This window comes from Lentzea kentuckyensis, from assembly GCF_002150765.1.
GTDB classification, from domain to species: domain Bacteria; phylum Actinomycetota; class Actinomycetes; order Mycobacteriales; family Pseudonocardiaceae; genus Lentzea; species Lentzea kentuckyensis.
On the sequence record NZ_MUYM01000001.1, the window covers coordinates 55,799 to 156,325 of the forward strand.

Annotated in this window: 102 protein-coding genes, 2 tRNA genes and 1 riboswitch (1 of these 105 running past the window's edge); of the genes, 73 read left to right on the forward strand and 31 right to left on the reverse strand. The window is 68.4% G+C overall.

Annotation, left to right across the window (positions count from 1 at the left end; all coding sequences use genetic code 11):
* Positions 1-1,731 carry the 3' portion of an NAD-dependent DNA ligase LigA gene (gene ligA, locus B0F77_RS00280; RefSeq protein ID WP_425435593.1) on the forward strand. Its footprint begins 378 nt before the window's first position, so only the last 1,731 of its 2,109 coding nucleotides appear in the window; its start codon lies beyond the left edge, outside the window; it ends in the stop codon at positions 1,729-1,731.
* A complete protein-coding gene (locus tag B0F77_RS00285; RefSeq protein WP_086660685.1) occupies positions 1,724-2,227 on the forward strand; it encodes a GNAT family N-acetyltransferase in 504 nt (167 codons plus the stop codon). Before ligA ends, B0F77_RS00285 begins: the two co-directional genes overlap by 8 nt.
* 16 nt (positions 2,228-2,243) lie before the next feature.
* Here the strand turns inward: B0F77_RS00285 and B0F77_RS00290 are convergent, their stop codons facing one another.
* Entirely contained in the window at positions 2,244-2,660 is a 417-nt protein-coding gene (locus B0F77_RS00290; protein ID WP_143466507.1) for an SWIM zinc finger family protein, read from the reverse strand.
* A gap of 38 nt (positions 2,661-2,698) precedes the next feature.
* Here B0F77_RS00290 and B0F77_RS00295 point away from each other — a divergent pair, with 38 nt between their 5' ends.
* Positions 2,699-3,133, forward strand: a complete 435-nt coding sequence (locus B0F77_RS00295) for a GNAT family N-acetyltransferase (RefSeq protein WP_086660687.1) — start codon at positions 2,699-2,701, stop codon at positions 3,131-3,133.
* A 13-nt stretch (positions 3,134-3,146) separates the two neighbouring features.
* On the opposite strand, the gene B0F77_RS50450 is transcribed toward B0F77_RS00295, so the two are convergent.
* A complete protein-coding gene (locus B0F77_RS50450; protein ID WP_281252451.1) occupies positions 3,147-3,269 on the reverse strand; it encodes a hypothetical protein in 123 nt (40 codons plus the stop codon).
* A 60-nt stretch (positions 3,270-3,329) separates the two neighbouring features.
* On the opposite strand from B0F77_RS50450, the gene B0F77_RS00300 reads away from it, so the two are divergent.
* Positions 3,330-4,013: a 3-keto-5-aminohexanoate cleavage protein gene (locus B0F77_RS00300; RefSeq protein ID WP_086660688.1), complete on the forward strand. Its 684-nt coding sequence runs from the start codon at positions 3,330-3,332 to the stop codon at positions 4,011-4,013.
* Here B0F77_RS00300 and B0F77_RS00305 read toward each other — a convergent pair.
* Positions 4,010-4,663, reverse strand: coding sequence for an ACT domain-containing protein (locus B0F77_RS00305; protein WP_169730865.1), 654 nt, complete (start codon positions 4,661-4,663; stop codon positions 4,010-4,012). The two genes, B0F77_RS00300 and B0F77_RS00305, sit on opposite strands and share 4 nt — an antisense overlap.
* A gap of 230 nt (positions 4,664-4,893) precedes the next feature.
* On the opposite strand from B0F77_RS00305, the gene gatC reads away from it, so the two are divergent.
* The 7 genes from gatC (at position 4,894) to B0F77_RS00340 (ending at position 14,148) form a co-directional block, all read left to right on the forward strand.
* Positions 4,894-5,193 carry an Asp-tRNA(Asn)/Glu-tRNA(Gln) amidotransferase subunit GatC gene (gatC, locus tag B0F77_RS00310; RefSeq protein WP_086660690.1) on the forward strand — a complete coding sequence of 100 codons (300 nt, stop codon included), beginning with the start codon at positions 4,894-4,896 and terminating at the stop codon, positions 5,191-5,193.
* Positions 5,190-6,674 carry an Asp-tRNA(Asn)/Glu-tRNA(Gln) amidotransferase subunit GatA gene (gene gatA, locus B0F77_RS00315; RefSeq protein ID WP_086660691.1) on the forward strand — a complete coding sequence of 495 codons (1,485 nt, stop codon included), beginning with the start codon at positions 5,190-5,192 and terminating at the stop codon, positions 6,672-6,674. The genes gatC and gatA overlap by 4 nt, the downstream gene beginning before the upstream one ends.
* Positions 6,671-6,868 carry a hypothetical protein gene (locus tag B0F77_RS00320; protein ID WP_207310891.1) on the forward strand — a complete coding sequence of 66 codons (198 nt, stop codon included), beginning with the start codon at positions 6,671-6,673 and terminating at the stop codon, positions 6,866-6,868. Before gatA ends, B0F77_RS00320 begins: the two co-directional genes overlap by 4 nt.
* Positions 6,865-8,367 carry an Asp-tRNA(Asn)/Glu-tRNA(Gln) amidotransferase subunit GatB gene (gene gatB / locus B0F77_RS00325; RefSeq protein WP_086660692.1) on the forward strand — a complete coding sequence of 501 codons (1,503 nt, stop codon included), beginning with the start codon at positions 6,865-6,867 and terminating at the stop codon, positions 8,365-8,367. The genes B0F77_RS00320 and gatB overlap by 4 nt, the downstream gene beginning before the upstream one ends.
* Positions 8,368-8,552: 185 nt before the next feature.
* Entirely contained in the window at positions 8,553-8,798 is a 246-nt protein-coding gene (locus tag B0F77_RS00330; protein WP_086660693.1) for a hypothetical protein, read from the forward strand.
* An 82-nt stretch (positions 8,799-8,880) separates the two neighbouring features.
* Complete coding sequence (locus B0F77_RS00335; RefSeq protein WP_086660694.1) at positions 8,881-11,454, forward strand: CHAT domain-containing protein; 2,574 nt, start codon at positions 8,881-8,883, stop codon at positions 11,452-11,454.
* 210 nt (positions 11,455-11,664) lie between these two features.
* Positions 11,665-14,148, forward strand: coding sequence for a M14 family zinc carboxypeptidase (locus B0F77_RS00340; protein ID WP_086660695.1), 2,484 nt, complete (start codon positions 11,665-11,667; stop codon positions 14,146-14,148).
* A gap of 66 nt (positions 14,149-14,214) precedes the next feature.
* Here B0F77_RS00340 and B0F77_RS00345 read toward each other — a convergent pair whose 3' ends face one another.
* From B0F77_RS00345 to B0F77_RS00355, 3 genes are read right to left on the reverse strand one after another with little or no spacing between them, the layout of a single operon-like run.
* The gene (locus B0F77_RS00345; protein ID WP_086660696.1) at positions 14,215-14,574 is read right to left on the reverse strand and encodes a VOC family protein; all 360 of its coding nucleotides are present in this window, start codon (positions 14,572-14,574) and stop codon (positions 14,215-14,217) included.
* Positions 14,571-14,939, reverse strand: a complete 369-nt coding sequence (locus B0F77_RS00350) for an SgcJ/EcaC family oxidoreductase (protein ID WP_158102548.1) — start codon at positions 14,937-14,939, stop codon at positions 14,571-14,573. The genes B0F77_RS00345 and B0F77_RS00350 overlap by 4 nt, the downstream gene beginning before the upstream one ends.
* Entirely contained in the window at positions 14,936-15,460 is a 525-nt protein-coding gene (locus B0F77_RS00355) for an MPN domain-containing protein (protein WP_211293607.1), read from the reverse strand. The genes B0F77_RS00350 and B0F77_RS00355 overlap by 4 nt, the downstream gene beginning before the upstream one ends.
* A gap of 146 nt (positions 15,461-15,606) precedes the next feature.
* Here B0F77_RS00355 and B0F77_RS00360 point away from each other — a divergent pair, with 146 nt between their 5' ends.
* Entirely contained in the window at positions 15,607-16,557 is a 951-nt protein-coding gene (locus B0F77_RS00360) for a LysR family transcriptional regulator (RefSeq protein WP_086660698.1), read from the forward strand.
* A 137-nt stretch (positions 16,558-16,694) separates the two neighbouring features.
* Here B0F77_RS00360 and B0F77_RS00365 read toward each other — a convergent pair whose 3' ends face one another.
* Positions 16,695-17,858, reverse strand: coding sequence for a PQQ-dependent sugar dehydrogenase (locus B0F77_RS00365; RefSeq protein WP_245847734.1), 1,164 nt, complete (start codon positions 17,856-17,858; stop codon positions 16,695-16,697).
* Positions 17,859-17,868: 10 nt separating this feature from the next.
* Positions 17,869-18,771 (reverse strand): alpha/beta fold hydrolase, encoded by a 903-nt coding sequence (locus B0F77_RS00370; protein ID WP_245847735.1) that lies wholly within the window; start codon positions 18,769-18,771, stop codon positions 17,869-17,871.
* Positions 18,772-18,799: 28 nt separating this feature from the next.
* Here B0F77_RS00370 and B0F77_RS00375 point away from each other — a divergent pair, with 28 nt between their 5' ends.
* From B0F77_RS00375 to B0F77_RS00385, 3 genes are all read left to right on the forward strand, one after another.
* Complete coding sequence (locus tag B0F77_RS00375; RefSeq protein ID WP_245847736.1) at positions 18,800-19,714, forward strand: 2-hydroxyacid dehydrogenase; 915 nt, start codon at positions 18,800-18,802, stop codon at positions 19,712-19,714.
* A 69-nt stretch (positions 19,715-19,783) separates the two neighbouring features.
* Positions 19,784-20,521 (forward strand): DoxX family protein, encoded by a 738-nt coding sequence (locus B0F77_RS00380; protein ID WP_086660699.1) that lies wholly within the window; start codon positions 19,784-19,786, stop codon positions 20,519-20,521.
* Positions 20,522-20,531: 10 nt separating this feature from the next.
* A complete protein-coding gene (locus B0F77_RS00385) occupies positions 20,532-20,774 on the forward strand; it encodes a hypothetical protein (RefSeq protein WP_086660700.1) in 243 nt (80 codons plus the stop codon).
* On the opposite strand, the gene B0F77_RS00390 is transcribed toward B0F77_RS00385, so the two are convergent.
* Positions 20,757-21,419 carry an aldo/keto reductase gene (locus B0F77_RS00390; RefSeq protein ID WP_086660701.1) on the reverse strand — a complete coding sequence of 221 codons (663 nt, stop codon included), beginning with the start codon at positions 21,417-21,419 and terminating at the stop codon, positions 20,757-20,759. The genes B0F77_RS00385 and B0F77_RS00390 overlap by 18 nt on opposite strands.
* Before the next feature lie 6 nt (positions 21,420-21,425).
* On the opposite strand from B0F77_RS00390, the gene B0F77_RS00395 reads away from it, so the two are divergent.
* Positions 21,426-21,845: a winged helix-turn-helix transcriptional regulator gene (locus B0F77_RS00395; RefSeq protein ID WP_086660702.1), complete on the forward strand. Its 420-nt coding sequence runs from the start codon at positions 21,426-21,428 to the stop codon at positions 21,843-21,845.
* Between the two features lie 30 nt (positions 21,846-21,875).
* Here B0F77_RS00395 and ilvD read toward each other — a convergent pair whose 3' ends face one another.
* From ilvD to B0F77_RS47610, 3 genes are all read right to left on the reverse strand, one after another.
* Positions 21,876-23,720, reverse strand: a complete 1,845-nt coding sequence (gene ilvD / locus B0F77_RS00400; RefSeq protein ID WP_086660703.1) for a dihydroxy-acid dehydratase — start codon at positions 23,718-23,720, stop codon at positions 21,876-21,878.
* Between the two features lie 76 nt (positions 23,721-23,796).
* Positions 23,797-24,222 (reverse strand): vitamin K epoxide reductase family protein, encoded by a 426-nt coding sequence (locus B0F77_RS00405; RefSeq protein ID WP_086660704.1) that lies wholly within the window; start codon positions 24,220-24,222, stop codon positions 23,797-23,799.
* Positions 24,219-24,638, reverse strand: a complete 420-nt coding sequence (locus tag B0F77_RS47610; protein ID WP_158102549.1) for a PH domain-containing protein — start codon at positions 24,636-24,638, stop codon at positions 24,219-24,221. The genes B0F77_RS00405 and B0F77_RS47610 overlap by 4 nt, the downstream gene beginning before the upstream one ends.
* A gap of 230 nt (positions 24,639-24,868) precedes the next feature.
* Between B0F77_RS47610 and B0F77_RS00415 the strand changes: the two genes are divergently transcribed.
* From B0F77_RS00415 to B0F77_RS00445, 7 genes are all read left to right on the forward strand, one after another.
* Complete coding sequence (locus tag B0F77_RS00415; RefSeq protein ID WP_086660769.1) at positions 24,869-26,701, forward strand: acetolactate synthase large subunit; 1,833 nt, start codon at positions 24,869-24,871, stop codon at positions 26,699-26,701.
* Positions 26,701-27,207, forward strand: coding sequence for an acetolactate synthase small subunit (gene ilvN / locus B0F77_RS00420; RefSeq protein WP_045310681.1), 507 nt, complete (start codon positions 26,701-26,703; stop codon positions 27,205-27,207). The genes B0F77_RS00415 and ilvN overlap by 1 nt, the downstream gene beginning before the upstream one ends.
* A 22-nt stretch (positions 27,208-27,229) precedes the next feature.
* Positions 27,230-28,243: a ketol-acid reductoisomerase gene (gene ilvC, locus B0F77_RS00425; protein ID WP_086660705.1), complete on the forward strand. Its 1,014-nt coding sequence runs from the start codon at positions 27,230-27,232 to the stop codon at positions 28,241-28,243.
* 79 nt (positions 28,244-28,322) lie between these two features.
* Positions 28,323-28,586, forward strand: coding sequence for a DUF397 domain-containing protein (locus B0F77_RS00430; RefSeq protein WP_086660706.1), 264 nt, complete (start codon positions 28,323-28,325; stop codon positions 28,584-28,586).
* A 452-nt stretch (positions 28,587-29,038) separates the two neighbouring features.
* The gene (gene serA / locus B0F77_RS00435) at positions 29,039-30,634 is read left to right on the forward strand and encodes a phosphoglycerate dehydrogenase (RefSeq protein ID WP_425435595.1); all 1,596 of its coding nucleotides are present in this window, start codon (positions 29,039-29,041) and stop codon (positions 30,632-30,634) included.
* A gap of 242 nt (positions 30,635-30,876) precedes the next feature.
* Positions 30,877-34,143, forward strand: coding sequence for a S8 family serine peptidase (locus tag B0F77_RS00440; protein WP_245847737.1), 3,267 nt, complete (start codon positions 30,877-30,879; stop codon positions 34,141-34,143).
* A gap of 288 nt (positions 34,144-34,431) precedes the next feature.
* The gene (locus B0F77_RS00445) at positions 34,432-35,469 is read left to right on the forward strand and encodes a 3-isopropylmalate dehydrogenase (protein WP_086660771.1); all 1,038 of its coding nucleotides are present in this window, start codon (positions 34,432-34,434) and stop codon (positions 35,467-35,469) included.
* Positions 35,470-35,539: 70 nt separating this feature from the next.
* Here B0F77_RS00445 and B0F77_RS00450 read toward each other — a convergent pair whose 3' ends face one another.
* Positions 35,540-35,959, reverse strand: a complete 420-nt coding sequence (locus tag B0F77_RS00450; RefSeq protein ID WP_086660708.1) for a YciI family protein — start codon at positions 35,957-35,959, stop codon at positions 35,540-35,542.
* 225 nt (positions 35,960-36,184) lie between these two features.
* Between B0F77_RS00450 and B0F77_RS00455 the strand changes: the two genes are divergently transcribed.
* From B0F77_RS00455 to B0F77_RS00500, 10 genes are all read left to right on the forward strand, one after another.
* Positions 36,185-36,568: an SseB family protein gene (locus B0F77_RS00455; protein ID WP_086660709.1), complete on the forward strand. Its 384-nt coding sequence runs from the start codon at positions 36,185-36,187 to the stop codon at positions 36,566-36,568.
* The gene (locus tag B0F77_RS00460) at positions 36,565-37,080 is read left to right on the forward strand and encodes a hypothetical protein (RefSeq protein WP_086660710.1); all 516 of its coding nucleotides are present in this window, start codon (positions 36,565-36,567) and stop codon (positions 37,078-37,080) included. The genes B0F77_RS00455 and B0F77_RS00460 overlap by 4 nt, the downstream gene beginning before the upstream one ends.
* Entirely contained in the window at positions 37,077-38,483 is a 1,407-nt protein-coding gene (locus B0F77_RS00465) for a putative T7SS-secreted protein (protein ID WP_086660711.1), read from the forward strand. Before B0F77_RS00460 ends, B0F77_RS00465 begins: the two co-directional genes overlap by 4 nt.
* Before the next feature lie 27 nt (positions 38,484-38,510).
* Positions 38,511-39,152, forward strand: a complete 642-nt coding sequence (locus tag B0F77_RS46875) for a hypothetical protein (RefSeq protein ID WP_143466508.1) — start codon at positions 38,511-38,513, stop codon at positions 39,150-39,152.
* A riboswitch (cobalamin riboswitch) is annotated at positions 39,147-39,273 on the forward strand. It overlaps the preceding gene by 6 nt.
* Before the next feature lie 35 nt (positions 39,274-39,308).
* Entirely contained in the window at positions 39,309-40,331 is a 1,023-nt protein-coding gene (locus B0F77_RS00475) for a FecCD family ABC transporter permease (protein ID WP_245847738.1), read from the forward strand.
* Positions 40,331-41,071, forward strand: a complete 741-nt coding sequence (locus B0F77_RS00480; RefSeq protein ID WP_086660713.1) for an ABC transporter ATP-binding protein — start codon at positions 40,331-40,333, stop codon at positions 41,069-41,071. Before B0F77_RS00475 ends, B0F77_RS00480 begins: the two co-directional genes overlap by 1 nt.
* On the forward strand, positions 41,068-42,048 hold the full coding sequence (locus B0F77_RS00485; protein WP_086660714.1) for an ABC transporter substrate-binding protein: 981 nt from the start codon (positions 41,068-41,070) through the stop codon (positions 42,046-42,048). The genes B0F77_RS00480 and B0F77_RS00485 overlap by 4 nt, the downstream gene beginning before the upstream one ends.
* Positions 42,049-42,264: 216 nt before the next feature.
* Positions 42,265-43,854: a citramalate synthase gene (gene cimA / locus B0F77_RS00490; RefSeq protein WP_245847739.1), complete on the forward strand. Its 1,590-nt coding sequence runs from the start codon at positions 42,265-42,267 to the stop codon at positions 43,852-43,854.
* A 10-nt stretch (positions 43,855-43,864) separates the two neighbouring features.
* Entirely contained in the window at positions 43,865-44,623 is a 759-nt protein-coding gene (locus B0F77_RS00495; RefSeq protein WP_086660716.1) for a fumarylacetoacetate hydrolase family protein, read from the forward strand.
* 67 nt (positions 44,624-44,690) lie between these two features.
* Complete coding sequence (locus tag B0F77_RS00500; RefSeq protein WP_086660717.1) at positions 44,691-45,350, forward strand: response regulator transcription factor; 660 nt, start codon at positions 44,691-44,693, stop codon at positions 45,348-45,350.
* Positions 45,351-45,366: 16 nt separating this feature from the next.
* Here the strand turns inward: B0F77_RS00500 and B0F77_RS00505 are convergent, their stop codons facing one another.
* Positions 45,367-46,623, reverse strand: a complete 1,257-nt coding sequence (locus B0F77_RS00505) for an FAD-dependent oxidoreductase (RefSeq protein WP_086660718.1) — start codon at positions 46,621-46,623, stop codon at positions 45,367-45,369.
* Between the two features lie 378 nt (positions 46,624-47,001).
* Here B0F77_RS00505 and B0F77_RS00510 point away from each other — a divergent pair, with 378 nt between their 5' ends.
* The 3 genes from B0F77_RS00510 (at position 47,002) to B0F77_RS00520 (ending at position 48,157) form a co-directional block, all read left to right on the forward strand.
* On the forward strand, positions 47,002-47,739 hold the full coding sequence (locus tag B0F77_RS00510) for an HAD family hydrolase (RefSeq protein WP_245847740.1): 738 nt from the start codon (positions 47,002-47,004) through the stop codon (positions 47,737-47,739).
* A gap of 150 nt (positions 47,740-47,889) precedes the next feature.
* A tRNA-Gln gene (locus B0F77_RS00515) sits at positions 47,890-47,961 on the forward strand.
* Between the two features lie 123 nt (positions 47,962-48,084).
* A tRNA-Glu gene (locus B0F77_RS00520) sits at positions 48,085-48,157 on the forward strand.
* 244 nt (positions 48,158-48,401) lie between these two features.
* Here the strand turns inward: B0F77_RS00520 and B0F77_RS48875 are convergent.
* Both B0F77_RS48875 and B0F77_RS00530 read right to left on the reverse strand, forming a co-directional pair.
* Complete coding sequence (locus tag B0F77_RS48875) at positions 48,402-49,505, reverse strand: SHOCT domain-containing protein (protein ID WP_211293608.1); 1,104 nt, start codon at positions 49,503-49,505, stop codon at positions 48,402-48,404.
* Between the two features lie 177 nt (positions 49,506-49,682).
* Positions 49,683-50,384, reverse strand: a complete 702-nt coding sequence (locus B0F77_RS00530; protein ID WP_166043375.1) for an IclR family transcriptional regulator — start codon at positions 50,382-50,384, stop codon at positions 49,683-49,685.
* Positions 50,385-50,457: 73 nt separating this feature from the next.
* Between B0F77_RS00530 and leuC the strand changes: the two genes are divergently transcribed.
* The 3 genes from leuC to B0F77_RS00545 all read left to right on the forward strand — a co-directional run bounded on the left by leuC (position 50,458) and on the right by B0F77_RS00545 (position 53,306).
* Positions 50,458-51,864 (forward strand): 3-isopropylmalate dehydratase large subunit, encoded by a 1,407-nt coding sequence (gene leuC, locus B0F77_RS00535; protein WP_086660720.1) that lies wholly within the window; start codon positions 50,458-50,460, stop codon positions 51,862-51,864.
* A 2-nt stretch (positions 51,865-51,866) separates the two neighbouring features.
* Positions 51,867-52,469: a 3-isopropylmalate dehydratase small subunit gene (gene leuD, locus B0F77_RS00540; RefSeq protein ID WP_086660721.1), complete on the forward strand. Its 603-nt coding sequence runs from the start codon at positions 51,867-51,869 to the stop codon at positions 52,467-52,469.
* 186 nt (positions 52,470-52,655) lie between these two features.
* On the forward strand, positions 52,656-53,306 hold the full coding sequence (locus tag B0F77_RS00545; protein ID WP_086660722.1) for an HU family DNA-binding protein: 651 nt from the start codon (positions 52,656-52,658) through the stop codon (positions 53,304-53,306).
* Between the two features lie 773 nt (positions 53,307-54,079).
* Here the strand turns inward: B0F77_RS00545 and B0F77_RS00550 are convergent.
* The gene (locus tag B0F77_RS00550; RefSeq protein WP_245847747.1) at positions 54,080-54,997 is read right to left on the reverse strand and encodes an NUDIX hydrolase; all 918 of its coding nucleotides are present in this window, start codon (positions 54,995-54,997) and stop codon (positions 54,080-54,082) included.
* Positions 54,997-57,285, reverse strand: a complete 2,289-nt coding sequence (locus B0F77_RS00555) for an RNA degradosome polyphosphate kinase (protein WP_211293609.1) — start codon at positions 57,283-57,285, stop codon at positions 54,997-54,999. Before B0F77_RS00555 ends, B0F77_RS00550 begins: the two co-directional genes overlap by 1 nt.
* Positions 57,286-57,598: 313 nt before the next feature.
* Here B0F77_RS00555 and B0F77_RS00565 point away from each other — a divergent pair, with 313 nt between their 5' ends.
* Complete coding sequence (locus B0F77_RS00565) at positions 57,599-59,134, forward strand: LVIVD repeat-containing protein (protein WP_143466509.1); 1,536 nt, start codon at positions 57,599-57,601, stop codon at positions 59,132-59,134.
* On the opposite strand, the gene B0F77_RS00570 is transcribed toward B0F77_RS00565, so the two are convergent.
* The 3 genes from B0F77_RS00570 to cofC all read right to left on the reverse strand — a co-directional run bounded on the left by B0F77_RS00570 (position 59,053) and on the right by cofC (position 62,023).
* On the reverse strand, positions 59,053-60,222 hold the full coding sequence (locus B0F77_RS00570; protein WP_086660726.1) for an acyltransferase family protein: 1,170 nt from the start codon (positions 60,220-60,222) through the stop codon (positions 59,053-59,055). The two genes, B0F77_RS00565 and B0F77_RS00570, sit on opposite strands and share 82 nt — an antisense overlap.
* Before the next feature lie 149 nt (positions 60,223-60,371).
* Complete coding sequence (locus B0F77_RS00575; protein ID WP_086660727.1) at positions 60,372-61,346, reverse strand: hypothetical protein; 975 nt, start codon at positions 61,344-61,346, stop codon at positions 60,372-60,374.
* Between the two features lie 53 nt (positions 61,347-61,399).
* A complete protein-coding gene (cofC, locus tag B0F77_RS00580) occupies positions 61,400-62,023 on the reverse strand; it encodes a 2-phospho-L-lactate guanylyltransferase (RefSeq protein ID WP_086660776.1) in 624 nt (207 codons plus the stop codon).
* Positions 62,024-62,103: 80 nt separating this feature from the next.
* Between cofC and B0F77_RS00585 the strand changes: the two genes are divergently transcribed.
* The 4 genes from B0F77_RS00585 (at position 62,104) to B0F77_RS00600 (ending at position 65,459) form a co-directional block, all read left to right on the forward strand.
* Positions 62,104-62,808: a lysophospholipid acyltransferase family protein gene (locus tag B0F77_RS00585; protein ID WP_245847741.1), complete on the forward strand. Its 705-nt coding sequence runs from the start codon at positions 62,104-62,106 to the stop codon at positions 62,806-62,808.
* Positions 62,809-62,810: 2 nt separating this feature from the next.
* The gene (locus B0F77_RS00590; RefSeq protein WP_086660728.1) at positions 62,811-63,821 is read left to right on the forward strand and encodes an NAD(P)H-dependent glycerol-3-phosphate dehydrogenase; all 1,011 of its coding nucleotides are present in this window, start codon (positions 62,811-62,813) and stop codon (positions 63,819-63,821) included.
* Positions 63,818-64,885 (forward strand): cystathionine gamma-lyase, encoded by a 1,068-nt coding sequence (locus B0F77_RS00595; RefSeq protein WP_086660729.1) that lies wholly within the window; start codon positions 63,818-63,820, stop codon positions 64,883-64,885. Before B0F77_RS00590 ends, B0F77_RS00595 begins: the two co-directional genes overlap by 4 nt.
* 115 nt (positions 64,886-65,000) lie before the next feature.
* Positions 65,001-65,459, forward strand: coding sequence for a cysteine dioxygenase (locus B0F77_RS00600; RefSeq protein ID WP_086660730.1), 459 nt, complete (start codon positions 65,001-65,003; stop codon positions 65,457-65,459).
* Here B0F77_RS00600 and B0F77_RS00605 read toward each other — a convergent pair.
* On the reverse strand, positions 65,440-66,084 hold the full coding sequence (locus tag B0F77_RS00605; RefSeq protein WP_086660731.1) for a pyridoxamine 5'-phosphate oxidase family protein: 645 nt from the start codon (positions 66,082-66,084) through the stop codon (positions 65,440-65,442). The genes B0F77_RS00600 and B0F77_RS00605 overlap by 20 nt on opposite strands.
* A gap of 197 nt (positions 66,085-66,281) precedes the next feature.
* On the opposite strand from B0F77_RS00605, the gene pdxR reads away from it, so the two are divergent.
* Positions 66,282-67,709 (forward strand): MocR-like pyridoxine biosynthesis transcription factor PdxR, encoded by a 1,428-nt coding sequence (gene pdxR, locus B0F77_RS00610; protein WP_086660732.1) that lies wholly within the window; start codon positions 66,282-66,284, stop codon positions 67,707-67,709.
* Here the strand turns inward: pdxR and B0F77_RS46880 are convergent.
* Positions 67,693-68,640 (reverse strand): GNAT family N-acetyltransferase, encoded by a 948-nt coding sequence (locus B0F77_RS46880; protein WP_158102550.1) that lies wholly within the window; start codon positions 68,638-68,640, stop codon positions 67,693-67,695. The two genes, pdxR and B0F77_RS46880, sit on opposite strands and share 17 nt — an antisense overlap.
* A 57-nt stretch (positions 68,641-68,697) precedes the next feature.
* Here B0F77_RS46880 and B0F77_RS00625 point away from each other — a divergent pair, with 57 nt between their 5' ends.
* On the forward strand, positions 68,698-69,747 hold the full coding sequence (locus B0F77_RS00625; RefSeq protein WP_086660734.1) for a D-alanine--D-alanine ligase family protein: 1,050 nt from the start codon (positions 68,698-68,700) through the stop codon (positions 69,745-69,747).
* A 12-nt stretch (positions 69,748-69,759) separates the two neighbouring features.
* Here B0F77_RS00625 and B0F77_RS00630 read toward each other — a convergent pair whose 3' ends face one another.
* Together B0F77_RS00630 and B0F77_RS00635 are read right to left on the reverse strand one after the other, a co-directional pair.
* Positions 69,760-70,326: a DUF3515 domain-containing protein gene (locus B0F77_RS00630; protein ID WP_245847742.1), complete on the reverse strand. Its 567-nt coding sequence runs from the start codon at positions 70,324-70,326 to the stop codon at positions 69,760-69,762.
* A gap of 19 nt (positions 70,327-70,345) precedes the next feature.
* Positions 70,346-70,579 (reverse strand): Lrp/AsnC ligand binding domain-containing protein, encoded by a 234-nt coding sequence (locus B0F77_RS00635; RefSeq protein ID WP_053736927.1) that lies wholly within the window; start codon positions 70,577-70,579, stop codon positions 70,346-70,348.
* Positions 70,580-70,676: 97 nt separating this feature from the next.
* On the opposite strand from B0F77_RS00635, the gene B0F77_RS00640 reads away from it, so the two are divergent.
* From B0F77_RS00640 to B0F77_RS00660, 5 genes are read left to right on the forward strand one after another with little or no spacing between them, the layout of a single operon-like run.
* A complete protein-coding gene (locus B0F77_RS00640; RefSeq protein ID WP_086660735.1) occupies positions 70,677-71,645 on the forward strand; it encodes a thiamine-phosphate kinase in 969 nt (322 codons plus the stop codon).
* A gap of 55 nt (positions 71,646-71,700) precedes the next feature.
* On the forward strand, positions 71,701-72,111 hold the full coding sequence (locus tag B0F77_RS00645) for a GNAT family N-acetyltransferase (protein ID WP_086660736.1): 411 nt from the start codon (positions 71,701-71,703) through the stop codon (positions 72,109-72,111).
* A gap of 10 nt (positions 72,112-72,121) precedes the next feature.
* Positions 72,122-72,643, forward strand: a complete 522-nt coding sequence (locus B0F77_RS00650) for a gamma carbonic anhydrase family protein (protein WP_086660737.1) — start codon at positions 72,122-72,124, stop codon at positions 72,641-72,643.
* A 20-nt stretch (positions 72,644-72,663) separates the two neighbouring features.
* The gene (locus B0F77_RS00655) at positions 72,664-73,338 is read left to right on the forward strand and encodes a uracil-DNA glycosylase (protein ID WP_086660738.1); all 675 of its coding nucleotides are present in this window, start codon (positions 72,664-72,666) and stop codon (positions 73,336-73,338) included.
* 26 nt (positions 73,339-73,364) lie between these two features.
* Complete coding sequence (locus tag B0F77_RS00660) at positions 73,365-74,540, forward strand: MFS transporter (RefSeq protein ID WP_281252453.1); 1,176 nt, start codon at positions 73,365-73,367, stop codon at positions 74,538-74,540.
* An 18-nt stretch (positions 74,541-74,558) separates the two neighbouring features.
* Here B0F77_RS00660 and rpmB read toward each other — a convergent pair whose 3' ends face one another.
* Positions 74,559-74,750: a 50S ribosomal protein L28 gene (gene rpmB, locus B0F77_RS00665; RefSeq protein ID WP_030467945.1), complete on the reverse strand. Its 192-nt coding sequence runs from the start codon at positions 74,748-74,750 to the stop codon at positions 74,559-74,561.
* Between the two features lie 148 nt (positions 74,751-74,898).
* Here rpmB and B0F77_RS00670 point away from each other — a divergent pair, with 148 nt between their 5' ends.
* The 3 genes from B0F77_RS00670 to B0F77_RS00680 all read left to right on the forward strand — a co-directional run bounded on the left by B0F77_RS00670 (position 74,899) and on the right by B0F77_RS00680 (position 80,070).
* Entirely contained in the window at positions 74,899-76,509 is a 1,611-nt protein-coding gene (locus tag B0F77_RS00670) for a DAK2 domain-containing protein (protein ID WP_086660740.1), read from the forward strand.
* Positions 76,510-76,523: 14 nt separating this feature from the next.
* Positions 76,524-78,680 carry an ATP-dependent DNA helicase RecG gene (gene recG / locus B0F77_RS00675; RefSeq protein ID WP_086660741.1) on the forward strand — a complete coding sequence of 719 codons (2,157 nt, stop codon included), beginning with the start codon at positions 76,524-76,526 and terminating at the stop codon, positions 78,678-78,680.
* A 190-nt stretch (positions 78,681-78,870) separates the two neighbouring features.
* Positions 78,871-80,070 carry a hypothetical protein gene (locus B0F77_RS00680; RefSeq protein WP_086660742.1) on the forward strand — a complete coding sequence of 400 codons (1,200 nt, stop codon included), beginning with the start codon at positions 78,871-78,873 and terminating at the stop codon, positions 80,068-80,070.
* Positions 80,071-80,092: 22 nt separating this feature from the next.
* On the opposite strand, the gene B0F77_RS00685 is transcribed toward B0F77_RS00680, so the two are convergent.
* On the reverse strand, positions 80,093-81,364 hold the full coding sequence (locus tag B0F77_RS00685; protein ID WP_086660743.1) for a coiled-coil domain-containing protein: 1,272 nt from the start codon (positions 81,362-81,364) through the stop codon (positions 80,093-80,095).
* A gap of 317 nt (positions 81,365-81,681) precedes the next feature.
* Between B0F77_RS00685 and B0F77_RS00690 the strand changes: the two genes are divergently transcribed.
* The 5 genes from B0F77_RS00690 (at position 81,682) to coaD (ending at position 87,833) form a co-directional block, all read left to right on the forward strand.
* Positions 81,682-85,059, forward strand: a complete 3,378-nt coding sequence (locus tag B0F77_RS00690) for a pyruvate carboxylase (RefSeq protein WP_086660744.1) — start codon at positions 81,682-81,684, stop codon at positions 85,057-85,059.
* A gap of 121 nt (positions 85,060-85,180) precedes the next feature.
* On the forward strand, positions 85,181-86,254 hold the full coding sequence (locus B0F77_RS00695; RefSeq protein WP_086660780.1) for an MBL fold metallo-hydrolase: 1,074 nt from the start codon (positions 85,181-85,183) through the stop codon (positions 86,252-86,254).
* A 34-nt stretch (positions 86,255-86,288) separates the two neighbouring features.
* Entirely contained in the window at positions 86,289-86,738 is a 450-nt protein-coding gene (locus B0F77_RS00700; RefSeq protein ID WP_342746765.1) for an SDR family oxidoreductase, read from the forward strand.
* Between the two features lie 4 nt (positions 86,739-86,742).
* Positions 86,743-87,297: a 16S rRNA (guanine(966)-N(2))-methyltransferase RsmD gene (rsmD, locus tag B0F77_RS00705; RefSeq protein WP_086660745.1), complete on the forward strand. Its 555-nt coding sequence runs from the start codon at positions 86,743-86,745 to the stop codon at positions 87,295-87,297.
* 53 nt (positions 87,298-87,350) lie between these two features.
* A complete protein-coding gene (gene coaD, locus B0F77_RS00710) occupies positions 87,351-87,833 on the forward strand; it encodes a pantetheine-phosphate adenylyltransferase (RefSeq protein ID WP_086660746.1) in 483 nt (160 codons plus the stop codon).
* Here the strand turns inward: coaD and B0F77_RS00715 are convergent.
* Positions 87,830-88,270: a GNAT family N-acetyltransferase gene (locus B0F77_RS00715; protein WP_425435597.1), complete on the reverse strand. Its 441-nt coding sequence runs from the start codon at positions 88,268-88,270 to the stop codon at positions 87,830-87,832. The two genes, coaD and B0F77_RS00715, sit on opposite strands and share 4 nt — an antisense overlap.
* Positions 88,271-88,371: 101 nt before the next feature.
* Between B0F77_RS00715 and B0F77_RS00720 the strand changes: the two genes are divergently transcribed.
* From B0F77_RS00720 to B0F77_RS00755, 8 genes are all read left to right on the forward strand, one after another.
* Positions 88,372-89,088 (forward strand): DivIVA domain-containing protein, encoded by a 717-nt coding sequence (locus B0F77_RS00720; protein WP_086660747.1) that lies wholly within the window; start codon positions 88,372-88,374, stop codon positions 89,086-89,088.
* Between the two features lie 149 nt (positions 89,089-89,237).
* On the forward strand, positions 89,238-89,819 hold the full coding sequence (locus B0F77_RS00725) for a YceD family protein (protein ID WP_086660783.1): 582 nt from the start codon (positions 89,238-89,240) through the stop codon (positions 89,817-89,819).
* A gap of 2 nt (positions 89,820-89,821) precedes the next feature.
* The gene (gene rpmF / locus B0F77_RS00730; protein WP_030467958.1) at positions 89,822-90,004 is read left to right on the forward strand and encodes a 50S ribosomal protein L32; all 183 of its coding nucleotides are present in this window, start codon (positions 89,822-89,824) and stop codon (positions 90,002-90,004) included.
* Positions 90,005-90,020: 16 nt separating this feature from the next.
* Positions 90,021-90,824 carry a ribonuclease III gene (gene rnc, locus B0F77_RS00735; protein ID WP_086660748.1) on the forward strand — a complete coding sequence of 268 codons (804 nt, stop codon included), beginning with the start codon at positions 90,021-90,023 and terminating at the stop codon, positions 90,822-90,824.
* 8 nt (positions 90,825-90,832) lie between these two features.
* A complete protein-coding gene (locus tag B0F77_RS00740) occupies positions 90,833-91,033 on the forward strand; it encodes a hypothetical protein (RefSeq protein WP_045310608.1) in 201 nt (66 codons plus the stop codon).
* Between the two features lies 1 nt (position 91,034).
* Positions 91,035-91,892: a bifunctional DNA-formamidopyrimidine glycosylase/DNA-(apurinic or apyrimidinic site) lyase gene (gene mutM, locus B0F77_RS00745; protein ID WP_086660749.1), complete on the forward strand. Its 858-nt coding sequence runs from the start codon at positions 91,035-91,037 to the stop codon at positions 91,890-91,892.
* 233 nt (positions 91,893-92,125) lie between these two features.
* Entirely contained in the window at positions 92,126-92,452 is a 327-nt protein-coding gene (locus B0F77_RS00750; protein WP_086660750.1) for a PadR family transcriptional regulator, read from the forward strand.
* Positions 92,449-93,546 carry a DUF1700 domain-containing protein gene (locus B0F77_RS00755; protein ID WP_086660751.1) on the forward strand — a complete coding sequence of 366 codons (1,098 nt, stop codon included), beginning with the start codon at positions 92,449-92,451 and terminating at the stop codon, positions 93,544-93,546. The genes B0F77_RS00750 and B0F77_RS00755 overlap by 4 nt, the downstream gene beginning before the upstream one ends.
* Positions 93,547-93,580: 34 nt before the next feature.
* Here the strand turns inward: B0F77_RS00755 and B0F77_RS00760 are convergent, their stop codons facing one another.
* Positions 93,581-94,021, reverse strand: a complete 441-nt coding sequence (locus B0F77_RS00760) for a MarR family winged helix-turn-helix transcriptional regulator (RefSeq protein ID WP_086660752.1) — start codon at positions 94,019-94,021, stop codon at positions 93,581-93,583.
* Between the two features lie 330 nt (positions 94,022-94,351).
* On the opposite strand from B0F77_RS00760, the gene B0F77_RS00765 reads away from it, so the two are divergent.
* Together B0F77_RS00765 and B0F77_RS00770 are read left to right on the forward strand one after the other, a co-directional pair.
* A complete protein-coding gene (locus B0F77_RS00765) occupies positions 94,352-96,841 on the forward strand; it encodes a DUF4118 domain-containing protein (protein ID WP_245847743.1) in 2,490 nt (829 codons plus the stop codon).
* Positions 96,838-97,518 carry a response regulator gene (locus B0F77_RS00770; protein WP_086660754.1) on the forward strand — a complete coding sequence of 227 codons (681 nt, stop codon included), beginning with the start codon at positions 96,838-96,840 and terminating at the stop codon, positions 97,516-97,518. Before B0F77_RS00765 ends, B0F77_RS00770 begins: the two co-directional genes overlap by 4 nt.
* A gap of 83 nt (positions 97,519-97,601) precedes the next feature.
* Here the strand turns inward: B0F77_RS00770 and B0F77_RS47615 are convergent, their stop codons facing one another.
* Complete coding sequence (locus tag B0F77_RS47615) at positions 97,602-98,099, reverse strand: hypothetical protein (RefSeq protein ID WP_158102552.1); 498 nt, start codon at positions 98,097-98,099, stop codon at positions 97,602-97,604.
* 174 nt (positions 98,100-98,273) lie between these two features.
* Between B0F77_RS47615 and B0F77_RS46885 the strand changes: the two genes are divergently transcribed.
* Positions 98,274-98,714, forward strand: coding sequence for a hypothetical protein (locus B0F77_RS46885; RefSeq protein ID WP_169730862.1), 441 nt, complete (start codon positions 98,274-98,276; stop codon positions 98,712-98,714).
* Here the strand turns inward: B0F77_RS46885 and B0F77_RS00785 are convergent.
* Positions 98,711-99,433: a CAP domain-containing protein gene (locus tag B0F77_RS00785; protein WP_245847744.1), complete on the reverse strand. Its 723-nt coding sequence runs from the start codon at positions 99,431-99,433 to the stop codon at positions 98,711-98,713. The two genes, B0F77_RS46885 and B0F77_RS00785, sit on opposite strands and share 4 nt — an antisense overlap.
* An 81-nt stretch (positions 99,434-99,514) precedes the next feature.
* On the opposite strand from B0F77_RS00785, the gene B0F77_RS00790 reads away from it, so the two are divergent.
* The 3 genes from B0F77_RS00790 to B0F77_RS00800 form a co-directional block, all read left to right on the forward strand.
* Positions 99,515-99,787 carry an acylphosphatase gene (locus tag B0F77_RS00790; RefSeq protein WP_086660757.1) on the forward strand — a complete coding sequence of 91 codons (273 nt, stop codon included), beginning with the start codon at positions 99,515-99,517 and terminating at the stop codon, positions 99,785-99,787.
* A 33-nt stretch (positions 99,788-99,820) separates the two neighbouring features.
* Positions 99,821-100,327 carry a sigma-70 family RNA polymerase sigma factor gene (locus B0F77_RS00795; protein ID WP_086660758.1) on the forward strand — a complete coding sequence of 169 codons (507 nt, stop codon included), beginning with the start codon at positions 99,821-99,823 and terminating at the stop codon, positions 100,325-100,327.
* The coding region (locus B0F77_RS00800; RefSeq protein WP_211293610.1) for an anti-sigma factor family protein at positions 100,324-100,527 on the forward strand (204 nt) is incomplete at its 3' end. The genes B0F77_RS00795 and B0F77_RS00800, both read left to right, overlap by 4 nt.

The window sequence follows — 100,527 nt, forward strand, 5'->3', positions numbered from 1 at the left end:
GCGATCAACCTGCTGTACGTCAACGGCAGGCTCACGCGGGCGCTGACCCGCGGCGACGGGCGCACCGGCGAGGACGTGACGCTGAACGTCCGCACGATCGCGGACGTGCCGGAGGTGCTGAAGGGTTCGGACACCTACCCGGTGCCGGACCTGGTCGAGGTGCGCGGCGAGGTCTTCTTCGCCGTCGAGGACTTCCTGGCGCTGAACGCCTCGCTGGTCGAGCAGGGCAAGCCGCCGTTCGCGAACCCGCGCAACACCGCCGCGGGCTCGTTGCGGCAGAAGGACCCGAAGGTCACCGCGGCGCGCAAGCTGCGGATGATCTGCCACGGCATCGGCAAGACCGAGGGCTTCGAGGTCGCGCGCCAGTCGCTCGCGTACGAGGCGCTGAAGTCCTGGGGCCTGCCGACCTCGCCGCACACCGCCGTGCTGACCGACCCGGTGGAGATCCGCGAGAAGGTCGAGTACTGGGGCGAGCACCGGCACGACGCGGTCCACGAGATCGACGGCCTGGTCGTCAAGGTCGACGAGGTGTCGCTGCAACGCCGGCTCGGCACCACGTCGCGTGCGCCGCGGTGGGCCATCGCCTACAAGTACCCGCCGGAAGAGGCCACCACGACGCTGCTGGACATCCAGGTCCAGGTCGGCCGCACCGGCCGCGTCACGCCGTTCGCCCTGATGGAACCGGTGAAGGTGGCCGGCTCGACGGTCGCGCGCGCCACCCTGCACAACGGCTCCGAGGTGAAGCGCAAGGGCGTGCTGATCGGCGATCGCATCGTCATCCGCAAGGCGGGCGACGTGATCCCCGAGGTGCTCGGCCCGGTGCTGGCCGCGCGGCCGGACGACGCGCGCGAGTTCGTGATGCCGACGCGCTGCCCGGAGTGCAACGCCGAGCTGCGTCCCATGAAGGAGGGCGACGTCGACATCCGCTGCCCCAACGCGGAGACGTGCCCCGGTCAGCTGCGCGAACGCCTGGCGTACCTGGCTTCCCGCGCCGCGCTCGACATCGAGGTGCTCGGCTACGAGGCCGCGGCGGCGATCACCGAGTCCACGGTGTACACGAACGAGGCCGACCTGTTCGACCTCGACGCCGAGGCGCTGCAGCAGGTCGAGCGCTTCAAGACCAAGAACGGCGCGCTGTCGGCGAACGCGCTGAAGCTGCTGGACAACCTGGAGGACGCCAAGTCGCGTCCTCTGTGGAGGGTGCTGGTCGCGCTGTCGATCCGCCACGTCGGCCCGACCGCGGCCCGCGCGCTGGCGCTCCAGTTCGGTTCGATGGACGCGATCATCGAGGCCCCCGAGGACGTGCTCGCCAGCGCCGAGGGCGTCGGTCCCACGATCGCGACGGCCGTGGTCGAGTGGCGGGAAACGGAGTGGCGTCAAGGAGTCGTCGAACGCTGGCGGGCCGCGGGCGTGCGCATGGAGGACGAGCGCGACGAGTCCATCACCCGCAACCTCGAGGGCCTGTCCATCGTGGTCACCGGCTCGCTGACGGAGTACTCGCGCGACTCGGCCAAGGAGTCGATCCTGGCCCGCGGCGGCAAGGCGGCCGGCTCGGTCTCCAAGAAAACGGCTTTCGTCGTCGTCGGCGACTCGCCAGGATCCAAGTACGACAAGGCCATCTCCCTGAAAGTCCCGGTCCTCGACGAGGCGGGCTTCCGCGTCCTGCTCGAACAGGGCCCGGACGCGGCCAGGGAGGTCGCCCTCACTGGGGAGGAAGACTCGGATGGCTGACCTGATCATCCGCCCGGCCCGCGAGGCCGAGCTGCCGGCGGTCGGGGCGATCACGGTCGAGGCGTACAGCGCCGACGGCTACGTGGACGCCCACGACGACTACACCAAGACTCTCGCCGACGCCGCGTCCCGCTTTCGCGACGCCGAACTCCTGGTCGCCGTGGACAGCGCTTCCGGCGAAGTCCTCGGCACCGTCACGGTCGTGCTCCCCGCGACGCCCTACGCGGAGATCTCGCAACCGGGCGAACTGGAGTTCCGCATGCTCTCGGTCGCGTCGTCGGCGCGCGGCCGGGGAGTGGGCGAGGCCCTGGTGCGCACGGTGATCGACCGGGCACGGGCCGCGGGCATCGGCCAGGTCGTGCTGTCGTCGTCGGAGAAGATGCTGGCGGCGCACCGGTTGTACGAACGGATCGGGTTCACGCGGCTGCCCGACCGCGACTGGACACCGGTACCCGGGACCAAGCTGGTCGCCTACGCCTACGGGCTGCCGCTCTGAGCAACCCCGCCGCTGGTCAGAGTGCCGAGATGATCCGCGCCCGCAGCTTGAGGTCACCGGCCGCCTGCTCGTACAGCAGGTCCCGCAGGACGTCCGCGGGCAGGGCTCTCAGCACGTCCTTGAGCTCCACGTCCTCCGCGTCCGGCGGCGGCACCGTCTCACCCCGGTCCAGCAACACCAGCCCGACCGCCACGCAGTGCTTGCAGAAGAACCCCTCCGACCCGTGCGGGCAACTGCACGCCCCCACCAGATGCGTGCCCGACCACGACAGCTGCACCACGTAGGCCGCGTCGTCGCTGCCCCGCACCCGCGCCGCCACGTGCCTGCTGTGCACCCGCAGGGACTGCACGGAGTCGCGGTAGGTGAGCCCGCGCCAGTACGACTTGGTGCCCGCGCGGTGCAGCAGCAGTTCGGTGGTGAGGGTCGTCGACACGGACGTCATCCAACCGGGTGACTGCAGAAAGGATCAACATGATCGCGATCGGCCCCCTGGAACCCGGCGACCGCGCCGCCTGGCAGGAGCTCTTCGAGGGCTACAACACCTTCTACGAACGCACGCTGCCAGCGGAAACCTACGACGAGAAGTGGGCGGCGTTCCAAGCGGACGAAAGCATCCACGCCCTATGCGCCCGCGACGGGGACAAGATCGTCGGCATCACACACTTCTTCAAGCACCCCAGCACGTCCGGCCCGGACGTCTGCTACCTGCAGGACCTCTTCACCGCACCGCAGGCGCGCGGCCAGGGAGCCGGCCGCGCGCTCATCGAGGCGGTGACGGAGTGGGCCCGGCAACAGGCCTGCTGCCGCGTCTACTGGCACACCAGCGAGTGGAACGAAACCGCGCGCAAGCTCTACGACCAGGTCGCGGAGAAGACCCCGTTCGTCCACTACCGCATCGTGTTCTAGCGGGCCGCCGAGCTCACCGCTTCCGTCGCATGACGGCGGCCACGATCACCGCCGCGACGGCGATCACCCCGGCCACCCCCAGGGCCAGATCGCCCATCGCGAGGCCGGATTGGGCGAACGTCCACGCCAGTCGCATGTCCTCAAGCTAACCGTTGGAGCAGCGCGGCGGCGAGGATTGTGTGGGACCGTATGAAGTGTGCTGCAAGCCTGTCTGAACGGCTCCCGCACAGCCGAGGAGCACCCGGCCCTGCCGTTGTCCCCCGAACGTCTCGCGGAGGACGCGGCCGACGTCGCCGCGCTCGGCGTCACCTCGGTGCACATCCAGCCGAGGGACGTCATCGGCGCGCTCACGCTGGCCGGTCCGGAGATCGCCACCACCATCGCCACCGTCCGGGCGGCGGTGCCGGGCATCGAGATCAGCGTGTCGACGAACGTTCCCGGCAACCCGGCCGCGTTGATCGCCAGCTGGGCACCGCTCGCGGCGGGGCGGCCGGACATCGCCGGCGTCCACGTCGGGCAACCGGGCTGGCGGGTGCTCGCCCAGGCGCTGCACCAGGTCAACGTCGGCATCGAGCTCGTCGTGCATGACCTGGCTGAACTCGGCGAACTTCCCGCGGGCACGACCAGGATCACTGTCACGGCGACTCGGCATACGGCGGAACCGCTGCTGCGGCAGGTCGAACCGCTCGGCCTGCCGATCCTGTTGCACGGCAAGGACGACGAGGCCTGGCCGGTCTTCGGTTACGCCGCGACGCTCGAACACCACGTGCGCATGGGGCTGGAGGACACGCTGCTGATGCCCGACGGTCGCCGAGCGAGGAACAACGCCGAGCTGATCGCGATGGCCCGGCGAAACCAGAAGGCCAAGGCCCCCAACTAGTCCGGCAGCACCACGGCGACGATCCCGGCCAGATGCGCCAGTCTCGCCACCTCGGCCGCGCGGAACATCGGGCCGCCGGGACGTCCGACGACCAGCACCCGGTCCGGCTTGCCGAGCGGGGTGGCGGCGAGTTCGGTGCCCAGCTCGCGCCAGGTCTCCGGCACCCACTCCTCCTCGCCGTCGAGCACGGTCGCGCGCTCCAGCGGGAACCAGGGCACGTCCGCCATCCGGGTCTCCGGCGCGGCGGACGACGAGGTCAGCCGGTTGATGCCGGTGCCCTCGGGGCCGACGACGACGGCCCAGCCGGCGCGGATGATCTTCGGGACGCCCTCGGTGAAGACCTCGAGGCCCTTGCGCGGGTCGTCGGCGATCTCCTCGACGAGCTCCAGTTCGCGGTGAGTGTCGAGAATGCCCGCGTAGGGGCGCACCGCGTCGACCTCGACGCCGGCCACGGACTCGGCGGCGGTGATCAACGTGTCGGGCAGGCGGCCGGACGGGAGCTCCACCACGAGGTCGTCGATGGCCACGCCGGAACCGCGTTCCACCACGTCGACGCTGAGTATGTCCGCCCCGATCTCGCCCAAAGCCGTTGCGACCGCGCCGAGGGTGCCGGGACGGTCCGGGAGCTGGACCCGGATCAGGAACGACAAGGTGAACGCCTCCATAGCTCGTGCGCGAGACCCCGCGTCTCGCGCCGTTGCCGGTCGGTGATTCTCGCAGACGCATCGTCAACGCATGACCTGCTGTCCGCGTTGCGGAACGGTTAAGTTGAGAGGTCAGTCAAACACCTGGGCGGTAACCCGTTCGAAGACGCTGCTGACCAGCCCATAGACTCACGGGGTTCCCGATTCGTATCCCGACCCTACGGGGGTTGACAGGAGTGCCCAGCATCTCCCGCGACGAGGTCGCGCACCTGGCGAAGCTCGCCAGGCTGGCTGTTACCGAGGACGAGCTCGACTTGTTCGCCGGACAGCTCGACGTGATCCTCCAGTCGGTGGCCACCGTTGGCGACATCGCCACGGCCGACATCCCGCCGACGTCGCACGCCGTTCCGCTGACCAACGTCTTCCGCGAGGACGTGGTCCGTCCGAGCCTCGGTCAGCAGCAGGCGCTCTCAGGCGCTCCTGAAGCCGAGGACGGCCGGTTCCGCGTGCCCCGCATCCTGGGTGAGGAAGCATGACCAACGACCTGATCCACGCCACCGCGGCAGAACTCGCCGCGAAGATCCACAGCGGCGAGATCTCGTCCGTCGAGGTCACGCAGGCCCACCTGGACCGCATCGCCGAGACCGACGGCAAGGTCCGCGCCTTCCTGCACGTCGACACCGAGGGCGCGCTCGCGCAGGCCCGCAAGGTCGACGAGGACGTCAAGGCCGGCAACGCCGTGTCACCGCTCGCCGGTGTGCCGCTCGCGCTCAAGGACGTCATGACGACCGAGGGCGTGCCGACGACCGTCGGTTCCAAGATCCTCGAGGGCTGGCTGCCGCCGTACGACGCGACGGTGACCCGCAAGCTCAAGGAAGCCGGCGTCGTCATCCTCGGCAAGACGAACATGGACGAGTTCGCCATGGGTTCGTCGACCGAGAACTCGGCGTACGGCCCCACGCACAACCCGTGGGACCTCGAGCGCATCCCCGGCGGCTCCGGCGGTGGTTCGTCCGCCGCGCTGGCCGCCCTGCAGGCACCGCTCGCGATCGGCACCGACACCGGTGGCTCGATCCGCCAGCCCGGCGCGGTCACCGGCACCGTTGGCGTCAAGCCGACCTACGGCGGTGTGTCCCGCTACGGCCTCGTCGCGTTCTCCAGCTCGTTGGACCAGGCCGGTCCCTGTGCTCGCACGGTGCTCGACGCCGCGCTGCTGCACGAGGTCATCGCGGGCTACGACCACATGGACTCCACGTCCATCAACGCCCCGGTGCCGCCGGTCGTCGCCGCTGCCCGCGAGGGCCTGAACGGCGACCTGTCCGGCCTGCGCGTCGGTGTCGTCACGCAGTTCAGCGGTGAGGGCTACCAGCAGGGCGTGCTGCGCAGCTTCCAGGCCGCCGTGTCGCAGCTCAAGGAGCTCGGCGCGGAGGTCGCGGACGTGTCGTGCCCGAGCTTCGACTACGCAATGCCCGCGTACTACCTCATCGCGCCGAGCGAGTGCTCGTCGAACCTCGCCCGGTTCGACGCCATGCGCTACGGCCTGCGCGTCGGCGACGACGGCACGCGCAGCACCGAGGAGGTCATGTCGCTGACCCGCGAGGCCGGTTTCGGCCCGGAGGTCAAGCGCCGCATCATGATCGGCACGTACGCGCTGTCGTCCGGTTACTACGACGCGTACTACGGCTCGGCCCAGAAGGTCCGCACGCTGATCACGCAGGACTTCGCGAAGGCGTTCGAGAGCTTCGACGTGCTCATCTCGCCGACCACGCCCACCACGGCGTTCAAGATCGGTGAGCGCGCGAACGACCCGATCGCCATGTACAAGGCCGACCTCTGCACGATCCCCGCGAACCTCGCGGGCACCCCGGCCATGAGCGTGCCGAGCGGTCTGTCCGATGAGGACGGTCTGCCGGTCGGCCTGCAGATCATGGCTCCGGCGCTGCAGGACCACCGCATGTACCGGGTGGCCGCTGCCTACGAGGCGGCGCGTGGCGCGTTCGGAGGTCCGTCGCTGTGAACATCAAGAAGGCGCGGGGTCTCCTCGGTCTGGCCGGTGCCGTCGCGGGGGCCGTGGGAGCGTTCTCCGGCTTCCGGAACGCCCGTGCGAAGAATGACAAGCTGCTCTTGGCGAACGCGATCGCCAGCATCGCCGTGGCGGTCACCGGTGCGGCGCTGGCCGTTCGTGCTCTGCGGAAGGACGAGTTGGCATGACCTCTCTGGTTGAGCTGATGGACTACGACGAGGTCATCGAGAAGTACGACCCCGTCCTGGGCCTCGAGGTGCACGTCGAGCTGCACACCAACACGAAGATGTTCTGCGGCTGCGCCAACGTCTTCGGCGGCGAGCCGAACACGAACACCTGCCCGACGTGCCTCGGCCTGCCGGGCTCGCTGCCGGTGGTGAACGGCAAGGCCGTCGAGTCCGCGATCCGCATCGGCCTCGCGCTGAACTGCGAGATCGCCGAGTGGTGCCGGTTCGCCCGGAAGAACTACTTCTACCCGGACATGCCGAAGAACTTCCAGACGTCGCAGTACGACGAGCCGATCGCCTTCAACGGCTGGCTCGACGTGACGCTGGACGACGGCGAGGTCATCCGCGTCGAGATCGAGCGCGCGCACATGGAGGAGGACACCGGCAAGTCGCTGCACGTCGGTGGCGCCACCGGTCGCATCCACGGCGCCGAGCACTCGCTGCTCGACTACAACCGCGCCGGCGTGCCGCTGATCGAGATCGTCACGAAGATGATCCCCGGCACCAAGGAGCGCGCTCCCGAGGTCGCCCGCGCGTATGTGACGGCATTGCGCGACCTGCTCAAGGCGCTCGACGTGTCCGACGTCCGCATGGACCAGGGCTCCCTGCGCTGCGACGCGAACGTGTCGCTCTCGCCGAAGACCACCGGCGCGCTGGGCACCCGCACCGAGACCAAGAACGTCAACTCGCTGCGCAGCGTCGAACGCGCCGTCCGCTTCGAGATGACGCGTCAGGCCGCGGTGCTGGAGTCCGGCGGCGAGGTGACCCAGGAGACCCGTCACTTCGACGAGTCGTCGGGTTCGACGTCGCCCGGCCGCAAGAAGGAGACGGCGGAGGACTACCGCTACTTCCCGGAGCCCGACCTGGTCCCCATCGCGCCGTCGCGCGAGTGGGTCGAGGAGCTGCGCGGCACCCTGCCCGAACTCCCCTGGGAGCGCCGCGCGCGCATCCAGAAGGACTGGAACCTCACCGACGAGGTGCTCCGCGACCTGGTCAACGCCAACGCGCTGGACGTCATCATCGCGACCGTCGACGCGGGCGCGAAGCCGGACGAGGCCCGCTCCTGGTGGGTGTCGTACCTCGCGCAGCAGGCCAACACCCGCGGTGTCGAGCTCACCGACCTGCCCATCACGCCGGCCCAGGTGGCCCGCGTGATCGAGCTGGTGAACTCGGGCGCGCTGACCAACAAGCTCGCCCGCGAGGCCGTCAACGGCGTGCTCGAAGGCGAAGGCTCACCGGACGAGGTCGTCGAGAAGCGCGGCCTCAAGGTCGTCTCGGACGACTCGTCGCTGGAAAAGGCCGTCGACGAGGCCCTCGCGGCCCAGCCGGACGTCGCCCAGAAGATCCGCGACGGCAAGGTCCAGGCGGCCGGCGCCATCGTCGGCGCGGTCATGAAGGCCACCAAGGGCCAGGCCGACGCGGCCCGCGTTCGCGAGATCGTGCTCGCACGCTGCTCGTAGATACATAATCGAAGCAAGAATCACAAAGGGTCACCTGTTTGTGCAGGTGACCCTTTGTGATCTTAGGCCGACCGAGTGGCTGTTAGCTAAATGAGACGTATACCCGTAGCCGTGTGTGCGACTCTTCCTGACGCACCCATCTGGGGGGATGGGAAGTAAATAGTCCAAACGAGGGGGGAAACCTCATGACCGGTCAGCGCGAAGGCTTGGTGGGCGACATCTTCAACAAGGTCAAGGACCTGTTGACCGATGACGAGCCCAAGAACGACCCCAAGCAGCCTGAAGACCCGCCGCTGGAGACGCAATGCTGCGGCAAGCCGCCGATTCAGCCGGTGGTCGGTGGCCAGTTGATCAGTGAGGGCGAGGTTCAGCACGAGCTGGACTGCCCCAACCACCCGGACAATCTGGCGAAGCAGGAAGTGGCGAGCTAGTCACCCTCTGCGGTGTCCGTCGATCAGGCCTGCGCCTGGTTGGCGGACAGCGCCATTTGGCCGCATGTGGTGTGATGATCACATGCCCGCTCGTGCCCTGGATAGAGCGCGCGAGTTGTACCAGCGAGGCTGGGCGGAGCAGTCGAAGTACCGAGCCTCGACCGCCGTCAGCCTTCTCAAGCGTGCACTCGTGCACGCCGACCGTGCCCCGGACAGTCCAGAACGGACTGAGCTGCGCGTCCGGGTGCTGTACACCCTTGCGATGTGCCTCGGTGAGTCCGGTGGCATGAAGGTCGCCGTCGAGACCTTCGACGCGGCTCGGCGCGAGATCGACCTGCTCGACGACGCACGGGCTCGTGCGCAGCTACACGGGATCGTCGACACCAACCAGGGCATTCTGGTCATGCGGCTGGGTCAACCCGAACAGGCAGTTCAGTGGTTCGGGCCCCTCATCACCTTCGTCGAGCGTGAGATGGAGGAGTCGCCGGAGCGGGTCGACTCGGAACTCGTCCGGCGGCTCGCGTCGTCACTCATCTCAAGGGCCTTCGCGAACGCGGCGGTTCGCAAGCGCGCGCCCGCCATCGCGGACCTGGAACGAGCGAGTTCGCTCGCTCGCGAGTACGGCTTGGAGGATCTGTACCCGTACTCGGTCGCAGCGTTGGGCAACGCCCACAAGCAGAGCGGTGACGTGGCGGAGGCTTTGCGCCATTACCAAGAGGCTTCCCGCGTCCTGCGCGCGAGCCAGCAGTTCTCGGTGCTCACGGGAGTCCAGCTCGATCAGGCCGAAGCAATGATCATGGTTGGCCTGTCGGACGAGGCAGGCAGGCAGCTCGACGAGGCGTTGCCGGTCATGCGCAAGGAAAAGCTCCACCAGGACATCGCCGAGGTGGAGATGTTCCGCGCGTCGGCCGCTCTGCTCGACGAGCAGTTCGACCTGGCCAGGCGAATGGCGAAGCGGTCGCAGCGCAAGCTTGAGAAGCGTGGCAGCAACTGGTGGATGATGGCCGCCCTGATCGAACTTTGGGCGCATGCACTGCAGGTCAAGCGCGTGACCAACGCTCTTGTGCAGAAGGCGCTTGCTCTTTCCGATCGCCTGGCGGCCAACCACCTCGTGGACGAGGCGAGACTCGCGAAGCTGTTGGCTGCGAGGCTTGAAGTCCGCAGGAGACGACTTGCCGAGGGCAAGGAGCTGCTGCGGCAGTTGCCAGGTCCTCGCGCGGTCACACCCATCGACCATCGGATGCAACGCAGGCTGGTGCTCGCAGAACTGGGACTGGCCCAGGGAAATCGCCGGGCAGCGCTGAGGCACGCCCGCAACGGGCTCGAAGAGCTGGGCCAGGTGCGCGACCAGCTGGGTGGCCTGGAACTGGTGTCGGCGACCGCCGTGCATGGTCGTGAGCTCGGTGAGCTCGCAATCCGTTTGGTGCTGGAAAAGAACGACGCAAGGCAACTGTTCGTCTGGTTGGAACGCACCCGAGCGCAGACCTACCGTTACGAGCCGCTGGAGCATGTGGAAGATCCTGAGCTGGCAGGGCGAATCGTCGAAGTTCGAGGTCTAGGCCGGGATCTGATGCGTGCGGGTCTCGACGGCAGGCCGACCGCGGACCTGCGAAGCAAGCTCGCCAAAGCCCAGCGGGAGGCAAACCGCCTGGGTTGGCACTCGCAGCGCTGGGGCCGGCCGCGTCCGATGGCCAGGCTCAACGAGGTGATCGCCGAGCTCGGTGAGCGAGCCATGGTCAGCTTCGTGGTGTCGGGTGGCGGGATGGTCGCCGTCGTCATCGCGGGCGGCCAGGTGCGGATGGTGCGGCTGGGTGCGGCGAAGGAGGCGTTGGAGAGCGCGCGGAAGCTGCACTTCGACCTCAACGCGCTGGCGCCGGACTACCTGCAGCCGCCGTTGGTGCAGGTCATCGGGGCCTCGGCGCGCAAGCAGGCGGATGCGCTCGACGCGATGCTGATCAAGCCGCTGGCCCACCTCATCGGCGAGCGGGAGCTGATCGTGATTCCGACCGGCACGTTGTACGCGGTGCCGTGGGGGGTCATCCCGAGCCTGCACGGGCGGCCCGTCGTCACGGCACCGAGTGCCACCGCTTGGCTCGCCGCCAGCCAGGCCGACATGCCGAAAGCCGATCGGGTGTTGCTGGTGCGGGGGCCGAGCCTGCAGTTCGCGGACGACGAGCTGGATCGGCTGGCCTCCCACCACGACAAGGCCACGGTCCTGTCGGGGGAGGACGCGACGGCCGCGGAGGTCCTCGCGCACCTCGACGGGGCTGATCTCGTGCACGTTGCGGCGCACGGCGAGCACGAGAACGAGAACGCGTTGTTCTCACGGCTGGAGCTTGTTGACGGACCGTTGTTCGCGCACGAACTTGGCAGGCTCCGCAAACCGCCCGCGCATGTGGTGCTGGCGGCGTGTTCCCTCGCGTTGAACCGGATCAGGCCCGGCGACGAAGCGCTCGGCTTTGCCGGGGCGATGCTGGCCGGTGGCACCAGGACCGTGGTCGCCGCCGCCAGCAAGGTGGGCGACGAGGCGAGTGCGGCGGCGATGGCGGACTACCACCGGGCGTTGGTGGCGGGGGCCGCGCCGGCGGTCGCGTTGGCCGAGGCGATGGCGAAGGATCCGTTCCGGCGGCCGTTCCTCTGTTTGGGGTCTGGCTAGGCCGTTCGAGTGGTTGTGCGGTGCTCGGTGAAATGAACGCGCTGGTCAGTGGTGATTTGTACCCCTGATTGTGGCGGCGGTTGGTTAACTTTTCTCGCTCGCCCGCGCGGTTCTGTGTCACTCTCGTGGTTCAGGTCTTGACCGAGGGGAAACAACGGCCCGCCTATCGGCTCTAGTCGATGCGCGGGCCGTTGTGCGAGAAACGACCGCATGCGCAGAACTCTGCTCGCTGTTCTTCTGGCGGTCACCGCGGTGGTGGCGGCGCCCGTCAGCGGAACAGCACAACCGTCGAACCCAGACCGAGAGCCCGGGAACGGGCCCGAGCGCAACGAAATCGCAGCTGTAGACACGATCAACTCGCAGCTCGTCCTGGCTCAGGGGGAGAACCAGGCCGACCGCTACCAGGGCTATCCGCGCCGGACGAAGCTGCGGACCTACCCCGAGAACCCGGCTGACAAGACCATCAAGCTCAACCTGGCGCCATATCACTCGCTCGCGCCGAAGCTGAACGCGTTGCAGCAGAAGAGCAACCGGATCTCGGTCGAGGTCGCCGGCCAGTCAGGGCTCGGCCGCGACCTGTACCTGGTCACGGTGACCGCGCCCGAGAGTCCGGCGGAAAGCCGTCTGCAGGAGCAGATCCGGGCGAACATCGAAGAGGGGCGCAAGGTCCCCGCAGGCCTCTACAAGGCGCCGATCTGGATCAACAACAACATCCACGGCGACGAGTGGGAGGGCACCGACGGCGCGCTGCGGGTCATCGAGCACCTCGCCACGTCGAACGACCGCGAGACGCAGAACCTGTTGCGGCGCAGCAGGATCTACTTCAACCTCACGGCGAACCCGGACGGTCGCGTCGCCGGTACCCGGCAGAACAACGCGGGTTTCGACCTGAACCGCGACTTCGTCACGAGCTCGCAGCCGGAGAACCGGGCGATGCGCGAGATCGTCGAGCACACCCAGCCGTTGATGATGCTGGACGAGCACGGCTATGTGGAGAACACGCTCATCGAGCCGACCACGCCTCCGCACGGCCAGAACTACGACTTCGACCTCTACATCAAGCACGGCTACGCCAACGGCCTCGCGATGGAGAAGGGCGTGCAGGCGCTGGGGCACCCGGAGGCGGCGAAGCCGGAGATCCCGTTCCGCGACTACGACCCCGGCGTGTGGGACGGCTGGGCGCCGATCTACACCGCGCAGTACTCGATGTACCACGGCGCCATCTCGTACACGATCGAGATCCCGCAGCAGGTCAACCGGCAGGCGTACGACACGCTGCCCGCAGCCGAGTTGCAGCGCCGGGCGAAGATCAACACCGATGTGGTCGAGTCCACCATCAAGACCACGATCGACTACGTGGACGACCACCGCGCCGACCTGATCTCCAACCAGGTCGAGATGTTCCGCCGCGGCAAGGCGGGTGAGCCGCAGCGCGAGATCCCGGACGGGTTCGTGCCGGGCTTCGGGCCGGAAGACCGCTACCGCACGGAGTTCCCGCGCGCCTACGTGATCACGGACGACCGCTCGGCGCCCGCCACTGCCAGGCTCGTCGACCTCCTGGTCGCCCACGACGTCCGGGTCGAACGTGCGGAAAAGCCGTTCACGCTGGGTGGTAAGCGTTATCCGGCTGGCTCGTACGTGGTCGACATGCACCAGCCGAAGCGCGCGCTCGCGAACGTGATGCTGGAGCAGGGCAGCGACATCAGCGCCAAGGTCCCGGTCATGTACGACATCTCCGGCTGGAGCCACCGCCTGCTCTGGGGCGCGTCGATCGACATCTACAAGGACGGCGCGTTCCACTTCAACGGCAAGAACGTCGTCGCGGCGGCCCCGACCGGCAGCCTCGACGCCGCTCCCGGTGCCGACCTCGCGCTGACGCTGAACGACGCCAAGGACGCCAACGCCGTCAACGACCTGCTCGGCCGTGGCATCACGCTGCGCCGTCAGGACGACGGCACCATCGTGGTCCCGGCCGCGGAAAGGCTCGCCGCCAAGGAGGTCTCCGATCGCTACGGCGTCCGGTTCACCACCGCCAAGCCGGGCGGAACGGCGTTGCAGCGCAAGGTGATCGCGGCGGCGGTCGGCCCGGACGAGCTGCAGGTCCTGCGGGAGTCCGGCTTCGACGTCCGCACGATCTCCACGGACGTGCTGAACGCGGGCTTCGACTGGTCGCGGATCGACGTGCTGTTCGTGTCGTCCGGCCTGAACTACGCGCAGCTCAACGCAACGGCCAAGACGGCGCTCGACGCGTTCCTGAAGCGCGGCGGTGTGGTCACGCGCGGCGCGACGGGCGGCAAGTTCAACGTCGACGCCACCCTGCTCCAGGCCACGCCGGTCGCGGGCTGGGAGGACGCTAACGGGGTCGTGAACATGGTCAACGGCAACGGCCCGATCGGCACCAACGCACTCCCGCACTCGTTCGTCTACTCGCCGCAGTGGTTCACGAACCTCGGCACGGGCGTGACGGTCGAACAGCGCTATGGCAGCACGGTGATCGCCGCGGGTCACTGGCGTCCGCGCGACGACGGCACGGGTGGCCAGGACGCGGCAGCAGGTCAGGCGGCGGTCGTCTCCGGCACGGCGGCGAACGGCGCGAAGGTGGTTCTCTTCGGCACCGAGCCGATGTTCCGCAACCACCCGAAGGGCCTGTACGCGCAGGTCGCGCGCGCCATCTTCTGGACGGGCACGCGCTAGTTCGAAGTGCACGCGGGGAGCTTTCGTTCACTTCTGGTGCACGAAAGCGCCCCGCGTGCGCCCAAGTCAGGCGCCTGGCGGCAGGAAGCCGTGCGCGGACAGGTCGAACCAGTTGCCCTCGGGGTCGATGGCGCGGTACTCGGCGAAGGGGCGGTCGCCGCCGCGCAGGGCAGGGCGAGGTTCGAGAGTCTCCAGGTACGGCTCGACGGAGTCGACGTGGAAACCGAAGTGGTTGAAGCCGGTCGGGACGTCACCGTCGAGGCGCTGCTGGATGAGAGCCAGGTTGATGTACCCGTCGGTGACGAAGTGGCTGCCGTCCGGGTCGGTGTGGAACAGCTCCATCCCGAACCGCGAGGTGTAGAAGTCGGCCATCTCCTTCGCGTCCTGCACGACGAACGCGATGTGCCGCAACCGGGCCCTGGTCATGACTTTCCCTTCGGGATCATGTTGTGGAACGCCGCGATCTCCCACTCGTCCTCGCGCCGCACGACGACGGCCTGCGCGTGGGTGGTGATGCCCGCCGGGGTGATGGACGACGTGACGTGCACGACCGAGACGTCGTCGGTCAGCGGCCTGATCAGGCTGATCTCGGTGGTCAGCTTGGTGTCGCGGTACGGCCCGGCGAAGAGCTGCCCGTGCCCCAGCGCCACGGCCAGCCGCCCGAAGAGCTCCTCGCCGCGCACGGTGACGAAGTCGACGTCCTCGGCGAACACGCCGGCGAACGCGTCGCCGTCACCAAGAGCCCAGCCCTGCTCCATGCGTTGCCACAGCGAGTAGATCTGTTCGGTCATGAGTGGTTCATCCTCAACGGCAGGCGCAGGCACTCGGCGTCCCACGCGGCAAGCGAGTAGTAGAGGCCGCCGTGGCGGCGTTCGAGGTAACAGACGACGTTCACGGGCCATCCGCTGTTGCGGAACATGTGCTCGTCCATCGGCGTCGGGCTGTCGCTCAACGGCCGATCGCGCTCGCACTCGGGGCCGAGCCGGTGCCAGTCCGGGTGCAGGTGGATCGAGCCCAGAACGTCCAGACCGGCGGCATCGGCCGTGCGCGTGATTGTCAGCAGGTCGGCGGGATCGAGCCACCACGCCCGCACCGGGTTCTCGTAGGCCGTGCCGAACCGCGGCACGATCGTGGCCGCGAACTCCTCGCGCGCCGACGGGTCCGTCAGACGCGCGTTGCGGCCGAACGCGACCTCCTGGACGACCGCCTCCGGACCTGCGGTGAGGCCGAGCAGTACCGCGAAACACGGTCTCGGTTCATCCTCGGTGATGAACGAGTATTCGGCGGACGCGGCCTCCAGAAACGTTTTCACAGCGCGATCCGAAAACAGCACCGCCTCGGTGCGCGTCGGGCGCTCGGCCAATTTCATCACGGTGCCGAACGTATCGATACGTCCGCGTCTCGCGCGAGAATCCGGAGGGTGTTGAGGCTATTACATTCAGCGATAACATCGGGCGTATGCGTCTCGAAGTGCGGCATCTCGAACTGGTCGTGGCGATCGCCGACTGCGGCAGTCTGCGCAAGGCGGCCGCACGCCTGCACCTCACCCAGCCCGCGGTGACGACGCAGCTCAAACGCATCGAGGACCACTTGGGCGGCGCGTTGTTCGTGCGCTCAGCCGACGGGGTGCGCCTCACCCCGACCGGAGCGGATTTCGTGCAGGAGGCGCGATCGATGCTCACGCAGCTGGTCACGCTGGAACGCGTAACGCGCCGTAACACGCAAAGCGGCAGTGCTCCCACCAGGCTCGCGGGAATCCCCGCTTATCACTTCGGACTACTCGTGGGGGCGTTGAAAGACAACGTCACCAGTCGCACCATCAAGGAGACCGGCACGCTCACCGCGTTGCTCACCACCGGCGAACTCGACATAGCCGTGCTGCGGCAATTTCCCGGCACTCCGCTGACGCTGCCGCCGAACGTGGGACACCGCCTGCTCACCCGCGAACCGCTGTTCGCCGGCGTGCCAGAGCACCACCCGTGCGCGAACGAGCCCGAGATCCCGCTCGCGGCGCTCGCCGGCGACAAGTGGGTCATGCCAGAGCCGGACGACAGCGGCATGAACGCCCACTTCGCCCGCGAATGCGCCGCGGCCGGGTTCGAGCAGCGGATCGCGCACTTCAGCAGCGAGCCGCACGTCGCGCTGACGTTGATCAGGGAGTCCGGCGCGGTGTGCCCGCTCTACCCGGTCGGCGGCACCCCGCCGGGCGTCGCCAGGCTGCCGATCATCGGGAACCCGCTGGTCCGCGAGGTGGTGCTGGCCTGGCGGCTCGACGCACCGGTCGCGGAGGACATCGACGACCTGTGCGCGCAGGTCGCGGCCGGATACCTGAAGCTGGTGGAGGAGAGCGAGGTCTACGCGCGCTGGTGGCGCACAGGTGGCGAAGCCTTCGCCACCCGAGCCGCCTAGAGCCCCAGTAGTGCGGTGCGCCCATGGCCACTACCAGCGCAGTTGGTGGTAGTTGAGGTGATCTGCAATCGATTACATCGGCTCGTAACTACAACCAACTTGCAGGTGCAGCATCGTGAGAACCCGACAAAGCACTACTAGTCCTTGCCGGGGATCTCGGAGTCCGAACGGACCACGATCGCGACCCGGTCGTCCGACGACACGGGCTGGCCGCCGGCCTTGTTGACGGTGCCGACGAGCACGGCCGAGTCGTTGATCTGCTCCATCGGCCCGATCCGGCCGAACCCGGTGCCGTCCTCCTGGGTGGGGGTCGGCTTGCCGGTGAACGCGCCGGCCTCGTTCATCGGCAGGTTCTGGATGCTGGGCGTCTTGGACGTGGCGACCCACAGCACGTTCGACAACGACGCGCAGCCCATCACGCCCGGCCGGTCCGGCCAGGTCCACGCGGCGTCACCGAGCTTGCCCGGCGTGACGCGGTAGACGGCGTCGAAGTTCGCCGACCAGTCCGTCACCCAGATCTTCGTGGTGTCCGCCGACACGCACAGGCCGCCGGGCTGGCGCAGCCCCGACGAGACGACGGCACTGCCGGCCGTCGGGTTGCCCTGGGCGGGCTGGCCGGAGCCGTCGATGCGCAGCACCTTGCCGGCGAGCGAGGCGGGGTCGGCGGCCAGCGCCGGGTTGCCCGCGTCACCGGTGGCGACGAGGAGCGCGCCCTTGCGGTCGCTGGCCAGCACGCCGCGGTTGCCTGACGGTCCCTTGGGGATGCCGGTGAGGATGGGCTTGGGGGTGTCGCCGGGCGCGATGCGCAGCACCCGGTTGTCCGTCGCGGTCGTCACGTAGACGTACGCGAGCTGGTCTTCGGCGAACGTGGCCGACAGCGCGAGGCCGGTCAGCCCGCCGTCGGTCGACGCGTCCACCTCGAACTGGGCGATCACCACCGGGTCGACGTCCTTGGTGACCTTGACCAGGCGCCCGCCGCGTTCGGTCGCGTAGGCCGCGACACCGCCCTGGGCGTCGCCGCCGATCGGGGCGACGCCGGTGACGGTGTTGAGGCAGGTGGCGATCACCAGCGGGTGGTAGTCCTTGCACCCCTGCGGCGGCGGCACGCTCGTCTGCGGCTGGTTGCGGCCCTGCTCGCCCGGCGACGGCCGGAACTCGCCGGGCAGCTCGGGCTTCGGGCCTGCCTGCGGGGTCAGCTGTGGTTGCGCGCTCCAGCTCGTCGGCGCCGGCTCGTCAGGAAAGCTCGCACAGCCCCCTGCCAGTAGACAGGCGGCGGCCAACAACGCGACGGAACGAACCACGTTGCCCAGGCTATGTGCGCGACCGTGAATCTGAAGTGAACGCCTCCGAAGTCGCGAAATCGACGGCCCGCACCCGGTCCAGCAACAGGTCCAGCTCCGCGCTGACGACCTCGGGTGCCTCCAGCGGCAGGTAGTGGCTGCACGGCAGCACCCTCAGCCGCGCCTGGGGCAGCGCGCCGACGGGGCCGGACATGCTCTCCGTCGTCGCCAGCACGTCGTCGCGACCGGCCAGCAGTGTGACGGGGCACACGATCGGGCTGAGGTCCTGGCGCCGCGTCTCGCCCAGCGCGAGCGCCAGCGTGAAGTACCAGCGCCAGTCGTGCTGCAGGAACCGGCTGACCGCCTCCGTCACGGCCTTCGGGTCGCTGCTCGGCTTGATCACGCCGGTGTGCCGCAGCAGGAACGTCGTCGCGTCCGTGACCGGGATGCGGTGCAGCACCTTGTCCAACACGGGACCGGCCTGCTGCAGCAGTTTCGTGCCGGTCAGTCCGACGAACCGGCGAAGGCTCTTCGGTACCACCGGCAGCATCCCGTCGAACGAGTCGCCCGGTGCGCCCGCGACGAGCAGCAGGCCCGCCACCCGTTCCGGATGGCGCAACGCCAGTTCGGCCGCGACCGTGACGCCCATCGACCAACCCATGATCACGCACCGCTCGACGCCCGCGTCGTCCAGCGCGGCGATGGCGTCCGCGACGTGGTCGTCCAGCGAGATGTTGCGTTCGTCGACGGGCCGGTCCGATCCCATCGTGCCGCGCATGTACCAGCTGAACAGGCCGCCGCGATCGGTCAGCGACGGCCACGACTCCGGCCCGGAACCCACACCGGGACACAGCAGCACCGGCGGGCCATCGCCCTGCGCGTGCCACGTTCGGATCTTCGTGCCGTCCCAGGAGATGACGTCGTGCTCCCGCATGACGGACATTCTGACGTACTTTGGCGTCGTGACGCTCATCGTGCTCGTGCCAGATGATTTCGGAGTTCAGGCGCTGTCTCAGGTGGACGGTGTCCGGCCGGTCCGCTACACGCCGGGACAGCCACTGCCGTCCGACGCGACGGATGCCGAGGTCCTGGTGCCGAAGTTCCTCGCAGGGACCGATCCTCGCGACGTGTTCGCGCAGTTGCCGAACCTCAAACTCGTGCAGCTGCTGAGCGCGGGCGCGGAGAACTTCGTCGGCAAGGTGCCGGACGGTGTGATGCTTTCCACTTGCCGCGGCGCGCACGGCGGCAGCACCGCGGAGTGGGCCATCGGCGCTCTTCTGGCCATCTACCGAGAGTTCCTCGTTTTCGAAAAGGCCCGCGCCGAGGGCCGCTGGGACTACCACCTGACGGACACCTTGCAGGACAAGAAGGTCCTGATCGTCGGCGCCGGCGACCTCGGCGAGCAGCTGCAGCGGCGCCTCGAACCGTTCAACGCCTCCGCCGTGCTGGTCGGCCGCACCGCCCGCGACAGCGTGCGCGGCGTGGACGAGCTGCCGGCGCTGCTGCCGGAGTTCGACGCGGTGGTGATCTTCACGCCGATGACCGAGGAGACCAGGCACCTGGTCGACGCCAAGTTCCTGGCCGCGATGAAGGACAACGCGATCCTGGTCAACGGCGCCCGCGGCCCGGTCGTCGACACCGACGCGTTGGTCGCCGAACTGAATTCCGGGCGACTGCGCGCGGCACTCGACGTGACCGATCCCGAACCGCTTCCAGCCGATCATCCACTGTGGACCGCACCGGGTCTGCTGCTCACCCCGCACGTGGCCGGATCCTGCACGGGGCATACACATCGCGCCTACGCGATCGTGGCGTCGGAGATCGCTCGCTACGTCGCGGGGGAACGTCCGCGCAATCTCGTGAGCGGTAGCTACTAGTCCGTTCGGGTTAAGCTGAGCTGCCGTTCGGCTCTCGCGCGCCCGCGCGAGGCCCCCTAGCGTGCGGGCGTGGCTACTCACGACAAAGGCTCGACCACATCGAGCGCTTTCTCCGACGACTCGTTCTACTCGAGCAGCGGAGGGGGAGTGCACCACTTCGACGACAGCACGACCAGAGTCGGCGAGGGCGCCGGGTCGCCCTACGACTCGACGACGAAGGCGTTCGACACGACGGCGTACACGCCGCTGGACAAGTCCACTGTGGACAATCCCGCGTTCGCGGACGAGGACCCGTTCGAAGACGACCGCAAGAAGTTCGGCTGGACCGCCGGGCCGGACATCGGCCTGCTCGGGCTGCGTGCCGTGCTCGGTGGCATCTTCGTGCTGCACGGCCTGCAGAAGGTCTTCGGGCTCTTCGGCGGCCCCGGCATCAACGGCTTCGCGCAGTCGCTGGAGAAGATGGGCTACCGCGAGTCGGTCGTCCTCGCCTGGGTCACCGGCATCACCGAGCTCACGGGCGGCGGCCTGCTCGTCCTCGGCCTCTTCACGCCGCTCGCCGCGGCGGGCCTGCTCGCGATCATGGCCAACGTCATCGCGCTGCAGTACAAGGGCGGCTTCTTCGGTCCCAACGGCGTGGAGCTGGAGCTGGCGCTCGCGGGCATGGCGTTCGCGGCGCTGTTCGCCGGACCGGGCCGGGCCGCGCTGGACTACAACCGCAGCTGGTTCCGCCACCCGCTGGCGGCCGGTTTCATCGCACTCCTGCTCGGAGCGGGCGGTGCGGCGGTGACGTACTTCGTGTTCCGGTAAGAAAGCCCCTGTGCGGAAGAACCTGACGGGAGCACTGCTCCAGCTCGCCCTGCTGGTGATCGGGATTCCGATCGTCTACCTGGTGGCGCTGCCGTTCGGTCTCACCGCGAAATCCCTGCTACCGCCGCTGGGCCTGCTCGCGGGCCTGATCATCAGCGGCATCATGGTCAAACGAACGAGCCAGCCCGTCAGCGGACCGCTGACGGGCTGGCTCGTGTTCGGGGTCTGTCTGCTGCTAGCGCTCGCCGTCTAGCGCGCCGGCGATGTTCTCGCGCAGGTGTGTCACCGACGACGTGCCCGGGATGAGCAGGATGTTCGGTGACCGCCGCAGCAACCAGGCCAGTGCGGCGGGCCTCGGTGACTGAAGTGGCGTGAAGCCCCCGAGCGGGAAGAACGGCACGTAGGCGATCCCGTCGGCCGCGAGCTTGTCGATGAGCTCGTCGTCGTCCCGGTGGGCGAGGTTGTACATGTTCTGCACGCACACGATCGGCGCGATGCTCCGTGCCTCGGTGACCTGCTCCGCGGTGGCGTTGCTGACGCCGAGGTGGCGGATCAGGCCCTGCTGCTGGAGTTCGACCAGAGTCTCGAACGCCTCCGCGAGCGAACCGGGCTGAGGACCTTCCGCGTTGCCGAGCCGGAGGTTGACCAGGTCCTCCGGCCGCCGGGCCACCGGCCAGCCGCCCTGGTCGTCGCGGGTCGCGCCCACCTTGGTCGCGATGTGCAGCGACTCGGGATACGGGTGCAACGCCTCGCGGATCAACTCGTTGGTGACGCGCGGGCCGTAGGCGTCGCTCGTGTCGATGTGGGTGATGCCGAGTTCGACCGCTGCACGCAGGACTTTCAGGGCGCCGTCGTGATCGGCGGGCAGGCCCATGACCCACGGACCGGCCAGTTGCATGGCGCCGTGACCGAACCGGGAGACGGTCAGATCGCCCAGAAGCGGGCTCAGGCCAAGGTGGAGTACAACGCGTTCCTGGCGGGATGTCCCAGCCGGCAGCTGCTCGACCGGATCTCGGACAAGTGGGTCGTCCTGGTCCTGTGCGCGCTCGGCGATGGGCCGATGCGGTACTCGGAGATCGCCCGCCTGCTGGCCGGAGTGAGCCAGAAGATGCTGACCCAGACGTTGAGGTCGTTGGAACGCGACGGATTGTTGACCCGCACGGCGACGCCGACCGTCCCTGTCACCGTTTCCTACGAGCTGACCGATCTCGGTCTCTCGCTGCACCACATGACGCGCGGGCTCAGGACCTGGGCGCAGACGAACATGGGCGAGGTCCTCGCGAACGGCGAGAAGTACGACGCCCACAAAGAAGTGCTGCCCTGACCAGGCGGCCAGGGCAGCACCAAGAGCGGTCTACCTGCTCGGGTCGCGCACCGCGCCCGTGGACGCGTCCGTCGCCATCCGCGCGTACGCCCGCAGCGCACCCGTGACCGGACGGATCCGGTCCACCGGCTGCCACGGCCGTTCCGACGCCTCCATCTTGGCGCGGCGCTCGGCCAGCACCTCGTCGTCCACCAGCAGTTCCAGCCGGCGCTCGTGCACGTCAATGAGGATCCGGTCGCCGTTCTCCACCAGGCCGATCGTGCCGCCGCCCGCCGCCTCCGGCGAGATGTGGCCGATCGACAGGCCCGACGAACCGCCGGAGAACCGGCCGTCCGTGATCAGCGCGCACTTCTTGCCGAGACCGGAACCCTTGAGGAACGCGGTCGGGTGCAGCATCTCCTGCATGCCCGGGCCGCCGGACGGGCCCTCGTAGCGCACCACGAGCACGTCGCCCGCCTGGATCTCCTTGTTCAGGATCGCCGAGACGGCCTGCTCCTGGGACTCGACGACGCGCGCCGGGCCCTCGAAGTGCCACAGCTCCTCGTCGATGCCCGCGGCCTTGATGATCGCGCCGCGCTCGGCCAGGTTGCCGCGCAGCACGGCCAGGCCGCCGTCCTTGGTGTAGGCGTGCTCGATGGAGCGGATGCAGCCGCCGGCCGCGTCGGTGTCCAAAGAGGACCAGCGGTTCGACGTCGAGAACGCCTGCGTGGTCCGGACACCACCGGGAGCTGCGTGGAACAGCTCAATGGCTTCAGGAGAAGGCGAGGCGGCGCGGATGTCCCACTTGCCGAGCCACTCCGCGAGGGTCGGCGTGTGCACCGACGTCACGTCGTCGTTGAGCAGGCCGGCGCGGTAGAGCTCGCCCAGCAGCGCGGGGATTCCGCCGGCCCGGTGCACGTCCTCCATGTGGTAGTCGGAGTTCGGCGACACCTTGGACAGGCACGGCACGCGGCGGGACAGGTCGTCGATGTCCTGCAGCGTGAAGTCGATCTCGCCCTCCTGTGCGGCGGCGAGGATGTGCAGCACGGTGTTCGTCGAGCCGCCCATGGCCATGTCGAGCGCCATCGCGTTCTCGAACGCCTTGCGGTTCGCGATGGACCGCGGCAGCGCCGACTCGTCGTCCTCGCCGTACCAGCGCTTGCACAGCTCCACGACCACGCGACCGGCCTCGGAGAACAGCTCGCGGCGCGCGGCGTGGGTGGCGAGCGTCGAACCGTTGCCCGGCAACGAGAGACCGAGGGCTTCGGTGAGGCAGTTCATCGAGTTCGCGGTGAACATGCCGGAGCAGGAGCCGCACGTCGGGCACGCGGAGCGCTCGACCTCGCTCAACCCCTCCTCGTTCACCGCGGGAGAGGCCGACGCGGAGATCGCGGTGATCAGGTCGGTCGGCGCGACGGCGACACCCTCGACGACGACGGCCTTGCCGGCCTCCATCGGGCCGCCGGACACGAACACGACGGGGATGTTGAGCCGCATCGCCGCGTTCAGCATGCCGGGGGTGATCTTGTCGCAGTTCGAGATGCAGACGATCGCGTCGGCCTGGTGCGCGTTGACCATGTACTCGACGGAGTCGGCGATGATCTCGCGGCTGGGCAGCGAGTAGAGCATCCCGCTGTGGCCCATGGCGATGCCGTCGTCGACCGCGATGGTGTGGAACTCGCGCGGCACGCCACCCGCCTCGCGCACGGCCTCGGCCACGATGTCGCCGAGGTCCCGCAGGTGCACGTGGCCCGGCACGAACTGCGTGTAGGAGTTGGCGATCGCGATGATGGGCTTGCCGAAGTCGCTGTCCGTCATGCCGGTCGCGCGCCAGAGCGCGCGGGCTCCGGCTGCGTTGCGGCCGTGCGTGGTGGTGCGAGAGCGGAGCTGAGGCACTGCTCCTCCAGATTCAGTTCAAGAAAAATGCGCGCGGGACGGCCGGGTCAGGCGTCACCAGTCTGGGAGCGGTGCCTCAAAGGTTACTCGTGCGCAGACTCGCCGAGACCAGCAGACCGGCCAGCGCGAGCGTGATGACGTGCACAACCGTGCACCACAGACAGATCTTGCCGATGATCAGGATCTCGGCCGCGACCAGGTACACGACCATCAGGACGCCGACGCCGATCGCGCCCAGCCGCACCCACTTCAGCGCGTCGATCCGCCACGCGAACGGGAGGCAGATCACGGTCAGGAACGCGAAGAACGCCAGCCCGAGGAACGCGACGGGGATGCCGAGCAGCTCCGACTGGTCGCTCGTGGTCACGGTCTCGCAGTCGATCACCGCGTCCGCCGAGCACAGCAGCGCGCTGGCGTTGAAGTGCGTGTACGTCAGATAAGCCGAGGTCAGCAGGCCTGCGATGGACAGCAGCAGGCTCAGCAGCGGAACTCGTTGGATCACTTCTCCGACTCTACGGATTCCTCGGCCGGTTCCTCGGCAGGCTCGTCCACCACGGTCGGGTCCGGCACCCGCCCGCCGCTGATCACCGACAACGCCGGCAGGTGCATGAACCGCACAGCGGGCAGCGTCACCTCGGAGTCGTCGTCGCGAACCGCCTTCAGCCAGCTCTTCTGGACCAGCCGGATCGACTTCACGTCGTCCCAGCGCACCGTGGTCGAGCCGAAGACGCCGCGGGCGACGAGTTCCTCCTCGGTAACGGTCGTGCGGTTGCGGACGACCCACCACGCATAGCCGAGCGGGATCACGTACAGCGCCTGCAGCCCGGGGATGGCCCACGCCACAGGAGTCACGCAGATGGCGATCAGACCCGCTGCGAGCAGGGCGGTTGCCGGGATGCGAAAGACCAGCTTCTTCACTCGAAGGATTGTTCCACGTCCACGATCCGGGAATTCCATCTCGCAGAGTTGACGCCCTCTTGCGTGAAGCGATAACGTCCGCTTCATGCAGCGCACGCTCGTTCTCGTACTTCTCAGGCGCGTCGACGCCTGAGCCGAACAGCCTGCGTCGACGCGCGACCCTCGCACGACCCATCTTCGGGTTGTCGAGGGTTTTTTCGTGTCCGGACCCCGATACCCACGAGGCAATGATGACCAGCGCACCATCGCGACAGGCTCCCGAGCCCACGTCGCCACGTCCAGGTCCGCGGCCCAAACCGGCCCCGCCGACGGGCGCACCGATCCGTGTAACCGGTGCTCAGTCGCTCGTCCGGTCCCTTGAGGCGGTCGGCTGCGAAGTGGTCTTCGGCATTCCCGGCGGGACGATCCTTCCCGCGTACGACCCGCTGCTGGACTCCACGAAGGTCCGGCACATCCTCGTCCGCCACGAGCAGGGCGCGGGACACGCGGCGACCGGATACGCGCAGGCCACCGGCAAGGTCGGGGTCTGCATGGCGACCTCGGGACCGGGTGCGACCAACCTCGTCACCCCACTCGCGGACGCGAACATGGACTCCGTGCCCGTCGTCGCGATCACCGGTCAGCAGTCGCGGCCGCTGATCGGCACGGACGCCTTCCAGGAGGCGGACATCTGCGGCATCACGATGCCGATCACCAAGCACAACGTCCTCGTGACCGACGCCGCGGAGATCCCGCGGGCGATCGCGGAGGCGTTCCACATCGCGTCGACCGGCCGACCCGGCCCGGTCCTCGTCGACATCCCCAAGGACGTGCTGCAGGAGCAGACCAGCTTCTCGTGGCCGCCCGAGCTGCGCCTGCCCGGTTACCGGCCGACGACCCGGCCGCACGGCAAGCAGGTCCGCGAGGCCGCCAAGCTGATCGTGGCCGCCCGCAAGCCGGTGCTCTACGTCGGCGGTGGCGTGATCAAGGCCGACGCCCACGCCGAGCTGTTGCGCCTGGCCGAGGACACCGGCATCCCGGTCGTCACCACGCTGATGGCGCGCGGGGCGTTCCCCGACTCGCACCAGCAGCACCTCGGCATGCCCGGCATGCACGGCACCGTCGCGGCCGTCGCGGCGATGCAGAAGGCGGACCTGCTGATCGCCCTGGGCGCCCGGTTCGACGACCGCGTGACCGGCCAGTTGAACTCGTTCGCGCCGGACGCGCAGATCATCCACGCCGACATCGACCCGGCCGAGATCTCCAAGAACCGCCGTGCGGACGTCCCGATCGTGGGCGACTGCAAGGAGATCATCACCGAGCTGATCGACGCGGTCCGCACCGAGCGCGACGCGGCCAAGGCCGTCGACCTCGCGCCGTGGTGGGAGACGCTGAACTCGCTGCGTGAGACGTTCCCGCTGGGCTACGACTGGCCGGAGGACGGCACGCTGTCGCCGCAGTACGTCATCGAGCGCATCGGCAAGCTGTCCCCGGCGGACACGATCTACACCGCGGGCGTCGGCCAGCACCAGATGTGGGCCGCGCAGTTCGTGAAGTACGAGCACCCGCGCACGTGGATCAACTCCGGCGGCCTCGGCACGATGGGCTTCGCGGTGCCCGCCGCGATGGGCATCAAGGCCGGTGAGCCGGGCCGCACGGTGTGGGCCATCGACGGCGACGGCTGCTTCCAGATGACCAACCAGGAGCTCGCCACCTGCGCCATCGAGGGCCTGCCGGTGAAGATCGCCGTGATCAACAACGGCAACCTGGGCATGGTCCGGCAGTGGCAGACGCTGTTCTACGGCGAGCGGTACTCCAACACGGATCTGGGGACGCACAAGCACCGCATCCCAGACTTCAAGCTCCTGGCGGAGGCACTCGGGTGTGCCGGCCTGCGGGCCGAGTCGCGTGAGGAGGTCGACGACGTGATCGCGAAGGCGCTGGAGATCAACGATCGCCCGGTCGTGGTCGACTTCGTCGTCGGCAAGGACGCCCAGGTGTGGCCGATGGTCGCGGCGGGCACCGGCAACTCCGAGATCATGGCCGCCCGCGGCATCCGCCCCCTGTTCGACGAGGATCTGTGATGACCAGGCACACGCTGAGCGTTTTGGTCGAGGACAAGCCCGGTGTGCTCGCACGCGTCGCCGGTCTGTTCTCCCGCCGCGGCTTCAACATCGAGTCGCTCGCGGTCGGCCGCACCGAGTACCCCGACATCTCCCGCATGACGATCGTGGTGTCGGTCGACGAGCTGCCTCTGGAGCAGGTGACCAAGCAGCTCAACAAACTCATCAACGTCATCAAGATCGTCGAGCTGGAGCCTGCCGCTTCCGTTCAGCGACAGCTGGTGTTGATCAAGGTTCGCGCCGACGCCACGGTGCGTTCGCAAGTTCTCGAAACCGTTCAGCTGTTCCGCGCGAAGGTCGTCGACGTGTCACCGGAGGCGGTCACGATCGAGGCCACCGGCACGTCTGAAAAGCTCGACGCGTTGCTGCGCATGCTGGAGCCCTACGGGCTTCGCGAGATCGTCCAGTCCGGCATGGTCGCCATCGGCCGTGGCGCTCGTTCCATCACCGCCACCGCGGTTCGTTAGAAACCAGACAGAAGGAAATACAGTGAGCGTTGAGATCTTCTACGACGACGATGCCGACCTGAGCATCATCCAGGGCCGCAAGGTGGCCGTGATCGGCTACGGCAGCCAGGGCCACGCCCACGCGCTGTCCCTGCGCGACTCCGGCGTCGAGGTCCGCATCGGCCTGCAGGAGGGCTCGAAGTCCCGCGCCAAGGCCGAGGAGGAGGGCCTGGAGGTCGGCACGCCGGCCGAGGTCTCCGCGTGGGCCGACGTCATCATGATCCTGGCGCCGGACACCGCGCAGCGCCACATCTACGCCAACGAGATCGCCGCGAACCTCAAGGAGGGCGACGCGATCTTCTTCGGCCACGGCTTCAACATCCGCTACGGCCTGATCACCGCTCCGTCGGGTGTGGACGTCGCCATGGTCGCCCCGAAGGGCCCCGGCCACCTGGTCCGCCGCCAGTTCGTCGACGGCAAGGGTGTTCCCGCGCTCATCGCCGTCGAGCAGGACGCCTCCGGCAACGCCCAGGCGCTCGCCCTGTCGTACGCGAAGGGCATCGGCGGCACCCGCGCCGGCGTCATCAAGACGACGTTCAAGGAAGAGACCGAGACGGACCTCTTCGGCGAGCAGGCCGTCCTCTGCGGTGGCGCGTCGGCGCTCGTCCAGGCGGGCTTCGAGGTCCTGACCGAGGCGGGCTACGCCCCCGAGGTCGCGTACTTCGAGTGCCTGCACGAGCTCAAGCTGATCGTCGACCTCATGTACGAGGGCGGCATCGCCCGCATGCGTTACTCGATCTCCGACACGGCCGAGTTCGGTGACCTGACCCGCGGCCCGCGCGTCATCACCCCCGCGGTCAAGGAGGAGATGAAGAAGATCCTGGGCGAGATCCAGGACGGCACCTTCGCGAACGAGTGGGTGGCCGAGGACGACAACGGCCGCGCCAACTACAAGAAGCTGCAGCAGGAGGGTGAGAACCACCCGATCGAGGCGACCGGCAAGAAGCTCCGCGACATGATGTCGTGGGTCGACCGGCCGATCACCGAGACCGCCTGAGTCTTTCCTCACTGGGAGGCCCGCCGCGCGTGTGTGACGCGCTGCGGGCCTTTCCGCTTCGATGCGCTAATTTCGAGCCATGACCGACAGTGCGCCGATCTACGACGACAAGGCTCATGTGCGCGGCAACCTCGATCTCCGCGCCGCGGAGTGGAAGCGCCCGCCGGAGCCCGAACCGGAGGACGGCCACGTCGAGATCGCCTTCGTGCCGCACACCGACGGCGCCACCTATGTCGCCATGCGCAACTCCAAGCAGCTGGAACCGGTCCTCGTCTTCACGATGGCCGAGTGGGACGCTTTCGTAGCGGGCGCCAAAGACGGGGAGTTCGACGAGCCCTGGTGAGCAGCCCGGGGCCCTCGAACCTGTCGCGGGACCGCGGGCCCCGACCGCACCACACGTCCGTTCCCCGCACCCGGTCCGCGCGTCGGCGCGCCCCGGCGACCACCGCCACGAGCTTCTCCGCCGTGAGACCGGCCCGTAGCTCCTCGACCGTGGAGAAACTCCACACAGTCGTCGTGTGCAGGTCGTCGCGGAAGCCGTTCCTGAGTTCTGCCAGGCGCGTCATGAGCGGAAGCTAGCAAGGCGAGAGCTCCTGGTCAGCCGGTTTTCCGGCGGCCGGTGCGAGTCCGTCCCACTCCGCAGGACGCCCCGAGTGACCTGAGCCACCCGCCAAAGGCCCTGGCAAGCCCCCTGTCTATGCTCGTTAACAGTCCGGACACATTGCGGTGCCCGGTCGGCGCGGGCCTGCCGCCTCGACCACGCCCGCGCCCCACGATCCGACCGTTCTGGGAGCGATGTCCGTGACCAACACGAGCCGACCTGTTGTCCTCATCGCCGAGAAACTCGCACCGTCCGTTCTGGACGCTCTCGGCGACGGCGTGGAAGTGCGCCACGTAGACGGCACCGACCGCCCCGCCCTCCTCGAAGCCGTCGCGGACGCGGACGCCCTGCTCGTCAGGTCCGCCACCCAGGTCAACGCCGAGGTGTTCGCGGCCACCCGCAAGCTCAAGGTCGTCGCCCGCGCCGGCGTCGGGCTCGACAACGTCGAGGTCCCGGCGGCCACGGCGAACGGCGTGATGGTCGTCAACGCGCCCACGTCCAACATCGTGTCGGCCGCCGAGCACGCGGTCGCCCTGCTGCTCTCCGTCGCGCGCCAGATCCCGGCCGCGCACGAGACGCTGCAGAACCACGAGTGGAAGCGCAGCAAGTTCAACGGCGTCGAGCTCAACGGCAAGACGGTCGGTGTGGTCGGCCTCGGCAAGATCGGCCAGCTGTTCGCGCAGCGCATCGCCGCGTTCGGCGTCGAGCTGATCGCGTACGACCCGTACGTGTCGGCCCAGCGCGCCGCTCAGCTCGGCATCGAGCTCGTCACGCTCGAAGAGCTCCTCGAACGCGCGGACGCCATCAGCATCCACCTCCCGAAGACGCCGGAGACCAAGGGCCTGATCGGCGCCGAGCAGCTGGCCAAGGCCAAGCGCGGCGTCATCATCGTCAACGCCGCCCGCGGTGGTCTCATCGACGAGGAGGCCCTGGCGGAGGCCGTGAAGGAAGGCCAGGTCGGCGGCGCCGGCATCGACGTCTTCTCCACCGAGCCGACCACCGAGAGCCCGCTGTTCAACGTGCCGGGCATCGTCGTCACGCCGCACCTCGGCGCGTCCACGGCCGAGGCGCAGGACCGCGCGGGCACCGACGTCGCGAAGAGCACCATCCTCGCGCTCGCCGGCGAGTTCGTGCCGGACGCCGTCAACGTCCAGGGCGGCGCGGTCGGCGAGGAGGTGCGCCCGTACCTGCCGCTGGTGCAGAAGCTCGGCACCGTCCTCAGTGCACTGTCGCCGAAGGCCCCGACCAGCGTCACCGTCGAGGTCCGCGGCGAACTGTCCAATGAGGACGTCGAGATCCTGCCGCTGGCCGCGCTGCGCGGTGTCTTCACCAAGGTCGTCGAGTCGCAGGTGACGTTCGTGAACGCGCCGAGCCTCGCCGCGGACCTGGGCGTCAACGTCGAGCTGGTCAAGGAGACCGAGAGCCCGAACCACCGCAGCCTCGTCACGGTGAAGTCCGTGTACGCGGACGGCACCACGTTCAGCGTCTCCGGCACGGTCAGCGGCATCGCGCAGGTCGAGAAGCTGGTGAACATCAACGGCCGCAACTTCGACCTCCGGGCCGAAGGCACCGTGCTGCTGCTGGAGTACCCGGATCGTCCGGGTGTCATGGGCACGGTCGGCACGCTGCTCGGCGAGGCCGGCGTGAACATCGAGGCCGCGCAGATCAGCCAGACCGGCGCGGACGCCGTGATGGTGCTGCGGGTGGACCGTCCGGTCGACACCGCGGTGCTCGACCCGATCGGCGCCGCCGTTGGCGCGCGCACGGTTCGCTCTGTCGACTTCGGATAGTCACGACAAACCGGGACGGGGACGGCAAAGTCCCCTCCCGGTTTCATCGTCGTTCACAACGAAGTCGTAACAGGCAACTATCTGTAGAACATATTCATACTTTCGGGGCAATCGCAGACACACGATCAGCGATTAGCGTCCCCCCGAGGTTGACCCGGTGCCGTGAGGGCGCGGCACTTTGCATTCGGGTCGGAAGCACACACCTCGGTTGGGGCAACGTTGTGAAAAGACGATCGAGTCTGGTGGTGTTCTCTGCCATCACCACACTGCTGATCGCACCCGCCACGGCACAGGCGCAGAGCGAACCGCTCGCGCAGCCGGTCAAGGGTGCACACGGGTTGGACGCGAAAGCGTTGCAGCTCAAGGTTTCTCCCAGGCTGAACGGCGCGGGCAAGGTCACCGCGTTCGTCGCGCTCGACCGCAAGCCGGCCGTCGACGCGTTCGACGAGAAGAAGAGCCAGGGCAAGGAAGCCGCGAAGCAGGCCGCCAAGCAGGCGAAGAACGACGTGGCGGCGACGGTCGACCAGGTCGTCGGCCAGCTCAGGACCGCGGACACCTCCACCAAGGAGGTCTACCGGACCTCCAACGGCGTCCCCGGCGTCGTCGTGAAGGCGGACGCGCAGAAGGTTCGCGAACTGGCGCAGCGCCAGGACGTTCTCGCGGTCTACCCGGTCGTGCCGAAGAAGCGCCAGAACTCGAACGCCGTCCAGCTCACCAGGACGCTCAACGTCTGGCAGCAGTACGGCAAGCTCGGTGACGACGTCCGCGTCGGCATCATCGACACCGGTGTCGACTACACGCACGCGAACTTCGGCGGTCCCGGCACGGTCGACGCGTTCCGCGCGGTCAACCCGCGCGCGGCGGACCCGAACTTCCCGACCACGAAGGTCGTCGGCGGTTACGACTTCGTGGGCGAGGAGTACGACTCGGAGAGCACCGACCCGGCGATCAACACGCCGAAGCCGGACCCGAACCCGATCGACTGCAACGGTCACGGCTCGCACGTCGCGGGCACCACGGCCGGTTTCGGTGAGAACGCCGACGGCAGCACGTTCAAGGGCGACTACACCAAGCTCGACGCCGACAAGCTCAACGCGATGAAGATCGGCCCCGGCACCGCGCCGAAGGCCCTCATCTACGCGCTGAAGGTCTTCGGCTGCGACGGCTCGACCGGCGTCACCTCGCAGGCGCTCGACTGGTCGCTCGACCCCGACGGCGACGGCGACTTCTCCGACCACCTCGACGTGGTCAACCTGTCGCTCGGCTCCGACTACGGCGCCCCGGACGACCCCGACAGCCTCTTCGTCAAGAAGCTGTACAAGGTCGGCGTCATGCCGGTCTTCTCCGCTGGCAACGGCGGCGACCTCTACGACATCGGCGGCTCGCCGGGCAACACGCCCGAGGCGCTGACCGTGGCCTCCGTGCGCGACTCGTTCGTGCTGCGGGACGGCGCCGTGGCGAACGGCCAGACGAAGCCCGGTCAGTACAGCCAGAACTTCACCGGCTACCTGGGTTACGACAAGACCCGGCCGGTCGTGAAGCTGACCACGGCGGGCAACCTCGACGGCTGCCAGCCGATCACCGAGAACCTCGCCGGCAAGTTCGTGTGGCTGGAGTGGGAGGACAACGACTCGTCGCGCCGTTGTGGTTCCGGTGGCCGCACCAACAACGCGCAGGCCGCGGGTGCCGAGGGCGTGGTGCTTTCGTCCACTTTGAACAACTTCAACGCGGGCATCGCGGGCAACGCGACCATTCCGGTGTTCCAGTTCACCGGCGACGCCACCAAGCAGGTGCGCCCGCTGCTGGACGCGGGCACGCTGAACGTCCAGATGGCGGGCGTCCTGCGCACCACGGTGCCGACCTACGACCAGTCCATTTCGGACACGCCGAGCTCGTTCACCAGCCGCGGCACCCGCAGCGGGTCGATCAAGCCGGACGTCGCGGCGCCCGGTGACACGATCTCGTCGACCGCCGTCGGTTCCGGCAACGACCGCATGGTGATCTCGGGTACGTCGATGGCGTCCCCGCACGTCGCCGGCATCGCCGCCCTGGTGCGCCAGACGCACCCGGACTGGACGCTGGAAGAGGTCAAGGCCGCGATCATGAACACCGCGGGTGCGGACGTGCGGGAGGGCGGCAAGACCTTCGCTCCCAACCGCGTCGGCACCGGCCGCGTGGACGGCAAGTCCGCGATCGACAACCAGGTCCTGGCCTACGTCGAGGACGACCCCGGCTACGTGAGCGCGAACTTCGGCGTCGTCGAGGTCTCCAAGCCGGTCTCGAAGACCAAGACGATCAAGATCGTCAACAAGTCCACGAAGGCCGTCGAGTACAAGGTCGGCTACACGGCCGCCACGTCGATCCCCGGCGTGAGCTACGTGCTCTCGCAGGACAAGGTGAAGCTGAGCCCGCGCGGCATCGCGAAGGTCAAGGTCACCCTGAAGATCGACGACCCGAAGGCGCTGCGCAAGACGGTCGACTCGACCGTCGTGCCGACGCAGCTCGGTGAGGCGCGTCAGTTCATCGCGGACGCCTCCGGCCGGGTGACCCTCACGCCGACCGCCGGCGCCACGGTGCCGCTGCGCCTGTCGGTCTACTCGGCGCCGAAGCCGGTGGCGGACATCAAGACCGCCTCCAGCCTCAAGTTCCGGGGCAACGACAAGCAGGCGATCCTGAACCTGACCGGCAAGGGCGTCGATCAGGGCACGGGCTCGCAGGCCTACCGCTCGCTGATCAGCGTTCTCGAGCTGCAGGCCCAGTCGCCGAAGCTGCGTGACTGCCGCAAGAACGTCACCGAGAACTGCGCGTTCAACGAGACCGCCAAGGGCGGCGACCTGCGCTACGTCGGTGCGGCCTCCACGGCCCCGCTCGCCAAGGCGCAGGGCAAGCCCGAGGAGTCGCTGCTCGCGTTCGGTGTCGCGACGTGGGGCAACTGGTACAACCTCGGCAAGAACACCGTCCCGTTCGTCGACATCGACACCAACGGTGACGGCACCGCGGACTTCGAGACGTTCGCGACGCGCGTTGACGACACCGACCTGCTGGTTGCGACCACGATCGACCTGAAGACGAGCGAAAAGGTCGACGTCCAGGCGGTCAACGGCCAGTTCGGTGCCGTCGACACGAACGCGGCGGACACCAACGTCGTCGTCCTGCCGGTGCTGCTGACGGCACTGGGCATCGACCCGACGAAGGACACCTCGCGGATCTCGTACGTCGTGGGCGTCGGTGGCTACTACGCCGCGCCGGGCAACGCGAACAAGCTGGTCGACGTCATCGACCGCAACCTGTCCTACGACCCGCTCAAGCCGGGTCTGTGGGCGCAGGGCGGCGGCGACGCGGCGCTCTCGTACCTCGCCAAGCCGGGCACCGCGCTCGTGGTGAACAAGAACGAGGCGTCGCTGAAGGCCGACAAGTCCGACGGCCTGCTGGTGCTCAACCACCACAACGCCAACGGTGACCGCGCGGCGGTCGTCCTGGTGAAGTCGAGCGGGCGCGGGGCCTACTAGGTCCGATGTCTGAGGCGGAAGCCCGGTCTCCTGGTGGAGACCGGGCTTCTGTCCGTTTTCGGGGCCGGTCACGGGGTGGAACTGGAAGCCGTCACCCCTTGACGCGACCCCGTTCCTGCGGTCGAGTGACACTCGAAAGTGGGCAATGGGCCGTGTGGGTGTCCCGCAGTACGGGAGAGAACACCCCGAAGGGGTGTCCGGCATGCGGCGAGTGGCCGTGATGCCGGTAGCCTTTCGCGAAGGAAAGTAGTCCCACTAATTGGGGACTGACACCTGGGAGGTGTGTGGATGCGGCTCGCAGTGATCCCAGGAGACGGGATCGGGCCCGAGGTCATCGCTGAGGCCCTGAAGGTCCTCGGTGAGGTCGTTCCGGCGGCCGAGATCACTCGCTACGACCTCGGCGCGGCGCGCTGGCACGCCACGGGAGAGTTGTTGCCCGAGTCGGTGCTGGGAGAGCTTCGCCAGCACGACGCGATCCTGCTCGGCGCGGTGGGCGACCCGTCGGTGCCGAGCGGAATCCTGGAGCGCGGTCTGTTGCTGCGCCTCCGGTTCGAGCTCGACCACCACGTGAACCTCCGCCCCGCCCGTCTCTACCCCGGAGTCCGCAGCCCGCTCGCGGACCCGCCGGAGATCGACATGGTGGTGGTCCGCGAGGGCACCGAGGGCCCGTACGCGGGCAACGGTGGTTTGTTGCGCAAGGACACCCCGCACGAGATCGCCACCGAGGTCTCGCTCAACACGTCGTTCGGCGTGGAGCGCGTCGTCCGCGACGCCTTCGCCCGTGCGTCGAACCGACCGCGTCGCCACCTGACGCTGGTGCACAAGACGAACGTCCTCACGCACGCCGGCTCGTTGTGGTCGCGCGTGGTCGAGGAGGTCTCGTTGCAGCACCCGGACGTCACCGTGGCGTACCAGCACGTCGACGCGGCGACGATTCACCTGGTCACCGACCCTGGCCGCTACGACGTGATCGTGACGGACAACCTGTTCGGCGACATCCTGACCGACCTCGCCGCCGCCGTCACGGGTGGCATCGGCCTGGCCGCGTCGGGAAACATGGACGTGACGCGGCGCAACCCGTCGATGTTCGAGCCGGTGCACGGTTCGGCACCGGACATCGCGGGCCAGGGCATCGCGGACCCGACCGCGGCCGTGCTCTCCGTGGCGCTGCTGCTCGACCACCTGGGCGAGCACGAGGCGTCGCGCCGGATCGAGGCCTCCGTGGCGTTCGATCTGGCGACGCGCGACCACCAGTCGCCGGGCGCGACCTACGCGATCGGTGACAGGCTCGCGGCGCTCGTGTCGTCGAACGTGCGCACGGGCTGATCGCTCTCGCAAGAAACCATGAACGGCGCTTTCGTGGACCTCAGGTCCACGAAAGCGCCGTTCATGGTTTTCAGAGCTGGCCGTTGGCCTCGCGCCAGGCCCGCTCCTTCTGGATCCACTCGTTGTCCTGCGGGAACTCGTCGATCGTCGGCACCCGGCGGATCTCGGTCTTGAACCCGGGGCCGGTCATCGGGGCGCGCTTGGCCCACTCGATCGCCTCTTCCTTCGACGCGACGTTGATGATGTAGAAGCCGTTGAACAGCTCCTTCGTCTCGCCGTACGGGCCGTCCGTCACGACCGGCGGCTCGGTGGAGTAGTCGACGACGACACCCTCGGACGGGTCGGACAGACCCTCCGCGGCCAGCAGCACGCCGGCGCGGATCATCTCCTCGTTGTAGCGGCCGACCGTCTCCAGCATCTTGTCGAAGTCGAACTCGCCCATGTTCGCGAAGGCCTCGTCGGTGGCGCGCCAGATCATCATGAACTTCACGGTGTGTCTCCCTGTGTCTCGTAGGCCTTCGGGGCCTTGGCATCCACAGGTCGAACGGGCTCGGCGCCGGATCGACACGACCCTCGAACTTTTTTCGAAGTTTCCTGTTTGCGCAGTTCAGATGGTGACGCCGACCTCAGTTGATCAGCTCTCCCGACACGCACGGTGAGTCGCCGGTAACGTACGGCGCTGCCGATCTGGGGGGATTGGTTGAACAGGAGAGGCATGCACGACGAAAACGAGGCGGTCGCCCACGCGCGGCGCTACCGCGAAGGTGGGGGAGATCCGGAAGCGTTCGTGAGGGCGTTCCGGCAGAGCACGGTCTACCTGCAGCGGATCGATCCGCTGTCCCTGCCGGTCGTCACGATCGAGGGACTGCACTGGCTGGCCGCGTTCTCCAGTCCCGAACTGCTGCAACAGCATCTCGCCGCCAGAGGTGAGAGCACGGAGGCCGTCTACCTCGCGGTCACCGGGGGGAGGTTGCTCGACCACTACCTGCCCGCGTTGCCCAGGCGCACCGGTGTCGTGTTCGACAACGGCGCCGAGCACATGATGAGCCTGCCGCCGGTGCGCGGCATCGTCTCCGACGAGCTGGCGGTGGACGCGTGACCGGGTTCGGCGTCGACCTCGGTGCGATGGGGCAGGCGATCAAGGGCATCAACGGCACGGTCGCCGCGCTGAAGGAGATCGCGCCGGACGGCGGCCACCTCGCGTCCACCACGTCCACCTTCGGGATGCTCTGCCCGAACGAGGACGAGTGCGGTGACGAGGTGCTCGCCGACGCGTTGGAGGAGTTCTTCGAACGGTGGCGCTGGGGGCTTCGGCACCTGGTGAAGGAAGGCACGGAGATGGTGTCCGCGCTCACCGACACCAAGAGCGTGTACGAGAAGGCGGAGGACAAGGCCAAGCAGGCGTTCCAGCTGCTGCTCGGCAACCCGAACTCCCACGACGATCCGACCAAGCAGTCGTGGGAGGGCCTGGCCAAATCCGGCCTGAACCAGACCACGCCGGGCCAGCAGTGGGACAGGGCCACCAAGGGCGCCGAGGACGCGTGGGACTCGTCGGTCAAGGACATCATCGGCGAGGAGACCTCGTTCAAGAAGGCCGGTGATCGCTCGTGAGCTTCTTCGGCCGCAGCGAGCTCGGCGACACCGACGACCCCAAGGAGCTCGTTCCCGGCGACGTCGCGACGCTCGAAGAGACGGCGAACGGGTTGCGCAAGCTCTCGACCGCCTGCCAGGAGGCGTACGCCGGGGTGTCCGAACTGGACGTCGGACACTGGACGGGAGACGCGGCGGAGAAGTTCGGCAGTTACTTCTCCGCCGAGACGCCGAAGTGGCGTGACGCGGCGGAGGCGTTCGGGCCGGCGGTGGACGCGCTGACGACGTACAAGGGTGCGGTCGAGCGCGCTCAGCGTGATGCCGCCGAAGCGATCCGCATCTACAACGAGTCGAAGGCGGAGACGGAGGCGGCGGAGAAGCAGTACGACGCCGCGTCGTCGCAGCACGAGAAGGCGTCGCTGGACGCCTTCGCCAACGGTGCGGCGTTGCCGGGGCCGCTCGCGCCGTTCAGCGATCCCGGCAAGGCCAAGCGGGACCAGGCCGAGCGGATCCTCGCCGACGCGCGGAAGGCGTTGAAGGAAGCGGCCGCACAGGCGGCGTCGGTGATCAACAAGTCGAAGGACAGGGCACCGGCGGAACCGGGCTTCCTCTCCAAGCTCGGCGCCTCGCTCGAGGACACGTTCGAGAAGACCTCCGAGCAGATGGAGAAGTTCGGCGACGGCCTGGGCAGGTCCGTGACCAGCCTGGTGACGTTGATCCGGGTCGGGAACCCACTCGACCCGTACAACGTGATGCACCCTGGCGAGTACGCGGCGAACATGATGAAGCAGGCCTCCGGCATGGTGCACATGGTCACGCACCCCACCGAGGCCGTGAAGGGCATCCTCAACTTCGAGGAGTGGAAGAAGGACCCGTTCGGTGCGGCGGGACAGCTGGTGGGCGACATCGCCATCGGCATCGCGACCGACGGCGCGGGGCTGGCCGGCACGGCGGAGAAGGCGATCGCCCGAGAGGCGATGGAGGCGACCGCGCGCGAAGCGACCGAGCAGGCGGCCACCCAGCTCGGCAAGCACGTCGACGACGGCCTGCCGCCGTGGCTGCGCGAAGGCTACGAGCAGCCACCGGCGCACCAGCCGGACTTCCCGCAGCACCATGGCGACGAACCGTTCGGTCCACAGAAGACAGATCCGGACGACCTGCCGTCGCACGACCGGGACCCGGAGCACCGCGAGCCCGACTCACCTGCCGAGCAACCGAAGCACGAGCCGGACGAGCCGCCCAAGATCACTGACCCGGTGCACCTGCCGGAACCCGACAAGAGCCACTACTTCTCGCTGTACCGGTCGGTCGGCGAGATCCAGGACGGCCTGTGGAAGCTCGAGGGTCCGGTGAGGCAGGCGCAGGAGCAGACGATGCACCAACAGCAGCAGATGATGCGCGACATCATGGCCAAGCACAGCTGACGCGACGGCGACACCCAGGAGTCTTGAATGCACCCCCAGCAACCGCCGATGCGTCCCCAGCGCCCGTTGGGGCCACCGCAGCGCCAGATGCCACCACCGCCACGGGCGATGAGGCCACCCGCTCCGCCACCTTCCCGGCCGGCTCCTCCTCCGCGGCAGCCGGTCGAGGAGCTTCCGGAGTGGACGAAGGATGGGGAGTTCCCGGCGATCTCGCGCAACGTCCCGCTCTACGGCAAGGATCCGGCATCGGGCAAGGAACAGGTCTGGGTGGGCCGCGTCGTGTGGCAGGCGGTGACCCCGAAAGAGATCAAGATGGCTCTCTACGGACCGTTCGGCCGCAAGATGTCGACCGCGGAGACCGTGTTCTCCGCGCTGTGGAGGATCCGCAACGAGATCGAGGATCCCGAGCTGCACAACCCGCCGTGGAAGGTGCTCGTCAAGGGATCCAGGGGCGACGTGTGGCACGTCGGCCACAAGGTGTCCATCTTTCCCGGTGACCGGGCCGAGGTCCTCGTCCCCGGCGAGAAGGTGACCGAGACCGTCGACGTGCTGGCGCTGCTCGACCCGGACGAGATCACGAAGTGGGGCAACGTCGAGCAGCAGATGATGAACAGCCTGGAGTACTTCAGGCGCTTCGAGCCCAGCTTCGGTGCGGGAGGCGCCCTGTAGCTCGGGTTAGAGTGTGAACGTCGCGTGTGGGGGAAGTCCGGTCGAATTCCGGCGCTGACCCGCAACGGTAGGTCTCCTCACGGGGACGAGCCCGAATACCCGCACACGGCCGCAGAGAACCTCCAACTCCTGCCGTGGACTGCGGGAAGGGACCAAGTGATCGGGAAGATCAGCGCGCTCGTCGGCGTGCTCGTCGTCAGCATCGTCGCGGGCGTGGCGCTCGGCCCCGTCTCCGTACCGTTCGACGTCACCCTCGAACTGCTGCGGGCGGCGCTGACCGGCGGCACCGTGCCCGCCGACCTCGCCGGGCAGTACCACATCGTCTGGGACATCCGGCTTCCCCGCGTGCTGCTCGCGGCGGTGGTGGGCGCCGGCCTCAGCGCGGTCGGCGTGGCCATCCAGGCGATGGTCCGCAACGCGTTGGCGGACCCTTATGTGCTCGGCATCTCGTCCGGTGCGAGCGTGGGTGCGACGGCCGTGGCGACGCTGGGAGTGTTGTCCGGCCTCGGCGTCTACGCGTTGTCGGTCGGCGCTTTCCTGACCGGCCTCGGCGCCACCGCGCTGGTCTACCTCACCGCGCGCACGAGCCGAGGGCTCACGCCGTTGCGGCTGGTGCTGACCGGAACCGCGCTGGCGTACGGGTTCTCCGCCGTGGCGATGCTGCTGGTGTTCCAGGCGCCGCGCGGTGACGCGGCGCGCTCGGCCATGTTCTGGTTGCTCGGCAGCCTCGGCGGGGCGAACTGGCAGTCGTTGCCCGTCGCCACCGTGGTGACCGCGCTCGGCGTCGTCTACCTGCTGACCAAGGCGCGGCCGTTGAACGCGCTGGCGATGGGGGACGAGACCGCGACCACGCTCGGCGTCGAGGTCAACCGGTTCCGCACGCACCTGTTCGTCGTGACCGCCGGCATCACCGGTGTGCTGGTGGCGGTCAGTGGCGCGGTGGGCTTCGTCGGGCTCATGCTGCCGCACCTCACCCGCATGGTGGTCGGCGCGGACCACCGCAAGGTGCTGCCGCTCGCACCCCTTGCCGGAGCCTCGTTCCTCGTCTGGGTCGACGTGGCCGCCCGCCTGCTCGCGGCGCCGGAAGAACTGCCGCTCGGTGTCATCACGGCCGCGATCGGCGTGCCGTGCTTCATCTTCCTCATGCGCCGCAGGGCCTACGTGTTCGGAGGACGCTGATGCGGGTCGAGGCCGACGGGCTCACCGTCCAGGGCATCATCACCGACATCACGCTGCAGGCCCGCGACGAGGTCGTCGGCATCGTCGGCCCGAACGGCAGCGGCAAGTCCACGACGCTGCGCTGCGTCTACCGCGCCATGAAACCGGACGCCGGAGCCGTGCTGATCGACGGCGTGAACGTCCACAAGAGACAGAATCTGGCCTGCGACCTCGCCGCGCTCACCCAGGAGTCACAGGTCGAGTTCGACTTCACGGTCGCCGAGGTCGTGGAGATGGGCCGCCTGCCGCACGAACGCGACTCCGCCCGCGACCGCCGGGTGGTCCTCGACGCACTGGCCACAGTGGACTTGTCGGGCCTCGCCTCCCGCAGCTTCCTCAGTCTGTCCGGCGGCGAACGCCAGCGCGTGCTGATCGCCCGCGCCATCGCCCAGGAGCCACGCGTGCTCGTGCTGGACGAGCCGACCAACCACCTCGACATCCGCCACCAGCTCGACGTGCTGGCCCTGGCCCGCGGCCTCGGCGTCACCGTGCTGACCGTCCTGCACGACCTGAACCTCGCCGCGTCCTACTGCGACAGGTTGTACGTGCTCGACGAAGGCCGCCTCGTCGCGTCCGGCACCCCGGACGAGGTCCTGGTGCCCGAGCTGATCGCCAAGGTTTTCCACGTCACGGCGCACGTCGTCCGACACCCCACCACGGGAGTCCCCCAACTCCTGTTCGACCAGGAGGTCACCCCTTGAGAACCGCCGCTCTGTGCGCCGCCCTGCTCTTCGTCTCCGGCTGTGGCGCCACGGTCGCGCAGGACAAGTCTGTCGCGGACCCGGTGACCATCACGAACTGCGGCCAGCAGGTCACCTTCGACAAGGTGCCGTCCAAAGTGGTCACCAACGACACCGGCATCACCGAGCTGATGTTCGCGCTGGGCCTCAAGGACCGCATGGCCGGTTACGTGGTGGACGGCAACAACACGGTGGACCTGCAGACCTCACCGTGGAAGGCGGACTTCGACAGCACTCGCAAGCTCGCCGACAAGATCTCCAAGGAGGTCGTGCAGGGCGCCAACGCCGACCTGGTGTTCGCCGGCTGGAACTACGGGTTCAGCGAGAGCACCGGGTTCACGCCCGATGCGTTGAAGCAACTGGGGATCGGCACCTACCAGCTCACCGAGGCGTGCCGCAACGGCGTCGGCAAGCAGCGCGGCATCATGCCCGCACTGGACGCGCTGTACACGGACCTGCGCAACCTCGGGAAGATCTTCCGCGTCCCGGCCAAGGCCGAGGAGCTCATCAGCGGCTACCAGAAGCAGATCTCGGACGCGGGTGCGTTGATGGCCGGCAAGCCGCGGCCGAAGGTGTTCCTCTACGACAGCGGGCAGGACCAGCCGTTCACGTCCGGCAGGAACGCGGCGCCGCAGGACGTGATCTCCAAGGCCGGTGGCGACAACATCTTCGGCGACCTCAACGACAGCTGGACCACGGTCAACTGGGAGACGGTCGTGCAGCGCGACCCGGACGTCGTGCTGATCGTGGACTACGCCGACGGTGAGGCGAACACGCCCGCGCAGAAGCAGGCGTTCCTGGAGGGGTTCGCGCCGCTGGCCAACTCGCCGGCGGTGAGGAACAAGCGGTTCTTCGCGCTGCCGTATGCGGCGTTGGTGGAGGGGCCACGGAACCCGGCGTCCGTGGAGGCGTTCGCGAAGTACCTGTCACAGGCGTGACTGTCACAGGCGTGAACCCGTGACCAGATAGTGGGAGATTTCCTCCCGTGGCTTGGTACGCGGTGGCGAGGTGTGGCAGCATCCCGGACATGGCTCAGCACCTCGCCATCATTATTGACGAGCGCGTCGGGTAGTGCCGCCCCTGGCACCCGACGCGCAGACCTCTCGCATCCCGCGGGGGGTCTTTTTGTTTGCCCGGATGAGGAGATGACCCCCATGGCCGGCCCGACCGACGACTTCCACGTCTACGACACGACGTTGCGCGATGGCGCACAACGTGAGGGCATTTCGTACTCCGTCACGGACAAGCTCGCGGTCGCGCGCTTGCTGGACGGGTTGGGCGTCGGGTTCATCGAGGGCGGCTGGCCCGGCGCCATGCCGAAGGACACGGAGTTCTTCGCGCGGGCGGCGGCGGGGGATCTGGAGCTCAAGCACGCCAAGCTGGTCGCGTTCGGGGCGACGCGCAAGGCAGGGGTCAAGGTCGAGGAAGACCCGCAGGTCAAGGCGCTGCTGGACGCTCAGGCGCCGGTCGTCACGCTGGTGGCGAAGTCGGACCTGCGTCACATCGAACGAGCGCTGCGCACGGACACCGAGGAGAACCTCAAGATGGTGCGCGACACCGTCAGGTTCCTCAAGGATCACGGAAGGCGGGTCTTTCTCGACGCCGAGCACTTCTTCGACGGGTACGCGTTCTCGCCGGACACCAGCCTGAGGGTGCTGGAGTCCGCTGTGGAGGGTGGCGCGGACGTCGTTGTGCTGTGCGACACGAACGGCGGGCAGTTGCCGTTGGGTCTCGCCGAGACGGTCGCGGAGGTCATCGAGAAGACCGGTTTCCGAGTAGGGATTCATTGCCAGGACGACACGTCCTGCGCGGTGGCGAACACCCTCGCGGCCGTTCAGGCGGGCGCGACGCACGTTCAGTGCACCGCCAATGGTTATGGCGAGCGAGCAGGCAATGCGGACCTGTTCGCCGTCGTGGGAAACCTCGTGACCAAGTTCGGCATGGACGTGCTCCCGATCGGGGCGCTGGCCGAACTCACCCGTGTCTCCCATGCGTTGGCCGAGATCGCGAACATCGCACCCGACACCCACCAGGCTTATGTCGGGTCGTCAGCATTCGCTCACAAGGCGGGTCTGCACGCGAGCGCGATCAAGGTGGATCCGGAGCTGTACAACCACATCGATCCGGACATCGTCGGCAACGACATGCGGGTGCTGGTCACCGAGATGGCCGGTCGGGCGAGCATCGAACTCAAGGGACGTGAGTTCGGGCTCGACCTGGCCGGCCGGTCAGCGGAGGTCGGGAGCGCTCTCAAGCGGGTGAAGGAACTGGAGGCGAAGGGCTGGTCGTTCGAGGCCGCCGACGCGTCGATGGAACTGCTCCTGCGCAACGAGCTGTCCCAACTGGACACTCCTCCCTTCACACTGGAGTCCTACCGGGTCGTACTGGATCACCGCTCGGACGGCGAGATCGTGTCCGAGGCCACGGTCAAGGTGCACGTGGCGGGGGAGCGGGTCATCGCGACCGCCGAGGGCAACGGTCCCGTGCACGCTCTGGACGCGGCCCTGCGCAAGGCGTTGCTGCCGCACCTGTCCTGGTTGGACACAGTGGAGCTGGCCGACTACAAGGTGCGCATCCTCACCGAGCACCCCGGCACGGACGCAGTGACGCGCGTCCTCGTGGAGTCGACCGACGGCGAACGCGAGTGGACCACCGTGGGTGTGCACGGGAACATCGTCGAGGCCTCCTGGCTGGCGCTGTGTGACGCACTGGTGCACAAGTCGATGCGATCCAAGCCCGTCTAAGGTGTAGTACGTGCGTATTGCCAGGATCGCTCATCCACAAGGTGTTGCTTTTGTCGCCGTTCACGGCGAGGAAGCCGCAGAGATCGCCGAACACCCCTTCGGCACGCCCACGTTCACCGGTCGCAAGTGGCCGTTGGCAGACGTCAGACTGCTGGCGCCGATCCTGCCGACCAAGATCATCGGCATCGGTCGCAACTACGCCGACCACGCGGCCGAGCTCGGCAACGAGGTTCCCGCGGAGCCGTTGGTCTTCCTGAAGCCCAACACCTCGGTGATCGGGCCGAACGTCGAGATCAAGATCCCGCCGGCGTCCGAGCGGGTCGACTTCGAGGGCGAGCTGGCCGTCATCATCGGCCAGCCGTGCCGGGACGTGCCCAGGGCGAAGGCTGCCGGCGTTGTCATGGGTTACACCATCGCCAACGATGTCACCGCGCGCGACCTGCAGAAGAAGGACGTGCAGTTCACGCGTGCCAAGGGCTTTGACACGTTCTGTCCGATGGGTCCGTTCATCGAGACCGAGTTCGACCCCTCCGATGTCCGCGTTGTCACGGAAGTTGACGGGGAAGTCAAGCAAGACGGACGTACTTCGTTGATGGTGCACGACATTCCGTCGCTCATCGAGTACGTCTCGGCCGTCATGACGCTGCTTCCCGGCGACGTGATCCTCACCGGGACGCCGGCGGGCGTCGGGCCGATCAGGGCCGGACAGACGGTCTCCGTGACGGTGGACGGCCTCGGCACGCTCACCAATCCGGTCGCAAATAGGTAGCCGTACGGAGCAATCCAGCGCCCGGCAGGTTACGCACTCGGGTACCCGCTAGTAACTTCCCGGTGTCATGACGGACCTGGCGTCCACCCGTGTGTTGCTCGTCGACGGATCGCAGCTCATCACCGAGGGGCTGCGGATCTCGCTGCACCGCACACATTGCTTCCGCGTTGTGGGTATCGCCCACACCGTGGCCGACGCTGCGCGCGTTCTGCGTGGCGTCCAGGTGGACCTGGTCGTCACGGACTTCGACGTGCCGGGCGCCGGTCCGCTGCGCACCGTGCGGGACACGGCGCAGTTCCGGCCGACCGCCCGGGTCGTCGTGCTGTCCAATGCGGACAGTCCGAGCTGGGCCCGTGCCGCGCTGGACGCCGGCGCCGTGGCCTACCTGCTGAAAACCTCACCCGTGGCCGAGTTGCTGCCGCTGATCGCGGCCGCCGTGCGGGGTGCTCCCGCCGCGATCGACGCACGGGTGGGGTCCCTGGCCCGCCTACCTGCGCGGATGCCCCCGCCCGCGTCGCTCGGCCAGCTGTCGGCACGCGAGTTCGACGTGCTGGCCGAGATGGCGAAGGGGATGGACAACGCGCGCATCGCCCAGCGGCTCTTCATCAGCAACGACACCGTGAAGACCCACGTGAAGGCGATCCTGCGCAAGCTGGGCGCTCGTGACCGCGCCCACGCCGTGGCGATGGTGCTCGGCGAATCGTCCGAGGTGTTCGTCACCACCTAGTGCCGCGCTAGAGCCGTCACGACCTGGCGATCGTCTGCGGCTTCCTGCGCGCGAACTCGGGCGCGTGTTCCGGGCGCGGCCCGATCGCGATCACGTAGGCCGGCACCGCCTGCAGGAACGGCAGCTTCTGCGCGACCTTGAGCATGAACGGCATGCCGGTGCTGGAGACCGTCTCGGTGCTGTTGAGCTTGCGGCCGAGGAACAACCGGTGGATCACCCGCTGGAAGGTCTGGATCACCACGGTCGGGAACAACCGGCGCCTGCGCACCTTCGCGAGCGCCGCGCCGCTGACCGTGCCCTCCCGCAACGGCTTCGCGAGCAGTCTCGCCGTGGCGACCGCGTCCTGCACGGCCAGGTTGATGCCGACGCCGCCCACGGGTGACATCGCGTGCGCCGCGTCACCGATGCACAGCAGCCCGTCGACGTGCCAGCGCCGCAACCGGTCCAGCTTCACGTCGAGCAGCTTCGCGTCGTCGACGCTCCTGATGTGGTCCACCCGGTCCGCGAGCCACGGGACGAGCGTGACGACGCGTTCCCGGAACTTCTCGACGCCCTCGGCGCGCACCTTCTGGTCAGTTCCTTTACGGATCAGGAAGGCGCACTGGTAGTACTCGTTGCGTGGAATGAGCACCATCGCGCTGCCCGCGCTGAACCGGCCGGCGCCGCCCTTGACCGGGTCGCTCTCGTTGCGCGGCAAGCGGAACCACCACACGTCCATCGGCGCGCCGAAGCGGTAGACCGGAAGTTCCACGGCGTCGCGCAGGATCGAGCCGCGCCCGTCCGCCGCGACGACCAGGTCCGCGGCGATCTCGCCCTCGTTCCCGTCGACGCGGTCGCGGTACCGCACACCCGTGATCCTGTTGCCGCTCTTGATGATTCCGGTGACCTCGGTGTTCATCCGCAGCGTGAACGTCGGCTCCAGCCTGCCCGCGTCCGCCAGCAGGTCCAGGAAGTCCCACTGCGGCACCATCGCGATGCGCTTGTTCGCACCGGGAAGCCGGCTCAGGTCGGCGATCGTGGCCTTGGCGCCGCCGTCGAGCAGGGCCTCGATCTTGTCGACGTCCTGGTGCGGCACCTGCTCGAACGCGGGCCCCAGCCCCAGTTCGTCCATCAGCGTGAGCGTCGACGCGTGCACCGTGTCGCCGCGGAAGTCGCGCAGGAAGTCGCCGTGCTTCTCCAGCACCGTGACCTCGACGCCACCGCGGGCCAGCAGCAGCCCCAGCACCATCCCGGCAGGTCCGCCTCCGACGACGAGGCAGGTTGTCCTCTCCATCTCGATCCCCTCATTTCAACCTGTGTTGAATAAACTCAGCATGCTCTTGATCGCCGTTTGCGTCAAGCCGAGTTCCGTGTGGCGCCGCTCTCTCGGCGCCGAAGTCCTCTGTGGACGGTCTGGGAAACCAGGCCTCGAAACGATTGCGGCTGGTGCACGATCTGGTTTCGGGAGCTAAGGTGTCGCGCTCGCGGAACCGCCCGTTCGGGCAGGGGCCTGAGTAGGCGAACAACACTCGACCGGGTGATTGCAATCAGCGCTTGGAGGAGCGTCACTGGTTCGTTCGGGGCCTCAAGGTCCGCTTGATCGTGCAAGGACCTATAGGAATCACCTCGTTAGCCGAATCGGACGAGGGCCCCTCGCACCTAACCTTCCGGGGTGACAACTGCGTCCCCGACTTTCACGCGTAAGAGAACCGGCGAGATCCGCGCTGTGTGCCTGGACGTCGACGACACACTTGTCGACTACAGCACTTCCTCGCGTGCCGCGTTGGCCTCGATGGTCGGTAACGCCGACGCCTGGTCGTTGTGGCAGCGAATCACCGACGACCACGTGACCCGCCAGCTCGCCGGTGAGCTCAAGTACGAGGCGATGCGCAACATCCGCACACAGGCCTTCTTCGCCGCCCTGGGCGAGGAGCTGACGCTGGCCGAGGCCACCCGTCGCGAGCTGGCCCGCCAGGAAGTCCTCTCGGCCGGCTGGTGCCTGTTCCCCGACGTGATCCCGATGCTCGACTGGCTGCGCGCCACGGGCCTCCCGATCGCCGCGATCAGCAACGCCTCCGGCCTGCACCAGCGCGTGAAGATCGCCCAGCTGGGCCTCTCGGGATACTTCGACGCCGTGTTGATCGCCGGCGAGGTCGGCTGTGCCAAGCCGGACCGCGTGATCTTCCACACCGCCTGCCTGGCGCTGGGGGTATCGCCGGGCGACACCGTCCACGTGGGAGACCGCCTGCACGCCGACGCGATCGGCGCGCGTGACGCCGGAATGCACGGCGTCTGGATCAACCGGACGGGTCCGACCGGCGGCACGCTGCCCGCCGGACTGTCCTCGATCACGTCACTGGCGGAACTGCCAGAGCTCCTCGTGTGCGAGCTGTCGGCGGCCACCGCCTGAGATTGCCTCTGAGACCGGCCTCTACCTGCGTGTTTGCCTGCAGGTGGGGGCCGATTTCACTTCTGGTGGGGGCGTGGTCTAGTATTTCTCCCGGCAGCAACGAGCGCCTCGGAACTCCAAGCGAGAACCGAAGTCGATCGTGAAAGCCAATGGGGTATGGTGTAATTGGCAGCACGACTGATTCTGGTTCAGTTAGTCTAGGTTCGAGTCCTGGTACCCCAGCTGCTGAGAAGCAAACCGAGTGATAAGCTCGGAGAAGTTTCGAAGCTAGCTGAAAAGAACTAAATAGCCGGATTTGGACCGGACAGAGCGATCTGATAAGGTTCATCCAGCAAGAAGTTCTAGGGCCCCGTCGTCTAGCGGCCTAGGACGCCGCCCTCTCAAGGCGGTAGCGAGGGTTCGAATCCCTTCGGGGCTACAGAGGTGGGAGAGGCCTGTCAGCGGAAATCGCTGACAGGCCTCTTTCGCATTTGTCCTCTGGGGGCCGAGCCCCCAGACCCCCAGCCGGCGGGGCTTCGCCCCCCGGACCCCCCGTAGGTTTCCCAGCTGGGGTGTGGGGACTTCGCTTCGCTCGTCCGATCTTGGGGGGCGGTTCCGGAGGGCCAGAGGCGGTTTCGGAGGGTCAGAGGTGGTTCTGGAGGGTCAGAGGTGGTTTCGGAGGGTCAGAGGCGGTTCAGGAGTTCGGTTTTCTTGGATTGGAACTCCTCCGCGGTGAGAATGCCCGCGGCGTGCAGGTCCGCCAGTTTGGCTATCTGATCCAGCACGTCTTGCTGCGGCGCCGCAGCAGCTTCTTGCACCTGCATTGTGGCGTGGCGCACTGCTTCGCGGAGCGTTGACGTGAAATCGGGGAGATCGTCGACGTTGGTGAAGGTCGACGATTGGCCGCTGTGCAGGCGGACCGTCAGTTCGTTGGTCAGGAGATCGCGTTCCGCGCCCACGCTGACGATCGCGGTCAGCGGGAACTCCAGCGTCTGGTCCGACCAGAGGGCCTTGCTGAGGCCGATGAAACGGACCGGCGTGACCGCGATCATGCCCAGCTGGCCGTCGAAGCTCGCTCGGGTGGCCCGCAGCAGAGGCTCGTCCGGGAGCAGGGTCCTCGCCAGGGCCGGGATCTCCGCGGCGACGGTGCCCATGAACGTCGTGGCCATTGCGGCGGACACCACGTCGTCACGCGTGACGCCCTCGGAGGCGAGGTCGTGGCGGACCCGGTTGATCCGGTCCTGTTCGGCTGCTTCGGCTTCCTGGCGAGCCGCTGCCGCCCGGTGGGCGTCGGCTTCCGCGCGGCGGGCATCGGCCTCCGCGCGGCGGGCGGCTGCCTCCGCCTGTTGCCGGGCCATGCGTTCGTTCCGCTCCCGGGCGCTGTCCGCCAGACGTTGGGAGGCGGTCCTGCGCGGGGCGTCGTAGGCGACCGGGCCGGTGTTCGCGGAGCGGTTGTGGGCGATCGCGGCCTGCAGCCGGGCGTGCAGGCCGTCGAACGACCCCGTGTACTTCGACGTTTTGGGGAAAAGGAGGGTGTTGGGCTCGGTCGGCGTCATGCCGGCCGGCGGTTCGTCGTTCAGGACGAGCTGCATCATGGCCGGCACGAACCTGCCTCCGGGTTCCACGCGCAGCTCTGTGATCGCGGCCAGCGGAATGCGGCGGACGTCGTCCTTGCCGATCTTCTTCCTGGTGAGTGTCAGCACATCGCCGTCGATCGTGATTTCCGTCGACTGTGCTTTGAAGATCTCCATGTCCGCCCCCAGATCATGGCCGTCGTCACGCGGCACGGCCGATCATAGGGACGCGTGGAGAGAGATGTTCCGGCTTTCGGCGGATGCCGGGACCGTCATCTGTTGCGACAGACCGACACCGCGTGTCGTGAGCAACGCCACGGCGTGTCGTGCGGCTCAAACGACGATGGCCGCCCTCCCCGGCGGGAGAACGGCCATCGTGGCGTTAGTGCTTTAGAGGCGGCTTTGCAGGGCTTCGGCCGCAGCCAGTAGGTCGGCGGCCCAGCGTGCGCCGGGGCGGCGGCCCATGCGGTCAATCGGGCCGGATACGGACACGGCGGCGACGACCGCGCCGGAGGAGTCTCGTACCGGGGCCGAGACCGACGCCACGCCTGGTTCCCGTTCGGCCACGCTTTGCGCCCAGCCTCGACGGCGGACCTCGAGGAGCGTGCGTTCGCCGTAGACGGCGTCAGCGAGCACGGCGCGTTGGGTGCCGGGGTCTGCCCATGCGGCGAGGACCTTGGCGCCCGAGCCGGCGGTCATGGGGAGCCTGGCGCCGATGGGGACCGTGTCGCGCAGGCCGGAAGGCGGCTCCGCGGACGAGACGCAGACGCGTTGCATGCCGTCGCGCCGGTACAGCTGCACGCTCTCGCCGGTGATGTCGCGCAGCCGCGGCAGCACCGAGGAAGCCGCGTCCAGCAACGGGTCCGTCGCGCCGCCCGCCAGTTCGGCGAGTGCCGCGCCAGGACGCCAGCGGCCGTCGGAGCCCCTGCGCAGCAACCGGTGCACCTCCAGGCCCACGGCCAGACGGTGCGCGGTCGCTCGTGGAAGGCCGGTGCGATTGCACAACTCGGCCAGGCCACACGGATCTTTTGCTACGGCGTTCAACACGGCCACTGCCTTGTCCAGCACGCCGATCCCGCTATGCTGTCCCACAAGCCGATACTAACTTCCCAGACAGTGAGAAGTCCAGATCTGTCGGCACGTCCATGATGTGGGAGATGTCGCGATGAGCCGCACGCTCGCGGAGAAGGTGTGGGAGGCACACGTTGTGCGCCACGGCAGTGGTGCGGAGCCGGACCTGCTTTACATCGACCTCCATTTGCTCCACGAAGTCACCAGCCCCCAGGCGTTCGACGGGCTGCGCCTTGCCAACCGCAAGCTGCGCAGGGCCGATCTGACGATCGCCACCGAGGACCACAACGTCCCGACCATCGACATCGACAAGCCGATCGCGGACCTCGTGTCGCGCACGCAGGTCGAGACGCTTCGCCGCAACTGCGCGGAGTTCGGCGTGCGCCTGCACCCGATGGGCGACGCGGAGCAGGGCATCGTCCACGTGGTGGGTCCGCAGCTCGGCCTCACGCAGCCCGGCATGACCGTTGTGTGCGGTGACAGTCACACGTCCACGCACGGTGCGTTCGGCGCACTGGCGTTCGGCATCGGCACGTCCGAGGTGGAACACGTGATGGCGACGCAGACGTTGCCGTTGCGTCCGTTCAAGACGATGGCGATCACCGTCGACGGCGAGCTCGGTCCCGGCGTCACGGCGAAGGACATCATCCTCGCGGTCATCGCGAAGATCGGAACCGGTGGCGGACAGGGCTATGTGCTCGAGTACCGCGGCCGCGCGATCGAGAACCTCTCGATGGAAGCGCGCATGACGGTCTGCAACATGTCGATCGAAGCGGGCGCGCGCGCCGGCATGATCGCACCCGACGAGACGACTTTCGACTACATCTCTGGTCGTCCGCACGCACCGTCCGGCGCAGACTGGGACGCGGCCGTCGCCTACTGGAAGACGCTGCGCACCGACGACGACGCGACTTTCGACGCCGAGGTCCACATCGACGCGAGCGAGCTCACTCCGTTCGTCACCTGGGGCACCAACCCCGGGCAGGGTCTGCCGCTCGGCGCGAGCGTTCCCGACCCCGAGGCGATCGTGGACGAGAACGAGCGCGTGGCCGCCGAGAAGGCGCTGACGTACATGGGCCTCGAGCCCGGCACGCCGCTGCGCGACATCCGCGTGGACACGGTGTTCCTCGGTTCCTGCACGAACGGGCGCATCGAGGACCTGCGGGCCGCCGCGGACGTCATCAAGGGGAAGCACGTCGCTTCAGGAGTACGGATGCTGGTCGTGCCCGGTTCGATGCGGGTGCGCAAACAGGCCGAGGAAGAGGGCCTGGACAAGGTGTTCCTCGACGCGGGCGCCGAGTGGCGGCAGGCCGGCTGCTCGATGTGCCTTGGCATGAACCCGGATCAGCTCGCGCCGGGTGAGCGCAGCGCGTCGACCTCCAACCGCAACTTCGAGGGCAGGCAGGGCAAGGGCGGGCGGACGCATCTCGTCTCGCCGCTCGTCGCCGCCGCCACGGCCGTGCGCGGCACCCTCTCGGCCCCCGCAGACCTGGAGAACTGACCATGGATGCCTTCACCACCCACACGGGCGTCGGTGTGCCGCTGCGCAGGTCCAACGTGGACACCGACCAGATCATCCCGGCCGTCTACCTCAAGCGCGTGACCCGCAGCGGGTTCGAGGACGGGCTCTTCGCCGCCTGGCGCTCCGACGAGCACTTCATCCTCAACCAGGAGCCGTTCAAGGCGGGCAGCGTCCTCGTTGCGGGCCCTGACTTCGGCACCGGGTCCTCTCGGGAACACGCCGTCTGGGCGTTGATGGACTACGGCTTCCGGGTCGTCATCTCGTCCCGCTTCGCCGACATCTTCCGGGGCAACTCGGGCAAGCAGGGGCTCGTGGCGGCGCAGTGCAGCCAGTCCGATGTCGAGCTGCTGTGGAAGTTGCTCGAGTCCGAACCCGGCACGCCGGTCACCGTGGACCTCACCGACAAGACCGTTCGCGCCAAGGACTTGGTAGCCCCGTTCGAGATCGACGACTACACCCGCTGGCGCCTTCTGGAAGGCCTCGACGACATCGCTTTGACGCTGCGCCACGAGGCCGAGATCAGCGCGTTCGAGGGCAATCGCCAGACTTGGTTGCCCACAACGGATCCGCTTCCAGCGGTCTGAGAGGGGGCCGGATTCTCCCCTTGAGAGGGGCGAATCCGGCGCCTCCTGTCCCTCGAAGGGGCGCAATTAGCCACGCCACAACGAAAAATCTGGCGTGGCGATTGGTATTTCTCGCGTTTTGGGCCTACCGTTGCGTTCTAGTCGGCCCGACTCTTAGGGCCGTGAGCGTCCTGGGAGGGACTGACGGTGAATAAGGCCCAGCTCATCGAGGCGCTCGCCGAGCGCCTTGGAGACAAGAAGACCGCCGGCGCTGCTGTTGACGGCCTCGTGGACGTGATCGTCCGCAGCGTCAACAAGGGCGAGAAGGTCAACATCACGGGCTTCGGCGTCTTCGAGAAGCGCGCCCGTGCGGCTCGCACCGCGCGCAACCCGCGCACGGGCGAGACCGTGAAGGTCAAGAAGACCAACGTGCCCGCGTTCCGCCCCGGCTCGACGTTCAAGGACGTCATCAGCGGTGCGAAGAAGCTGCCGAAGGCCGTTGCGGCCAAGGCTGCCGCGAAGCCCGCCGCCGCAGCTGCCGCGAAGCCCGCGGCTGCCAAGGCTCCGGCCACGCGTGCGACCACGACGCGCGCCACCACCACGACGCGCACCCGCACGGCCGCGGCCGCCACCAAGGCGCCCGCGACCCGTCGCACCACCACGGCCGCCGCGAAGCCCGCTGCTGCCAAGGCGCCTGCGAAGGCGACCGCCACGAAGACCGCCGCCAAGCCGGCAGCGAAGGCGACCGCGGCCAAGAAGCCCGCCGCCGCCAAGACGACGGCTGCGGCGAAGCCCGCCGCGAAGACCACGGCTGCCAAGGCGCCCGCGGCTCGCAAGACGGCTGCCAAGAAGAAGTGAGACGGGCCTCCTGAGGGAGGCTGCGTCACTTCAGAACCACGCGGAAGGCCCCGGTGTGCGCACACCGGGGCCTTCCGCGTGCCTGGGGCAGGGTCGGAAGGCGCTGGCACGCCTGGGAAGCGTCCGGGGTGGCTGGGGAAGGTCATGGGGCGCAGGGGAGGCACGGCCCCCTGGTTCCGTCGTCCCAGGCGGGGTGGAGGCGTCCGGCGGAAGTCGCTGGTATGCCTGGGAAGCGTGGCGAGAAGCCGCTGACCAGCCAAGATGCCGCGCGGAGATCGCCTCGAAGCCGCTGGCACGCTTGGGAAGCGGCTGGGTTGCAGGGGAAGGTCATTGGGGCGCAGGGGAGGCGTGCCGCGCCTGCGGACCCGCCCCGGAAGAACCCCTGACCTGCCTGGCAGGCGGCCACCAACCATTCGTGGGCGCGCATGTGAGACACAAGTCGCGTCACGAATGTGAACGCGCGAACCCGGCCGGACAAAGGCCCGCCGCCGCCCTGGAACCGTCCCGGCCGCACCGCCCACTAGTGCGCCGCCCGCCAATTGCCGACCCGGCCGAGATGTTTGGCGCGGCGCCTTCAGGGACCCAATACGTATAACGCGCGAACGCCCGGGACCGGCCCGCGGAACGCCCTGCCCGCCAATAGAAATAACGCCGCCACGCCTGCGAACACCTCCGTCACAAGCGAAACCGCCGCCTCTCCGATCGACTTGGTTGCCAGAGGCGAACTTTTGTCGAGCCGGGGAGACGGCGGCTGAAAACGTCTGCAGCAGGCCTCAGGGACGCGGCAGCGCCGAGGCCAGGTAGTGCGCCGACACCAGGGTTGGCCAGCGCGAAGGTGAGTCCGAAGTGGACCAGGTGCCGAACGGCCTGGTGAAGGCCAGCACCCACACGCTGCCCTTCTTGCACGGGACCTCGTCGAGCCGCAGCCCGCCCAGATCGGCCAGTGACTGCACCACCGACGGGATCACGCCGCCCTGCGAGGACACGACGGCGCGGCCTTCCGCGGCGGCGACCTCCAGCAGGCGCACCAGACCGGCGTCCGGGTCGGGCCAGTAGCCCTCCTCGGACAACCGGGCCTCCTCGACCATGTCGACCGAGAGGTCCTCCGCCACGCCTCGCACGGTGTCCACACAACGCACCCTGGGCGCCGAGTGGACACGTGTCGGTGCCCACAGGGGCAACAACGACTGCAGCGCCTCGGCCTGCTTCCAGCCGGAGCCGGAGAGGGGGCGCAGGTCGTCATCGTCGTCCCACTCGGACCGCTTGCCCGCCTTCGCGTGCCGCACCAGCAACACCAGCAACAGGTCCGCTGGCAGCCGGCCGAACTCCGCCAGCACGTCGCGGTCGTGCGAGTAGGTCAGCAGCGAGGTGGCCTCGCCCACGGGCAGCCAGCGCAACGTGTCGACCTCGTCGTTGGCCACGAACGAACCCGAGACGGCCTCGGCGGCGAAGTAGTCGACGGTCTTGGCGTCGCCTCCCACCGAGTACGAGACCTGGCAGAGGAACCGGCCCAGCACGCACGAGTACCCGGTTTCCTCCAGGATCTCGCGCGCCGCGCAGGCGGGGATCGTCTCGCCCCGATCCAGCTTTCCCTTCGGCAGGGACCAGTCGTCATAACGCTGGCGGTGCACCACCGCGATTTCGACGTCGCCGTCGGCCTCGCGCCAGAGCACCGCCCCAGCAGCTTTGATCACCCAAGAGCTCCGTGCCTGTGCAGCAGTTCCATCTGATGGTCGCGGACCGACGAACCGTCGGACGGCGAGGCTTCCCATTCTCCGTCGGCGCGCAGCACCCAGCAGCGCGTCTGCGGGTCGAGCGCGGAGGTGAAGACGTCCGCGAGTTGCGCGGCCAGGCGGGGGTTGATGACGCGCACGGCCACCTCGACGCGGCGGTCCAGGTTGCGGTGCATCATGTCCGCGCTGCCGATCCAGTACTCGTCGCAGCCGGCGAAGTGGAAGATCCGCGAGTGCTCCAGGAACCGGCCGAGGATCGAGCGCACCCGGATGTTCTCCGACATGCCCTTCACACCCGGCTTCAGGCCGCAGATGCCGCGCACGACGACGTCGACGGGTACGCCGGCCTGGGAGGCGCGGTACAGCGCGTCGATCACCTGCTCGTCGACGAGCGAGTTCACCTTGATGCGCACGCCCGAGGTCTCACCCGCCTGTGCGCGCTCGATCTCCAGGTTGATCCGGTCCACGATGCCCTTGCGGACGCCGTACGGCGCGACCAGCAGCGAGCGGTACTCGTCCTGGCGCGCGTAGCCGGTCAACACGTTGAAGAGGTCCGTGAGGTCCGCGCCGATCGTCGGTTCGGCCGTCAGGATGCCGACGTCCTCGTACAACCGGGCGGTCTTCGGGTTGTAGTTGCCGGTGCCGATGTGGCAGTAGCGGCGGATCGTCGAACCCTCCTGGCGCACGACCAAAGAGGTCTTGCAGTGCGTCTTCAGGCCCACCAGGCCGTAGACGACGTGCACGCCCGCCTTTTCCAACGTGCGGGCCCACTTGATGTTCGCCTGCTCGTCGAAGCGCGCCTTGATCTCCACCAGCGCCACTACCTGCTTGCCCGCCTCGGCCGCGTCGATCAGCGCGTCCACGATGGGCGAGTCACCCGACGTGCGGTACAGGGTCTGCTTGATGGCCAGCACGTGCGGGTCGGCGGCCGCCTGCTCGATGAAGCGCTGCACCGACGTCGAGAACGAGTCGTACGGGTGGTGCACCAGCACGTCACCCTCGCGCAGCGTCGCGAAAACGCTCTTCGGCGTCTCGCGCTCACCGAACGCCGGGTGCGTCGCCGGCACGAACGCCGGGTCTTTCAACGTCTTGCGGTCGATGCTGTACATCTGCCACAGGCACGACAGGTCGAGCAGGCCGGGCACCGTGACGACGTCGTGCGGGTCGACTTCCATCTCCCGCAGCAGCAACTCGAGCATGTGCTCGGTCATGTCGTCGGCCACTTCCAGGCGCACCGGCGGGCCGAACCGGCGCCGCGCGAGCTCACGTTCCAGCGCCTGCAACAGGTCCTCGTCGCGGTCCTCCTCGACCTCGAGGTCCGCGTTGCGGGTCACGCGGAACGCGTGGCACTCGATGACCTCCATGCCGGTGAAAAGCTCGCCCAGGTGTGCGGCGATGAGTTCCTCCAGCGGCAGGAAGGTCGCGGAAGAGGACGAACGATCCGCCTCCACCCGCACCAGGCGCGGCACGTTGTCCGGCACCTTCACCCTGGCGAACCGCTCGCCGCCGCCTTCGGGGTCGCGCACGGTCACCGCGAGGTTCAGCGAGAGACCGGAGATGTACGGGAACGGGTGCGCCGGGTCGACCGCGAGCGGCGTGAGGACCGGGAAGACCTGCTCGCTGAAGTAGTTGGAGAGCCGCAACCGGTCGTAGTCCGTGAGGTCGCCCCACGCCACGATGCTGATCCGGTGCTCTTCCAGACCGGGCCTGATGTGGTCGAGGAACGCGCGGGCGTGCTGCTCGACGAGTTCCTGCGAGCGCTTGGAGATCGCCACGAGCTGTTCGAGCGGCGTGAGCCCGTCCGCGCTGCGCACCGTGAGACCGGTCTCCGCACGCCGCTTCAGGCCCGCGACCCGGACCATGTAGAACTCGTCCAGGTTCGAGGCGAAGATCGCGAGGAACTTCGCGCGCTCCAGCAGCGGCTGCGAGGAGTCCTCTGCCAGCGCGAGCACGCGGGCGTTGAAGTCCAACCAGGACAGTTCACGGTTGAAGTACCGGTCGTCCGGCAGATCGGTGGGCAGGATGCTCGACGTCACCGCGGGCGGCGCCGAGGGCACGCCGCGCAACGGAGCGGCCGCCGCGGCGCCTCGCTCGACCTTCGCCCGCGTCGTCGAAACTCGCCGGGTCGCCGCACGAGGCTGCTTGCGCGGGGTCGCCGCCTCCGCTTTCGAGGCCTTCGCGCCCGGCGTGCGGCGTCGGGATGGGGTCGCCTTGCCGTCAGAGTTCTCCGTGCTCACGCCCCGCATTGTTCCCCACTATCGCCGCGAGCGCCCCTGTCGAGAACGTCCGGCTGGTGAACTCCTCGTCACAGAACAGGCATGCGCAGGGCGGTGACCACCCCGTCAGGACTACGTTCGAGGGTCACTCGCTGCCCCGGACGCAGCATTCGCCAGCCACCCGCAGTGACTGCGGCCGCACTCACGTCGACAAGAACGCCGTCATCACGCAGGACTACGGCAGAGCCGTCACTGTTAAACGTAGACACCGTCGCCTGCACGGAGCAGAAGCCTAGACGTTCGGACCTACACGTCTCGTTCGGCGCGCTGCCAGGGTCGATCCATGAAGGTTATTGCCACATTGACCGCGGCAGCCCTGCTGGCCTTCACCACGGCAGGCTTGGCAACGGCTGCGGCGGCCGAACCCAAGACTCCCAAGGTGGACAAACCACGACTGCAGGCGGCGGCCAAGAACGTGCGCCTGAAGGCGACCCTGCCCGACACGGCGCGCGCGATTTCGATCGCGTTCGCCCAGTACGGGCCCCGCGACGTCGCGTTCGTCAGCCTGGAGACCGGGCTGAAGACGTTCGACGTCACCGATCTCGAGCACCCGAAGCTCCTCGACCACCTCACCAAGCAGGAGATGGCGCTGCCGGGCGACGACCCGACGAAGATCTTCTGGGAGAACGAGGACATCAACGTCGACCCGGTGCGCAAGCTCGCGTTCCTGGCGCGCGAGGTGAACTCGTTCGGGCGCACGCTGCCCGGCGACCGTCCGACCGGCAACTACATCGTGTCCGCTGTGGACCCGGAGAACCTCAGGATCCTGAGCTTCCACCGGCAGGACACCGGTCACACGACCACCTGCATCAACGACTGCCAGTTCCTGTGGACGGCGGGACGCGACCGTTCGGACGCGAAGACCGGGCGGATCTTCGTCACGGACATCCGTGATCCCAAGACCCCGAAGGAACTCCCGGTCTCGGTCGACGTCCGCGGCAAGGCGGGCGAAGGAAAGATCACGCACGACGTCCAGGTCGACGCCCAGGGCATCGCGTGGGTCGCGGGCGACAACGGCACCCGAGGCTATTGGACGCAGGGCTGGCACCGCGACCCGTTGAGCGGCAAGTTCCGCGAGGCGAAGGCGTGGGACCCGATCGCGTACGCGGGCGGCAACGTGCCGAAGGCGGACATGCCGACCTCGTTCACGCACAACTCGTTCCGCCCGGTCGGCAGGACGCTGTCCGACGGACCTCGTCCCACGCCCGAGAACCCGGCGGGCTCTCTGCTGCTGCACACCGAGGAGGCGTTCGGTTCTCCCACGTGCAAGACCGAGGGCCGGTTCGTCATCTCCTCGCTGCAGGGCACGCACAACGGTGAGGGCTGGGGCGAGCAGCCCAAGGAGATGAAGACGGTCGGCATCTGGAGCCCGGACGACCAGGAGGGCACCATCCCAGGTGACGTCGAGTGCTCCGCGCACTACTTCGACGTGAACAAGCGGATCGTCGCCTACTCCTGGTACGAGCAGGGAACGCGCTTCCTCGACATCTCCAACCCGGCCAAGCCGATCCAGATCGGGTACTGGCGGCCGGACTCGGCCGTGTCGTGGGCGCCGTACTGGCACAAGAACAGCGTCTTCATCGCGGACATCTCGCGCGGCGTCGAGATCGTGGCACTGGAGAAGGGTGCCTACGAGGCGCAGGAGAGCGGTACGAACGTCACGCTCACCACGGCGTACTCGAAGGAACTGGCCAGGGAGAGCGGACGCGACCGCGTGCCGCTCGCCCCGAACCCGTTCTACGGCTGGGCCTGCCCGATGGTCGCGAGCCGTGACGACTCGGCGGACTGCGGCGCGGGAGCCTGCGGCGCACCCTGCTGAGCGACTCCAGCCTTGACAGCGGCCTGAGCGCGCTGGCGGGTGATCACGCGGCGACCGAGGCCGATCATCGGGATCTCCACGGTCGCGTAGAGAACGCTCGCCAGCGCCAAGCCCAGTGCCGTGACCACGGCAGCCTGCCCGAGACCGGACAAAGCGGGCCAGAAGAACCAGATGACCGTCGCGGCGATCGTCTGCACCAGGTAAAGCGAGTACGAGCGCTCACCGACGAACTGCATCGGCTTCGTGGACAGGAAAGTCGTGGCCGGTCCTGGCGCGATCAGGGCGGTGAGCAGCACCGCCGTCGAGAGTGCGTACACCGGAATGACCAGCACGTGACCAGGAATTCCGTTGATCCCGTCGAGGAATCCGGCGATCGGCTTCACGCTCAGGTGCACGCCGATGAATCCAATCGAGACGATCACCTGCGTGACCGGATTCGTGAGTGGCCGCAACAGCGCGAATCCGCGCTGGCTGTGCAGGGCGACCGCGAGCAGAACACCGGTCAGGATCGAGAAGTAGTGCAGCGGCCAGCCGGGGTTGCTGTGCGACGTGGTGAAGTTGACGATCACGAGCGCGAGCAGCATGCCGAGGGCGGCGGCGCCGGCGCGGCGCCGGAGCACGACCGTGCCCAGCGCGATCGCCGCCAACGGCCAGACCAGGTAGAACTTCTGCTCGACACCCAGCGACCAGGACTGTCCGTACGGGCTGGCGCCGGCGAACTCGTTGGTGAAAGTCAGGAAGTACTTGAGCGCCGGGCCGATCCCGTTGCTGACGAACGTGCCGTACAGCGCCGAGCCCACCACCGTCACCAGCAGGATCACGAAGTACACGGGCAAAATTCTGAACGCCCGCCGCAGGTAGAACTCCTTGAGCGAAATCTGTCCGGTCCGCCGCTCCTCGCGCAGCATCAGCGTGGTGATGAGGAATCCGCTGAGGACGAAGAACATCTGAACGCCGGCCCAGCCCTGCAACCAGTCAGGGCCCCCGTAGTGGAAGAACACCACCAGCACCGCGGCAATGGCACGCAGGCCGTCGAGAGCGGGAAAGCGGCGCAACGCCAGGTAGTCGGCGTGCGTCAACAACTTCATGCAGGTACACCTCAGGGCAATGCGTCGGGGAAACGACGTCGGGGGTACGTCGTCAACATCAGGAGGTCATCGGGGGATACGGATGTAAAGGTGCCGGGGTTCCCCGTTACGTTGCTCGAACCAACTTTTTCGTGTTGTTCGTCACGGTGTTAACACTTGGACAACGGCGACAGTGAAGACAGCGGCGCGGATGAGGCAACACGCCATCCCTGCTGTGTAAGTGCTCCGCCGTGCACTTCCAGCCAGTAAGACTCTTCAGTGGTGTGCATCGTCGCGCCGCTGCGCATGTCCGTGACATAGGAAGACTCGGACTGCCACGAGACGAAGTCGCCGCTGACCCGCGGGAACACGATGCCTTCCGTCTTGGGCGCGGTCTTGATCCTGGCGAGCTCACGGGGTTCGGCCCAGCCGTCGCGCCAGCCGTACAACCCGCCGCCCTGCGCCCACACCACGGTGCGGCCGTCCGACGCGACGCTCGCGTCGGGTTCGGCGGTCGTCAGCTGCTCGGGCAACGCGTCGACGGCGCGGAACTTCCCGTCCTGCCGCCAGATGACCGCGTCACCCAGGAAGGCCGGCGACGAACCCCGGCCGACGACCTTGTCCTTCTTCTTCGCGAGGTCGTAGACGTGCACGCCCAAGCTGTCGGACCAGGCGGCCTTCCCGTTGTGCACCACGGCACCGGCGTCGCCGATCCGCACGGGCGCGCCGTCGTTGCGGGCGTCCCAGGCGTAGGTGGTCGTGGTGCGATCGGACGGGCTGGGGCTCGTGGAGAACGTCACCCAGCGGCCGTCGAACTCGACACCGAACAACTGTCCGTCGTCCTGCACGGCCATGACCTGCTGACGTTTCTTGCTGTCGCGCAGCACGAGTTCGGTGGTCCGGTTGCGCGTGGTCCTCACCAGCGTCGTGTCGCCGTTCTCGTTGGCGCCGACGACGATGACCTGCTCGTGCGAGCCCGCTTCCGTTCGCTCGCGGGACAGTCTGTCTTTCCACTCCTGGGGCAGATCCACGCGGCACGAGGTCAGCTTGCTCGGCGCGGTGTAGTCGGACGGCTGGTCAATCGGTACAACGGCGACACAGCCGGCGATGGCCGTGATCGCCGCCAGCGCGATGAGCGCTCGCATCAGTCTCCCAAGTCGTGATCACCCCGGTGACCCGGAAGACGCGTGGCGACTGCTCAGGTTGTCCAGGCGGGCAAGGCGTTCGCGGTGTGCACGCCGAGACCGAGCGTGAGAGCGAGCCGCAGATCTTCTTCCGTGTCCACGTCACAGCGCAGCGACGGCCACGGTCCGAACAGCGCGACCGCACCGGAAATCCGGTGGTGCCCGGCGGATCCGACGCCGAACCTCGGGTCGAGCTCGCCGCCGGGTGCGGCGAGGAGCAACGTCGTTCCGGTGCCCTGGCGGTCCGGGACGAACGCGCGTCGTCCGGCCGCCGCTTCGAGCGCGGCCTGGAGTTCGCCGGGCTTGAGCGCGGGCAGGTCGGCCTGGAGCGCGCCGATGCGAGACGACCGCAAAGTCTGCGCGCCGTGCAACAAAGCCTCGTTGAGTCCAGGCAGTGACGGCTCCGGAAGCGACTCGACGCCCAGCGCGGCCATTTCGGACGCCACCGCCGGGTCCGATGTGATGGTCACCACGCGACGAACGCCGGGCGTGGCCAGAGCGGCGCTCACCGTGTCCATCGCCAGCGCGAGCGCCAGCGCCGCGTGCGACACCGGATCTCCGCCTGTCGCGCTGGTCAGCCTGGTCTTGGCCCGGTCGAGCGTCTTGACCGGAACCACGAGGTCAACTTCATCCCGCACCTCGTCATAGTCCACGATTCGACGACTACTGTGCTCATGGGCGCAGTTCTTGCAGGTCCGGGAGTGAGGAGAGGGTCCACGTGGCCAAGGAGAAGGGCGGCTTCTGGGTCGGGGTCGCCGCGGCGATCGTCTACCCCATGTCGTTCGTGCTGGGCAGGCACCGGATCCTGCACGGCGACCGCATCCCGCGCCAGGGGGCGGCGCTGCTGGTGATGAACCACATCTCGCACCTCGACCCGTGCTACGACGCGGTGTTCGTGCACCGCAACGACCGGGTGCCGCACTTCCTCGCGAAGCACAGCCTGTGGAACGTGCCGATCATGGGCTCGATCCTGAAGGGCGCGAAGCAGATCCCGGTCTACCGGGGCACCACGGACGCGCAACAGAGCCTGCGCGCGGCGCACGAGGCGTTGGCGACCGGCCAGGTCGTGGTGATCTACCCCGAGGGCACCATCACCAAGGACCCGGACGGCTGGCCCGCCAACTCCCGCACCGGCGTGGCGCGGCTCGCGCTGCAGCACGACGGACCGGTCATCCCGGTCGCCCGCTGGGGCACCCTCGACCTCTACAACCACTACCAGAAGAAGTTCCGGCCGTTCCCGCGCAAGACGATCACCCACTTCGTCGGTGAGCCGGTCGACCTGTCCGCCTACCGCGGCCAGGAGGAGACGCTCCCGTTGCTGCGCGAGGTCACCGATCTTCTGATGAGCCACGTGAAGGACCAGCTCGCCGAGGTTCGCCAGCAGCCGGCGCCCGAAGGCTTCTACGGACCGAGGAAGGCCTGAACATGGCGATCGAACGCGTTGCGGTGCTCGGCGCCGGTTCGTGGGGCACGACGTTCGCGAAGGTCATCGCGGACTCCGGCCCCGAGGTCGTGCTGTGGGCGCGGCGTCAGGAGATCGCCTCGGCGATCACCGAGACCCGCGTGAACGCCGACTACCTGCCCGGCATCTCGTTGCCGGCCAACCTGGCGGCCACCGCCGACCCGGCGAAGGCGCTGGACGGCGCGGACGCCGTGATCCTGGCCGTGCCGTCGCAGACGTTGCGGGTGAACCTGTCGGCGTGGAAGGAACTGCTGCCGCCGGACGCGACCCTGGTGTCGCTGTCCAAGGGCGTCGAGCTCGGCACGCTGAAGCGGATGAGCGAGGTGATCCGCGAGGTCGCCGGCGTCGACGAGTCGCAGGTGGCCGTGGTGTCCGGGCCGAACCTGGCCAAGGAGATCGCCGTCGGGCAGCCGACCGCGACCGTCATCGCGTGCACGGACCACGACCGCGCGGTCGACCTGCAGCACGCGTGCTCGAACTCGTACTTCCGCCCGTACACCAACACCGACGTGGTCGGCTGCGAGCTGGGCGGGGCGTGCAAGAACGTCATCGCGCTGGCCTGCGGCATGGCCGCGGGCATGGGCTACGGCGACAACACGATGGCGTCGATCATCACGCGTGGTCTGGCCGAGACCGCACGGCTGGGCGCGGCGCTGGGCGCGGACCCGCTGACGTTCGCCGGTCTGGCCGGGCTCGGCGACCTGGTGGCCACGTGCGCGTCGCCGTTGTCGCGCAACCGGACCTTCGGCGAGCGGCTCGGCAAGGGCGAGACTCTGGAGCAGGCGCAAAAAGCCGCGCACGGTCAGGTCGCCGAAGGTGTGAAGTCATGTTCATCGATTCGTGAACTGGCACGGGCCAATGACGTCGACATGCCTATCACCGAAGGCGTACACATGGTGTGTCATGACGGGCTCAGCGCGCGCGATCTGGGGGCGGCGCTGCTTGGACGCGATCGGAAACACGAACGCCAGTGAACAACTCCTACGGTGACGGCACGCGGGTCGTGCACGCAGTTGACACTGCGCCGGGCGAACCGTTCGGTGCACAGCCGGTGTTCGCTTCGGTCTACCACCTCGGCGGCCAGGACACCTACGGCCGGACCAGCAATCCGACGTGGCGCGATCTGGAAGCCGCGCTGGGATCGCTGGACGGCGGTGAGTGCGTCGTCTTCCCGTCCGGGATGGCGGCGATCTCCACCATGCTGCGCACCTTGCTGTCCACAGGGGACACTCTGATGCTCCCGTCCGACGGTTACTACCTGTCCCGGCGGCTCGCGTCCGAAATGGACATCAACGTCGTTCAGGTGCCCACGGCCGGACCGTATCCGTCCTTCGAGGGCGTGCGGCTGGTGCTGCTGGAGTCGCCGTCGAACCCCGGTCTGGACGTGTGCGACATCGCGACGCTGGCCGACGCGGCGCACGCGGCGGGTGCGCTCGTGGCCGTGGACAACACGACGGCGACACCGTTGGGGCAGCGGCCGCTGGAACTCGGCGCCGACGTCGTGATGTCGTCCGACACCAAGGCCGTCGCCGGGCACAGCGACGTCCAGTTCGGACACCTGACGGCGGCTTCGCCGGACCTGGCCGCGTCGTTCCGGGACACGCGGGCGTTGCACGGCGCGATCCCCGGTCCGTTCGAGACGTGGCTGGTGCTGCGTGGCCTCGGCACCCTGGATCTGCGGCTGGAACGGCAGGCCAAGAACGCCGCCGCGCTGTACGAATTGCTCTCCGGCCGAGTCGCCGGGTTGCGTTGGCCGGGCGCCGCCGCCGACCCCGCACACCTGCTCGCGGCGCAGCAGATGCGGCGGTTCAACGGCGTGCTGACGTTCGAGTTGGAGTCCGCGGAGGCGGTGGAGGCGTTCCTCCGCAAGTCACGGCTCGTGACGGCGGCGACGTCGTTCGGCGGCCTGCACTCCAGTGCGGACCGGCGCGCCCAGTGGGGTGATCCGGTGCCGGCAGGCCTTGTGCGCTTCTCGGCCGGCTGTGAGGACACCCACGATCTGGTGATGGACGTGTCCCAAGCTCTGGGCCTGGATTGACAGAGGGTCCCGGTTCCGGGACCCTCTGCGTCATGTCCTTCAACGCATGTTGCTGTTGTACCTGGCGATAGTCCCGCGTCCTCTTTTCGCGCTCGCCTGGTAAGGACTTTTCCCGATGTTCGCCGTTCCTGAGAACAGCCTCGTTCTGCCTGAAAACTCCGCGTTGCTGCACCCCGTGCGGGTGGCTCTGGCGTGGGCAGCCGACCGCGACCGCTGGAAGCACCTGCTGCGGTACGACCCCGAAGAGCGCTTCTCGACGTTGGTGGAGAAGACCGCCGACCAGGAGATCTGGCTCATGAGCTGGCTCCCCGGTCAGACGGCCTCGCTGCACGACCACAACACCACGTCCGGCGCGTTCACCGTCGTCAGCGGTGTGCTCACGGAGGTGGTGACGACCCGCATCCAGGTGGTGCACTCCCTTCACGCCGGTCAGTCACGCGTGTGGGGGCCCGGCTACGTGCACCAGGTGCGCAACGACGGCGTCGATCCCGCCGTGTCGCTCCACGTGTACCGCCACGGCACACGGGCCATGACCTCGTACCGCTACGACCCGGTCAACGGCCCCGTGCGCTGACGTGCGGCGGAATCGCCTTGTCCGTCTCGTGCGGCACCGGCGTACCCCACGTCTGGACGAGCGGCATGTGCCCGGCCCACACGAGGTTGGCTTCGAGGTCCGACGGCTCCTCGCCCGGCCCGCCCTCGCGCACCTTCACGCTCGCCTCGGTGAGGTCGATCTCCAGCGCGACCGTCTGCGCGAGCTCCTTCTTGGAGGGGCTCCGCGCGTAGTCCCAGCTGCCGGGCGTGACGTGCTCGACGATCGTGCGCAGCGCGTGTTCGGGGTCCTCGGCGATCTTCGCGGTGCCGTGGACGATGGCCGACCGGTAGTTCATCGAGTGGTGGAACACCGACCGCGAGTAGACGACGCCGTCCACCAGCGTGACCGCGACGCAAACCTGCTTGCCTTCCAGCATGCTCCTGATGGACCGTGAGCCCGTCGACCCGTGCAGGAAGATGCGGTTGCCGTCCCGCCCGTACGCGGTGGGGATGAGGAACGGCGCCCCGTCGACCTCCACGGCGAGGTGGCAGACCAGGCCCGCGTCGAGGATGTCGTAGAGCACCTGACGGTCTTGGACGGCTCGCTTCTTGCCGCGGACGACAGTGCTGCGCGGGGTCGGGGAGAGCTGCGTTTCAGCGGTCATGCTCCCACTGTGGACGTTCAAGTGGCATCATAGAAGCACCATTCCTAACCAATTCGAGAAGGCCACTTTGCTGAACGGCGTCTGCAAGTACCGCCAACTCTTGATCCAATCGCCGCCAACTACGCCCAACCTGTTCGTCGTCTGCCGAACCGGCACGTGGCCGCCGAGGCGAGTTGGTAGTAGCAAAGTGCCTGTTGATGTTGAGTTGGCGGTACTTGCAGACGCCGTTGGCCGTCAGGGGTGGGGGGCCGGCCGTGGCTGAGGCCGCGTTGCCCGTCGCGTTGGACCGCGAGTCGCCCGAACCGCTCGCCGTCCAGCTTGCTGATGCGCTGCGTTCCGCCGCGTCGGAGGGACGGTTGCGAGCGGGCGACCGCCTGCCGTCCACACGCGCGTTGGCCGATTCGCTCGGTGTCTCGCGCACGGTCACCGCCGCCGCCTACGAACAACTCCACGCGGAAGGCTGGATCGCGGGCCGTCACGGTTCCGGCACCTACGTCACCACGACCCCGCCCGGCCCGCTGCGCAAACGTTCGCGCAAGCCGGTCGTGCCCGCCATCACCGACTTCGTCGACCTCGGCACGGGCGCGCCGTGGGCGAGCGGCCTCGACCGCGCGGCCTGGCGCAGGGCGTGGCGGGCCGCGGCCGACGCGCCGCCGTTGTCCCGTCCCGAACGCGCCGGGCTGCCCGAGTACCGCGAGGCCATCGCCGAACACCTGCTGCGCCACCGAGGTCTGGCCGTCAACGCCGACCCCGTGCTGGCCACCGGCGGCACCACTGCGGTGCTGACTGAGATCGCGGTCGCGGTGCTGCGGCGCGGTGACGCGGTGGCCGTCGAGGAACCCGGCTACCAACGTGCGGTGGGCGTCTTCAAGGCCAACGGCCTCAAGGTCGTGCAGGCGGCCGTCGACGCGGAAGGGCTTCTCCCGGACGCGGTTCCCGCCGGCGTCAAGGCCGTCTACTGCTCGCCGGCCCACCAATATCCGTTGGGCGGCCGCATGTCGGCCGGGCGCCGGGTCGCGCTGGTCGAGCGCGCGCGAAGGGACGGCTGGCTCGTCATCGAGGACGACTACGACGGCGAGCTCAGATATGACGTGGCACCGCTGCCGTCACTGGCCGCGCTGGCACCGGACGTCGTGGTCCACCTCGGCACCACCAGCAAGATCCTCACGCCGACGCTCGGCGCGGGCTGGATGGTCGCCCCCGAGCACATCGCCACGACGGTGCTCGAACACCGCGACCTGACCGGCACGAGCCCGGCGGCCGCGGGGCAGCGGGTCGTCGTCGAACTCGCCAGGATGGGCGACCTCGGCCGGCACCTGCGCAAGCTGCGGCGAGAGCTGTCCGAACGGCGTGCGCTCATCATCGACACGTTCGCCGACGCGGGCATCAAGGTGCTCGGTGACGACGCGGGCGCGCACGTCGTGGTGTTGCTGTCCAACGCCGACCAGGAGCGCGACCTGATGAGGCAGGCGCTCGAACGCGGTCTGCGGGTGGACGGCCTGGCCCGGCACTACGTGAACCGCGCCAAGCTGCACGGGCTCGTCATCGGCTACAGCGCGTGCTCCCGGGAACAGCTGGTCAACGCCCTGCCGGTGCTCACCGAACTGCTCAGCACGACCGGCTGACCACGACGATCTCGCGAGACAGCCGAAAGCCCAGCTGCTCGTTGACGCGGATCATGTGGGAGTTGGCCGCGTCCGTGCCGGTGTCGATGCGTTCGAGCTCCGGCCGATCGGCTCGTAGCCACCGCAGCAGGTGAGCCTTGATCACCCGGCCGAGACCATGGCCGCGATGGGCGGGCATGACCATCGTGCTGCCCCAGCGCGTGTCCGTCGTGTCCGATGGGTGCAGCGGGACGTCGGTCAGCGCCACGACACGTCCGGTGGCTTCCGCGACCGCGACGACGACGCGTTGCTCGACACCGGCCGCACGAGCCTCGGCTTCCTCGGCCCGCACCACCTCGGGTGACCACTCGGGCACCTGCGCCGCGGACGCCGTGGCCGGAGCGTCGCGGATCGACTGCCTGGTCTCGGCTACGGAGGCCAGCAGGCGCTCCGGCGTCGCACCGATCCAGTGCTCCACGCGGTAGCCGCCGGGAACGGTCGTGGTCAGGGCGGCCTCGGAGATCGTCAGTTGTTGCAGGACCCTGGACGCGACCACCTGGAACCCGCGCGCCACCGCCCAGTGCTCGCCGGCGCTGTCCTTGGTCACGCCCCAGCTCTCGAACTTCTCACCGCCGCGGGCGCGCAGTTCCGGCAGCAGCGCGTCGAGCAGCGCGGTGCCGATGCCCTGCCTGCGGTGAGCCGGGTGCACCGTGATCGGGCCGACCGCCAGCCGGGCGTTCACCCCGCTGAGCAACCCCACGGAGGTGATGCCGATGCCCTCGCCGGCACGGCGGGCGACGAGCCGGATCACCTCGCTGAAGTCGGGGTTCGGCTCCCGCAGCGACGCGATGATCCGCTCCCTGCTCGACTCCGGGTGGGCCGCTGCCCACACGTCGGCGTAGGCGTCGACCAGAGCTTCGTCGTCCACGTCGAGCGGTTTGATCTCCAGCACGCGACCGAGGCTAACTGGCAAGTAGGCACAATCGCCCAAACGGGTAGGGTCGCCCGCATGACGCAGCGCAAGACGAGGGTGGCCGTGGTGTTCGGCGGCCGCAGCTCCGAGCACGAGGTCTCCTGCCAGTCCGCCAAGAGCGTCCTGCCGTACCTGGACGCGGACCGCTTCGAGGTGGTGCCCGTCGGCATCACGCCGCAGGGGCAGTGGGCACTCGGCACGGACCCGAACGCGCTGGAAGCCGGTGCCGGCAACCTCCCCACGCTGCGCAACAAGACCGTCGCCGCGATCGAACCCGGTCAGGCTCTGAAGGACGTCGACGTCGTCTTCCCGCTGCTGCACGGCGCGTGGGGTGAGGACGGCACGATCCAGGGTCTGCTCGAACTGGGCGGCCTGCCGTACGTCGGCCCTGGCGTGTTCGCCAGCGCCGCGGCGATGGACAAGGTGTTCGCCAAGAAGATCCTTCAGGCGGAAGGGCTTCCGGTCGGGAAGTTCGTCGCCCTCGACCGCGCCGCCACCACGCTGACCCTCGACGAGCGCGAGCACCTCGGGCTGCCGGTGTTCGTGAAGCCGTCGCGTGCCGGGTCGTCCGTCGGCATCTCGAAGGTGTCCGACTGGGCCGACCTCGACGCCGCGATCTTCGAGGCGCGTCAGCACGACCCCAAGGTCATCATCGAGGCCGCCGTGCCGAACGTGCGCGAGATCGAGCTCGCGGTGCTGGAGTTCCCGGACGGTCGCGTCGAGGCTTCGCTGCCCGCCGAACTGCGTCCGGTCGGCGAGAGCGTCGAGTGGTACGACTTCAACGCCAAGTACGTCGACGACTCCTACGAGGCCGACATCCCCGCGAAGCTCGACGACGACATCACCGCGCAGCTGCGCGAGATGGCCGTCACCGCGTTCAAGGCGCTCGACTGCCAGGGACTGTCCAGGGTGGACTTCTTCCTCACCGAGCAGAACGAGCTCATCATCAACGAGCTCAACACCATGCCCGGTTTCACGCCGATCTCCATGTACCCCAAGGCGTGGGAGGCGACCGGCATCGACTACTCGACGCTGCTGACCACGTTGATCGAGACGGCGATCACGCGCGGCTCCGGCCTGCGCTAAGGCCAGGCACGGTCACCGCGCCTCGGTCTTGACCGGCTGCTTCGGCAGCAGGTCGCGCACCGTCGTGGAGATGTCCTGCAACGGTCCGGTGCCCGCGTCGTCGGGCACCGTCAGCGCCACGTACGCACCGCGGTCCACGATCACCCACGTCGAGCTGCCGGAACCGGGCAGCTGCAGCCACTGCACGTCGGAGATCACCCGCAGCTGCGAGGTCGCGTTCAGCTCGGACGGCCGTGGCATCCCGCACCGCAGCACGACCGGATCGTGTTTGGCGTCACCCCACGCGACGGTGGCGGGCGGCGCGGGCGAGGCGAGTTCACGGCGCGGCAGCATGTCCTTCCCGGACGGCAGCCCCACCGGCAGTTTCTCGATCAGGGACACGCACGCCGGTGAGCCCGAGTCCGGTGCGTCGATCGAGACCAGCGCGAGAGGGCCCGTGCGACCGGGCACGTCGTGCGTCTGGTTTCCCGTGCCCAGCACTAGACCGAGCGTGGCGACACCGATGGCGAGCAGCACGGCGAGCCCGACCGCCGCGAGCAGCGGCCGGGACAGCGTCGACGTGGATTCCTGCTGAGTCACCCAGCTATGGGAACACGAGCTACAGATGCACGACCGGGCAGGTCAACGTACGAGTGATTCCTTCGACGTTTTGAATGCGCGCGACCACCAACTGGCCGAGCTGGTCGACGGTGTCGGCTTCAGCGCGGACGATGACGTCGTAAGGACCGGTGACGTCTTCAGCGGTTGCTACCCCGGTGATACCGGAAATCTCGGAGGCGACTGCGGCGGCCTTGCCGACCTCGGTCTGGATGAGGATGTATGCATGCACCACGGCGTGCCCCTTCGTCGCGACAGGTTGGGTCGAGGTAGGAACGTGTCACGCAACGTACCCCAGTTGGGGTTCCGAATGCTCAGATTGGGAGGCAACTTTGCGTCCGGAGCCGCCGCGCGACGCGGAGACGGTCGCCGAAGTGGGTGAGTTCCATCTCATCCATCGGGTGACAACCGGTCGGGCGCAACCCGAGACGACCATCCTCGGTCCCGGGGACGACGCGGCCGTGGTCGCCGTTCCGGACGGCCGGGTCGTGGCCTCCATGGACGTGCTGGTCGAGGGTGTCCACTTCAGACTCGACTGGTCCAGTCCCGAGCAGGTGGGCCGAAAAGCGGCCGCGGTGAACCTCGCGGACATCGTCGCGATGGGCGCGTTGCCGTCCGGTCTGCTCGTCGGGATCGCCTGCCCGCCGGACACTCCCGCCGCGACGGTGCAGGGGATCATGTCGGGACTCTGGCAGGAGGCGGCGCAGGCCGGCGCGGGCATCGTCGGCGGCGACATGGTCAGCTCCGCCACGCTGGTGATCTCGATCACGGCCATGGGCGACATGAACGGGCTCGAGCCGATCACGAGGTCCGGCGCGCTCGTCGGTGACGTCGTGGCGGTGACCGGCAGGCTCGGCTGGGCGGCCGCCGGACTGGCCGTGCTCGGCCGCGGCTTCCGTTCGCCGGTGGGCATCGTGAACGCCCAGCGCACCCCGGAGCCTCCTTATGAGGAGGGGCCCAAGGCCGCGGAGGCCGGCGCCACGTCGATGATCGACGTCTCGGACGGGCTGCTGCAGGATCTCGGCCACATCGCGGACTCGTCGGGCGTGGCGATCGACATCCGCACCGAACTGCTGCCGCTGCACCCGCGCCTGCTCGACGTCGCGTCGGCGCTCGGCGGTGACGCGCGGCACTGGGCGCTGACCGGAGGCGAGGATCACGCGCTCGCGGCGACCTTCCCCGGTCCCAAGGCGGTTCCGGCGAACTGGACGACCATCGGCACGGTCCGCGCGGGCGAAGGTGTGACGGTCGACGGCAGGATTTACGAAAAACCTCCTGGCTGGGAGCACTGGCGCGCGTAAACTGGCCGATGTGGAACTATGCGCGCGGACGTATGACCATCCAGACTCGGTCAAGATGATCGCTGACCTGCAGCAGGTCTACGTCGACCGCTACGGCGATGTCGACATCACGCCGGTCGACCCGGCGCAGTTCGCCGCACCGCTCGGCTACTTCGTGATCGGCTACCTCGACGGAGTGCCCGTCGCGTGCGGTGGCTGGCGGATCAGCCCCGAGCTCGAGGGCGCGGCCGAGATCAAGCGGATGTACGTCGTCGACTCCGTGCGCGGCAAGGGGTTGTCCCGGCTGATCCTCGCCCACCTGGAGGTGACCGCGCGCGAAGCCGGTCTCCAGCGGATGGTGCTGGAGACCGGCCTGCGCCAGCCCGAGGCGATCAGCCTGTACACCTCCAGCGGTTACGAGCGGATCGACAACTTCGGCGTGTACCGCGACCACCCGGAAAGTCGTTGCTTCGGGAAGCCGCTGTAGGTTCGGGCGCATGGCCATCTATGCGTTGGGGGACTACACGCCGCAGATCCACCCGGACGCGTACGTGCACCCGGATGCGACGGTGATCGGTGACGTGCGCATCGGCGCGCATTCGTCGGTGTGGCCGCAAGCCGTGCTGCGCGGTGACTACGGCCGCATCGTCGTGGACGAGCGCACGTCGGTCCAGGACGGCACGGTGATCCACTGCACCGAGGTCCACCCGGTGCACATCGGGTCGTCGTGCGTCATCGGCCACAACGTGCACATCGAGGGCGCGACGGTCGCGGACGAATGCCTGATCGCCTCGGGTTCCGTGGTGCTCAACGGTTCCATCGTGGAAAAGGGCGCGATCGTCGGCGCCGGCGCGGTCGTCTCGTTCGACGGGCACGTCCGCGAACGCACGATGGTGCTGGGAGTTCCTGCCCGTGAGCGTGCTGGATATGTTGTGCCAGAACAGGCCTGGGCGTTCATCGTGGAGAAGTACGTGCAGAACATCGGCTTGTACCGGGAGAAGCTCCGTCGGTTGGATTGAGTGAGATAGGGTTCACAGCCGTGGCTCGTCCCCTCAACGAAGTTGTCGAAGCCGGTTGGGCTGAAGCTCTCGCCCCCGTTGCTGACCAGATCGCCGCCATGGGTGAGTTCCTGCGCGCGGAGGTCGCCGCCGGCCGCACCTACCTACCGGCGGGCGAGAACGTGCTCCGCGCGTTCCAGCAGCCGTTCCACCAGGTCAAGGTGCTGATCGTCGGTCAGGACCCGTACCCGACGCCCGGTCACGCGGTCGGCCTGTCGTTCTCGGTGGCCCCTGACGTGCGGCCGATCCCGAAGTCGCTCATCAACATCTACAAGGAGTACGCGGAGGACCTCGGTCACCCGCTGCCCTCCAACGGCGACCTCACGCCGTGGGCCGAGCGCGGTGTGCTGCTGCTCAACAGGGCGCTGACCGTGCAGCCCGGCAAGGCGAACTCCCACCAGGGCAAGGGCTGGGAGGCGGTGACCGAGCAGGCCATCAAGGCGCTGGCGGCCCGCGACGCACCGCTGGTCTCGATCCTGTGGGGCCGCAACGCGCGCAACCTGCGCCCGCTGCTGGAACCGTTGCCCGCCATCGAGTCCGCGCACCCGTCGCCGCTGTCCGCGCATTCCGGGTTCTTCGGCTCGAAGCCGTTCAGCCGCGCCAACGAACTGCTGGAGAAGCAGGGCGCGGAGCCCGTCGACTGGAAGCTCCCGTAGTTCTTCCGGCAAGACGTGATCTGACGCTGACGGCCGCCGGTGCGGCCGTCAGCGAGTTCGGCAACTCGTTGTCCCTGCTCGTCCTGGTGTTCTGGGCGACGCCGATCAGCCCGCTGCTGGTCGCCGCGATCCTGGTCGCCGAACTGCTGCCGCTCGTGCTCGGCGCACCGATCGCCGGTGTGCTCGTCGACCGGCTGCCCAACCGCCGCCTGCTGATCATCGCGCTGCTGTTTCAGGGCGTCGCGATCGCGGCGATCGCGCCGCTGATGGGCGCGCCCGCGTTCGTTGTGGCGCTGGTGTTCCTCTCGGGGTGCGGGCGTGCGGTCGCCCAGCCCTGCATCTCCGCTCTCGTTCCGCACATCGCGGGCGAAGAAGAAGCGACGCGTGGTTACTCGTGGCTCAGCACCGGGCGCAGTCTCGGGAGCATGGCGGGCGTCACCGGCGGTGCGTTGCTCGCCGGGATCTTCGGCCACCCCGCCGCGTTGCTCATCGACGGTGGCACGTTCGTCGTCTACGCGGCGATGCTGGCGTTCGTGCGCACGGAACGTCGGCCTTCTGGCACGCACGAGGTGCGTCCCAGCGCTCTCGCGGGCATTCGGCACGTGCGGCGGGACCCCGTGCTGTTCACGGCGATCATCGGACTGGCTTTCTGCGTCGGTGCGGTGGTCGTGATCAACGTGGCCGACCCCGCGTTCGTGCGGTACGTGCTGCGCGGCGACGAGTTCGTGCTGGGCGCGATGCAGGCGTGCTGGATGACCGGGATCCTGGTCGGCAACAGGCTTGCCGCGCGGCTTCGCAGCCTGTCGGGAGTGGCTCACGCGATCGCTGTCGCCGCCGTCACCACTGGCGTCGGGGTGCTGATCCCGGCGACGTTCCCGTTCGTCGTGGCGGCGGGGACCGGCTGGGTCATCGGCGGCGTGTCGAACGGGATCCACAACGTGGCCCTGAACGCCATCGTCCGGTTGCGGACGCCTGAGGAGATGCGCGGGCGTGCGTTCGCCGCAGTCGGGTCGATGGTGGTCGGGGCGAACCTGCTCGGGACTGCTGCCGCGGGCGGGTTGCTGCTGGTCATCGGGCCCCGGGCGGTGTTCGCGCTCGGTGGCACGGGGGCGTTGCTCAGCGGTGTCGCCTGCCTGGTGTTCGTGCACCGGGCCCTGAAACGCGGAAGGAGCCCGGCTTCCGCCGAGCTCCTTCCGAACTAAAACGAACTGTGGCGGTGATCAGCCGCGCACGACCTTGCCAGCCTTCAGGCAGGACGTGCACACGTTGATCCGCTGGCGCTGCGAGGCCGAAACCTTGGCGCGCACAGACTGGATGTTCGGGTTCCAGCGGCGGTTCGTCTTCCGCTGGGAGTGCGAAACCGAATGGCCGAAGCCCGGCCCCTTGCCACAGACGTCGCACACGGCAGCCACGTCAGCCACTCCTTCAGGTTCCTCAAGCGGTAAGTCTCGCGTCCCGGTGGGCGCGCAAGCGTGCACAAGCCTCAACCGGGCACGGCAACCCAGTCAGGGTAGCCGGTGGCCTCACCCGCGACCAAACCGGGTGGATACTCTCGCCGCCATGCAGGTCATGGATGCGGTCGCGGTGCGCAGGTGGGCGGACGCGTGCGTGCGGTCGTTGGACGCCAATCGGGAGTCGATCGACCAGATCAACGTCTTTCCCGTGCCGGATGGTGACACAGGTACGAACCTGCTGCACACGATGCAGTCGGCGCTCGACGCGCTGCTGCGCTCGCCGATCTCCACAGTGGGTGACGCGCTGGCCGCGCTGGCCCGTGGCGCGCTGGCCGGAGCACGCGGCAACTCCGGCGTGATCCTTTCGCAGGTGCTCAGGGGCCTCGCGGAGACCGTGCAGGAGGTTTCCCTGGTCACCGGCTCCGCGCTGCGCAAGGGCCTGCAACGGTCCGATGAGCTCGCCACGGCTGCCGTGTCCAAGCCGGTTCCCGGCACGGTCCTGTCCGTGCTGCACGCCGCCGCGGAGGCCGCGCGCGACTGCCCGTCCGACGAGTTGGACGAGGTGGTGCTGGCGGCGTCCCGCGCGGGTGCCGTCGCACTGGCCGACACGCCTCGTCAGCTCGCCGTGCTGGCCAAGGCGGGGGTGGTCGACGCCGGCGGGCGCGGACTCGTTGTGTTGTTGGACACACTGGCCGCGGTGATCACCGGCCAGACCGTGGAAACACCGATAGACGCGCCGTTGCTGCCGCGCACGCCCGAGTCGCTGACGACCGAGCGCGAGAGTGGATCGTCGGAGTTCGAGTACGAGGTCATGTACCTGCTCGACGACACCTCGGAGGAGGCGGTTGTCGAGCTGCGTGCGTCGTTGAACCTGCTTGGCGACTGTGTGTCGGTTGTGGGTGACGGTGCTTCGTTGTGGACCGTGCACGTGCACTGCAACGACATCGGCGCGGCCATAGAAGCCGGCGTGCGTGCCGGGCGGCCGCACCGCATCACCGTGGCGCGGTTCGCCGACCAGATCGCCGCGCAGGCTTCGCGGTTCGTGCGCGACCGGGCGATCGTGGTGGTGGTGAGCGGCGCCGTGGACCTGTTCCGCGCGGAGGGCGCCGTGGTGTTCGACCTCGCTTCTTCTTCGGCGACGCCCACGGACCTGTTGTCGTCCATCGTGTCGACGCGCGCGCGTCACGTCGCCGTGCTGCCCGGTGATCCGGACATCCGTGAGGCACTAGAGGAGGCCGTGGCGTACGCACAGGCCGCAGGGCAGGACGTAGTGGTGGTGCCGACGTTCTCGCCCGTGCAGGCCCTCGCGGCGTTGGCGGTGCACGACGCGTCCAGGCGCGCTGGTGACGACGTTGTCGCGATGGCCGAGGCCGCCGCCGCGACCCGCCGCGGTGAGCTCTCGATCGCCGCCGACGAGGCCATCACGTGGGTCGGCCGCTGCCAGCCCGGCGACCTGCTGGGCATGCTGGACGGCGAGGTCGTGCTGATCGAGCCCGGGCCGGTGTCGCCGGAGTCGTTGATGGACCTGTCGTGCCGGCTGGTCGACCGCATGCTCGCCGGCGGCGGCGAGCTGGTGACCGTGATTTTGGGTGCAGGCAGCCCGGATGGTTTGGTGGACGTGCTCGAGGACCACCTGCGGGTCACCCATCCGGAGGTGGAGATGACGGCGTATCCGGGCGGACAGCCGGACGCTGTCATTTTTGTCGGTGTCGAGTAGTTCAATGGGACGCGATGATCTCCTTCGACGACAAGCTGCAGCCGCTGCTCGGCAAGAAGACCGCCGACGCACTGGAGACCGGCCTCGGCCTCACGACGGTCGGTGACCTGCTGCGCCACTACCCGCGCCGCTACGACGAGCGCGGGAAGCTGACCGACATCAGGTCGCTGGAAATCGACGAGCACGTCACCGTGCAGGCCGAGGTCCGCAAGTGCACCAAGCGCCGGATGAAGGCGCGCCACGGCCACATGACCGAGGCGGTGATCACGGACGGCACCTCCGAACTGCACCTGGTGTTCTTCGGCAAGGTGGCGTTCGTGGCCGAGCAGGAGCTCCTGCCGGGTACGCGCGCCCTGTTCGCGGGCAAGGTGGGCCGCTACCGCCAGAACCTGCAGCTGGTGCACCCGGCGTTCGAGATCCTCACCCCGGAGTCGGACGGATCGTCGTTCCTGCAGGCGTTCCTGCCCGTCTACCCGGCTTCGCAGCACATCAACACGTGGAACATCGCGAACTGCGTGAAGCAGCTGCTGGAGATCTGGGACGGCGTGCCCGAGGACCCGCTGCCCCCCGCGTTCCGCGAGGAACACGGCCTGACCGGGCTGGAATCGGCGTTGCGGGCGATCCACCGGCCGGAGAGCTGGGCGGAGATCTCCGTGGCGCAGCAGCGGCTGAAGTGGGACGAGGCGCTGGCCGTGCAGCTCGCGCTCGCCCAGCGCCGCAAGGCTTCCACCGCCCGCCCGGCGCCGTCCTGCGCGCGGCGGTCCGGCGGGATCCTGGACGCGTTCGACGCGCGGCTGCCGTTCAAGCTGACCAACGGCCAGGTGGAGGTCGGCGAGCAGATCGCCTCCGACCTGGAGTCGGTCGTGCCGATGAACCGCCTGCTGCAGGGGGAGGTCGGGTCGGGAAAAACGATGGTCGCGTTGCGAGCTATGTTGCAGGCCGTCGACGCGGGCCGTCAGTCCGCGATGCTCGCCCCCACGGAAGTCCTTGCGGCACAACATGCTCGCTCGCTGCAGGAGATGCTCGGCGACCTCGCCCAGGCCGGCCAGCTCGGCGGCGCGGAGGATGCCACGCGCGTGACGTTGCTGACGGGCTCGATGAACACGGCCCAGCGACGCCAGGCGTTGCTCGACATCGTGACCGGCGAGGCGGGCATCGTCGTCGGCACGCACGCGATCATCCAGGAGAAGGTGGAGTTCCACTCCCTGGGCCTGGTCGTCGTGGACGAGCAACACCGCTTCGGCGTAGAGCAACGCGCCGCCCTCTCGGCGCGCGGAGCGGTCGAGAACCCGCACGTGCTGGTGATGACCGCGACGCCGATCCCGCGCACGGTGGCCATGACCGTCTACGGCGACCTGGAGGTGTCCGCGCTGCGCGAGTTGCCGGGCGGCCGCTCGCCGATCAAGACCTCGGTGGTGCCCGTGCGCGAGAAGCCGACCTGGCTGGACCGCGCCTTCGCCCGCGTGCGCGAGGAAGTAGCCGCCGGCCACCAGGCGTACTTCGTCTGCCCGCGCATCGGCGACGAGGAGCCCGCGAAGTCCGACGACGAGGACAAGCGCCCGGCCCTGTCCGTGATCGACGTGGCGAACATGCTGGCGCAGGGCCCGTTGCGCGGCCTGCGCATCGAGATCCTGCACGGCCGCATGCCCCCCGACGAAAAAGACGCGGTGATGCGCGCCTTCGCGGCCAACCAGGTCCAGGTGCTGGTAGCCACCACCGTCATCGAGGTCGGCGTGAACGTCCCGAACGCCACCGTCATGGCCATCATGGACGCCGACCGCTTCGGCGTCTCGCAGCTCCACCAGCTCCGCGGCCGCGTGGGCCGAGGCAGCGCGCCAGGCCTCTGTCTGCTGGTCACCGAAATGCCGGAGATGACCGCCACCATGGAACGCCTGCGCGCCGTCGAGTCCACTCTGGACGGCTTCGAACTCGCCCAGCTGGACCTCGAACTGCGCCGCGAGGGCGACATCCTCGGCGCCGCGCAGTCGGGCCGCCGCTCGGCCCTGAAGATGCTCTCGCTGCTGCGCGACGAGGACATCATCGCGGACGCCCGCGTGGCCGCCCAGCAGGTGGTGGACGCCGATCCGGACCTGGAGAAGCACCCAGGGCTGGCGGGGATGGTGGGCACGCTGCTGACGGAGGAGAGGGCGGACTTCCTGGAGAAGGCCTAGTAGTGCTTTGTCGGGTCCGGAGGGACGGACTTCCGCGACAGCGGGCACAGGCAACCCCGGTGGTCGCGCTCTCACGATGCTGCACCTGTAAGTTGGTTGTAGTTACGAGCCGATGTAATCGATTGCAGATCACCTCAACCACCACCAACTGCGCTGGTAGCCGTCGCGCGGCCCCGCGGGCCGTCGCGGGATGCTGGTTCACCTGAAGGTGTCCGCGTGGCACGTGCCGGATTTGTCCGATCACCTCGGTACGTTCGCTGCCGTGCGCCGCCTGACCATCACCGCGCTCGTCGCCGCCCTCACCATCGCAACGCAAGCTCCGGCCCTCGCGGAGCCCGTCGTGCTGACCGGCGAGGAGTCCCGCTACCCGCACGCGATCCGCCTGGAGCACGGCACGCAGCGGGGTTCGATCCTGCTGGCGTTGCACGGCAATCACGTCGTGGACGTGTTGCGCGCGAACCGGGGCGGCAAGAAGTTCAAGAAGGTCGCGGCGTTCGTCGACACCGCGAGTACGCACGCGACCTGCTGTGGGCACCTCTACGAGTTGCCGAGTCAGGTCGGCGCGATGCCCGCGGGCACGGTGCTGTGGGTGGGCTCGGTGGGGTACAAGGAGGAGACCGTCAAGGCGCGGATCTGGCGGAGTCCGGACGCCGGCGAGACGTGGCAGTACCTGTCGGAGTGCGCGCGGGCCAGGCCTCAGGGCGGGCTGTGGGAGCCGGATTTGTCGGTGGACGCGAACGGCAGGCTCAACTGCTACTTCGCGGACGAATCGGACGCCGCGCACAGCCAGTACATCGGGCGGACGGTGTCGGTCGACGGCGTCAGCTGGTCGGCCAAGGAGAAGATCGTCGCCGTCGAACCCAAGGGCTATCGGCCGGGGATGGCGCAGGTCAAGCGGTTGCCGACGGGCAGCTACTACATGATGTACGAGATTTGCGCGCAGCCGAACCAGTACTTCTGCGAGGCGTACCACCGGACGTCCCCGGACGGCGTGAACTGGGGTGATCCGGCGTGGTCCGGCACCAGGCCGACGACGAGGGACGGCAAGTACTTCGCGCACACGCCGTCGATCACCCTCGCGCCCAACGGCACACCGGAGGGGCGCGTGATCCTCATGGGACAGATGCTGATGTCCAGGAACGGCAAGGTCGACGCCGGCAACGGCAGGACGGTCTTCGTGTCGGAGAACGGCGGCAGGGACGGCTGGTACGAGGTCCCCGCGCCGGTTCCGGTGCCAGGAGCGCGCGACAACTACTGCCCGAACTACCACCCGGCGGCGGTCGCCTCGCTCGACGGCACGTCGCTCATCGGGTTCGCGAGCGACTTCTCGCCCAACGGCGCGTGCCAGACGAGCTGGGCGACCGGCAGCCTGCCGCCGTTCCCCGGCTGATCAGCGAGGCAAAACCGCGAGATCAGTCCTGGCGGGGCTTCGGCAGCTGCTGGGTCTTCTCCTCGTCGAGCTTCGCCGAACCGTTCTCGGCGCCGTTCTCCGAGCCGTCCTCCAGCGGCTTCAGCACCGACATCGCCGCGTCCACCGCGGCCTGCGCGGCGTGGAACTGGGTCGCGAGGTTGTCGTGCGCCGAACGCAGGGAGGCTTCCTTCTCGGCCGCGGCGGCGGCGCGCTGGTCGGCCTCGGCCACGGCGGCCGCTGACTTCTCCTCGGCCTCGCGGACCAGTGCGGACGTCCTGGCTTCGGCGTCCCGGACCAGCGTGGTGGCCTTCTCGTCCGCCTCGCGCACCGTGGAAGCGGCCTTCTGCTCGGCCTCGGTGACGGTCGCCTCGGCCTTCTCGGACGCCTCGCGCAGGGTGGTGGCCGCCTTGTCCTCCGCCGCGCTGACCAGGGCTACTGCCTGCGCGGACGCGTCGGACGTGGTCTTCTCCGCCTTCGCGAGCGACTCCGCCTCGAGGTCGGCGAGGGCCTTCTCGGCCTCGGCCTGCTTGAGCTTGAGGGCCTCGTCGAGCTTGTCCAGCGCCTCGACGCGGGCGACCTCGGACTCGGCGGCGATCCGCTCGGCCTCGGCGCGCGCGTCCGCGAGCACCTTCTGGTGCTCGGCGGTCAGCGTCGCCTTCAGGCCGTCGTACTCCTTGTCGAGCGCGTCGTGGTACGCCTTGTACTTCGCGTCGAGCTCGACGCGGCGGGCGTCCAGGTCGGCCGACTTCTGCTCGAACTCGGCGGCGACGCGCTCGGCGTCGGCACGGACCTCGGCGACCAGGGCCTCGTGCTCGGCGGTCAGCTTCGCGCGCAGCGCCTCGAACTCGGCCTCCAGCTCGGACCGGCGGGCCGCGAACCTCTGGTCGAGCTCGGCGTTGCGCTGCTGGAAGCTCACCTCCAGCTGCTTGCGGCGCGCCTCGGTCTCGGCCAGCAGGCGGTTGTGCTGCTCGCGCTGGTCGGCCGCCCACTTCTCGGCCTCGTTGCGCGTGGCGGCGGCCTTGTCGAGGGCGTCCTTGCGGATGTCCGCGATCTCTTCCTCGGCCAGCGACATCATCACGCGCACACGCTCGGTGACGTTCGACGCGCTCACGGGACTGTTGGCCAGGTTCTGGAGCTGCATCTTGGTCTTGTCGAGATCGGCGCGCATCGAGTTCAGGAGCTTGGTCAGCTCTGCCACCTGCGCGGCGGCCGCGTCTCGGGAGCGGTTCGAGTTCTTGAGGTCGAACTCCAGGCGAGTGACTCGTTCATTCACCTGTCGCTGGTTGTAACCACGAAGGACAACGTCGAAATGCGGTGTGCGGGCAGTAGGCTGCCCGGCTCCATCAGCCCCGGCCATATGGCTCACCCTACCGAGATGGCTCCCAAGATCGTCACTCGATCTGGTTAATCCCACTACCGGGTGGAGTCTGACCGGGTGGTGGGTATCCACCCGGCTCCCAAACCGCGAGAATCCTCACGAGCAAGACCGATCACGATGACACCCATCACGTGAGACAGTCCTCCCAACTGGCAAGAGTCGCACGGTAACGTGCCTGAACTGACCGCTGAGCTGCACCGGGAGGGTTACGGATGTTCCGCAAGGTTCTTGTCGCCAACCGCGGCGAGATCGCGATTCGCGCGTTCCGAGCCGCCTACGAACTGGGCGCGGGAACGGTCGCCGTTTTCCCTCACGAGGACCGAAACTCGCTGCACCGGTTGAAGGCGGACGAGTCCTACGAGATCGGCGAGCCGGGCCACCCGGTTCGGGCGTACCTCTCCGTCGACGAGATCATCAAGGCCGCCCGCAAGGCGGGTGCCGACGCGATCTATCCGGGCTACGGCTTCCTGTCCGAGAACCCGGAACTCGCGATGGCGTGCCGCGAGGCCGGTCTCACGTTCATCGGCCCCGTCGCCGAGGTGCTGGAACTGACCGGCAACAAGGCGCGCGCCATCGCCGCCGCCCGCGAGGCCGGGCTGCCGGTGCTGGAGTCGAGCCCGCCGTCGTCGGACGTCGAAGAGCTGCTCGAAGCGTCGAAGACCATGCGTTTCCCGGTGTTCGTCAAGGCCGTCGCCGGCGGTGGCGGCCGGGGCATGCGCAAGGTCGACGACCCGGCCGCGTTGCGCGAGGCCCTCGAAGCCGCCTCCCGCGAGGCGGAGTCGGCGTTCGGCGACCCGACCGTGTTCCTCGAGCAGGCCGTGGTCGAACCGCGCCACATCGAGGTGCAGATCCTCGCCGACGGCCAGGGCAACGTGATCCACCTCTTCGAGCGCGACTGCTCCGTGCAGCGGCGCCACCAGAAGGTCATCGAGATCGCGCCCGCGCCGAACCTCGACCCCGAGCTGCGCGACCGCATCTGCAACGACGCGGTGAAGTTCGCCCGCCACATCGGCTACCGCAACGCCGGCACCGTCGAGTTCCTGCTCGACCCGCAGGGCCACTACGTCTTCATCGAGATGAACCCGCGCATCCAGGTCGAGCACACGGTCACCGAGGAGGTGACCGACGTCGACCTCGTGCAGTCGCAGATGCGCATCGCGTCCGGTGAGACCCTCGAAGACCTCGGCCTCAGCCAGGACACCGTCCAGCTGCGCGGCGCGGCGCTGCAGTGCCGCATCACCACGGAGGACCCCGCCAACGGGTTCCGCCCGGACACCGGCACGATCAGCGCCTACCGCTCGCCCGGTGGTTCCGGCATCCGGCTCGACGGCGGTACGGCCGGTGCCGGCATGGCCATCAGCCCGCACTTCGACTCGATGCTCGTGAAGCTCACCTGCCGCGGCCGCACCTTCTCCCTCGCCGTCGCCCGTGCGCGCCGTGCGATCGCGGAGTTCCGCATCCGCGGTGTGTCCACGAACATCCCGTTCATCCAGGCCGTGCTGGACGACCCGGACTTCTACGAGGGCCGCGTCACCACGTCGTTCATCGAGAAGCGCCCGCACCTGCTGACCGCGCGCCACTCGGCCGACCGCGGCACCCGCCTGCTGACCTACCTCGCGGACGTCACGGTCAACCACCCGAACGGCACCCGCCCGACCGCGGTGGACCCGCGGGAGAAGCTGCCGGTCGTCGACCTGAACGCCGAACCGCCCGCCGGCTCCAAGCAGAAGCTGGTCGAGCTCGGCCCCGAGGGCTTCGCGCGGTGGATGCGGGAGAGCAAGGCCGTCGGCGTCACGGACACGACGTTCCGCGACGCGCACCAGTCGCTGCTGGCGACCCGAGTGCGCACCAAGGACCTGCTCGCCGTCGCGCCGCACGTCGCGCGCATGACGCCGGAGCTGCTGTCGCTGGAGTGCTGGGGCGGCGCGACCTACGACGTGGCGCTGCGGTTCCTCGCGGAGGACCCGTGGGAACGGCTCGCCGCGCTGCGCGAGGCCGTGCCGAACATCAACCTGCAGATGCTGCTGCGCGGCCGCAACACGGTCGGCTACACGCCGTACCCGGAGGCGGTCACCAAGGCGTTCGTGCAGGAGGCGACGAACACCGGCATCGACATCTTCCGGATCTTCGACGCGCTGAACGACGTCGAGCAGATGCGCCCGGCGATCGAGGCCGTGCGCGAGACCGGGACGGCGGTCGCGGAAGTCGCCCTGTGCTACACCAGCGACCTGTCCAACCCGGACGAACGTCTGTACACACTGGACTACTACCTCAAGCTCGCCGAGCAGATCGTCGGCGCGGGCGCCCACGTGCTGGCCGTCAAGGACATGGCCGGCCTGCTGCGCGCACCCGCCGCCGCCCGCCTGATCTCGGCGCTGCGCAAGGAGTTCGACCTCCCGGTCCACCTGCACACGCACGACACGGCCGGTGGCCAGCTCGCGACCTACCTGGCGTCGATCCAGGCCGGGGTGGACGCCATCGACGGCGCCGCCGCGTCGATGGCCGGCACGACGTCGCAGCCGCCGCTGTCGTCGATCGTGGCGCTGACCGACCACACCGAGCACAGCACGGGCCTCAACCTGCAGAACGTCTGCGACCTGGAGCCGTACTGGGAGGCCGTGCGCAAGATCTACGCGCCGTTCGAGTCCGGCATCCCCGGCCCGACCGGCCGCGTCTACCACCACGAGATCCCCGGTGGTCAGCTCTCGAACCTGCGCACCCAGGCCGTCGCACTCGGCCTCGGCGAGAAGTTCGAGGAGATCGAGTCGATGTACGCGGCCGCCGACCGCATGCTCGGCCACCTGGTGAAGGTGACGCCGTCGTCCAAGGTCGTCGGTGACCTCGCGCTGCACCTGGTGGGCGCGGGCGTGGCCCCGAAGGACTTCGAGGCGGACCCCGGCAAGTTCGACATCCCGGCCTCGGTGATCGGCTTCCTGCACGGCGAGCTGGGCGACCCGCCCGGCGGCTGGCCGGAGCCGTTCCGCAGCAAGGCCCTGGAGGGCCGGCCGGCGCCGAAGCCGATCGAGGAGCTGTCGCCGGAGGACGAGGCAGGGCTCGCGGACGACCGCCGGGCGACCCTGAACAGGTTGCTGTTCCCGGCGCCCACCAAGGAGTTCCGCACGCACCGCGACGCCTACGGTGACACGTCGGTGTTGCGCTCCAAGGACTTCTTCTACGGTCTGCGTCCTGGCGAGGAGTACTCGGTCGACCTGGAACCGGGAGTGCGCCTGCTGATCGGCCTGGAGGCGATCTCCGAGGCCGACGCGCGCGGCATCCGCACGGTCATGGCGACCCTGAACGGTCAGCTGCGGCCGATCCAGGTCCGCGACCGGTCCGTCGCGGCCGACATCCCGGCCGCGGAGAAGGCCGACCGCGCCAACCCGAACCACGTCGCGGCGCCGTTCGCGGGCGTGGTGACGGCGGCGGTGGCCGAGGGCGACTCGGTCGACGCCGGCCAGACCGTCGCGACGATCGAGGCCATGAAGATGGAGGCCGCGATCACCGCTCCCAAGGCCGGCAAGGTGCAGCGCCTGGCGTTGCGCGGCGCCCAGCAGGTCGAGGGCGGCGATCTGCTGATCGTCCTGGAGTAGCTCCGCTTTGCGCGAAGGGCCCGGCCGGCTGGCCGGGCCCTTCGTCGTGCTGCGGGGCCTGAGGAACTCGACGACCATTTCCTGCGTTGCACCGGGCACGGAGCAGGAAGAGGGTTCGATCATGAAGAAGGCGTTGGCCGGGCTGCTCGGACTGGCGGGTGTGGCCTGGGCGTTGCGGGACGTGCCCCGGCAGCTGGGCGGCAAGCCGGATCCGGTCCGGATGGCGCGTTCGCCGCGGTACCGGAGCGGGAAGTTCCACAACGACAAGGAAGTCCGCACGGTCCCGGACGGCGACTCCTTCTCCGTGCGCGACTTCATCTTCGGCGGCGAGGACCGCAAGCCGTCCTCCGCGGTACCGCTGGTGGGACCGGCCGCGCCGGTGACCTCCGGCCTGCACATCACCTGGTACGGCCACGCGTCGGCGTTGATCGAGATCGACGGCGCCGCGGTGCTGGTGGATCCCGTGTGGAGCGACCGCGTCTCGCCGTCCGCGCACGTTGGACCGAAGAGATTGCACGCGGTTCCACACGAACTGTCTGATTTGCCCGCCTTGAGCGCTGTGGTGATCTCGCACGACCACTACGACCACCTGGACATGGCGACTGTGGACACGTTGGTGCGCACGTCGTCCGCCGTGTTCGTGGTGCCGTTGGGGCTGGGCGCGCATCTGCTGCGGTGGGACGTGCCGGCGGACCGGATCGTCGAGCTGGACTGGGACGAGTCGCACTCCGTCGACGGGTTCACGCTCACTTGTACTGCGGCACAACACTTTTCCGGTCGTTCGGTGCAGCGCAACGTGACGTTGTGGGCGTCGTGGGTGATCGCTCGCGGCTCCCGGTCGGTGTTTTACAGCGGTGACACCGGGTACTTCCCCGGCTACAAGACGATCGGCGAGGCGCACGGGCCGTTCGACGCGGTGCTGATGCAGGTCGGCGCGTACAACGACGCGTGGCCGGACATCCACATGACGCCGGAGGACGGCGTTCGGGCTTTCGACGACCTCGGCGGCGGGCTGCTGATCCCGGTGCACTGGGCGACGTTCAACCTGGCGCTGCACCCGTGGGGCGAGCCGATCGACCGGGTGTGGCGCGAGGTGAAGGCTCGGGGGATGAAGCTGGCCGTGCCTCGGCCGGGAGAGCGGGTCGACGTGGACGCGCCAAACGATGTTGACGGGTGGTGGCAGGCTCTCGCCTGACGCCTTCAGGTCTGGGGAAAGCGCTCTTGATCTTGTGACGGCAAGGGCGGGGCCTGCGCGCCGGCTCACCAACTACGAGGCCAACGTGGTCAGCGCGGTGCTCGTCACCGAGGCCCTCGCGCCACGGCTCGCGGACAACGGCCGCGTGATCGACATCGGTTCCATCGCGGGCCGCCGCGGTGGCGGCAGCTACGGCGCCGCGAAGGCCGCGGTGGAGGCGTGGACCGCGGACCTGGCCGGCGAACTGGGATCGCGCCGGATCACCGCCAACGTCGTGTCACCCGGCCTGATCGTCGACACGGAGTTCTTCGGCGACTCGATGACCGACGAACGCCTGAACACGCTCGTGGGGCAGACCAAGAACGGCCGCGCCGGCACGCCGCAGGACGTGGCCGCGCTGGTGGCGTTCCTCGCGTCGGAGCACGCCGGACACATCACCGGCCAGGTGCTCGCCGCGAACGGCGGAGCGCACCTGGGACGATGAGCCGGTGACACGAATCGTTGCCGGGACCGCGGGTGGGCGGCGGCTCAGGGTGCCGCCCAAGGGCACGCGGCCCACGTCCGACCGGGTGCGTGAGGCGCTCTTCAGTTCGCTTGAGGCGATGATGGACCTCGACGGCGTGCGGGTGCTGGATCTGTACGCCGGCTCGGGGGCGTTGGGGTTCGAGGCGTTGAGCCGGGGGGCGGCGCACGCGACGTTCGTCGAGTCGGACAAGCGGGCGGCCGAGGTGCTCAAGGCGAACGCCAAGGAGCTGGGGTTCGGCGACTCGACGATCGCGCACCGCACTGCTGAGGCGTACGTCACCGGTGACGGGGAGAAGTTCGACGTCGTGTTCGCCGATCCGCCGTACGCGGTGAGCGACGACGAGCTGCGGAAGGTGCTGCACGCGCTGGCGCACCGGCTGGCCGCCGACGCGGTGCTGATTGTGGAACGTGCTTCGCGAAGTGGCGAACCAGATTGGCCTGCGGTAGTGGAACCGTTGCGTGCCAAGCGATACGGCGACACGGCCGTGTATTGGGGTCAGGTGCGTTCTGATGGGTGACGAGAACCACGGACACGCCTGGAGGCGTCCGATCGGGTGCTAACGTCCGCTTCATGACGCGTGCCGTGTACCCCGGCTCCTACGACCCGGTAACCAACGGCCACCTGGACATCATCGGGAGAGCCGCGCACCTGTTCGAAGAGGTCGTCGTCGCCGTGCTCATCAACAAGAACAAGCGCACCTTGTTCGACGTCGAGGAGCGCCAGGAGATGCTGCGCGAGGTCACTGCCCAGTGGGACAACGTGCGCGTGGATTCGTGGCACGGGCTGTTGGTCGACTACTGCCGTGAGAACAACATCAAGGCCATCGTGAAGGGCCTGCGGGCGGTCAGCGACTACGACTACGAGTTGCAGATGGCCCAGATGAACCACCAGCTCACCGGCGTCGACACGCTGTTCATGCAGGCCAGCCCGCAGTACTCCTACCTGGCGTCTTCGCTGGTCAAGGAGGTCGCGACGTACGGTGGCGACGTCTCGACGCTGCTGCCGGCGACGATCGAGCAGCGGCTGCAGCAGCGCCTCGCCGAGACCCGCTAGAGCGACAGCTTCATGCCCACGTGCGACGCGGTGAAGCCGAGCCGCTCGTAGAACCGGTGCGCGTCCACCCGTGACGCGTCGGTCGTCAGCTGGACCATGCCGCAGCCGCGGGCGCGGGCCTCGTCGACCGCCCAGGTCACGAGTAGCTCGCCCAGGCCGCGGCCGCGCTGGTCGGAACGCACCCGGACGGCCTCGACGGTCGCACGGGTCATGCCCATCCGGGACAGGCCGGACGTGAAGGTGAGCTGCAGCGTGCCCACCACCTCGTCACCGGCCACCGCGACGGCCAGGTACTGGTGCGGGTCGGCGTCGATCACCTCGAACGCCTTCAGGTAGGCCGGGTCGCCCGGCTGTTCGCGCTGAGCGCCCAGGTGGTCGTCGGCGAGCATCGCCACGATCGGGTGGACGTCGGCCGCGGTGGCCCGCCTGATGCTGATGGTCACGGCAAATCCTGACACGCCCTGCCGATCTCCCTCTTTCGGGGAGATCGGCAGGGCACACTTGTGGATGGGGATCCACAGGGGTTAGGGAGTGAGACGTGTACCGGGTGTTCGAGGCACTCGACGAGCTCGTCACGATCGTCGAGGAAGCACGCGGAGTACCGATGACCTCGGGCTGTGTCGTGCCGCGCGGTGACGTGCTCGAACTGCTCGACGACGTGCGCGATGCCATTCCCGCGGAGCTGGACGACGCGCAGGACGTGCTCGACCACAAGGACGAGCTGGTCGGCAAGGCCAAGCACGACGCGGAAGCGGGCGTCTCCAAGGCGCGGGCGGACGCCGACCGCATGCTCGCGGAGGCCCAGGCCGAGGCCGAGGCGATGCTGTCCGACGCGCGGGCCCGCGCGGAACGGATGATCGCCGAGGCGGAGGACCAGGCGGAACGGACCGTGGCCGCCGGCCGGCAGGAGTACGACGACCTGGTGGGCCGCTCGCACGCCGAGGCCGAGCGGATGATCCAGGCAGGCCGTGCCAACTACGAGCGCGCGACCGAGGACGGCAGGGCCGAGCAGGCCAGGCTCGTCAACGAGCAGGAGGTCGTCCGGGCGGCGCACGCCGAGGCGGCGCGCCTGCTGGACGCCGCGCAGAGCGAGTCGATCCGGCTGCGTTCGGAGTGCGACGCGTACGTGGACGGCAAGCTCGCGGACTTCGAGGACCTCCTCGCGCACACGCTCAGGTCGGTCGGCAAGGGCCGTTCGCACCTGCGCGGACCGGCCGTCGCGGGGGCCGCGGCGCCGTTCGACTACGGTGCCTGACGAACCAGCTTGGTCGCAGGGCGCCTGAACGTGTGATTCGCGCTACGTCTTGCAGGTGCGATCACCTGCGGATTTCACGCGTGAGCCCGTCGTCCCGTACCCTGGACCGGCTGGACGTGGTAGGTCCCCGCCGGCAACAACCCGAAATCATGACTGAGCATCGTCACGCGTCCACGCGTCCCACAGCATCCAGTCCCTGGGTCATCGACACCAGGGACATCGGCCGTCGCGCCGGTCTGAGCCGACCCCTCGTGAGGTCGGTCCCCGGCGAAGGTGTGGGGCTGCTCGGGGTGATCGCGGTGCCTGAGAGCGGGGAAGTTGAGCTCGACCTCCTGATCGAATCGGTCGTGGAGGGCCTGCTCGTGTCGGGGACAGCGTCCGCGAAGGTCGAGGGTGAGTGCGCGAGGTGTCTCGAGTCGCTCACCGATGAGGTTGAAGTCCGGATCACGGAGCTCTACGCGTGGCCGGACAGCACCACGGACGAGACCACGGATGAAGACGAGGTCAGCCGGATCGTCAACGATCTGATCGACCTCGAGCCTGTGGTGCGGGACGCCATCGTTCTCGCGCTGCCGCAGGCGCCGCTCTGCGAGCCGGACTGCAAGGGGCTTTGCTCCGAGTGTGGTGGCAGGTGGGCGGAGCTCGGGCCCGACCACGGGCATGAGACGATTGACCCTCGTTGGGCCGCGTTGCAAGAGCGGTTCAGCGATGACAACTCGGAGGAGAAGTAGTCGTGGCCGTCCCGAAGCGGAAAATGTCGCGTTCGAACACCCGCGCGCGCCGTTCCCAGTGGAAGACGTCTGCCGTGCACCTGGTGGCGTGCTCCAACAAGGCTTGCCGCCAGCCGAAGCCGCAGCACGTCGCCTGCCCGGCCTGTGGTCAGTACGCTGGCCGCCAGGTCGCTCAGCCGGCCTGATCTCCTCGGCAACGCAGTGGGGGGAAAGCCGCCGCGCGCTCCGCAAGCTGACCGCGCGACTTTGTCCGAAGCGCTCGGCGTCCAGTTGGACGCCGAGCTGCTCGGGCTTTCGCTGACCCACAGGTCGTACGCGTACGAGAACGGCGGCCTGCCGCCGAACGAGCGTCTCGAGTTCCTGGGAGACGCCGTACTGGGGTTGGTCGTCACCGACCACCTCTACCGCACCCATCCCGATCTTCCCGAGGGTCAGCTCGCGAAGCTTCGCGCCAGCGTGGTCAACATGCACGCGCTCGCGGGTGTAGCGCGTGACCTGGGAGAAGGCGGGCTCGGTGCACACCTGTTGCTCGGTCGCGGCGAAGAGCTGACCGGCGGCAGGGACAAGGCGAGCATCCTCGCCGACGGCCTCGAGGCCGTCATCGGTGCGGTGTACCTGCAGTTCGGTATCGATACCGCACGAACGTTCGTTCACCGGCTGTTCGATCCACTCTTGGCCAAAGCTCCGCTTCTGGGTGCTGGACTGGACTGGAAGACAAGCCTGCAGGAGCTCACCGCTCAAGCCAGTCTCGGCGTCCCGGAGTACCGCGTGGACGACCAGGGGCCGGACCACCGCAAGGAGTTCACCGCCACGGTGCTCGTCGGTGGCCAGCCTTACGGCAAGGGTGATGGGCGCACCAAGAAGGAAGCCGAGCAGAAAGCCGCTGAAGCGGCTTATCATGTTCTGTCGGAGCGGGTCAAGGCCGAGCAGGAGTCGGTCCGATCCGCAAACGGACAGAATGGCGCCTCGGTGACGCCAGGGACCGCCCCAACCGAGGAAGACTGAGAAACGCAATGTATGCGACCAGGTACCGCACGAACCGCCGCACGCGCTCCGCTCGCGGCCCCGTGAACACCTCCCGCAATGGGGGAATCCAGGGACTTGTGCTGGTCAGGGACACGAGCCGTGCGGGTGTGTGGGTGCTCAAGCCCACCAAGCCGCAGGCTGCCGTGATCGAAGCGCAGCCCGTCGACGAGGGCAAGTCCGAAGCCTGACGTGCCCGAACTCCCAGAGGTCGAGGTAGTACGCCTCGGCCTCGAAGCCCACGTCGCCGGCCGGGTCATCTCCTCGGTAGAGGTTTTGCACCCACGTGCTGTCCGCCGGCACGACCTGGGTTCCTTGGACTTCTGCGCGCGCTTGGCCGAGCAACCGATGGTTGCGGCCAAGCGCCGCGGCAAGTACCTCTGGGTGGAACTGGCCGACAAAGCCGCCATGCTCGCGCATCTGGGCATGAGTGGCCAAATGCTCGTTCAACCCTCGTCGGCTCCCGACGAGAAGCATCTGCGCGTCCGCTTCCGGTTCAAAGACGGCGGATCAGAGCTCCGTTTCGTTGACCAGCGAACCTTCGGCGGCCTCGCGCTGGCCGAGTTGGTCGAGGTCGATGGAACCCTCGTGCCGGATTCCGTCGCGCACATCGCGCGCGACCCCATGGATCCTCTCTTCTCCCGTGATGCTGCCGTGCGTGCGTTGCGCCTGCGTCACACGGAGATCAAACGCGCCCTGCTCGACCAGACCCTCGTGTCCGGCATCGGCAACATCTACGCCGACGAGGCCCTCTGGCGTGCTCGGCTGCACGGCACCCGGATGACGGACAAGCTCACGAAGGCCAAAGCCGCTGAGCTGCTCGACCACGCCACGGACGTGATGCGTGAGGCGCTCGGGCAGGGCGGGACCTCGTTCGACGCTCTCTACGTCAACATCAACGGTCAGTCCGGCTACTTCGACCGGTCACTGAACGCCTATGGCCAGGAGAACCGGCCGTGCAAGCGGTGCGGGGCCTCGATGATCCGCGAGCCGTTCATGAACCGCTCGTCGTACTCCTGCCCGCGCTGCCAGCCTCGCCCCAGGGCTTGAGGCTCGCTTTCCGCTGCTCACCGTCGCGCTGACAACCAGCGCACGTGTCCGCACGTCCTGTAACTGCCTCCTGTTTCGCGTCTCAAATCTCGAAGCCGTAACTCGCGTTAGACAGTACTGCGCATCGCGTAGTACTGTCCACGGCGCAACAGTGACACTCCTGAAGACGGCGTTCGTTTGGTGGTCGAAATGGGCTTCGCCGTTTTCGACCACCAAGCCGAGGCGGAGGGGCCATGGACACGAGTCAGCTGCTCAAGGGGGTCCTGGACCTGGCCGTCCTTGCGGTTCTGCGCAAGGACGACGGGTACGGGTACGACGTGGTGCGCAGACTGCGCGCTGGGGGATTGAACGACGTGGGGGACGCGTCGGTGTACGGGACGCTGCGGCGGCTCTACAACGCGGGGATGCTGACCTCGTACGTGGTGCCGAGCGAAGAGGGGCCGCACCGCAAGTACTACAGCATCAACGAGACCGGGCGGGTGCGCCTGGCTGAGTCGAGGGAGACGTGGAGGTCGTTCGCCAGCACGCTGGACGGCCTGCTCGAGGAGGTCGCAGCATGAACACCCAAGCGCTCGGCGTCGAGTACTACCTGGCCGGGATGCGTGCCGCACTCGACGACCTGCCGCCCAACGAGGTCGCCGAGATCATGGAGGACGTCGAGGCGCACGTCGCGGAACTGTCCACCGAACTCGGGGAGAACGAGACCATCGAGCAGCGGCTCGGCTCGCCCGAGCAGTACGCGCAGGAGCTGAGGTCGGCCGCCGGATACCCGGCGCGGACCGAGCGGCTGCCGGTCACCACCAAGAAGAAGCTGCTGACCAGGCCGCGGGCGGCGGCGTGGGGGCTGGCGATCGGCGCGGGTGTCACGCTGCTCGCCGGGGCCGCGGCTCTGCGCGAACCGGCGGTCCTGTTGCTGCCCGGCGTGATCCTGGTGCTCAGCCTGGCGCTGGTGCACGACCGCGGGGCGACCCAGGCCGAGATCATGGCGCTGCCCGAGACGCTCAAGATCAAGCAGTGGCTGACGCCCGAGGCGGGCACGCCGGCGGAACGGGCGTTGACCTACCTGCGGACGTTGCAGCCCGCATGGTGGCTGGTGCGGGCCGGCCTAATCGGACTCGGCGCCGTGTTGCTGGCCGGTCGCGACATCCTCGGGTTCCTGTTCGTCGCCGCGATCGCCGTGGTGTCGGTGTTCGCCGGGCCGCGCGCCAAGACCGACCGGCGGTGGCTGTGGTTCAGCCTGCCGGCCTCGGCGCTGGCGGTCGGGCTGCTGGTCCAGGTGATCGACGTGACCGCGAACAACCTCGCCTACAACAACAGGTCGGCGTATCAGCCGGTGCCGAGCATGCAGCCGTACGAGAACATCTATGCGTACGACGAGAACGGCAAGTTGCTCACCAACGTGCTGTTGTACGACCAGGACGGCAATCCCATCAACGCCCAGCGCCAGTACTACGGCTGCAGTGGTAGTGACCCGCAACCGATGATTCCTGCTAACAGGTATCCGCGGCCGAAGATCGACTACGAAAACGGTACCTGTTACACGGTGGAGCCGGATGTGTCCGCTCCGTCATCAACGGAGAGCACACCGTCGTCGAGTTCTGTTGTTACACCTTCCGACTCGGTGTCACCTACTTCTGTGTCACCCAGCAAGTAATACCTGGAGCGGGACCCGTCGGGGGGTCCCGCTCCTACTTGTTCTCCTGCGGTTCGGCCAGGTGGCGCAATATAGGCATGGCCGAGCGCAGGTGTTCTCTGTCTTCCGGCGAAAGTTCGGACATTCTTTCACTCAATAGTTCGGCTTCGCCGTGAGCGAGCGACAGGATCGTCTCGCGACCGACTTCGGTGAGCACGACTATCGTCGCTCGGCCGTCCGCGGCGTCGGGTTCGCGGCGGACCAGGCCGGTGGACTCCAGGCTGGTCACGACGGTTGTGGCGGTCGGCTGCGAACAGAGTGCGCGCACCGCGATCTCGCCGATCCGCATCGGGCCGTGGGCGCTCAGTTCTGACAGCACCAATAACTGGGTGGGTTGCAAACGACGAGCCGGAGCGGCCTGTCGAAGACTTCGCACCAGCCGGTGCACGGCCACCACGAGTTGAAGTGCCTCGTGGTTGGTGACGGTGGTGGGCATCGTTTCTCCGCGCGCATGTGATTGTCCGAATTCGGACACGAACCCTGGAACTTTCCCTCATTCACGCTCCGCGCGCTATCCGCCAACTGCCGATAACCCATTCGGCCGTTGTGGTGACGCGGGGTGTCACGGCGCGCGTCCGGCACACTTAAATGTGCTGGTAAACGGCGTAAAAAGTGCGGTGAGGCTCACTCGAACGGGCGCCGTGCTGAAGCATGATTCAACGAGACAGATCTCTGTCGAAAGATGTGGGAAGGAGCACTCGTGTCGCCGGGCGGCGCAGTGCGTACCCCCGAACAGCCCACGCGGAACCAGGAGCAGACTGGTCCGGTGAGTGCGAAACCCAGGCGTGGCGAGCTGCGGATCTACCTCGGTGCAGCTCCGGGCGTTGGCAAGACGTTCGGGATGCTCGGCGAGGCGCACCGGCGGCGGGAACGCGGCACGGACGTGGTCATCGGCTTTGTGGAGACCCACGGCCGCGCGAAGACCGCCGAACTGGTCGAGGGCCTGGAAATCGTGCGGCGGAGGCACTTCACGCACCGCGGGGTCGAACTCACCGAGATGGACGTCGACGCCGTGCTGGCCCGTGCCCCCGAGGTGGCGGTCGTCGACGAACTCGCGCACACGAACGTGCCCGGCTCCCGTAATGCAAAAAGATGGCAGGACGTTGAGGAACTCCTCGAAGCCGGGATCGACGTCCTGTCGACCGTCAACGTCCAGCACCTGGAATCGCTCAACGACGTAGTGCATCGCATAACGGGCGTTCCGCAACAGGAAACAGTGCCGGACGAAGTCGTGCGCAAAGCGAACCAAATGCAGCTCGTCGACCTCACGCCGGAAGCACTGCGCCGCAGGCTCGCCCACGGCGACGTCTATGCGGCGAACAAGATCGACGCGGCGCTCGGCAACTACTTCCGCGTCGGCAACCTCACCGCGTTGCGCGAGCTCGCGCTGTTGTGGGTCGCGGACCAGGTCGATGTCGCGTTGTTGCGCTACCGGGCCGAGCAGCAGATCACCGATACGTGGGAAACGCGCGAACGCGTCGTCGTCGCGATCACCGGTGGTGCGGAGAGCGAGACGCTCATCCGCCGCGCGCGCCGCATCGCCACGCGCGCGGGTGGCGACCTTCTGGTCGTGCACGTGCTCAGAGGAGACGGGCTCGCGGGAGCCGACCCGCACGCACTGACGAAGTACCGCAAACTCGCGGAAGACGTCGGCGCGACGTTCCACACGGTCGTCGGCGATGACGTGCCGACGGCATTGCTGGAGTTCTCTCGCGGCGTGAACGCCACACAGCTCGTGGTCGGCACATCGCGCCGTTCACGGTTCGCGCGCGTGTTCTCCGCGGGCATCGGCTCCACGGTCGTACAGGAGTCCGGCGCGATCGACGTCCACATGGTCACGCATCCGGCGACGACCAGCGGCTGGCGCGCCCGGTTCGCGGGCAGCCCGCTCAGGCCGAGCAGGCTCGCGTGGGGCTGGTTCCTCGCGATCGCCGGGCCCGCGCTGGTGACGGCGGCCGGCACGTCGATGCGGGCCGGCCTGAACTTCTCGACGAACGTCATCGCGTACCTCCTGGTCACGCTGGTCGTCGCGATCGTCGGCGGATTGGGCCCGGCGATCACAGCCGCGCTCCTCAGCGCGTTGATGCTGAACTTCTTCTTCACCGAGCCCATCTACACGTTCACCATCAACGCGCAGGAGAACGTGCTCACCTTCCTCGCGATGATCGTCGTGGGCGTCTCCACGGCGTTGGTCGTGGACTACGCCGCCCGCCGCGCTGCGCAGGCAGCGCGCGCACGGACCGAGGCCACGCTCCTCGCGTCGTACGCGCGCACCGTGCTGACGAACCCGTTTCCGCTCGCACGGCTGTTGGAGAAGGTGAAGGAGAACTTCGGTCTGACATCCGTCGCGCTGTTGGAACGCGTCGACGGCGACTGGGAACGCGTGGCGTGTGTCGGCGCGAGTCCGTGCGACGAACCTGACGAGGCGGACGTCGACATCGCGGTGACCCCCGAGGTGCACTTCGCGTTGCGCGGCCGGTCGCTGCCGGCGTCCGACCGCCGGGTGCTGGAAGCGGCCGCCGGGCAGGCGTTGCTCGCGCTGAGGCAGCAACGCATGGCCGAGCAGGCCCTCGAAGTCCAGCGGCAGGCCTCGCGCTCCGAGCTGCGGACTGCGTTGCTGAGCGCCGTCGGTCACGACCTCCGCACGCCGCTGACCTCGATCAAGGCGTCGGTGGGCTCGTTGCGCGACCCCGAGCTGACGCTGTCCGACTCCGACACCGCCGAACTGCTGGAGGCCGTCGAGGAGTCCGCCGACCGTCTCACCGGCCTGATCGACAACCTGCTCGACTCCTCCCGCCTCGCGACGGGCGCCGTCGAGCCGCAGTTCCGCGCCGTCGGCTACTACGAAGCCGTGGCACGGGCGCTGAGCGGGCTCGGCGGGGACATCGAGGTCGACGTACCCGAGTCGTTGCCGCCGGTGCGCGCCGACGTCGGGCTGCTCGAACGAGTGATCGCGAACGTCGTCGGCAACGCGCTGCGTTACGCGGGTGCCGTGGCGCTGCGGGCGTCGGCGCACGGCGACGAGGTGGAGTTGCGCGTCGTCGACCACGGCCGCGGCCTGCCGCGCGACACAGCGGACCAGGTGTTCGCGCCGTTCCAGCGCCTCGGCGACCGCACGCCGGGTGGCGTTGGTCTCGGTCTGAGCGTGGCGAAGGGCTTCACCGAGGCGATGGAGGGCACGATCACCATGGAGGACACGCCCGGTGGCGGCCTCACCGTGGTGATCTCACTCCCGGTCGATGAGAGGGCTTCGTGACGAAGGTACTGGTGGTCGACGACGAACCGCAGATCGTGCGTGCGCTGCGGATCAACCTCTCCGCTCGCGGCTACGAGGTGCTGACCGCTCACGACGGCGCTTCGGCGCTGCGCCTGGCCGCCGACGGCAAACCCGACGTCGTGGTCCTCGACCTCGGCCTGCCGGACATGGACGGCACCGACGTCATCGCCGGCCTGCGCGGCTGGACCACCCTGCCGATCATCGTGCTGTCCGCCCGCACCGACTCGGCCGACAAGGTCGACGCCCTGGACGCGGGCGCCGACGACTACGTGACGAAACCGTTCGGCATGGACGAGCTGCTGGCCAGGCTGCGCGCCGCGGTCCGCCGCTCGGCCGCCGCGGGACCAGAGGACGAGCCGGTCGTGCGGACGGCCTCGTTCACGGTGGACCTCGCGGCCAAGCGGGTGCTGAAGGACGACGTCGAGGTCCACCTCACGCCGACCGAGTGGGGACTGCTGGAGGTACTCGCGCGCAACGCCGGGAAGCTCGTCGCGCAGAAACAGCTGCTGCGGGACGTGTGGGGGCCCGCGTACGAGAAGGAGACGCACTACCTGCGGGTGTACCTGGCGCAGCTGCGGCGGAAGCTGGAACCGGAGCCCGCGCGGCCGCGACACCTGGTCACCGAACCTGGAATGGGGTACAGGTTCGAGGTGTGACGCCGTGGGTGTGACGCCGCGGGCTGGACGCCGAGCGAGAGCCGGTCACGGGGAATGCGGGTGTTCCACCAGCACGTGACGTGTCACGGCTTGGGGTCCGGTGCCGGAGACGTCGGCGACGAGGACGACGACGGCGGCGTGGTGGTCGACGAGGCCGACGTAGAAGAAGAGGACGACGTCGGCGGTTCCGTGTACGACGCGGGCGGGTTGCTCTGCGGCTGCGTCGGCTGGACGGGGTTCGTCGTCACCTGGGGCCCCTCCGGCGTGCCGGGCTTCGGCTGTTCCTGCGGACGCGCCGCCTGCTTGCGGTCCGGCTTGGCCGACGAGGGCGCGGCGGAGGACACCGTGACGACGACCGTGCTGGTGCTGCCGTCCGGCGCGACGCTGGTGATGGTCTGGACGACGTCGGCGGACGTGCGTTCCGGCGCCGCCTCCTTGCCGGACGCGGCGAGCATGGACGCCACCGTGGCGAACAGGGTCGCGACGACCACGCCGCCCGCGGCCAGCATCACCGCCGTGCCCACGCGCTTCTTCGGGACCGCCGGCTCGGTTGGTGACTGCGGATGATCTTCCTCGAACACACCCATCTCCTCGTGGGAAACCCGGTCGGATGGACTTGCGTTCGAGTTATCGGCGGAAACGCACCAAAGCCTCAGCGACGCCACACCTTCGTGTAGCTCTGCGTCACTGGACGGTGACTGGCGTAACCCTAAGCAGGATCAGTCGTTGTCGTCGGCGCCGTTGTGGTGGTCGTCGTGGTCGTCGTGGTGGTCGTCGTCGTGGTGGTCGTAGTCGTCGTGGTCGACGTGTTCACCGGCGGCGGGTCATCCGTCGTGACGGTGGTCGTCGTGCCGTCAGGACGCGTGATGGTGGTGATGCGCGGGTTCTTCGTCGTCGTGGTCGTGGAGGTCGTGGTCTCCGGTACGGACGACGAGGTCACCTCCACCGACGACGTGGGCGAGGACGTCGGCACGATGCTCAGGGCGTCGCGCACGGCCTCCTTGCGCGGCAACTGGGTCGACGGGGTGTCGGTGGCGTTGTCCGAGCCGGCCGCGAGCGACGCGACGGCGGCGAAGACGGTCGCCAGGACGACGCCGGACGCGGCGAGGACGACCTGCGGCGCGCCGCGGAAAAAGCGCGAGCGCGAGTCAGGTTCCGGGCTCTCGTACACGAAGTTTCCCCTGCTCAACCGTTAGAAGCCGAAGTTCTGGGTCCAGTAGTTGCCACGGGTGTCGAGACCCAGGCCCATGGTGGTGAACTCGCAGTTCAGGATGTTTTCGCGGTGGCCCTGGGAGTTCATCCAGCCCTCCATCACGGCCTTGGGCGTGGCGTAGCCCATCGCGATGTTCTCGCCGCCGGGCTTCGGGTAGCCCGCTTCCCGCATCCGCTGGTCGAAGGTCCTGCCGTCCTTCGACTTGTGCGAGAAGTAGTTCTGGGTGGCCATGTCCGTGCTGTGGCCCTGCGCCGCGGTCGTGATGCGGTCGTCGATCACCAACGCCTTGCAGCCCTTCACGGCGCGTTCGTCGTTCACGAGTGCGAGCACGGCCTGCTCCGGCGTCTGCCCTGAGGGCTGCTGCGGCGGTTGAGCGGGCGGCTTCGGCGCTTCGGGAGGCGTCGTCGTGGTGGTGGGAGCCGCTGACGGAGAAGAGGGGGAGGTGGCAGTCGTGGAAGAAGTGGTGGGAGCGGAGGAAGCCGACGATCCCGCTGGGGTGCCGGCGTCCTGGTCGTTCGCGGGGGCCGGTCTGTTGTTGGGTGCGGCCGCGTTGCCTGTGCCGAACTGGTTCCCTGCGTCGGTGGTCTCCTGCTGGGCGGCATTGGTGAAGCTGATGCCGAGAGGAGAAGTCCCGGTGAAGGCAAGACCGCCGATTCCGGTCGCACCGATCAGCAGGCCGAGTAAGAGGCTGCGGGCACTCACGGGTCGGCACCGTACCACTAATGGGTGACAACCCCAGAGTGCGTCTTCGGTCACCTTGGGTGACTACGCAACCATTCGGGGGTGGACGTGCGACTAAACGCGTGGGTGCGTGGACGGGTTCAGGGAGTCGGTTTTCGCTGGTGGACGCGAGCCAGGGCGCTAGAACTGGGCCTGGTGGGCAGCGCTTCGAACAGGCCGGACGGACGGGTCGAGGTCGTTGCCGAGGGACCGCGGGAGAAGTGTGAACAACTGCTGATGGCGCTCCGTTCGGGTGAAACCCCCGGACACGTCGAATCTGTGGGTGAGCAGTGGTCCGAGGCGAGGGGTGATCTGACCGGGTTCGCCGAGCGCTGAACCCTTCCGAAGGAAGTGGCGTAGTAAGGGAGCGTGGACTCCGCCGAAGACGTCCTCATCCAGCTTTACGACCGCTGGAGAGGCCCGCTGCTGCACTACGTGTTGCGGCTGGTCGATGGCGACTACCAGCAGGCGGAGGACGTCGTGCAGGAGACATTGCTCCGCGCGTGGCGGCACTACGACGAGCTGAACCCGGACGACGCGGCACCGTGGCTCTACACGGTCTCGCGCAACCTGGTGATCTCCGGTTACCGCCGCCGCAACGCACGCGCGACCGAGGTGCCGCTCGAACCGGTGGACCTGCCGCCGGTCAGCGACAAGGTCGAGCACGTGCTGCAGACGTGGCAGATCGCGTCGGCGCTGCGGGCGCTCACGCCTGAGCACCGGACGGTCGTCATCGAGCTGTACTACCGCCGCCGCACCGTCGCGGAGGCCGCCAAAGCGCTCGGCATCCCGCCGGGCACGGTCAAGTCGCGCTGCTTCTACGCACTGAGGGCGCTGCGCGACGCACTGGAGGAGAGAGGGGTGACCGAGGCGTGAGCTGCCAGCACACCGTCGACGTCGGCGCCTACCTCTTCGGATCGCTCGACCTCAAGGAGCGGTCCGCGTTCGAACGCCATCTGCCCGGGTGCGACGCCTGCCAGGCCGAGATGCTGCGGCTGGCCCCGCTGCCGGGCCTGCTCGGCCGCCTGAGCCTGGAGGACGTCGAGAACCTCGACGAGATCCCCGCCCACCCACCC

Excerpts from the sequence above, each read along its gene's own strand:
- B0F77_RS00285 (WP_086660685.1), top strand. The coding sequence starts at position 1,724 with ATGGCTGACCTGATCATCCGCCCGGCCCGCGAGGCCGAGCTGCCGGCG.
- B0F77_RS00295 (WP_086660687.1), top strand. The coding sequence starts at position 2,699 with ATGATCGCGATCGGCCCCCTGGAACCCGGCGACCGCGCCGCCTGGCAG.
- B0F77_RS50450 (WP_281252451.1), bottom strand. The coding sequence starts at position 3,269 with ATGCGACTGGCGTGGACGTTCGCCCAATCCGGCCTCGCGATGGGCGAT.
- gatA (WP_086660691.1), top strand. The coding sequence starts at position 5,190 with ATGACCAACGACCTGATCCACGCCACCGCGGCAGAACTCGCCGCGAAG.
- gatB (WP_086660692.1), top strand. The coding sequence starts at position 6,865 with ATGACCTCTCTGGTTGAGCTGATGGACTACGACGAGGTCATCGAGAAG.
- B0F77_RS00330 (WP_086660693.1), top strand. The coding sequence starts at position 8,553 with ATGACCGGTCAGCGCGAAGGCTTGGTGGGCGACATCTTCAACAAGGTC.
- B0F77_RS00335 (WP_086660694.1), top strand. The coding sequence starts at position 8,881 with ATGCCCGCTCGTGCCCTGGATAGAGCGCGCGAGTTGTACCAGCGAGGC.
- B0F77_RS00340 (WP_086660695.1), top strand. The coding sequence starts at position 11,665 with ATGCGCAGAACTCTGCTCGCTGTTCTTCTGGCGGTCACCGCGGTGGTG.
- B0F77_RS00345 (WP_086660696.1), bottom strand. The coding sequence starts at position 14,574 with ATGACCAGGGCCCGGTTGCGGCACATCGCGTTCGTCGTGCAGGACGCG.
- B0F77_RS00350 (WP_158102548.1), bottom strand. The coding sequence starts at position 14,939 with ATGACCGAACAGATCTACTCGCTGTGGCAACGCATGGAGCAGGGCTGG.
- B0F77_RS00360 (WP_086660698.1), top strand. The coding sequence starts at position 15,607 with ATGCGTCTCGAAGTGCGGCATCTCGAACTGGTCGTGGCGATCGCCGAC.
- B0F77_RS00370 (WP_245847735.1), bottom strand. The coding sequence starts at position 18,771 with ATGCGGGAGCACGACGTCATCTCCTGGGACGGCACGAAGATCCGAACG.
- B0F77_RS00390 (WP_086660701.1), bottom strand. The coding sequence starts at position 21,419 with ATGCAACTGGCCGGTCCGTGGGTCATGGGCCTGCCCGCCGATCACGAC.
- B0F77_RS00415 (WP_086660769.1), top strand. The coding sequence starts at position 24,869 with ATGACCAGCGCACCATCGCGACAGGCTCCCGAGCCCACGTCGCCACGT.
- ilvN (WP_045310681.1), top strand. The coding sequence starts at position 26,701 with ATGACCAGGCACACGCTGAGCGTTTTGGTCGAGGACAAGCCCGGTGTG.
- B0F77_RS00430 (WP_086660706.1), top strand. The coding sequence starts at position 28,323 with ATGACCGACAGTGCGCCGATCTACGACGACAAGGCTCATGTGCGCGGC.
- serA (WP_425435595.1), top strand. The coding sequence starts at position 29,039 with ATGTCCGTGACCAACACGAGCCGACCTGTTGTCCTCATCGCCGAGAAA.
- B0F77_RS00445 (WP_086660771.1), top strand. The coding sequence starts at position 34,432 with ATGCGGCTCGCAGTGATCCCAGGAGACGGGATCGGGCCCGAGGTCATC.
- B0F77_RS00455 (WP_086660709.1), top strand. The coding sequence starts at position 36,185 with ATGCACGACGAAAACGAGGCGGTCGCCCACGCGCGGCGCTACCGCGAA.
- B0F77_RS46875 (WP_143466508.1), top strand. The coding sequence starts at position 38,511 with ATGCACCCCCAGCAACCGCCGATGCGTCCCCAGCGCCCGTTGGGGCCA.
- B0F77_RS00480 (WP_086660713.1), top strand. The coding sequence starts at position 40,331 with ATGCGGGTCGAGGCCGACGGGCTCACCGTCCAGGGCATCATCACCGAC.
- cimA (WP_245847739.1), top strand. The coding sequence starts at position 42,265 with ATGGCCGGCCCGACCGACGACTTCCACGTCTACGACACGACGTTGCGC.
- B0F77_RS00500 (WP_086660717.1), top strand. The coding sequence starts at position 44,691 with ATGACGGACCTGGCGTCCACCCGTGTGTTGCTCGTCGACGGATCGCAG.
- B0F77_RS00505 (WP_086660718.1), bottom strand. The coding sequence starts at position 46,623 with ATGGAGAGGACAACCTGCCTCGTCGTCGGAGGCGGACCTGCCGGGATG.
- leuC (WP_086660720.1), top strand. The coding sequence starts at position 50,458 with ATGAGCCGCACGCTCGCGGAGAAGGTGTGGGAGGCACACGTTGTGCGC.
- leuD (WP_086660721.1), top strand. The coding sequence starts at position 51,867 with ATGGATGCCTTCACCACCCACACGGGCGTCGGTGTGCCGCTGCGCAGG.
- B0F77_RS00555 (WP_211293609.1), bottom strand. The coding sequence starts at position 57,285 with ATGCGGGGCGTGAGCACGGAGAACTCTGACGGCAAGGCGACCCCATCC.
- B0F77_RS00565 (WP_143466509.1), top strand. The coding sequence starts at position 57,599 with ATGAAGGTTATTGCCACATTGACCGCGGCAGCCCTGCTGGCCTTCACC.
- B0F77_RS00570 (WP_086660726.1), bottom strand. The coding sequence starts at position 60,222 with ATGAAGTTGTTGACGCACGCCGACTACCTGGCGTTGCGCCGCTTTCCC.
- B0F77_RS00575 (WP_086660727.1), bottom strand. The coding sequence starts at position 61,346 with ATGCGAGCGCTCATCGCGCTGGCGGCGATCACGGCCATCGCCGGCTGT.
- B0F77_RS00590 (WP_086660728.1), top strand. The coding sequence starts at position 62,811 with ATGGCGATCGAACGCGTTGCGGTGCTCGGCGCCGGTTCGTGGGGCACG.
- B0F77_RS00600 (WP_086660730.1), top strand. The coding sequence starts at position 65,001 with ATGTTCGCCGTTCCTGAGAACAGCCTCGTTCTGCCTGAAAACTCCGCG.
- B0F77_RS00605 (WP_086660731.1), bottom strand. The coding sequence starts at position 66,084 with ATGACCGCTGAAACGCAGCTCTCCCCGACCCCGCGCAGCACTGTCGTC.
- pdxR (WP_086660732.1), top strand. The coding sequence starts at position 66,282 with ATGTTGAGTTGGCGGTACTTGCAGACGCCGTTGGCCGTCAGGGGTGGG.
- B0F77_RS00625 (WP_086660734.1), top strand. The coding sequence starts at position 68,698 with ATGACGCAGCGCAAGACGAGGGTGGCCGTGGTGTTCGGCGGCCGCAGC.
- B0F77_RS00645 (WP_086660736.1), top strand. The coding sequence starts at position 71,701 with ATGATCGCTGACCTGCAGCAGGTCTACGTCGACCGCTACGGCGATGTC.
- B0F77_RS00650 (WP_086660737.1), top strand. The coding sequence starts at position 72,122 with ATGGCCATCTATGCGTTGGGGGACTACACGCCGCAGATCCACCCGGAC.
- B0F77_RS00670 (WP_086660740.1), top strand. The coding sequence starts at position 74,899 with ATGCAGGTCATGGATGCGGTCGCGGTGCGCAGGTGGGCGGACGCGTGC.
- recG (WP_086660741.1), top strand. The coding sequence starts at position 76,524 with ATGATCTCCTTCGACGACAAGCTGCAGCCGCTGCTCGGCAAGAAGACC.
- B0F77_RS00680 (WP_086660742.1), top strand. The coding sequence starts at position 78,871 with ATGCTGGTTCACCTGAAGGTGTCCGCGTGGCACGTGCCGGATTTGTCC.
- B0F77_RS00690 (WP_086660744.1), top strand. The coding sequence starts at position 81,682 with ATGTTCCGCAAGGTTCTTGTCGCCAACCGCGGCGAGATCGCGATTCGC.
- B0F77_RS00695 (WP_086660780.1), top strand. The coding sequence starts at position 85,181 with ATGAAGAAGGCGTTGGCCGGGCTGCTCGGACTGGCGGGTGTGGCCTGG.
- coaD (WP_086660746.1), top strand. The coding sequence starts at position 87,351 with ATGACGCGTGCCGTGTACCCCGGCTCCTACGACCCGGTAACCAACGGC.
- B0F77_RS00725 (WP_086660783.1), top strand. The coding sequence starts at position 89,238 with ATGACTGAGCATCGTCACGCGTCCACGCGTCCCACAGCATCCAGTCCC.
- B0F77_RS00740 (WP_045310608.1), top strand. The coding sequence starts at position 90,833 with ATGTATGCGACCAGGTACCGCACGAACCGCCGCACGCGCTCCGCTCGC.
- B0F77_RS00750 (WP_086660750.1), top strand. The coding sequence starts at position 92,126 with ATGGACACGAGTCAGCTGCTCAAGGGGGTCCTGGACCTGGCCGTCCTT.
- B0F77_RS00755 (WP_086660751.1), top strand. The coding sequence starts at position 92,449 with ATGAACACCCAAGCGCTCGGCGTCGAGTACTACCTGGCCGGGATGCGT.
- B0F77_RS00760 (WP_086660752.1), bottom strand. The coding sequence starts at position 94,021 with ATGCCCACCACCGTCACCAACCACGAGGCACTTCAACTCGTGGTGGCC.